The organism is Enterobacter sp. Crenshaw (assembly GCF_024734705.1).
Classification (GTDB): Bacteria; Pseudomonadota; Gammaproteobacteria; order Enterobacterales; family Enterobacteriaceae; genus Enterobacter; species Enterobacter asburiae_B.
This window is the reverse complement of record NZ_CP102932.1, coordinates 3,780,315-3,895,657: the sequence shown is the minus strand read 5'-3', so window position 1 is coordinate 3,895,657 and position 115,343 is coordinate 3,780,315. Positions and strand designations below refer to the sequence as shown.

107 protein-coding genes, 1 tRNA gene, 1 other RNA gene and 2 pseudogenes (2 of these 111 cut by a window edge) are annotated in these 115,343 nt (G+C 55.7%); 66 read left to right on the top strand and 45 right to left on the bottom strand.

Features of this window, described 5'->3' with window-relative positions; all coding sequences use genetic code 11:
- The 8 genes in view from NWV12_RS18480 to citG are tightly spaced (at most 17 nt apart) and all read left to right on the top strand, a layout consistent with a single transcriptional unit that may run on beyond the window.
- On the top strand, positions 1–163 hold the 3' end of the coding sequence (locus NWV12_RS18480) for a 2-hydroxycarboxylate transporter family protein (RefSeq protein WP_029740738.1). Its footprint begins 1,199 nt before the window's first position; 163 of the gene's 1,362 nt are visible here — the last part of the coding sequence; the start codon falls outside the window, past its left edge; its stop codon occupies positions 161–163.
- Between the two features lie 17 nt (positions 164–180).
- Positions 181–1,044, top strand: coding sequence for a fumarylacetoacetate hydrolase family protein (locus NWV12_RS18475; protein ID WP_047173579.1), 864 nt, complete (start codon positions 181–183; stop codon positions 1,042–1,044).
- Positions 1,045–1,054: 10 nt separating this feature from the next.
- Positions 1,055–2,077, top strand: a complete 1,023-nt coding sequence (gene citC / locus NWV12_RS18470) for a [citrate (pro-3S)-lyase] ligase (protein ID WP_048979384.1) — start codon at positions 1,055–1,057, stop codon at positions 2,075–2,077.
- A gap of 16 nt (positions 2,078–2,093) precedes the next feature.
- Entirely contained in the window at positions 2,094–2,387 is a 294-nt protein-coding gene (gene citD / locus NWV12_RS18465; RefSeq protein ID WP_008499773.1) for a citrate lyase acyl carrier protein, read from the top strand.
- Complete coding sequence (citE, locus tag NWV12_RS18460) at positions 2,384–3,259, top strand: citrate (pro-3S)-lyase subunit beta (protein ID WP_048979382.1); 876 nt, start codon at positions 2,384–2,386, stop codon at positions 3,257–3,259. Before citD ends, citE begins: the two co-directional genes overlap by 4 nt.
- A gap of 10 nt (positions 3,260–3,269) precedes the next feature.
- The gene (gene citF, locus NWV12_RS18455) at positions 3,270–4,787 is read left to right on the top strand and encodes a citrate lyase subunit alpha (RefSeq protein WP_048979380.1); all 1,518 of its coding nucleotides are present in this window, start codon (positions 3,270–3,272) and stop codon (positions 4,785–4,787) included.
- 2 nt (positions 4,788–4,789) lie between these two features.
- Complete coding sequence (gene citX / locus NWV12_RS18450; protein WP_048979379.1) at positions 4,790–5,329, top strand: citrate lyase holo-[acyl-carrier protein] synthase; 540 nt, start codon at positions 4,790–4,792, stop codon at positions 5,327–5,329.
- Positions 5,307–6,110: a triphosphoribosyl-dephospho-CoA synthase CitG gene (gene citG / locus NWV12_RS18445; protein WP_048979378.1), complete on the top strand. Its 804-nt coding sequence runs from the start codon at positions 5,307–5,309 to the stop codon at positions 6,108–6,110. The genes citX and citG overlap by 23 nt, the downstream gene beginning before the upstream one ends.
- Before the next feature lie 79 nt (positions 6,111–6,189).
- On the opposite strand, the gene NWV12_RS18440 is transcribed toward citG, so the two are convergent.
- From NWV12_RS18440 to mutY, 4 genes are all read right to left on the bottom strand, one after another.
- Positions 6,190–7,446 carry a nucleoside permease gene (locus tag NWV12_RS18440; RefSeq protein WP_029740744.1) on the bottom strand — a complete coding sequence of 419 codons (1,257 nt, stop codon included), beginning with the start codon at positions 7,444–7,446 and terminating at the stop codon, positions 6,190–6,192.
- A gap of 225 nt (positions 7,447–7,671) precedes the next feature.
- A complete protein-coding gene (gene mltC / locus NWV12_RS18435; RefSeq protein WP_033146615.1) occupies positions 7,672–8,748 on the bottom strand; it encodes a membrane-bound lytic murein transglycosylase MltC in 1,077 nt (358 codons plus the stop codon).
- Positions 8,749–8,804: 56 nt separating this feature from the next.
- Positions 8,805–9,077, bottom strand: coding sequence for an oxidative damage protection protein (locus NWV12_RS18430; RefSeq protein WP_023309138.1), 273 nt, complete (start codon positions 9,075–9,077; stop codon positions 8,805–8,807).
- Positions 9,078–9,103: 26 nt separating this feature from the next.
- On the bottom strand, positions 9,104–10,156 hold the full coding sequence (gene mutY / locus NWV12_RS18425) for an A/G-specific adenine glycosylase (protein ID WP_172620296.1): 1,053 nt from the start codon (positions 10,154–10,156) through the stop codon (positions 9,104–9,106).
- Positions 10,157–10,300: 144 nt separating this feature from the next.
- Here mutY and trmB point away from each other — a divergent pair, with 144 nt between their 5' ends.
- Genes trmB through NWV12_RS18410 form a run of 3 tightly spaced genes read left to right on the top strand, consistent with a single transcriptional unit; the run spans position 10,301 to position 12,119 of the window.
- Positions 10,301–11,020 carry a tRNA (guanosine(46)-N7)-methyltransferase TrmB gene (trmB, locus tag NWV12_RS18420; protein WP_033146613.1) on the top strand — a complete coding sequence of 240 codons (720 nt, stop codon included), beginning with the start codon at positions 10,301–10,303 and terminating at the stop codon, positions 11,018–11,020.
- Positions 11,020–11,346 (top strand): YggL family protein, encoded by a 327-nt coding sequence (locus NWV12_RS18415; protein ID WP_014885198.1) that lies wholly within the window; start codon positions 11,020–11,022, stop codon positions 11,344–11,346. Before trmB ends, NWV12_RS18415 begins: the two co-directional genes overlap by 1 nt.
- A gap of 56 nt (positions 11,347–11,402) precedes the next feature.
- A complete protein-coding gene (locus tag NWV12_RS18410; RefSeq protein WP_024906551.1) occupies positions 11,403–12,119 on the top strand; it encodes a DUF2884 domain-containing protein in 717 nt (238 codons plus the stop codon).
- Between the two features lie 61 nt (positions 12,120–12,180).
- Here NWV12_RS18410 and NWV12_RS18405 read toward each other — a convergent pair whose 3' ends face one another.
- The 6 genes from NWV12_RS18405 to NWV12_RS18380 form a co-directional block, all read right to left on the bottom strand.
- A complete protein-coding gene (locus NWV12_RS18405) occupies positions 12,181–12,543 on the bottom strand; it encodes an endonuclease domain-containing protein (protein WP_075204767.1) in 363 nt (120 codons plus the stop codon).
- A gap of 69 nt (positions 12,544–12,612) precedes the next feature.
- Positions 12,613–13,749: a radical SAM family heme chaperone HemW gene (hemW, locus tag NWV12_RS18400; RefSeq protein ID WP_048979375.1), complete on the bottom strand. Its 1,137-nt coding sequence runs from the start codon at positions 13,747–13,749 to the stop codon at positions 12,613–12,615.
- Positions 13,742–14,335, bottom strand: a complete 594-nt coding sequence (locus NWV12_RS18395) for an XTP/dITP diphosphatase (protein WP_048979374.1) — start codon at positions 14,333–14,335, stop codon at positions 13,742–13,744. Before NWV12_RS18395 ends, hemW begins: the two co-directional genes overlap by 8 nt.
- A gap of 3 nt (positions 14,336–14,338) precedes the next feature.
- Positions 14,339–14,635, bottom strand: coding sequence for a DUF167 family protein YggU (gene yggU / locus NWV12_RS18390; protein ID WP_023309131.1), 297 nt, complete (start codon positions 14,633–14,635; stop codon positions 14,339–14,341).
- Positions 14,632–15,198 (bottom strand): YggT family protein, encoded by a 567-nt coding sequence (locus NWV12_RS18385; RefSeq protein WP_023309130.1) that lies wholly within the window; start codon positions 15,196–15,198, stop codon positions 14,632–14,634. The genes yggU and NWV12_RS18385 overlap by 4 nt, the downstream gene beginning before the upstream one ends.
- Before the next feature lie 21 nt (positions 15,199–15,219).
- On the bottom strand, positions 15,220–15,921 hold the full coding sequence (locus NWV12_RS18380; RefSeq protein ID WP_048979373.1) for a YggS family pyridoxal phosphate-dependent enzyme: 702 nt from the start codon (positions 15,919–15,921) through the stop codon (positions 15,220–15,222).
- A 17-nt stretch (positions 15,922–15,938) separates the two neighbouring features.
- On the opposite strand from NWV12_RS18380, the gene NWV12_RS18375 reads away from it, so the two are divergent.
- A complete protein-coding gene (locus NWV12_RS18375) occupies positions 15,939–16,919 on the top strand; it encodes a type IV pilus twitching motility protein PilT (RefSeq protein WP_101744680.1) in 981 nt (326 codons plus the stop codon).
- A gap of 10 nt (positions 16,920–16,929) precedes the next feature.
- On the opposite strand, the gene ruvX is transcribed toward NWV12_RS18375, so the two are convergent.
- The 8 genes from ruvX to metK all read right to left on the bottom strand — a co-directional run bounded on the left by ruvX (position 16,930) and on the right by metK (position 24,013).
- Positions 16,930–17,346, bottom strand: coding sequence for a Holliday junction resolvase RuvX (ruvX, locus tag NWV12_RS18370; RefSeq protein ID WP_021242076.1), 417 nt, complete (start codon positions 17,344–17,346; stop codon positions 16,930–16,932).
- Positions 17,346–17,906 (bottom strand): YqgE/AlgH family protein, encoded by a 561-nt coding sequence (locus NWV12_RS18365; RefSeq protein ID WP_008499752.1) that lies wholly within the window; start codon positions 17,904–17,906, stop codon positions 17,346–17,348. Before NWV12_RS18365 ends, ruvX begins: the two co-directional genes overlap by 1 nt.
- A gap of 87 nt (positions 17,907–17,993) precedes the next feature.
- Positions 17,994–18,941: a glutathione synthase gene (gene gshB / locus NWV12_RS18360; protein ID WP_029739222.1), complete on the bottom strand. Its 948-nt coding sequence runs from the start codon at positions 18,939–18,941 to the stop codon at positions 17,994–17,996.
- A 19-nt stretch (positions 18,942–18,960) separates the two neighbouring features.
- Positions 18,961–19,692 (bottom strand): 16S rRNA (uracil(1498)-N(3))-methyltransferase, encoded by a 732-nt coding sequence (rsmE, locus tag NWV12_RS18355; RefSeq protein ID WP_023309126.1) that lies wholly within the window; start codon positions 19,690–19,692, stop codon positions 18,961–18,963.
- A 51-nt stretch (positions 19,693–19,743) separates the two neighbouring features.
- Complete coding sequence (gene endA / locus NWV12_RS18350; protein WP_048979370.1) at positions 19,744–20,451, bottom strand: deoxyribonuclease I; 708 nt, start codon at positions 20,449–20,451, stop codon at positions 19,744–19,746.
- Positions 20,452–20,545: 94 nt separating this feature from the next.
- Positions 20,546–21,043 (bottom strand): SprT family zinc-dependent metalloprotease, encoded by a 498-nt coding sequence (locus tag NWV12_RS18345; RefSeq protein WP_048979369.1) that lies wholly within the window; start codon positions 21,041–21,043, stop codon positions 20,546–20,548.
- A 58-nt stretch (positions 21,044–21,101) separates the two neighbouring features.
- A complete protein-coding gene (gene galP, locus NWV12_RS18340) occupies positions 21,102–22,499 on the bottom strand; it encodes a galactose/proton symporter (protein ID WP_023309123.1) in 1,398 nt (465 codons plus the stop codon).
- 359 nt (positions 22,500–22,858) lie between these two features.
- A complete protein-coding gene (gene metK, locus NWV12_RS18335) occupies positions 22,859–24,013 on the bottom strand; it encodes a methionine adenosyltransferase (protein ID WP_010435443.1) in 1,155 nt (384 codons plus the stop codon).
- Between the two features lie 663 nt (positions 24,014–24,676).
- Between metK and yqgB the strand changes: the two genes are divergently transcribed.
- The 3 genes from yqgB to speB all read left to right on the top strand — a co-directional run bounded on the left by yqgB (position 24,677) and on the right by speB (position 27,922).
- A complete protein-coding gene (gene yqgB / locus NWV12_RS18330; protein ID WP_127341063.1) occupies positions 24,677–24,808 on the top strand; it encodes an acid stress response protein YqgB in 132 nt (43 codons plus the stop codon).
- An 8-nt stretch (positions 24,809–24,816) separates the two neighbouring features.
- Complete coding sequence (gene speA / locus NWV12_RS18325) at positions 24,817–26,793, top strand: biosynthetic arginine decarboxylase (protein WP_023309121.1); 1,977 nt, start codon at positions 24,817–24,819, stop codon at positions 26,791–26,793.
- 208 nt (positions 26,794–27,001) lie between these two features.
- A complete protein-coding gene (gene speB, locus NWV12_RS18320; RefSeq protein ID WP_014071686.1) occupies positions 27,002–27,922 on the top strand; it encodes an agmatinase in 921 nt (306 codons plus the stop codon).
- A gap of 52 nt (positions 27,923–27,974) precedes the next feature.
- Here the strand turns inward: speB and NWV12_RS18315 are convergent, their stop codons facing one another.
- Positions 27,975–29,243: an OprD family outer membrane porin gene (locus NWV12_RS18315; RefSeq protein WP_048979366.1), complete on the bottom strand. Its 1,269-nt coding sequence runs from the start codon at positions 29,241–29,243 to the stop codon at positions 27,975–27,977.
- A gap of 210 nt (positions 29,244–29,453) precedes the next feature.
- Positions 29,454–30,212 carry a M48 family metallopeptidase gene (locus NWV12_RS18310; protein WP_047060435.1) on the bottom strand — a complete coding sequence of 253 codons (759 nt, stop codon included), beginning with the start codon at positions 30,210–30,212 and terminating at the stop codon, positions 29,454–29,456.
- Positions 30,213–30,484: 272 nt separating this feature from the next.
- Between NWV12_RS18310 and tkt the strand changes: the two genes are divergently transcribed.
- The 7 genes from tkt to NWV12_RS18275 all read left to right on the top strand — a co-directional run bounded on the left by tkt (position 30,485) and on the right by NWV12_RS18275 (position 38,876).
- Positions 30,485–32,476: a transketolase gene (tkt, locus tag NWV12_RS18305; protein WP_045355615.1), complete on the top strand. Its 1,992-nt coding sequence runs from the start codon at positions 30,485–30,487 to the stop codon at positions 32,474–32,476.
- Between the two features lie 341 nt (positions 32,477–32,817).
- Positions 32,818–33,837: an erythrose-4-phosphate dehydrogenase gene (gene epd / locus NWV12_RS18300; protein WP_048979365.1), complete on the top strand. Its 1,020-nt coding sequence runs from the start codon at positions 32,818–32,820 to the stop codon at positions 33,835–33,837.
- Between the two features lie 49 nt (positions 33,838–33,886).
- Positions 33,887–35,050, top strand: a complete 1,164-nt coding sequence (gene pgk, locus NWV12_RS18295) for a phosphoglycerate kinase (RefSeq protein ID WP_023333323.1) — start codon at positions 33,887–33,889, stop codon at positions 35,048–35,050.
- Between the two features lie 92 nt (positions 35,051–35,142).
- Positions 35,143–36,222 (top strand): class II fructose-bisphosphate aldolase, encoded by a 1,080-nt coding sequence (gene fbaA / locus NWV12_RS18290; protein ID WP_032660076.1) that lies wholly within the window; start codon positions 35,143–35,145, stop codon positions 36,220–36,222.
- Positions 36,223–36,408: 186 nt separating this feature from the next.
- Positions 36,409–37,263 (top strand): small-conductance mechanosensitive channel MscS, encoded by an 855-nt coding sequence (gene mscS, locus NWV12_RS18285; protein ID WP_033146600.1) that lies wholly within the window; start codon positions 36,409–36,411, stop codon positions 37,261–37,263.
- Positions 37,264–37,408: 145 nt separating this feature from the next.
- Entirely contained in the window at positions 37,409–38,044 is a 636-nt protein-coding gene (argO, locus tag NWV12_RS18280) for an arginine exporter ArgO (RefSeq protein ID WP_021242063.1), read from the top strand.
- 91 nt (positions 38,045–38,135) lie between these two features.
- Entirely contained in the window at positions 38,136–38,876 is a 741-nt protein-coding gene (locus NWV12_RS18275; protein ID WP_048979364.1) for an oxidative stress defense protein, read from the top strand.
- 48 nt (positions 38,877–38,924) lie between these two features.
- Here the strand turns inward: NWV12_RS18275 and argP are convergent, their stop codons facing one another.
- Entirely contained in the window at positions 38,925–39,818 is an 894-nt protein-coding gene (argP, locus tag NWV12_RS18270) for a DNA-binding transcriptional regulator ArgP (RefSeq protein WP_008499727.1), read from the bottom strand.
- A 127-nt stretch (positions 39,819–39,945) separates the two neighbouring features.
- On the opposite strand from argP, the gene rpiA reads away from it, so the two are divergent.
- A complete protein-coding gene (gene rpiA / locus NWV12_RS18265) occupies positions 39,946–40,605 on the top strand; it encodes a ribose-5-phosphate isomerase RpiA (protein WP_003860091.1) in 660 nt (219 codons plus the stop codon).
- A gap of 267 nt (positions 40,606–40,872) precedes the next feature.
- Entirely contained in the window at positions 40,873–42,105 is a 1,233-nt protein-coding gene (serA, locus tag NWV12_RS18260; RefSeq protein ID WP_023333318.1) for a phosphoglycerate dehydrogenase, read from the top strand.
- Positions 42,106–42,212: 107 nt separating this feature from the next.
- Here the strand turns inward: serA and NWV12_RS18255 are convergent, their stop codons facing one another.
- The 3 genes from NWV12_RS18255 to zapA form a co-directional block, all read right to left on the bottom strand.
- A complete protein-coding gene (locus NWV12_RS18255) occupies positions 42,213–42,809 on the bottom strand; it encodes a 5-formyltetrahydrofolate cyclo-ligase (protein ID WP_032660084.1) in 597 nt (198 codons plus the stop codon).
- 24 nt (positions 42,810–42,833) lie between these two features.
- Positions 42,834–43,017: non-coding RNA, 6S RNA (ssrS, locus tag NWV12_RS18250), on the bottom strand.
- 41 nt (positions 43,018–43,058) lie between these two features.
- Entirely contained in the window at positions 43,059–43,388 is a 330-nt protein-coding gene (gene zapA / locus NWV12_RS18245) for a cell division protein ZapA (protein ID WP_006811891.1), read from the bottom strand.
- A gap of 168 nt (positions 43,389–43,556) precedes the next feature.
- On the opposite strand from zapA, the gene NWV12_RS18240 reads away from it, so the two are divergent.
- The 8 genes from NWV12_RS18240 to NWV12_RS18205 all read left to right on the top strand — a co-directional run bounded on the left by NWV12_RS18240 (position 43,557) and on the right by NWV12_RS18205 (position 53,589).
- On the top strand, positions 43,557–44,135 hold the full coding sequence (locus NWV12_RS18240) for a YecA family protein (protein ID WP_029739212.1): 579 nt from the start codon (positions 43,557–43,559) through the stop codon (positions 44,133–44,135).
- 31 nt (positions 44,136–44,166) lie between these two features.
- Positions 44,167–45,480: a Xaa-Pro aminopeptidase gene (gene pepP / locus NWV12_RS18235; RefSeq protein ID WP_094935401.1), complete on the top strand. Its 1,314-nt coding sequence runs from the start codon at positions 44,167–44,169 to the stop codon at positions 45,478–45,480.
- A complete protein-coding gene (gene ubiH, locus NWV12_RS18230; RefSeq protein WP_048979360.1) occupies positions 45,477–46,655 on the top strand; it encodes a 2-octaprenyl-6-methoxyphenyl hydroxylase in 1,179 nt (392 codons plus the stop codon). The genes pepP and ubiH overlap by 4 nt, the downstream gene beginning before the upstream one ends.
- A 12-nt stretch (positions 46,656–46,667) precedes the next feature.
- Positions 46,668–47,870, top strand: a complete 1,203-nt coding sequence (ubiI, locus tag NWV12_RS18225) for an FAD-dependent 2-octaprenylphenol hydroxylase (RefSeq protein ID WP_048979358.1) — start codon at positions 46,668–46,670, stop codon at positions 47,868–47,870.
- Between the two features lie 397 nt (positions 47,871–48,267).
- On the top strand, positions 48,268–49,362 hold the full coding sequence (gene gcvT, locus NWV12_RS18220; RefSeq protein ID WP_029739208.1) for a glycine cleavage system aminomethyltransferase GcvT: 1,095 nt from the start codon (positions 48,268–48,270) through the stop codon (positions 49,360–49,362).
- 23 nt (positions 49,363–49,385) lie between these two features.
- Positions 49,386–49,775 carry a glycine cleavage system protein GcvH gene (gene gcvH, locus NWV12_RS18215; protein WP_008499718.1) on the top strand — a complete coding sequence of 130 codons (390 nt, stop codon included), beginning with the start codon at positions 49,386–49,388 and terminating at the stop codon, positions 49,773–49,775.
- Positions 49,776–49,901: 126 nt separating this feature from the next.
- Positions 49,902–52,775, top strand: coding sequence for an aminomethyl-transferring glycine dehydrogenase (gene gcvP, locus NWV12_RS18210; protein WP_048980545.1), 2,874 nt, complete (start codon positions 49,902–49,904; stop codon positions 52,773–52,775).
- Between the two features lie 70 nt (positions 52,776–52,845).
- Entirely contained in the window at positions 52,846–53,589 is a 744-nt protein-coding gene (locus tag NWV12_RS18205; protein WP_029739206.1) for an SDR family oxidoreductase, read from the top strand.
- Between the two features lie 84 nt (positions 53,590–53,673).
- Here NWV12_RS18205 and bglA read toward each other — a convergent pair whose 3' ends face one another.
- Together bglA and NWV12_RS18195 are read right to left on the bottom strand one after the other, a co-directional pair.
- Positions 53,674–55,107, bottom strand: a complete 1,434-nt coding sequence (bglA, locus tag NWV12_RS18200; RefSeq protein WP_048980547.1) for a 6-phospho-beta-glucosidase BglA — start codon at positions 55,105–55,107, stop codon at positions 53,674–53,676.
- Positions 55,108–55,223: 116 nt separating this feature from the next.
- Positions 55,224–55,955, bottom strand: a complete 732-nt coding sequence (locus NWV12_RS18195) for a MurR/RpiR family transcriptional regulator (RefSeq protein WP_032660101.1) — start codon at positions 55,953–55,955, stop codon at positions 55,224–55,226.
- A gap of 51 nt (positions 55,956–56,006) precedes the next feature.
- Between NWV12_RS18195 and yqfB the strand changes: the two genes are divergently transcribed.
- Positions 56,007–56,318, top strand: a complete 312-nt coding sequence (gene yqfB / locus NWV12_RS18190; RefSeq protein WP_048980550.1) for a N(4)-acetylcytidine aminohydrolase — start codon at positions 56,007–56,009, stop codon at positions 56,316–56,318.
- A gap of 165 nt (positions 56,319–56,483) precedes the next feature.
- The gene (locus NWV12_RS18185) at positions 56,484–57,143 is read left to right on the top strand and encodes a hemolysin III family protein (RefSeq protein ID WP_033146591.1); all 660 of its coding nucleotides are present in this window, start codon (positions 56,484–56,486) and stop codon (positions 57,141–57,143) included.
- 74 nt (positions 57,144–57,217) lie between these two features.
- Here NWV12_RS18185 and ygfZ read toward each other — a convergent pair whose 3' ends face one another.
- On the bottom strand, positions 57,218–58,198 hold the full coding sequence (gene ygfZ, locus NWV12_RS18180) for a tRNA-modifying protein YgfZ (protein ID WP_029739202.1): 981 nt from the start codon (positions 58,196–58,198) through the stop codon (positions 57,218–57,220).
- 294 nt (positions 58,199–58,492) lie between these two features.
- On the opposite strand from ygfZ, the gene sdhE reads away from it, so the two are divergent.
- A complete protein-coding gene (gene sdhE / locus NWV12_RS18175; RefSeq protein ID WP_010435322.1) occupies positions 58,493–58,759 on the top strand; it encodes an FAD assembly factor SdhE in 267 nt (88 codons plus the stop codon).
- Positions 58,740–59,150 carry a protein YgfX gene (locus NWV12_RS18170; RefSeq protein ID WP_101744679.1) on the top strand — a complete coding sequence of 137 codons (411 nt, stop codon included), beginning with the start codon at positions 58,740–58,742 and terminating at the stop codon, positions 59,148–59,150. Before sdhE ends, NWV12_RS18170 begins: the two co-directional genes overlap by 20 nt.
- Positions 59,151–59,156: 6 nt before the next feature.
- On the opposite strand, the gene fldB is transcribed toward NWV12_RS18170, so the two are convergent.
- Positions 59,157–59,678, bottom strand: a complete 522-nt coding sequence (gene fldB, locus NWV12_RS18165) for a flavodoxin FldB (protein WP_039262979.1) — start codon at positions 59,676–59,678, stop codon at positions 59,157–59,159.
- Between the two features lie 101 nt (positions 59,679–59,779).
- Here fldB and xerD point away from each other — a divergent pair, with 101 nt between their 5' ends.
- The 5 genes from xerD (at position 59,780) to lysS (ending at position 65,873) form a co-directional block, all read left to right on the top strand.
- Positions 59,780–60,676 (top strand): site-specific tyrosine recombinase XerD, encoded by an 897-nt coding sequence (xerD, locus tag NWV12_RS18160; protein WP_023309098.1) that lies wholly within the window; start codon positions 59,780–59,782, stop codon positions 60,674–60,676.
- 28 nt (positions 60,677–60,704) lie between these two features.
- A complete protein-coding gene (dsbC, locus tag NWV12_RS18155; protein ID WP_047060452.1) occupies positions 60,705–61,418 on the top strand; it encodes a bifunctional protein-disulfide isomerase/oxidoreductase DsbC in 714 nt (237 codons plus the stop codon).
- 5 nt (positions 61,419–61,423) lie between these two features.
- Positions 61,424–63,157: a single-stranded-DNA-specific exonuclease RecJ gene (gene recJ / locus NWV12_RS18150; RefSeq protein WP_039262981.1), complete on the top strand. Its 1,734-nt coding sequence runs from the start codon at positions 61,424–61,426 to the stop codon at positions 63,155–63,157.
- Positions 63,158–63,247: 90 nt separating this feature from the next.
- Positions 63,248–64,346 (top strand): peptide chain release factor 2 gene (prfB, locus tag NWV12_RS18145; RefSeq protein WP_096151315.1). Its coding sequence is split into 2 segments (ribosomal slippage): positions 63,248–63,322 and positions 63,324–64,346, totalling 1,098 coding nucleotides; the frame shifts between segments, so codons are not numbered across the junction.
- 9 nt (positions 64,347–64,355) lie between these two features.
- On the top strand, positions 64,356–65,873 hold the full coding sequence (lysS, locus tag NWV12_RS18140) for a lysine--tRNA ligase (protein WP_048977204.1): 1,518 nt from the start codon (positions 64,356–64,358) through the stop codon (positions 65,871–65,873).
- Between the two features lie 38 nt (positions 65,874–65,911).
- Here the strand turns inward: lysS and idi are convergent, their stop codons facing one another.
- Positions 65,912–66,454 carry an isopentenyl-diphosphate Delta-isomerase gene (idi, locus tag NWV12_RS18135; protein ID WP_048980553.1) on the bottom strand — a complete coding sequence of 181 codons (543 nt, stop codon included), beginning with the start codon at positions 66,452–66,454 and terminating at the stop codon, positions 65,912–65,914.
- A 181-nt stretch (positions 66,455–66,635) separates the two neighbouring features.
- Between idi and actS the strand changes: the two genes are divergently transcribed.
- From actS to NWV12_RS18120, 3 genes are all read left to right on the top strand, one after another.
- Positions 66,636–67,361 carry an amidase activator ActS gene (gene actS / locus NWV12_RS18130; protein WP_101744677.1) on the top strand — a complete coding sequence of 242 codons (726 nt, stop codon included), beginning with the start codon at positions 66,636–66,638 and terminating at the stop codon, positions 67,359–67,361.
- An 80-nt stretch (positions 67,362–67,441) separates the two neighbouring features.
- Positions 67,442–67,515 (top strand) — tRNA-Gly (locus tag NWV12_RS18125).
- 163 nt (positions 67,516–67,678) lie between these two features.
- Entirely contained in the window at positions 67,679–68,875 is a 1,197-nt protein-coding gene (locus tag NWV12_RS18120; protein WP_101744676.1) for an integrase arm-type DNA-binding domain-containing protein, read from the top strand.
- 148 nt (positions 68,876–69,023) lie between these two features.
- Here the strand turns inward: NWV12_RS18120 and NWV12_RS18115 are convergent, their stop codons facing one another.
- Complete coding sequence (locus NWV12_RS18115; RefSeq protein ID WP_101744675.1) at positions 69,024–69,344, bottom strand: hypothetical protein; 321 nt, start codon at positions 69,342–69,344, stop codon at positions 69,024–69,026.
- Between the two features lie 537 nt (positions 69,345–69,881).
- Between NWV12_RS18115 and NWV12_RS18110 the strand changes: the two genes are divergently transcribed.
- Positions 69,882–70,427 carry a hypothetical protein gene (locus tag NWV12_RS18110; protein ID WP_233788479.1) on the top strand — a complete coding sequence of 182 codons (546 nt, stop codon included), beginning with the start codon at positions 69,882–69,884 and terminating at the stop codon, positions 70,425–70,427.
- A gap of 578 nt (positions 70,428–71,005) precedes the next feature.
- On the opposite strand, the gene NWV12_RS18105 is transcribed toward NWV12_RS18110, so the two are convergent.
- The 5 genes from NWV12_RS18105 to NWV12_RS18085 all read right to left on the bottom strand — a co-directional run bounded on the left by NWV12_RS18105 (position 71,006) and on the right by NWV12_RS18085 (position 77,529).
- Positions 71,006–73,810: a TrlF family AAA-like ATPase gene (locus tag NWV12_RS18105; RefSeq protein ID WP_101744674.1), complete on the bottom strand. Its 2,805-nt coding sequence runs from the start codon at positions 73,808–73,810 to the stop codon at positions 71,006–71,008.
- Positions 73,811–74,534: 724 nt separating this feature from the next.
- Positions 74,535–74,819 (bottom strand): korC, encoded by a 285-nt coding sequence (locus tag NWV12_RS18100; RefSeq protein ID WP_101744672.1) that lies wholly within the window; start codon positions 74,817–74,819, stop codon positions 74,535–74,537.
- Between the two features lie 19 nt (positions 74,820–74,838).
- On the bottom strand, positions 74,839–75,972 hold the full coding sequence (locus NWV12_RS18095; protein ID WP_101744671.1) for a DUF3800 domain-containing protein: 1,134 nt from the start codon (positions 75,970–75,972) through the stop codon (positions 74,839–74,841).
- Positions 75,973–76,022: 50 nt separating this feature from the next.
- Complete coding sequence (locus tag NWV12_RS18090; protein ID WP_233788478.1) at positions 76,023–76,781, bottom strand: DUF4145 domain-containing protein; 759 nt, start codon at positions 76,779–76,781, stop codon at positions 76,023–76,025.
- Positions 76,782–76,923: 142 nt separating this feature from the next.
- Positions 76,924–77,529, bottom strand: coding sequence for a GNAT family N-acetyltransferase (locus NWV12_RS18085; RefSeq protein ID WP_101744669.1), 606 nt, complete (start codon positions 77,527–77,529; stop codon positions 76,924–76,926).
- Between the two features lie 760 nt (positions 77,530–78,289).
- On the opposite strand from NWV12_RS18085, the gene NWV12_RS18080 reads away from it, so the two are divergent.
- Positions 78,290–79,933, top strand: coding sequence for an acetolactate synthase large subunit (locus NWV12_RS18080; RefSeq protein WP_101744668.1), 1,644 nt, complete (start codon positions 78,290–78,292; stop codon positions 79,931–79,933).
- Between the two features lie 235 nt (positions 79,934–80,168).
- On the opposite strand, the gene NWV12_RS18075 is transcribed toward NWV12_RS18080, so the two are convergent.
- Both NWV12_RS18075 and NWV12_RS18070 read right to left on the bottom strand, forming a co-directional pair.
- Entirely contained in the window at positions 80,169–82,181 is a 2,013-nt protein-coding gene (locus NWV12_RS18075) for a pyridoxamine 5'-phosphate oxidase family protein (RefSeq protein WP_101744667.1), read from the bottom strand.
- Between the two features lie 309 nt (positions 82,182–82,490).
- Positions 82,491–82,883 (bottom strand): VOC family protein, encoded by a 393-nt coding sequence (locus NWV12_RS18070; RefSeq protein ID WP_032650478.1) that lies wholly within the window; start codon positions 82,881–82,883, stop codon positions 82,491–82,493.
- Positions 82,884–83,319: 436 nt separating this feature from the next.
- Between NWV12_RS18070 and NWV12_RS18065 the strand changes: the two genes are divergently transcribed.
- The 4 genes from NWV12_RS18065 (at position 83,320) to NWV12_RS18050 (ending at position 86,751) form a co-directional block, all read left to right on the top strand.
- Entirely contained in the window at positions 83,320–83,895 is a 576-nt protein-coding gene (locus NWV12_RS18065; RefSeq protein WP_101744666.1) for an ABATE domain-containing protein, read from the top strand.
- Positions 83,896–84,434: 539 nt separating this feature from the next.
- Positions 84,435–85,010: a TetR/AcrR family transcriptional regulator gene (locus tag NWV12_RS18060; RefSeq protein WP_032650475.1), complete on the top strand. Its 576-nt coding sequence runs from the start codon at positions 84,435–84,437 to the stop codon at positions 85,008–85,010.
- Between the two features lie 50 nt (positions 85,011–85,060).
- On the top strand, positions 85,061–85,537 hold the full coding sequence (locus tag NWV12_RS18055; RefSeq protein ID WP_068795336.1) for a DUF1348 family protein: 477 nt from the start codon (positions 85,061–85,063) through the stop codon (positions 85,535–85,537).
- A 206-nt stretch (positions 85,538–85,743) separates the two neighbouring features.
- Positions 85,744–86,751: an alpha/beta hydrolase gene (locus NWV12_RS18050; protein WP_101744665.1), complete on the top strand. Its 1,008-nt coding sequence runs from the start codon at positions 85,744–85,746 to the stop codon at positions 86,749–86,751.
- Positions 86,752–86,964: 213 nt separating this feature from the next.
- On the opposite strand, the gene NWV12_RS18045 is transcribed toward NWV12_RS18050, so the two are convergent.
- Entirely contained in the window at positions 86,965–87,690 is a 726-nt protein-coding gene (locus NWV12_RS18045; protein ID WP_101744664.1) for a type 1 glutamine amidotransferase, read from the bottom strand.
- Between the two features lie 113 nt (positions 87,691–87,803).
- On the opposite strand from NWV12_RS18045, the gene NWV12_RS18040 reads away from it, so the two are divergent.
- On the top strand, positions 87,804–88,571 hold the full coding sequence (locus NWV12_RS18040; protein WP_101744722.1) for a helix-turn-helix transcriptional regulator: 768 nt from the start codon (positions 87,804–87,806) through the stop codon (positions 88,569–88,571).
- Between the two features lie 168 nt (positions 88,572–88,739).
- Here NWV12_RS18040 and cynS read toward each other — a convergent pair whose 3' ends face one another.
- Both cynS and NWV12_RS18030 read right to left on the bottom strand, forming a co-directional pair.
- Positions 88,740–89,210 carry a cyanase gene (gene cynS / locus NWV12_RS18035; protein ID WP_032650464.1) on the bottom strand — a complete coding sequence of 157 codons (471 nt, stop codon included), beginning with the start codon at positions 89,208–89,210 and terminating at the stop codon, positions 88,740–88,742.
- Between the two features lie 27 nt (positions 89,211–89,237).
- A complete protein-coding gene (locus tag NWV12_RS18030; protein WP_101744663.1) occupies positions 89,238–89,897 on the bottom strand; it encodes a carbonic anhydrase in 660 nt (219 codons plus the stop codon).
- 110 nt (positions 89,898–90,007) lie between these two features.
- Between NWV12_RS18030 and cynR the strand changes: the two genes are divergently transcribed.
- Positions 90,008–90,895, top strand: coding sequence for a transcriptional regulator CynR (cynR, locus tag NWV12_RS18025; RefSeq protein ID WP_101744662.1), 888 nt, complete (start codon positions 90,008–90,010; stop codon positions 90,893–90,895).
- A gap of 146 nt (positions 90,896–91,041) precedes the next feature.
- On the opposite strand, the gene NWV12_RS18020 is transcribed toward cynR, so the two are convergent.
- From NWV12_RS18020 to NWV12_RS18000, 5 genes and pseudogenes are all read right to left on the bottom strand, one after another.
- Positions 91,042–91,257: a YdgH/BhsA/McbA-like domain containing protein gene (locus NWV12_RS18020; protein ID WP_101744661.1), complete on the bottom strand. Its 216-nt coding sequence runs from the start codon at positions 91,255–91,257 to the stop codon at positions 91,042–91,044.
- Between the two features lie 346 nt (positions 91,258–91,603).
- Positions 91,604–91,705: pseudogene (locus NWV12_RS18015) on the bottom strand (hypothetical protein); the annotation flags it as partial.
- 375 nt (positions 91,706–92,080) lie between these two features.
- Positions 92,081–92,572, bottom strand: coding sequence for a putative zinc ribbon protein (locus NWV12_RS18010; RefSeq protein WP_101744660.1), 492 nt, complete (start codon positions 92,570–92,572; stop codon positions 92,081–92,083).
- Between the two features lie 129 nt (positions 92,573–92,701).
- The gene (locus tag NWV12_RS18005) at positions 92,702–93,343 is read right to left on the bottom strand and encodes an inovirus Gp2 family protein (protein WP_101744659.1); all 642 of its coding nucleotides are present in this window, start codon (positions 93,341–93,343) and stop codon (positions 92,702–92,704) included.
- 245 nt (positions 93,344–93,588) lie between these two features.
- On the bottom strand, positions 93,589–93,822 hold the full coding sequence (locus tag NWV12_RS18000) for an AlpA family transcriptional regulator (protein ID WP_101744658.1): 234 nt from the start codon (positions 93,820–93,822) through the stop codon (positions 93,589–93,591).
- 380 nt (positions 93,823–94,202) lie between these two features.
- Between NWV12_RS18000 and NWV12_RS17995 the strand changes: the two genes are divergently transcribed.
- The 14 genes and pseudogenes from NWV12_RS17995 to NWV12_RS17930 all read left to right on the top strand — a co-directional run.
- On the top strand, positions 94,203–95,432 hold the full coding sequence (locus NWV12_RS17995; RefSeq protein ID WP_101744657.1) for a hypothetical protein: 1,230 nt from the start codon (positions 94,203–94,205) through the stop codon (positions 95,430–95,432).
- 178 nt (positions 95,433–95,610) lie between these two features.
- Positions 95,611–96,180: a hypothetical protein gene (locus NWV12_RS17990; RefSeq protein WP_158641728.1), complete on the top strand. Its 570-nt coding sequence runs from the start codon at positions 95,611–95,613 to the stop codon at positions 96,178–96,180.
- 139 nt (positions 96,181–96,319) lie between these two features.
- Positions 96,320–97,057 (top strand): DUF3944 domain-containing protein, encoded by a 738-nt coding sequence (locus tag NWV12_RS17985; RefSeq protein ID WP_101744656.1) that lies wholly within the window; start codon positions 96,320–96,322, stop codon positions 97,055–97,057.
- Positions 97,058–97,076: 19 nt separating this feature from the next.
- Positions 97,077–97,763: a WYL domain-containing protein gene (locus tag NWV12_RS17980; protein ID WP_101744655.1), complete on the top strand. Its 687-nt coding sequence runs from the start codon at positions 97,077–97,079 to the stop codon at positions 97,761–97,763.
- Between the two features lie 11 nt (positions 97,764–97,774).
- Positions 97,775–98,215 carry a hypothetical protein gene (locus tag NWV12_RS17975; protein ID WP_101744654.1) on the top strand — a complete coding sequence of 147 codons (441 nt, stop codon included), beginning with the start codon at positions 97,775–97,777 and terminating at the stop codon, positions 98,213–98,215.
- Positions 98,216–98,250: 35 nt separating this feature from the next.
- Positions 98,251–98,613, top strand: coding sequence for a hypothetical protein (locus NWV12_RS17970; RefSeq protein WP_101744653.1), 363 nt, complete (start codon positions 98,251–98,253; stop codon positions 98,611–98,613).
- A 346-nt stretch (positions 98,614–98,959) separates the two neighbouring features.
- Positions 98,960–100,252 carry a hypothetical protein gene (locus NWV12_RS17965; protein ID WP_101744652.1) on the top strand — a complete coding sequence of 431 codons (1,293 nt, stop codon included), beginning with the start codon at positions 98,960–98,962 and terminating at the stop codon, positions 100,250–100,252.
- Between the two features lie 303 nt (positions 100,253–100,555).
- Complete coding sequence (locus tag NWV12_RS17960; RefSeq protein ID WP_101744651.1) at positions 100,556–101,374, top strand: DUF932 domain-containing protein; 819 nt, start codon at positions 100,556–100,558, stop codon at positions 101,372–101,374.
- Between the two features lie 32 nt (positions 101,375–101,406).
- Positions 101,407–101,880 carry a DNA repair protein RadC gene (radC, locus tag NWV12_RS17955; RefSeq protein WP_101744650.1) on the top strand — a complete coding sequence of 158 codons (474 nt, stop codon included), beginning with the start codon at positions 101,407–101,409 and terminating at the stop codon, positions 101,878–101,880.
- An 8-nt stretch (positions 101,881–101,888) separates the two neighbouring features.
- Positions 101,889–102,110 carry a DUF987 family protein gene (locus NWV12_RS17950; protein WP_101744649.1) on the top strand — a complete coding sequence of 74 codons (222 nt, stop codon included), beginning with the start codon at positions 101,889–101,891 and terminating at the stop codon, positions 102,108–102,110.
- 21 nt (positions 102,111–102,131) lie between these two features.
- Positions 102,132–102,365 (top strand): annotated as a pseudogene (locus NWV12_RS17945) (type IV toxin-antitoxin system YeeU family antitoxin).
- Between the two features lie 31 nt (positions 102,366–102,396).
- The gene (locus NWV12_RS17940) at positions 102,397–102,720 is read left to right on the top strand and encodes a TA system toxin CbtA family protein (RefSeq protein WP_101744648.1); all 324 of its coding nucleotides are present in this window, start codon (positions 102,397–102,399) and stop codon (positions 102,718–102,720) included.
- 631 nt (positions 102,721–103,351) lie between these two features.
- Entirely contained in the window at positions 103,352–105,016 is a 1,665-nt protein-coding gene (locus NWV12_RS17935; RefSeq protein ID WP_101744647.1) for a ShlB/FhaC/HecB family hemolysin secretion/activation protein, read from the top strand.
- A 14-nt stretch (positions 105,017–105,030) separates the two neighbouring features.
- Positions 105,031–115,343, top strand: partial view of a hemagglutinin repeat-containing protein gene (locus NWV12_RS17930; protein WP_101744646.1) — the 5' portion only. 3,085 nt of this gene lie beyond the right edge of the window; 10,313 of the gene's 13,398 nt are visible here — the first part of the coding sequence; it begins with the start codon at positions 105,031–105,033; the stop codon falls past the right edge of the window.

The following is a 115,343-nucleotide window of genomic DNA, read 5'->3' as shown; positions in this document are numbered from 1 at the left end:
CGTCTCCTGCTGCCAGAGCGGCCAGGGCGGTACCGGCGACGTGGCGATCCTGACCGCAGGCAACCGTATGAGCCTGATGCCGTTCGCCCAGATTGCTACCCGTATCGGCGGGGCGATTAACGTCTCAGTCTCACTGCTGATTCTGGGCAACTTCCTCGTTTAAGTTTTCAGGAAAGAACAATGAAACTCGCAAGCTTTTTATACCAGGGAAAACGCAGCTACGGCATCGTCCAGGCCGACGGCGTGATTGATTTAGGCCGCCGTCTCGGCGACCGCTACAGCGACCTAAAGGCGCTGCTGCAGGGCAACGGGCTGGCGCAGGCCACCCGCTACCTGAACGATGCCGTGGACGTGCCGATGAGCGCCATCACCTTCTTACCGGTGATCGAGCAGCCGGAAAAGATCCTCTGCGTGGGCATGAACTATGCCGACAAGCGCAAGGAGTTTGACCAGCATAACCCGGCCCCGACGTTGTTTGTCCGCTTCCCGGATTCACAGACCGGCCACAACGAGCCGGTGCTGAAGCCGCGCCATTCAAGTGAATTCGACTATGAAGGCGAGCTGGCGGTGATCATCGGCAAAGGTGGGGAGAACATCAGCCGCGACGACGCCCTGCGCCACGTAGCGGGCTACAGCTGCTACATGGACGGCTCCGCCCGCGACTGGCAGCACACCTGGTTCACCGCCGGTAAAAACTGGCGCAAAACCGGCGCGTTTGGGCCGTGGATGGCGACGGCAGATGAGATCCCAGATCCGCACAGGCTTGCGATCCGCACCTGGCTGAACGGCCGCATGGTGCAGGAAGACAACACCAGCAGCATGATCCACAAGGTTGCGGAGCTGATCGAGTACATCAGCACCTTCACCCGCCTCAGCCCGGGCGATGTGATCATCACCGGATCCCCGGGCGGAGTGGGTAAAAAGCGCAATCCGCCGCTGTTTATGAAGGAAGGGGATCGCATTGAGGTGGAGATCGAGCATATCGGTCATCTGAGCAACGTGATCGTGGAAGCGCCAGCCGTCGGGCTTGCGGCAGCACATTAAGAAAGACGGCATGAACAGTCAACCCATCGATTTTCGCCACACCGTCGTGGCGAAACACCCGGAACGCTTAAGCCAGATCCGCTACCTGCTGGCAGACAGCGGCCTTGGCCTGGACAACGACATCACGCTGTTTGTCGAAGCCTGGTCCGGCTCGCAGCTGGTGGGTTGCGCAGGGCTTGCTGCCAACGTCATCAAATGCGTGGCGGTCAACGAGCAGCTTCGCGGCGAGAACCTCAGCGCGCGGCTGCTGGCAGAGGTGGAAAATGCGGCGCTGGAGTGCGGCCATTTTCACCTCTTCCTCTGCACCCGTCCGTGCAACCGGGAGCGCTTTGCCCGCAGCGGCTTCTGGCCGATTGCCCAGAGCGGAAACAACGCGGTGCTGATGGAGAACACCCCGCAGGGGATCGAACGCTACTGCCGTTCCCTGCGCGCGAAGCGCAAGTGCGGGGAGAACGTTGGCGCGATAGTGATGAACGCCAATCCGTTCACCCTCGGCCACCGCCATCTGGTGGAGCAGGCGGCGCAGCGGTGCGATGCCCTGCACCTGTTCGTGGTGCGTGAAGACGCCTCGTTCTTCCCGTTCAGCGCGCGCCTCGAGATGGTGCGCGCGGGCGTGGCGCATCTGCCGAACGTGTTGGTGCATGAAGGCTCGCAGTACATCATCTCCCGCGCCACCTTCCCGGCCTACTTCCTGAAGGAGACCGGCAAAGTGCAGCAGGCGTGGAGCGAGATCGATGTGCTGATCTTCCGGGACTTTATCGCCCCGGCGCTCGGCATCACGCACCGCTTCATCGGCTCGGAGCCGTTCTGCGATATCACCCGGCAGTACAACCAGACGCTGCACGACCTGCTGGCCTCGCATATCGAGGTGGTGGAAATGCCGCGCATCAAGTCCACCGGCAACGCCATATCAGCGTCAGAAGTGCGCCGCTTACTGAAGACACAGCAGTTTTCCCGGATCCGGGAGATTGTCCCGGACTCCACCTTCGCGCATCTCGAAACGCATTACCGTGCGAGTGCGGAAGTCGCTTAACTACCAGGAATTTATCATGAAAATTGTAAGGGAGGCGCTGGCCGGAACGCAGGAGTCCAGCGACCTGATGGTGAAAATCGCTCCCGCTCACGGCGAGCTGGAGATAGTCATCCACAGTGAAGTGATTAAGCAGTTTGGCGAGCAAATTCGCCAGGTGGTCAACGACACATTGCGCGCCATGAACGTGCACCAGGGATTAATTATTATTGAAGACAAAGGGGCGCTGGACTGTGTGATCCGCGCCCGCCTGCAAAGCGCGCTGATGCGTGCCGCCGATGAACAGGCCATCAACTGGGGGGCGCTGAAATGAGCAAACTCCGCCGCAGCATGCTGTTCCTGCCGGGCGCCAACGCCGCCATGCTCTCAACCGCCTTTATCTACCGTCCCGACTCCATCATGTTTGATCTTGAGGACGCCGTCGCCCTGCGCGAGAAGGATACCGCGCGCATGCTGGTGTTCCACGCCCTGCAGCACCCGATGTATCAGGATATCGAAACCGTGGTGCGTATTAACCCGCTCAGCACGCCGTTTGGCCTGCTGGATCTGGAAGCCGCCGTGCGGGCCGGCGTGGACGTGATCCGCCTGCCGAAAACCGACACGCCGGACGATATCTACGAGCTGGAAAGCCATCTCGAGCGTATCGAGCAGGAGTGCGCCCGCGAGGTTGGCTCCACCCGCGTGATGGCGGCGATTGAATCGGCCATTGGCGTCATCAACGCCGTGGCGATTGCCCGCAGCTCTCCGCGCCTCATCGGGATTGCGCTGGCCGCCTTTGACTACGTGATGGACATGCAGACCGAGCGCGGCGACGGCACCGAGCTGTTCTACGCCCGCTGTGCCGTGCTGCACGCCGCCCGCGCGGCGGGCATCGACGCCTTCGACGTGGTGTGGTCAGACGTTAACGACGAGGCCGGGTTCCTGCGCGAGGTCGATCTGATCCGCAAGATGGGCTTTAACGGCAAATCGCTGATTAACCCGCGCCAGATTGACCTGCTGCACAACGCCTACGCCCCGACGCAGGATGAGGTGGATCACGCCAAAAGGGTGATTGAGGCGGCAGAAGAGGGCGAGCGTAACGGCCTGGGCGTGGTGTCGCTCAACGGCAAAATGGTGGATGCACCGATTATTAACCACGCGCAGGTGGTGCTGGAGCGCGCGGCGGCCTCCGGCGTGCGTCGGTAAGGATAAAATAATGAATCAGACAGAACTTCTTCACGTGAACTTTCCCCATCTGCGGGACTTAAAACCGTTTGATAACGCCCACAGCGCCACGCCGTGGCTGTCGGACAGCGAGGCGAAGCACAGCCGCAAGCTCTGCGCCTCTGTTGAAGAGGCGGTTAAGCGTTGCGGCCTGCAGGACGGGATGACCATCTCCTTCCACCACGCGTTTCGCGAAGGCGACCGGGTGATCAACACCGTCGTGGCGCTGCTGGCGCGAATGGGCTTCAAAAACCTGACGCTGGCCTCCAGCTCGCTGATGACCTGTAACGACGCGCTGATCGAGCATATTGAAAGCGGCGTCATCACCCGGATTTACACCTCGGGCATGCGCGGCAGGCTGGCGGATGCCATCTCCCACGGGCTGATGGACGAGCCGGTGCAAATTCATTCCCACGGCGGGCGCGTGAAGCTGCTTCAGGACGGCGAGCTGAATATCGACGTAGCGTTTCTCGGCGTGCCGTGCAGCGATGAGTTTGGCAACGCCAACGGCACGCACGGTAAATCGTGCTGCGGGTCCCTGGGCTACGCGATGGTGGACGCGCACTTCGCCCGCAAGGTGGTGCTGCTGACCGAAGAGCTGGTGCCGTTCCCCAATATGCCCGCCAGCCTGGTGCAGGACCAGGTGGACTACATTGTGCAGGTCGAGAGCGTCGGCGACCCGGCGAAAATCAGCGTCGGCGCGGCGCGCGTCACCAGCAACCCGCGCGAGCTGATGATCGCCCGCTATGCGGCGGACGTGATTGAACACTCCGGCTACTTCAAACCGGGCTTCTCGATGCAGACGGGCTCCGGCGCGGCGGCGACCGCCTGCACGCGCTTTATGGAAGAGAAGATGGAGCGCAGCGGCGTGAAGGCGCGCTTTGCGCTCGGCGGCATCACCGGCAGCCTGGTGGATTTACACGAGAAGGGACTCATCGAAAAGCTGCTCGATACCCAGTGCTTTGACGGCCAGGCGGCGGCCTCGCTGGCGCGCAACCCGAACCACGTGGAGATCTCCACCAACGTTTACGCCAACCCTGGCAGCAAGGCTGCAAGCTGCGACCAGCTCGACGTGGTGATCCTCAGCGCGCTGGAAATCGACGTTGATTTCAACGTCAACGTTATCACCGGCTCCGACGGGGTGATGCGCGGCGCGTCCGGCGGACACTGCGACGTGGCCGCCGCGGCAAACCTGACCATCGTCGTTGCGCCGCTGCTGCGCAGCCGCATTCCAACGGTCGTGAAGCGCGTCACCACGCGCCTCACGCCGGGCGAAAGCATCGACGTGCTGGTCACCGACCACGGCATTGCGGTCAACCCGGCGCGCCCGGAGATCCGCGAGCGCCTGCTGGAAGCTGGGCTCAAAGTTGTAGATATCAGCGCGCTTTACGAGCGGGCGATTTCCCTGACGGGCGTACCGAAACCGATTGAATTTACCGACAAAATCGTCGGAGTGATCCGCTACCGCGACGGCAGCGTGATCGACACCGTGCGACAGGTAAAGGAGTAGTTATGACTATAGCGACACCCGTGCGGGCGGGTGTCAGCCTGGACGAACTGCTGGCGGCGAAAGAGCGCCGCGCAGCGCGCCAGGCTGACATGCTTGAGCACTATCAACAACCGGTCATTTCCCTCACGCTGGTCACGCCAGGGGAAATCAAAGACAGCCTGCGCTATCGCAATACCATGGGCGTGGCGCTGCAAATGTGCGACCAGCTGCTGTGGGAAAACCGCTGGCAGGTGCTGGACCGTCAGGTGCTGTGGCTCCCGACCGGGCCAGAAGCCCTGTGGTGCGTGGCCCATCCCGCGGTGGAAATCAAAGCGCACTGCGCGGATCTGGAGCAGACGCACCCGCTCGGCAGGCTGTGGGATCTGGACGTGATCTGCCCTCAGCACGGCCACGTCGGGCGCCAGTCGCTGGGGGCGAATCTCAGACGCTGCCTGATCTGCGACGAACCCGCTCATGCTTGTTCCCGTTCGCGCAATCACCCCGTTGAGCAGGTGGTTTCCCGCGTGGAGAAGACGATCGATGACTGGTTTGCTCGCGACTAAACCGCGCCCGGTTGACGTGCCCGCGCTTGCCGAGGCGGCGCTATGGCAGGAGCTGGAGCTGACGCCCAAGCCGGGGCTGGTGGACAAGCTCAATAACGGTTCCCATCGCGATATGGACCACGCGCTGTTCGTCCGCAGCATTGCGGCGATAACGCCGTGGTTTTCGCGCTTTGCCGAACTCGGTAACGCACATGCGGATAAATCCGCTGACGCACAGCTTCGCATTATCCGCCCGATGGGGATGGCCTGCGAGCAGGCGATGTACGCCGCGACGAACGGAGTGAACACCCACAAGGGCGGGATTTTTGCCCTGGGTTTACTGTGCTTCGCTGCCGGACGTGTGAAAAATATCTCCGCAGATAGCCTCTGTTGTGAGGTGAGTAACATCTGCAGCGGGCTGGTGTCGCGGGAACTGGCCGCGCGCAGCGGACAGGCGACGGCGGGCGAGCGGCAGTTTCAGCTGTACGGCTTAACCGGCGCGCGCGGAGAGGCGGAAAGCGGCTTTGCGACGGCGCGTAAGGCGCTGGCGCAGTGGAGCGGACTGTCGCTTCACGGTCTGCTGTTGCGCCTGATGGCGGTTAATCAGGACAGTAATCTCGTCTCACGCGGCGGCATTGAAGGGCTACGCTACGTTCAGGGATACGCGCGGGAATTACTGGCGAGTGGCTGGGATCGCGAGGCGCTGCTTAAGATGGATAAGGCATTGATTGAACGCAATCTGAGCCCGGGCGGCAGCGCGGATTTACTGTCAGTGGGGTGGGTGCTCTCTGCAATAAAATAGCCGGGTGGCGGCTTCGCCTTACCCGGCCTACGGTCTGGTTTTGTAGGCCCGGTAAGCGCAGCGCCACCGGGCACAACAATCAATGCGCTATCGGCTGCGCACCGTGCGGCTCGCGCACGTGCTTGTACTTGAACAGCGCGATGAACGCGAAGAACAGCACCAGCGAGTACGCCGCGAAGATCAGCCACACAGGCTGCCAGTTGGTGATGCCGTTGGTGGTGTACATCTCAACGACTTTACCGCTTACCACGCCGCCCAGAATACAGCCGAAGCCGTTGGTCATCATCAGGAACATACCCTGCGCGCTGGCGCGGATTTCAGGCTTCACCTCTTTTTCCACAAACACCGAACCAGAGATGTTGAAGAAGTCGAAGGCGCAGCCGTAAACAATCATCGACAGCACCAGCAGCACGGTACCAAACGCGCTCGGGTCACCGTAGGCGAACAGGCCAAAGCGCAACATCCATGCTGCGATACTGATCAGCATGACGTTTTTGATGCCGTAGCGGCTCAGGAAGAACGGGATGGTCAGGATGAACAGCGTCTCAGAGATCTGAGAGATGGACATCATCACCGACGCATGTTCAACGATAAAGCTGCCGGAGAACAGCGGGTTGTTATCGAAGCTGTGCAGGAAGGTGTTGCCGAACATGTTGGTGATCTGCAGCTCTGCGCCCAGCAGCATGGAGAAGATAAAGAAGATCGCCATGCGTTTGTTTTTAAACAGCGCGAACGCGTCCAGGCCGAGCATGGTGCTCCAGCTCTGGTTTTTCTGCTGGTTAGAGACCGGAATGGTTGGCAGCGTCAGGGTGAAGATCGCCAGCACTACGGAGAGCGCCGCACCGATATAGAGCTGCATATGGCTCAGTTCGAAGCCTGCGAAGCTCACCCCCCACATCGCCATGATAAAGCCGATGGTACCCCAGATACGGATTGGCGGGAAATCGGTCACGATATCCAAATCCGCGGATTTCAGGCGGTAGTAGGAGATGGTGTTGATCAGGCCAAGCGTTGGCATATAGGCCAGCGAGTTAAGCAGGATCACCATGAACATCGCCCCCGGCGTGGTCACCTGGGCTGCCATAAACAGCGTCCCCGCGCCCACCAGATGGCAAAGCATGTACAGCCATTTCGCACTCAACCATTTATCCGCCACGATGCCCAGCAGCGTTGGCATGAAGACAGCCGCAATACCGAGCGAGCTGTATACGGCACCGATTGACGCACCGTCGAACTTGAGCGTCACAAACATATAGGAGCCGAGTGTGGTCAGCCAGCTACCCCACAGGCAGAACTGCAGAAACGACAATATTTTAAGCTGCAGCTTAAGGTTCATGTTACTTTCCTCACAAGTGAGCGGGAGATATGTTGTTTTGGGAACATTCAGGGTTGTTATTTGATGCAATTCTATCAGTTGGCAACAATATGTTTTGTTACCTCCCGCAAAAAAATGCAATCCACATTAATTTGCAGTTTGGATTGTGATGCAAATAACATTTTCGTATGGGTGTTCAAGTTCCCTCTCCCTTTTGGGGAGAGGGTTAGGGTGAGGGGTAGTTTTCTAGCGACGACGATAGTTCTTCTGCGCCGTATTCACCTTATACAGATAGCGACGGGATTCCGCAGACGGGTGACGAGTGGTGAGGGTAGAGTAGACATCCCCCGGCGCCATGCTGTTGATGATGTTCGCGGCCTGCACTTTGTCATTCGAGAAGACGCGCAGCACGCTGCCCGCGCCGCCGTTATAGGCGGTGATCACCGCATAGCGGCGCGACGTTGGGTTATCAATTCCGCCCAGGTACACATTGTTCAGCATCGCCAGGTAGGCGGTGCCGGTATCAATGTTGCTCTGCGGATCGAACAGATAGCTGCGGCTCGGCGTGCCGGATTTCCCCTGCGCGCGGAAGACGTCTTTACCGGCGCTGTGCTGCACTACCTGCATCAGCCCCAGGGCGTCGGAACGGCTCACCGCGTATGGGTTAAACGAGGATTCGGTCTGCATAATCGCCAGAATCAGCGACTCATCCACGCCGTACTTGCGCGAGGCCTGACGCACCATCCCAATGTACTTATGCGCACGCTTGTCGAGGTGGTTCGGGACGAGGTTGATGGTGACGCTGTAGATAATCTTCAGACCGTTAGAGCGGCTTTTCAGGCGCGTCTGCAGCAGGTAGTCGGCAAATTTCGTGGCGCGACCTTCCCAGCGGATCGGCTGACCGGTCTGATCGACGACCTGGCCGTACAGGAACGGCTCTTTCGAGATAGTGATATCGTCGGCATCGGAGTAGAGATCGATAGAACCCGGATCGTCACCCATCAGCAGGGTTTTGACGATCGCCTGACGCAGTCGTGCCGCAGGGTCGGTGCCTGCAATGGTCTCAATCGTGATCGTACCCTCATCAAAGTTGATGTGGCTACGGGTCTGATAGGCGTCGGTGTACTTAACGTAGTCCTTAGGTCCGGCAATAAGAACTTCGTTAAATCCCCATATATTCTCGATGTTGTGGGCAAACTGCCCCATCAAAATGTCAAAACCGTTGGTGTCCTTGATCCAGGCTTCGTTGTAATCTTCGCCTTTTTTTGACGAACACGAGACAAGCAACGGCGCAACAAGGGCTAGCGCTAATAGTTTTTTCATCATTCCGGGAGTGCGTGTTGTGTTTGCTTTAACGGCGGGGTTTCCCCCGCACGCTGTTATTTTTCCGGTGGCGTATAGCCTTCGATGTGCACGTCTTTACCTTCGAACAGGAAGCTCACCATCTCCTGCTCCAGCAGCTTGCGGTGTTCCGGGTTCATCATGCTGAGTTTTTTCTCGTTGATCAGCATGGTCTGCTTTTTCTGCCACTGTCCCCAGGCTTCTTTGGAGATTTCATTGTAGATGCGTTTACCCAGGTCGCCCGGATAAAGCTGGAAATCCTGGCCTTCAGCGTCACGCTGCAGGAAAGTACAAAAAATCGTTCTGGCCATACTCATTCCTCTTTTTCTTGTCGATGCTAAACCATTGCACCGGCACGTAATTGCTGTAACAGGCGCTCCACGGGAGCCGCCAGTCCGACTGATGGCGGTTGCGCTAAGTTATACCAGAGAGCGGTGCCTTCATCCATGCGCGAGGCAAATGACGACACGGGAAGCCACATGGGTACAATATCCAGGTGGAAATGGCTGAACGTATGGCGAAACGCGGTCAGCTGCGTCAGGTTATCGGCAGCAATCCCGCGCTGTTTAAGCCATTCACGCAGCAAATCTTCATCTTCAAACTGTGGGAAGCAGTATAGACCACCCCACAGACCGCTCGGTGGACGCTGGGCGAGGAAGACCTCGTTGCCGTGCTGCATCAGCAGCATATAGCCGGTGCGCTCCGGCAGCGTCTGTTTGGGTTTCTTACCCGGATATTGCGCCCATGAATGGTTGGCATACGCCACGCAAAGATTATTCACCGGGCAGAGCTCGCATTTTGGTTTTGAGCGCGTGCAGACCATCGCGCCGAGATCCATCATCGCCTGGTTGAAACGCTCGACGCCGTTGGCCGGGGTGACCGCTTCACTTATTTCCCAAAGGCGTTTTTCGACGTCCTTCTTCCCCGGCCAGCCGTCGACGGCATAGCAGCGTGCCAGCACGCGCTTCACGTTGCCGTCGAGGATCGGGAAATGCTTGCCTAAAGACAGGGAGAGAATGGCGCCTGCGGTTGAACGTCCGACGCCGGGGAGATCGGCCACCTCATCGAAGGTTTCCGGGAATGTCCCGTTATGGCGCGTGGCAACCTGCTGTGCGGCCTTGTGAAGGTTACGCGCCCGGGCGTAATAGCCAAGACCGGTCCACAGATGAAGAACCTCGTCCAGCGGGGCGTTGGCCAGATCGGTCACCGTCGGGAAGCGCGCCATAAAACGCTCGAAGTAAGGAATAACCGTGGCGACCTGCGTTTGTTGCAACATCACCTCGGAGAGCCATACTTTGTAAGGCGTTTTTTCAATTTGCCAGGGCAGGGTTTTACGCCCGTATTTGTCGTACCAGTCCAGCACCTGGGCTGAAAATTGAGAGGCTTGCATGGTCATCGATTCGCATAATCAGGGACGCAGATTGCAGCACAGCGTCAATCTGCTGTAAACCGGATCTTTCCCATGCTTGCATAGAAGCCTTAACTTTGGATAATGCCCGTTTCCCGAACATTCTCACAAGCAGACAACTCCTTTATGAAAAACGACGTCATTTCACCGGAATTTGATGAAAACGGTCGCCCGCTGCGCCGTATTCGCAGCTTTGTCCGCCGTCAGGGCCGCCTGACAAAAGGGCAGCAACATGCGCTGGACAACTACTGGCCGGTGATGGGCGTTGAGTTCAGCGAGCAGCCTCTGGACTTTACCGAACTGTTCGGCCGCGAAGCACCCGTCACGCTGGAGATCGGGTTTGGTATGGGCACCTCGCTGGTGGCCATGGCGAAAGCGCGACCGGAGCAGAACTTCCTCGGTATCGAAGTCCACTCCCCGGGCGTGGGTGCATGCCTGGCAACGGCCCATGAAGAGGGCGTTGAGAACCTGCGCGTGATGTGTCACGACGCGGTGGAAGTGCTGCATAAAATGATTCCTGACAATTCTTTAACCATGGTTCAGCTCTTTTTCCCTGACCCGTGGCACAAAGCACGTCATAATAAACGCCGTATCGTTCAGGCGCCGTTTGCCGAGCTGGTGAAAAGTAAGCTGAAGCTGGGCGGTGTCTTCCATATGGCGACCGACTGGGAACCGTATGCGGAACATATGCTGGAAGTGATGTCGTCGCTGGACGGGTATAAAAACCAGTCTGAGAGCAACGACTATGTACCGCGTCCGGAATCGCGTCCGGTAACGAAATTTGAACAGCGTGGCCATCGTCTTGGTCACGGTGTATGGGACTTAATGTTCGAGAGGGTGAAATAATGGCAAAGAATCGTAGCCGTCGTCTGCGTAAAAAGATGCACATCGAAGAATTCCAGGAAGTGGGCTTCTCCGTTGCGTGGCGTTTCCCGGAAGGCACCAGTGTAGAACAGATCGATCAGGACGTGGATGCGTTCATCAATGACGTGATTGAGCCAAACAAGCTGGCCTTCGACGGTAGCGGCTATCTGGCCTGGGAAGGTCTGATCTGCACCCAGGAAGTGGGTAAATGCACTGAAGAACATCAGGCCCTGGTACGTAAATGGCTTGAAGACCACAAGCTCGAAGATGTCCGCGTCAGCGAACTTTTCGACGTTTGGTGGGACTAATAAAGCAGTAAGGGGCCAGCATTAGCTGGCCCATTTTGTCTGAGGGAGTGTTTAAGATGCGCAAAACGTTGCTGGCTGTTGCTTTGATGGCAACCGGATTCACCGCCCATGCGGATTATCAATGTAGCGTCACCCCGCGTGATGACGTGGTGTTAAGCCCGCAAACCGTGCAGGTCAAAGGCGAGAACGGCAATCTGGTGATTACGCCGCAGGGGAACGTCACCTTTAACGGCAAGCAGTACAACCTGACTGCCGCACAGCGTGAGCAGGCGAAAGACTATCAGGCCGATTTGCGTACCGCGCTGCCATGGATTAATGAAGGCGCGCTGACCCGCGTTGAGAAAAGCCGCGTCGCGCTGGATAAGATCATCACCAAAGAGGTGGGTGAGAGCAGCAATATGCGCACCCGCCTGACGAAGCTCGATAAGCAGCTTAAAGAGCAGATGAACCGCATTATCGAGACGCGCTCCGACGGCCTGACGTTCCACTACAAGGCGATCGATCAGGTCCGCGCTGACGGGCAGCAGCTGGTGAACCAGGCTATGGGCGGCATCCTGCAGGACAGCATCAACGAGATGGGCGCCAAAGCCGTGCTGAAGGGCGGCGGTAATCCGCTGCAGGGCGTGCTCGGCAGCCTGGGCGGCTTGCAGACCTCCATTCAGAACGAGTGGAAGAACCAGGAAGATGATTTCCAGCAGTTCGGCAAAGACGTGTGTAAACGCGTGGTGTCGCTGGAAGATAGCCGGAAGGCGCTGGTGGGGACGCTTAAGTAATTTCCCCTCACCCTAACCCTCTCCCCAAAGGGGCGAGGGGATGGTTTGCTCCCTCTCCCTTTCAGGGAGAGGGCCGGGGTGAGGGTTGCAGCATTTGCAGTATTTCAAGGATCTTTTCTAACACCGCCTCTTCGTTATTCCAGAGTTCGTTGTTCCAGAATCGAATGACATGCCAGCCTTTCTCGTTAAGCCAGCACGTTCTTTGACGATCGTATTCCTGCTTTTCATCATGTTGCCCACCATCCAGCTCAACAGCCAGATGAGCCGCGCAGCAGGCGAAATCCAGAATGTAGTGATCTACAGGATGTTGTCGACGAAATTTATAATTTTCGAAACGGCGGCTGCGCAGTAGATACCAAAGCCGTCTTTCTTCTTTTGTCAGCTCACGTCTGAGCTGTTTTGCATAAGAACGAGTAATTTTCATCCCCACACTCTGCCAGCCTTTCCCTCAGCCAGCAGAACGGGATGCAAAATCCTGAATCAGCCTTCAGGATTATTCGGCGAGGAACAGCTCAAGAAGGGAATTTAAGAACAGCTTGCCGTGCTCGGTGATCTGCCAGTATTCCTCGCTCTCGGTGAGATACCCCTGCGCCAGCGCCTCGTCGATCTGCGGGCGAATCACCGATTCCGGCAGCCCGGTGTAACGCGCAAATTCCGCGCGCGGCGCGGCTTCAAGCAGACGGAAGCGGTTCATAAAGAACTCAAACGGTTTATCCGCCGCCTCGACGTCGTGCTGACGCTCCAGGTAACGCCCTTCCATATACCCGCGCGGGTGGCGGGTTTTAGCGGTGCGCAGAATGCGCCCGTCCGGGAAGGTCACCTTGCCGTGCGCGCCGCAGCCAATTCCCAGGTAGTCGCCAAAGCGCCAGTAGTTCAGGTTGTGCTGGCACTGATAGCCCGGCTTCGCATACGCGGACGTTTCATACTGCTGATAGCCCGCAGCGGTTAGCAGCCTGTGACCCTGCTCGAAGATATCCCACAGCGCGTCGTCGTCCGGCAGCACCGGCGGGCGGGAACCAAACAGCGTGTTTGGCTCGATGGTGAGCTGATACCACGACAGGTGCGGCGGGTTCAGTTCGATCGCCTGGCGCAGGTCGTCCAGCGCCTCTTCCAGCGACTGATCCGGCAGACCGTGCATCAAATCCAGGTTAAAGCTGCGAAGGCCCAGCCCGGTCGCCAGGTTTGCCGCGCGCTTCGCCTCTTCCGGGCCGTGAATGCGCCCCAGACGTTTTAGCTTCGGTTCGCTAAAGCTCTGCACGCCGATGGAGATGCGGTTCACGCCCGCGCGCTGATAGTCGACAAAACGGTCGGCCTCAACGGTGCCGGGGTTGGCTTCCATGGTAATTTCAGCATCTGCCGCCAGGTTCAGGCGCGTACGCACGCCGTCCAGCAGCGTCTGCATCGCCGGGCCGGACAGCAGGCTCGGCGTACCGCCACCAATGAAAATGGTCTTAACTTCACGTCCCTGTGCGTAAGCGACATCGGCGTCCAGGTCGGCCAGCAGATGCGCAACGTAGTCATCGTGCGGCACTTCGCCCTTCAGCGCGTGCGAGTTGAAATCGCAGTACGGGCACTTCTGCACGCACCATGGGATGTGAATATAAAGACTCAGAGGCGGCAAATTAGCCATTACGCAGTGCTTCCAGTAACAGTTTCAGCGCGCGTCCACGGTGGGAAATCGCGCTTTTCTCTTCGCGGGTCAGTTCCGCAGCGGTTTTGCCCTCGGTCGGGACAAAGAAAATCGGGTCGTAGCCAAAGCCGCCGTTGCCAGCTGCTTCACGGGTAATCACGCCCGGCCAGCTGCCGTGGCAGACAATCGGCGTCGGGTCTTCCGCGTGGCGCATATAGACCAGCACGCAGTGGAACTGCGCGGTGCGCTGTTCGTCCGGTACGTCTTTCAGGGCGACAAGTAGCTTTTCCAGATTCTGCTGGTCGGTGGCGTCAACGCCGGAATAGCGCGCAGAGTAAATCCCCGGTGCACCGCCGAGAAAATCCACGGCCAGGCCGGAGTCGTCGGCAATCGCGGGCAGGCCGGTAATCTGCGCGGCGTGACGTGCTTTCAGGATCGCGTTTTCGATAAACGTCAGCCCCGTCTCTTCGGCGGACTCCACGCCAAGATCGGTCTGGGCGACCACGTCCAGCCCAAAATCATTTAATAGCGAGGCCAGCTCGCGCACTTTACCGGCGTTGCCGGTCGCGAGAACAACTTTCTGCATGGTTTAGTCCTGTTCTTTCAGAGCCGCGACTTCCGTCGGGATAGATTGCGGATTAAGGATTTTTACCTGTTTATGTCGCCCAAGTTCACCTTTTTCAATGATGACCTGGCTTTTGGCGACGCGAAACTGTTTTGCCAGATATTTGGTCAGATGCGCGTTCGCCTGGCCGTCAACCGGCGGGGCGGTGATGGCGACTTTTAACTCGTCGCCATGCAGCCCGACAATACCGTCACGGCTGGCTTTCGGCTGAATATATAGCCGCAAAACCAGCCCGTCAGCGCAGGTGCTTACGGCACTCATAGCGCCATCCACAGCCCCGGCAGCAGCATATCGCCCGTGGACTGTAACAGCTCAGCGATCCCCATGTTGACCACATAGAGCAGCAGAACCAGGATCATCGGGGAAAAATCGATGCCGCCCATAGACGGAAGCAGGTTACGGATCGGGCGCAGCAGCGGCTCGGCCAGTTGGATCAGCGCATATTCTACCGGGCTACGCCCCTGGCTTACCCAGCTCATGATGGCCATGACCAGCAGCACCCAGAAAATCAGCAGGCCGATGGTTTTGATTAAAATCAGGACCGCAGCAATCCAGATAATCGGCTGGAAGGTGATGACCATAAACAGCACGATCGCTTTGATAACGCTCAGAATAAACGCCACCAGCAGAGACGAACTGTCGATGGGACCCATCGCCGGGATAATGCGGCGCAGCGGTCCGACAACAGGTTGCGTGATTTTCACGACAAACTGCGAGAACGGATTGTAAAAATCACAGCGGGCCCACTGCATCCAGACGCGCAGCAAAAGCGCCATCGTATACAGCTCAAGCACTGTTGAGAGCAGGAAAGTCAACGTCTTCATGGCGTTCCTCAGGTTTCCTTATTATTTTGAGTAGTCGCGCGCACCGAAAATTGCCGTGCCGATGCGCACCATAGTGCTGCCTGCCGCGATGGCGGCTTCCATATCATCCGACATGCCCAGTGAAAGCGTGTCTACCGTGTTATAGCGCGCTTTAAGCGCCTCAAATGCTACAGCCATTTGCTGTGCCACGGCAAACTGCCTTTCATAACTTGACTCAGGCGCAGGAATGGCCATCAGCCCGCGCAGGGTCAAGCGCGGCAGTTCGGCCACCTCGGCGGCCAGCGCCTCCAGCTCGCTCAGCGCAATGCCGGACTTGCTGTTTTCGTCGCTGATGTTGACCTGAATCAGCACGTTGAGTGCCGGCATTTCTGCCGGACGCTGGTCATTCAGACGGGTAGCGATACGCAGGCGGTCGATGGTGTGGCACCAGTCGAAGTGCTCTGCCACCAGACGGCTTTTGTTCGACTGCAGGGGGCCAATAAAGTGCCACTGCAGATCCGTATTTCCCTGTTCCTGGAAGTAGCGAATTTTATCCACGCCTTCCTGCACGTAGTTTTCACCAAACGCCCGCTGGCCTGCATCAATAGCTTCTGCGATGGCGCTCGCAGGCTTGGTTTTGCTGACTGCAAGCAGCGTAATTTCTTCTGAAGCACGGCCGCAACGCGCTGCGGCGGCTGAGATTTTGTCCCGGACCTGTGCCAGGTTATGCGCAATGTCGTTCATTTTCCGAGGAGTAGTCTATGGATGTGGAAGAAATTGTGGCCCTTAGTGTAAAGCATAACGTCTCCGATCTACACCTGTGCAGTGATTCGCCACCGCGCTGGCGCAGATTAGGCCGGCTTGAACCCGCTCCCTTTCCGCCTCCCGATGTCGGAGCGTTATTAAAAGCGTGGCTCAACGATGAGCAGCAGGGAACATGGTGGGCAAAGGGCCAGGTGGATTTTGCCGCGACGGTAACGGGAGGCCAGCGTCTGCGCGGCAGTGCCTTTAAGCAGATGAGCGGTATCTCTGTGACGCTGCGGCTGTTGCCGCGTAGCTGCCCGCAGCTCGCTTCGCTGGGCGCGCCGAGGGTAATCCCGGAACTGTTATCCAATGACGCCGGGCTGATTCTGGTCACGGGGGCGACCGGCAGCGGCAAATCCACTACGCTGGCGGCGATGGTCGATTTTCTAAACCACCATGCTGACGGCCATATCCTCACGCTTGAAGATCCGGTGGAGTTTATCTACCAGAGCGAGCGTTGCCTGATCCAGCAGCGGGAGATAGGCCAGCACAGCCCGTCATTTGCTGAAGCGCTGCGCAGCGCCTTACGCCAGGATCCGGACGTTATTCTGCTGGGGGAACTGCGCGACAGCGAAACGATCCGCCTGGCGCTGACGGCGGCGGAAACCGGACATCTGGTGCTGGCGACGCTGCATACGCGCGGGGCATCGCAGGCGATTGAAAGGCTGGTCGATACGTTCCCGGCGCAGGAGAAAGATCCGGTGCGTAACCAGCTGGCCGGCAGCCTGCGGGCGGTGCTGGCGCAAAAGCTGATTCCCGATCTACAGGGCGGGCGCGTCGCGTTGTATGAACTGCTGGTGAACACTGCGGCGGCGGCGAATTTGATTCGTGAAGGGAAAACGTGGCAACTGCCCGGGATCATTCAAACCGGTCAGCAGGCAGGAATGCAGAACTTTGACCAGAGCCTGGCGGAGAGACGGGCGCAGGGGCGGCTGTAGGCCCCTGTGGTTAAAAGCCCTGTTCGAAATAGCTTTCGAGGATAATCACGGCAGAAGCGGAGTCCACGCTGCCTTTGTTGAGCGCCCGGAAGCCGCCGTGCTCAAACAGGCCCGCACGCGCTTCGACGGTGCTGAGACGCTCGTCGTGAAGCTTCACGGAGACGCCAAAGCGACCATGGATTTTATTGGCGAACTTACGCGCCCGGGCGGTAAGCGGCTGTTCTGTGCCGTCCATGTTCAGCGGGAGCCCAACAATCACGTCATCCGGCTGCCACTCTTTGAGCAGACGCTCGATAAGATTCCAGTCTGGCGTGCCGTCGTTGGCCTTCAGGGCCGTAAGCGGACGCGCGGTACCGGTGATGCGCTGACCCACGGCGACGCCAATGCTTTTAGTACCAAAATCGAAGGCCAGAAGCGTTCCGCTCATCAGGCGTGCCCCGCTACGCCAGGCATGGTCAGGATATCAATGCCAATCAGCTTTGCCGCGTCACGCCAGCGATCGGCGATCGGGGTTTTAAACAGGATATTCATGTCCGCAGGCGCGGTAAGCCAGGCGTTATCGAGGATCTCTTGCTCAAGCTGGCCTTTCTCCCACGACGAATAGCCCAGCGCCACCAGCACTTCAGAAGGCTGCTCAGCGGTGCCCAGCGTTTCAAGCACGTCGCGCGAGGTCGTGATAACGGTGTTATCCGAAATTCGAATACTGGAAGAGAATACCGGCGGCGTATGCAGGATAAAGCCGCGATCTTCTGCAAGAGGTCCACCCAGCATCACCGGTTTATCAAGCCGGATTTCCGGCAGTCGCGCTTCAGCCGGTATTTTCAGCTTGTCCAGAATTCCTTCAACCTGAAGATTTTCCAGTGGTTTATTGATGATAATACCCATCGCGCCGTCTTCATTGTATTCACAAATATAAACCACGGCACGGCGAAAAATCGGGTCCTGGAGAGCAGGCATGGCAATAAGAAAGTGATGCTGTAAATTCATTGTCAGAGGTACTGTTTCCTGGTTTAAAAAGCGACAACGCCCAGTATGGGGACAAACACAGGCGCTGTCACTAATAGTATTGTTAGGTTATTTCTGTAAACGTTTTTCGATAGCGTCCATCAGCATTCCGGTGATCGAAATCGGGAATTCCGCTTCAATTTCACGAATGCAGGTCGGGCTGGTGACGTTCACTTCGGTCAGACGATCGCCGATGATATCCAGGCCAACAAAGATCAGGCCTTTGGCTTTCAGCGTCGGGCCAACGCGGCGGGCAATTTCCCAGTCGCTTTCGGTCAGCGGGCGCGGCTCGCCGCGGCCACCGGCTGCCAGGTTCCCACGAGTTTCGCCACCCTGCGGGATACGCGCCAGGCAGTAAGGAACCGGTTCGCCATCTACCACCAGAACGCGCTTATCGCCGTCTTTGATCGCCGGAATATAGTTCTGTGCCATGCAGTAGCGCGTGCCCAGTTCGGTCAGCGTTTCGGCAATCACGCCAATATTCGGGTCGCTCTCTTTCACGCGGAAAATCGACGCGCCGCCCATGCCGTCCAGCGGCTTCATGATGATATCGCCGTGCTTCTGCCAGAATTCTTTCAGCTGCGCTTTGCTGCGGGTCACGAGGGTTTCCGGCGTCAGGTCAGAGAACCAGGCGGTGTAGAGCTTCTCGTTGCAGTCGCGCAGGCTCTGCGGCTTGTTGACGATCAGCGTGCCTTTCTCTTCTGCACGCTCAAGGATGTAGGTGCTGTAGATATATTCGGTGTCGAACGGCGGATCTTTACGCATCAGGATGACGTTGAGATCGGCCAGGGCAATATCCTGCTCGGTGCCGAACTCGTACCATTTGTCGTAGTTCTGCTCGACGTTAACGATGCGGGTGCGCGCGCGGGCTTCACCGTTGATCAGGTAAAGATCGTTCATCTCCATATAGTGGAGTTCATAGCCGCGACGCTGCGCTTCCAGCAGCATGGCGAAGCTGGAATCTTTCTTGATGTTAATGTTTGCGATGGGGTCCATCACGATGCCGAGCTTGATCATGTTCTTCTCCGTTAATGCTTCAACCCAGATCGCCAAACCGTACCTGTAGCGCGGTAATGGCCGTGAGTGCCGTTGTCTCAGTGCGCAGAACGCGAGGTCCCAACAGAATATCAGTAAACTGGTAACGTGCCGTCATCGCAATTTCGTCCGCCGACAGGCCGCCTTCGGGGCCAATCAGCAGGCGTACGCGCTCAACGGGCAAGGGCAGCGTATTGATGCTGGCGCTGGCGCGCGGATGAAGGTTGAGCTTCAGCCCACTTTCTTCTTCTGCACACCAGTCCTCCAGATCCATCGCCGGGCGGATCTCCGGGATACGGTTGCGGCCACTCTGTTCGCAAGCCGCAATGGCAATTTTCTGCCACTGCTGGATCTTTTTGTTCAGACGTTCCGCATCCAGTTTAACGCCGCAGCGTTCAGAAAAAAGTGGCGTAATGAGGCTTACACCCAGTTCAATGGATTTCTGAATGGTGAACTCCATTTTCTCACCGCGCGACATCACCTGGCCCAGATGGATGTGCAGCGGTGATTCCCGGTCATCCACTTCGCCACGCAGCACGTTAACGTGTACGCTTTTTTTATCCGACCGCGTGATTTCGGCGTCGAAAACCTGGTTCGAGCCGTCGAACAGCTGTATTGCCTGACCTGCGCCCATGCGCAGCACGCGGCCAACGTGGTTGGCGGCGTCATCAGACAGGGCGATTTCGCGGCCTGCGGTAATCAGTTCAGGATGGTAAATGCGGGGAATGCGCATAGTCAGAAATTCCATGTGTCATGCGATATAAGCGAATGGCCGTAGTGTAGGTTAGCTCTTTTGCGCCTGGCAAGCCCGCTGGACGTAAGGGTTGTGATTCCCCTGGACTCTGGCGATGCGTTCGTCGCGCTGGCATTCCCACTCCGTCACCGGGTACTGCTTGTCCCAGGCGTTGAACAGCTGCGTCTGCTGGCGGGAGAGGTTGAGGTCGTAACGGTCACGCATATAGAAGTAGGTGCGGGCAATGCTGCCGCGCGCGCGGGCAGGGGGCTCGGCGACTTTCTCTTTAAAATCAACCTTCATACCGCACTGGCCGTACTGGCCTTCGCCACCGTTCCACTGGCTGTACATGAAATTACCCCGGTCTCCGTTCACTTCACCTATGGCAGGCTGCAGGTTATGCATATCGCTTTCCATCTGGCGATAAACCGGATCTTTGGCGCAGTTTTTACGTCCGCCATCCTGCCAGCACTGGCGCTGATGGCCAAACTGCCAGGCCGGAACGACATGTTCCCATTCAATGCGGCTGGCGCGGTTTTCGTTTTTACGCACCTTATAGCCGCAGGACTCAAGGTCAACGACCCCTTTTTTACCCTGCCAGTTAATTTTACAGCCGCAGTAGAAATCGCCCGGCACATCGGCGTTCACCTTCACGCCTGCTGCCTTGGCCTGGGAAAAACTGTTGATACCGTCGGCCAGAGCATGGCCTGAGAGCGCCGTCGTCAGAAAAGCGACCGCGAGAGAAAAATTACGGGACATCTTACACTCCGTGTCAAAACGAGCCCGCAACGTAACGAATGTTGTTCCCGTATGCAATCAGTCAGATCAGGAAAGTTCCTGAAAGTTCAGATGATTATTCCGCAACCAGCGGCTCGCCGCATTTGACGCAGCGGTAGGTCGCCTCGCCGCGCACCACGCGATTATGGCGGCGGACGGTAAGCTGGTGCTGCTGACACTGGCAGCGGTAGGGGAAGGTATTGCGGCGCACCGATTCCAGCTCGAACTGATGGGTACGGCGTGCCGGAACGCCGAGCACCGCTTCCATCATCCACTTCCACTCCTTGCCGTGGGGCGCGACGCGTCCGAAGTGTTTCCACGCCAGCAGATGCGCCAGCTCGTGCGGTACCACTTCCTCGATAAACGCCTGCTGGTTTTCCATCATCAGCACCGGGTTAAGGCGGATCTCATAGGGCTCGAGCCAGGCGGTACCCGCCGCGGTGCCGCGCTGCTGATAAACGATCTTAGGTTCAGGGTAATTGCGGCCGAGCTTCAGGTTCGCCTGGGCGAGTTTTTCCCGCAGGCTGCGCATAACGGCTTGCTGAAGGGCGATGGGAAGACGGGGTGCTTTCATAGGGGCAGAGCATAAAGCGCGAAGCGGGGAGGCGCAAGAGGCGCCTCCCGCATGAGGATCAGTCGTGGGCGCCGATTTCGCGCAGCGGACGACCTTTCATCAGGTTACGTTCAATATGTTCCAGAGAAACGTGTTTGGTTTCTGGAACCAGCCAGATTGTCAGCACAATAAAGAAGATGTTCAGACCAGCGTAGACCCAGAAGGTGTTCGCGTTGCCCAGGGTATTGAGCATGGTCAGGAACGTTGCGCCGACGATCATGTTGGCAATCCAGTTGGTTGCGGTAGAGCAGGTGATACCAAAATCACGCCCTTTCAGCGGCTGGATCTCAGAGCACAGCACCCAAATCAGCGGGCCGGCGCTCATCGCAAACCCGACGATAAACATCAGCAGCATGCCGACCGCAAAGTACTGGGCGGTTGGTGAGTGAATGCCCACATGCATCATGGTACCGAGGACACCCATACCGGCCGCCATCACCAGGAAGCCCAGCGTCAGGGTTGGCTTACGTCCCCAGCGGTCCACCAGGCCGATGGCGATAAAGGTCGCCAGCACGTTGGTCAGACCCACGATGACGGTCCCCCACATCTGCTCGGTGGTGTTGGTATAGCCCGCCAGCTCAAAGATTTTTGGCGCGTAATACATGATGACGTTCATCCCGGTGAACTGCTGCATGACCTGAAGCAGCACGCCGAGGAACACCGCGCGGCGGAAGTTGCTGTTCTCTTTAAACAGCGCCCAGCCGGACTGTTTGACCTTCAGGCTTTCGCGGATCTCTTCCAGCTCGTTTTTCGCTTCGGCGCTGGTGTCGCGCAGGCGCATCAGTACGCGTTCGGCATCGTGGAATCGACGTTTGGCGGCAAACCAGCGCGGGCTGTCCGGCAGGAAGAAGACGCCAATCAGCAGCAGAATTGCCGGGATGATGATCACGCCGAGCATCCAGCGCCATGCGCCGCTGTAGCTAAACGCGGTATCGGAAAGGTACGCGCCCAAAATACCGATGGTGATCATGAGCTGATACATCGAAATCATACTGCCGCGGATTTTCTCCGGCGCGATTTCAGACAGGTAAAGCGGGGCGGTATAGGACGCCACGCCCACGGCCAGGCCGAGCAGCACGCGGGAAACCAGCAGAACCTCAACGTTAGGCGCAGCGGCAGAGAAGAGTGAACCGGCAACGAACAGGATCGCGCCGATCATCAGGCTCTTTTTACGCCCGAGCTTGAAGGAGAGCCAGCCGCTGCCGACGGCACCCACTGCGGCACCGAACATCATGGAGCTGACCACCCACTCCTGGGTGTGAGCGCTGATCTGGAACTCGTCAGTGATGAAAGGTAATGCACCGGCAATAACGCCGATATCCAGGCCAAAAAGTAATCCTGCCAGGGCGGCGAGGAAACAGACGAAGAATGTCATCGCCTTGTTGGACGTACGCCCCTGTTTTTTATTGTCAGGCATTATGCCCTCCAGTTGGGTTATCAGTTTTATTGATGTAAAGGGTAGGTGAGTGACCCGTAAAAATATGTGAGATTAATCACATAGGTGTAATCGGTTACACTAGCGTGCAACCGTAAAAATAATTAAAGCTTTGAAAATATAGAGGTAAACGAGGTGATATGCATCGCGAAAGAACACATTTCAGACTTAACTGAAAGAAGATGTAACAGCAGAAGAAAGGCGATCATGCAAAGAGAATATTCTGAAAGCGAGACGCATCCGGTGCGGTGTAATCGGTACCATATGTGCACCTTTGCGGCGCCACCAACAAAAAAAGGCCAGCCCGAAGGCTGGCCTTTTATCACGCAGATGTCAGTCGATTACTTCAGACCGGCAGCTTCACGCAGCAGGGCGGCTTTGTCGGTTTTTTCCCATGGGAAATGTTCACGACCAAAGTGACCGTATGCCGCGGTTTCTTTGTAGATTGGGTGCAGCAGATCCAGCATCTGAATCAGGCCGTATGGACGCAGGTCGAAGAACTCGCGCACCAGCAGCGTCAGCTGTTCTGAAGGCACTTTCTCGGTACCGAAGGTTTCAACCATGATGGAGGTTGGCTCAGCTACGCCGATCGCGTAGGAAACCTGGATCTCACAGCGGTCAGCCAGGCCGGCTGCAACGATGTTTTTCGCCACATAACGTGCCGCGTACGCCGCAGAACGGTCAACTTTAGACGGATCTTTACCAGAGAACGCACCGCCACCGTGACGCGCCATGCCGCCGTAGGTATCAACGATGATTTTACGACCGGTCAGGCCGCAGTCGCCCATTGGGCCGCCGATAACGAAGCGTCCGGTTGGGTTGATGAAGAATTTGGTCGCAGAGCTCAGCCATTCGGTCGGCAGAACCGGCTTGATGATCTCTTCCATCACTGCTTCCTGCAGGGATTTCTGATCGATATCTTCGGAATGCTGGGTAGAAAGCACTACCGCGTCAATCCCAACGATTTTGCCGTCGTCATACTGGAAGGTGACCTGGCTTTTCGCATCCGGGCGCAGCCACGGCAGGGTGCCGTTTTTACGCACTTCAGCCTGACGCTGCACCAGACGGTGTGCGTAGGTGACCGGTGCTGGCATCAGCACGTCGGTTTCGTTGGTTGCATAGCCGAACATCAGGCCCTGGTCGCCCGCGCCCTGTTCCAGCGGATCGGCACGGTCAACGCCCTGGTTGATGTCTGGAGACTGTTTGCCAATCGCGCTCAGAACCGCGCAGGAGTTGGCATCAAAGCCCATATCAGAATGCACATAGCCGATCTCACGCACCGTGTTACGGGTGATCTCTTCGATATCAACCCATGCGCTGGTGGTGATCTCACCGCCAACCAGAACCATGCCGGTTTTGACATAGGTTTCGCACGCGACGCGCGCTTTAGGATCCTGCGCCAGGATCGCATCCAGCACTGCATCGGAGATTTGGTCAGCAATTTTATCAGGATGTCCTTCTGATACGGACTCGGACGTAAACAGGTGTTTTGCCATGTTTTATTTCACCTAAGAGGAATTTGGTTAGCTCAAGCTGCTGTGCGGAATAGCCAAAGGAGATAATTCTACCAAGGCCTGCAGGTTTTTGACACTGGCAGTATGAGTGTTAATCAGTATAGATGGATTAACATCTGGACGGCTATTTTAGGTCACTTCTTCGCCCGATTTCCAGTTTTTTTTGACTAACCTCTCACTCAGTTGAAATTACGGCTGGCAATAATTCCTGACGGCCCCGGCAACACGCACATTTATCTTTTGCTTTTTACCCCTGTTCTCGGTATAAAACGCGGCGCGCGGCTCATATAAAATAAGCGCTCGATGAACTCATCGTGTCGCCACTTCCAGCCGGGTTAAGCAGTGAACTTTTAGCTTTGGCTTGTGGTCCGTTTCAGCAGAGGCGGCCGTGGAGGTGATACCAGATAATGAACCATCGTTTTCCGCACATTCAGCGCAGCCGTTCTGGCGCGTATTTGATTCCCGCAACCCGCATTTCTAGTCTGCAAACCTGCCGATGTTATACCCATCTCGGCGCTTCTCAGGATTCCAGGGCCGGTCACGCTTTGTGAAAACTGAACAAGGGCGCTCTTGTTAATACAAGAGTTTTCTCGTGGTTTCGCCGAACCTTGTCATACAGAGTTCGGATACGTGTTTTACAATGATATGAATAAGAAACCGGTCGCACGGTCTGGTTTTCAGCATACTCTGCTGGGAAACGGAGCCGTTTATGGGTTGTTATCGCCGTATAACGCTGCGATAGTAGTCAACTGTTTTACACTTATTACAAAGAGTTGAGGTTCGCTATGTCTGACGACATGTCTTCTTTTTCGCCTTCGTCAGCGGGCGAACAGGGTGTACTACGTTCTATGCAGGAGGTTGCGATGAGCTCCGAGGAAGCCAGCAAGATGCTGCGCACTTACAATATTGCCTGGTGGGGCAATAACTACTACGACGTCAACGAACTGGGCCACATCAGCGTCTGCCCGGATCCGGACGTCCCTGAAGCGCGCGTGGATCTCGCGAAACTGGTGAAAGCCCGTGAGGCTCAGGGCCAGCGTTTGCCTGCACTGTTCTGCTTCCCGCAGATCCTGCAACATCGCCTGCGTTCTATTAACGCCGCGTTCAAGCGCGCGCGTGAGTCCTACGGCTATAAAGGCGACTATTTCCTGGTTTACCCGATCAAGGTGAACCAGCACCGCCGCGTGATTGAATCCCTGATCCACTCCGGCGAGCCGCTGGGCCTGGAAGCTGGCTCCAAAGCGGAGCTGATGGCGGTTCTGGCGCATGCGGGCATGACCCGTTCAGTGATCGTCTGTAACGGCTATAAAGACCGTGAATACATTCGTCTGGCGCTGATCGGCGAAAAGATGGGCCACAAGGTCTATCTGGTTATCGAAAAGATGACCGAAATCGCCATCGTGCTGGAAGAGGCCGAACGTCTGAACGTGGTGCCGCGCCTTGGCGTGCGTGCGCGTCTGGCGTCACAAGGTTCCGGTAAATGGCAGTCCTCCGGCGGCGAGAAATCCAAGTTCGGCCTGGCGGCAAACCAGGTGCTGCAGCTGGTGGAAATCCTGCGCGAGCGCGGTCGTCTGGACAGCATTCAGCTGCTGCACTTCCACCTCGGCTCGCAGATGGCCAATATTCGCGACATCGCCACCGGCGTGCGTGAGTCAGCGCGTTTCTACGTTGAGCTGCACAAGCTCGGCGTAAATATTCAGTGCTTCGACGTGGGCGGCGGCCTGGGCGTGGACTACGAAGGGACCCGCTCGCAGTCTGACTGTTCCGTGAACTACGGCCTGAACGAATACGCGAACAACATCATCTGGGCGATCGGTGATGCCTGTGAAGAGAACGGCCTGCCGCACCCGACGGTGATCACCGAATCCGGTCGCGCGGTGACCGCGCACCATACGGTGCTGGTCTCTAACATCATCGGCGTTGAGCGTAGCGAAATCTCAGAAGCGACGCCTCCGGCAGACGATGCTCCGCGTTCCCTGCAAAGCATGTGGGAAACCTGGCAGGAAATGCACGAGCCGGGCACGCGTCGTTCCCTGCGCGAATGGCTGCACGACAGCCAGATGGATCTGCATGACATTCACGTGGGTTATTCTTCAGGCACCTTCAGCCTGCAGGAGCGCGCGTGGGCGGAACAGCTCTACCTGAACATGTGCCATGAAGTGCAGAAACAGCTCGACCCGAGCAACCGCGCGCACCGTCCGATTATCGACGAGCTGCAGGAACGTATGGCGGACAAGATTTACGTCAACTTCTCGCTGTTCCAGTCGATGCCGGATGCCTGGGGGATCGACCAGCTGTTCCCGGTTCTGCCGCTGGAAGGGCTGAACCACGCGCCGGAACGTCGTGCGGTGCTGCTGGATATCACCTGTGATTCCGACGGTGCCATCGACCACTACGTCGACGGCGACGGTATCGCAACGACGATGCCAATGCCGGAATACGACCCGGAGAACCCGCCGATGCTGGGCTTCTTTATGGTCGGCGCGTATCAGGAGATCCTCGGCAACATGCACAACCTGTTCGGTGATACCGAAGCGGTGGACGTGTTCGTGTTCCCTGACGGCAACGTGGAAATTGAGCTGTCCGATGAAGGGGACACCGTGGCGGACATGCTGGAATACGTTCAGCTGGATCCGAAAAAACTGCTCACTCAGTTCCGCGACCAGGTGAAAAACACCGGTCTGGACGATGCGCTCCAGCAGCAGTTCCTGGAAGAGTTTGAAGCGGGCCTGTACGGGTACACCTACCTGGAAGACGAGTAGGAAAACGCCCTCTCCCTCAGGGAGAGGGCGGGGTGAGGGCATCAGACCGCACAATGCCCTATACTCACTTGAACCCGTATGCATTACCGGCGATAATTCGCCCCAATAAGCGATTTACGAATCAATCCCTTCCTCGTCGGGTTTAACGACGCGGAGGGGATTTTTTTTCATCTGTTTTTAATGTATCGACTTTAAAAGAGGTCAGGACATGAGCACTTTAGGTCATCAGTACGATAACTCTCTGGTATCTAACGCGTTTGGTTTTTTACGCCTTCCGATGAACTTCCAGCCGTACGACAGCGACGCTGACTGGGTGATCACCGGCGTGCCGTTCGATATGGCAACATCTGGCCGCGCGGGGGGGCGTCACGGCCCGGCAGCGATCCGTCAGGTTTCCACTAACCTGGCCTGGGAGCATAACCGCTTCCCGTGGAACTTCGACATGCGCGAGCGCCTGAACGTCGTGGACTGCGGTGACCTGGTGTACGCCTTCGGCGACGCGCGTGAGATGAGCGAGAAGCTGCAGGCGCACGCCGAGAAGCTGCTGGCTGCCGGTAAGCGCATGCTCTCGTTCGGCGGTGACCATTTCGTAACCCTGCCGCTGCTGCGCGCCCATGCGAAGCACTTCGGTAAAATGGCGCTGGTGCACTTCGATGCACATACCGACACCTACGCGAACGGCTGCGAGTTTGACCACGGCACCATGTTCTTCACCGCGCCGAACGAAGGTCTGATCGACCCGAACCACTCCGTGCAGATCGGCATTCGCACCGAGTTCGACAAAGACAACGGTTTCACCGTGCTGGATGCGGGCCAGGTTAACGATCGCGGCGTGGACGACATCATCGCTCAGGTGAAGCAGATCGTGGGTGATATGCCCGTGTATCTGACCTTCGACATCGACTGTCTGGATCCGGCATTTGCACCGGGCACCGGTACGCCGGTCATCGGCGGTTTGACCTCAGATCGTGCCATCAAGCTGGTGCGCGGCCTGAAGGATCTGAACATTGTCGGGATGGACGTGGTGGAAGTGGCGCCTGCGTATGACCAGTCCGAGATCACCGCGCTGGCCGCAGCGACTCTGGCGCTGGAAATGCTCTACATTCAGGCAGCCAAAAAAGGCGAATAAGCCTCACCTTGCGTGAAAAAAAACCTCTCTATTGAGAGGTTTTTTATTGCCTTCAGAACACGTTAAACGGGTATTCCACGTAAGCGCGGATCTCATCCCCGCCCACGTTGTACTCGCTGGCGTTGCTCGAGACGCGTAGGACGGAGTAGCGCAGTTTAAGCTTCAGATCCTTCGCCGGACCATCCTGCACCTGGTACTGGATCTGGTTAAACCACTCGTGCTCTTTGCCGTTGCTGGTTTCAGAGGTTTTAATATTATCCCCACGCACGTAGGCAGTGGTCCAGCTCAGGCCCGGTAAGCCAAGGCCGCCAAAGTCCAGACCGTAGGATGCCTGCCAGGAACGTTCGTCTTCGCCGTTAAAATCAGACCAGTAGGAGTTCGCCAGCCAGATGGTGTTTCCGCCGTCACCCACGCCGCCCTTGTCGCGATAGCCGCCGTAGTTGTAGCCGGTGCTGCCGCTGCTCTGCTGGTACGCCACTTTGAACGTGTGAATATCCCAGATGTAGCTCGCCGCCAGGCTCCAGATGGTGTTGCTGCGGCCCGTGTCGAGGCTGTCCGCGTAACCCTGATCCAGACGGGAGTTATAGCCGTTGAAGTCGAGCACCAGCTGCTGCCCGGTGCTGAACGGCTGTTTGAAGTTCATGCCCAGGTACTGCTTGTTCATCACCTCTTCATTACGAGAGGCGTACAGCGCGCCGCTGAACTGGTCGTTAAACTGATAGCTCGCACCGCCGAAGGAGAGGCTCTTCAGTCCACTGTCGTGGCGGTCATCGCTTTTACGCTGCTCGTCGGTGAAGTAACCGGCGTTGATTTCCAGACCGTCGATCTCTTTCGAGGTCAGCATGGTGCCGGTGTAGCTTTCAAACAGCAGGCGGGAGCTGTCGGCATTCACGATGGGCAGCTCAGGGCGCTGATTTCCGTAGCTCAGTACGGTATTCGAGATGCGCATTTTGGCGGTTGCGCCAAACTTTGCCAGATCGGATTTTGCCCGGCCGTCGTCTTCCTGCTTAAAGAAGTCGATGCCGCCCGCGCCGCTCTTGCCGCGGCCGCCGTCCAGGCGCACGCCATACTGCGCGATTCCGTCCACGCCAAAGCCCACCAGCCCTTCGGTATAGCCGGATGCAAACGTGGCGATGATCCCCTGACCCCATTCGGCTTTGTCCTGCTGGCCCTGATGGTAGTCGCGGCTGATATACGCATTGCGTAAAAACAGATCCAGATGGCTGTCGTCAATAAAACCCTGGCTGTCGGATTGCTGGCTTGCAGCGGCAGGTAATGCAGCAAATAAACTTAAAGCAATTAATGATAATTCTTTTTTCACGGAGGGAACGTCTCTGTCTGGATATAGTAATTTGAATAACTGCGGGGGTGATAATTACCGGAAAAAGTAACCTTTGCAATAATTATGTGACCAGACATTTCAAGGCGATAAGGCAGATTTGGCGGGGCTTTCAGGGGTGTTATCGATACGTGCTGTTAAGTTAACAATTCATGCGAAATAAAAAGGAGGCAAAATTGCCTCCTTCTGAAATTATTTAATCCCGTCTGCGGCCATACGGTCGCGAATATGCTGTGCGCGTTCTTCTGAGGCCGGGTGATCGTCAAACATGGAGCTTTGGCGTCCGGCTTCCAGCTTGGCCAGTTTTTCGAAGCTGGTGGCTAAGCCTGATGGATTAATGCCGCGTTTGCGCAACAGGTCGTAGGAGTAGTCATCCGCCTCGGACTCCTGACGCTGTGAGAACTGAGAGTTAACCAGTTTTTCACCCACGTCGCCAAGCTGTGACTGCGACAGGCTGCCAACGATACCGCCCGCAGAGGCCGCCGCTGCGCGGATGGCATTGGTGCCCAGGGCAACCTGCATCCCTTTCTTCACGTGTCCCAGGGCAACGTGGCCCATTTCATGGCCGATGACCGCTTCCACTTCGTTGTCGGTCATCATGTCCATCAGCCCGCTGTAGACACGGATACAGCCGTTCGCCATCGCGAAGGCGTTGACATCTTTCGCCATGTACACCTTGTAGTTCACCGGCTGGCCGTTGATGTTGTCGCCCAGCGCGGAAGCAATCTTATTCAGACGCTGCGTGTAGGTACTGTTAGCCGGCGCAAGCGTGGCTTTTCCGTCCATATCTTTACAGGCCTGGTCGCTCAGCGCTTTCACCTGCGCATCGCTCAGGGAATAGGCCTGAAAGGCCTCTGCGCCTGACGTCATCAGACCGTTAGAATCCATATTCTGACAGCCGCTCAGCAGGAGCGTTGTACCCAGGGTCAGCACTATTGCACGCATTTTCATGAGGTTGCTTCCGTACTCGTTAAACTGAATAAAATCCGAAAAGGGCACCGTCAGCGAAGCCGGTGTCGGGCTAAGTATAAGGAATATCTACAGGGCCGGGCGAGCAGATTGCGCAACATGCGAGCATGATCCAGAGATTTCTTAACAAGCAAAAGAATGCTCCATGTACATGACTTGCGGCTTGGGTTACATTGTTGGCACTTTTTTCCGGCGTAGCCCAAAACGCGCTGTCGTCAAGGGCATGGCCTTTAACAGTCCGATCTGGAGTTAAAATGTCCTCACGTAAAGAGCTTGCTAATGCTATTCGTGCGCTGAGCATGGACGCAGTACAGAAAGCCAAATCCGGCCACCCAGGGGCTCCTATGGGTATGGCTGATATCGCCGAAGTCCTGTGGCGTGATTTCCTGAACCACAACCCGCAGAACCCGTCATGGGCTGACCGCGACCGCTTCGTGCTGTCAAACGGCCACGGCTCTATGCTGATCTATAGCCTGCTGCACCTCACCGGCTACGATCTGCCTATCGAAGAGCTGAAAAACTTCCGTCAGCTGCACTCTAAAACTCCAGGTCACCCGGAAGTGGGTTACACCGCTGGCGTAGAAACCACCACCGGCCCGCTGGGTCAGGGTATTGCTAACGCTGTGGGTATGGCGATTGCCGAGAAGACGCTGGCGGCGCAGTTCAACCGTCCTGGTCACGACATCGTAGACCACTTCACCTACGCGTTCATGGGCGACGGCTGCATGATGGAAGGCATTTCTCACGAAGTGTGCTCCCTGGCAGGTACCCTGAAGCTGGGCAAACTGGTTGCGTTCTATGACGACAACGGTATCTCCATCGACGGTCACGTTGAAGGCTGGTTCACCGACGACACCGCAGCACGTTTCGAAGCCTACGGCTGGCACGTAGTGCGTGGCGTTGATGGTCACGATGCTGACTCGATTAAACGTGCAGTGGAAGAAGCGCGCGCTGTGACGGACAAACCGTCCCTGCTGATGTGCAAAACCATCATTGGCTTCGGTTCGCCGAACAAAGCGGGTACTCACGACTCCCACGGCGCACCGCTGGGCGACGCGGAAATCGCACTGACCCGCGAAGCGCTGGGCTGGAAACACCCTGCATTCGAAATCCCGTCTGAGATCTACGCTCAGTGGGATGCAAAAGAAGTAGGCCAGGCGAAAGAAGCGGCCTGGAACGAGAAATTCGCTGCCTATGCGAAAGCGTTCCCGCAGGAAGCGGCTGAATTCACCCGCCGTATGAAAGGTGATATGCCGTCTGACTTCGACGCGAAAGCGAACGAATTCATCGCTAAGCTGCAGGCGAACCCGTCTAAAATCGCGAGCCGTAAAGCGTCTCAGAATGCGATTGAAGCATTCGGCCCATGGCTTCCAGAATTCCTGGGCGGCTCCGCTGACCTGGCGCCATCTAACCTGACCCTGTGGTCTGGTTCTAAGCCAATCAACGAAGATACTGCCGGTAACTACATCCATTACGGTGTACGTGAATTCGGTATGACCGCGATTGCCAACGGTATCTCCCTGCACGGTGGTTTCCTGCCGTACACCTCTACCTTCCTGATGTTTGTCGAATATGCACGTAACGCCGTGCGTATGGCCGCGCTGATGAAACAGCGTCAGGTGATGGTCTACACCCACGACTCCATCGGTCTGGGCGAAGATGGTCCAACTCACCAGCCGGTAGAGCAGGTGGCTTCCCTGCGCGTGACCCCGAACATGAGCACATGGCGTCCATGTGACCAGGTGGAATCCGCGGTGGCGTGGAAATACGGCGTTGAGCGTCAGGACGGTCCAACCGCGCTGATTCTCTCCCGTCAGAACCTGGCACAGCAGGAGCGTACGCCTGAGCAGCTGGCAAACATCGCTCGCGGTGGTTACGTGCTGAAAGATTGCGCGGGCCAGCCAGAGCTGATCTTCATCGCCACCGGTTCGGAAGTTGAACTGGCTGTTGCAGCGTGGGAAAAACTGACTGCCGAAGGCGTGAAAGCGCGCGTGGTCTCCATGCCGTCTACCGATGCGTTCGACAAGCAGGATGCTGCTTACCGTGAATCCGTCCTGCCTAAAGCGGTTTCCGCGCGTGTGGCAGTGGAAGCAGGCATCGCAGACTACTGGTTCAAATACGTGGGCCTGAACGGTGCTATCGTCGGTATGACCACCTTCGGTGAATCTGCTCCTGCAGAACAGCTGTTCGAAGAGTTCGGCTTCACCGTTGAGAACGTTGTCGCGAAAGCGAAAGAACTGCTGTAATCGTTTGTACGGTGCGGGCTGATGCCCTCACCCCAACCCTCTCCCACGGGGAGAGGGTGCATACACTAAAAAACGGTAACCTCTCGGTTACCGTTTTACTTTTACCTTGCCGGCATTATTCCACCTAAAATGTGACGCAAGTCATATAGCGCGCTTATTCATCTGGACAGACATTCCTTTTATTCCCCGATTCGCTTATTCTTGCTGAAGCGTTTCAGTCGATTAAATGTTCGACAATTGACCAATCAATCGCAGTTTGTGACAGCAAGGATTCCCCTTCGGGCGTAGCTGGATTACTCTTTCAGCCACCTCAAACTCAGGGATTGCTTTGCAGGAGATCTATGACCGTACGCGTAGCGATTAATGGCTTCGGTCGCATCGGACGTAACGTGGTTCGTGCTTTATATGAATCCGGACGTCGGGCGGAAATAACCGTGGTGGCAATCAATGAACTGGCGGATGCTACGGGCATGGCGCATTTGTTGAAATATGACACCAGCCACGGACGCTTTGCCTGGGATGTACGCCAGGAAAGAGATCGGCTTTTTGTGGGTGACGACGCTATTCGTGTGCTGCATGAGAACAGCATCTCCGGGCTACCCTGGCGTGAACTGGGTGTGGATGTGGTGCTTGACTGTACCGGCGTGTACGGCAACCGCGATCATGGCGAAGCGCATCTGGCAGCAGGCGCGAAAAAAGTCCTGTTTTCTCATCCCGGCAGTAACGACCTCGACGCGACCGTCGTGTTTGGCGTCAACCAGCATGAGCTGCAGGCCGAACACCGCATTGTTTCCAACGCCTCCTGTACCACTAACTGCATTATTCCGGTCATCAAACTGTTAGACGATGCGTATGGCATTGAATCCGGCACCGTGACCACGATTCACTCCGCCATGCACGATCAGCAGGTTATCGACGCCTACCATCCGGACTTACGACGCACTCGCGCAGCGAGCCAGTCAATCATTCCGGTGGACACGAAACTGGCTGCAGGGATCACCCGAATTTTTCCGCAGTTTAATGACCGATTTGAAGCGATTGCCGTGCGTGTTCCGACGATTAACGTCACCGCAATCGACCTTAGCGTGACGGTGAAAAAACCGGTAAAAGCCTGTGAAGTCAACCTGTTGCTGCAAAAAGCGGCACAGGGGGCATTTCATGGTATAGTTGACTATACGGAATTACCGTTGGTCTCAGTAGATTTTAACCACGACCCGCACAGCGCCATCGTCGATGGCACGCAAACGAGAGTCAGTGGCGCACACCTTATCAAGACGCTGGTCTGGTGTGATAACGAATGGGGCTTTGCTAACCGAATGCTCGACACTACGTTAGCAATGGCCGCTCAAGGTTTCAGGTAAGACGCATTGTGCGTCTGCAAAACTTTAAGAATCAACGAGAGGATTCACCATGTCTGTAATTAAGATGACCGATCTGGATCTGGCTGGTAAACGCGTTTTCATCCGTGCCGATCTGAACGTACCGGTTAAAGATGGCAAAGTGACCAGCGACGCGCGTATCCGTGCATCTCTGCCAACCATCGAACTGGCTCTGAAGCAGGGCGCGAAAGTGATGGTCACCTCCCACCTGGGTCGTCCAACTGAAGGCGAGTACAACGAAGAGTTCTCTCTGCTGCCAGTGGTTAATTACCTGAAAGACAAACTGTCCAACCCGGTTCGCCTGGTGAAAGATTACCTGGACGGCGTTGAAGTTGCAGCCGGTGAACTGGTTGTTCTGGAAAACGTTCGCTTTAACAAAGGCGAAAAGAAAGACGACGAAACTCTGTCCAAAAAATACGCTGCACTGTGCGACGTGTTCGTGATGGATGCATTCGGTACGGCTCACCGTGCTCAGGCGTCAACCCACGGTATCGGTAAATTTGCAGACGTAGCGTGCGCCGGTCCTCTGCTGGCTGACGAACTGGAAGCGCTGGGTAAAGCACTGAAAGAACCTGCTCGTCCAATGGTGGCTATCGTTGGTGGTTCTAAAGTTTCTACCAAACTGACCGTTCTGGATTCCCTGTCTAAAATCGCTGACCAGCTGATCGTTGGCGGTGGTATCGCGAACACCTTCGTTGCTGCTCAGGGCCACAACGTGGGCAAATCCCTGTACGAAGCAGACCTGGTTGACGAAGCCAAACGCCTGCTGAGCACCTGCGATATCCCGGTTCCAACTGACGTTCGCGTAGCGACCGAGTTCTCCGAAACCGCAACCGCGACCCTGAAATCTGTTAACGACATCAAAGATGAAGAGCAGATTCTGGACCTGGGCGACGTTTCTGCACAGAAACTGGCTGAAATCCTCAAAAACGCAAAAACTATCCTGTGGAACGGTCCTGTTGGCGTGTTCGAATTCCCGAACTTCCGCAAAGGTACTGAAATCGTTGCTAACGCTATCGCAGACAGCGAAGCGTTTTCTATCGCAGGCGGTGGTGACACCCTGGCGGCAATCGACCTGTTCGGTATCGCTGACAAGATCTCCTACATCTCCACTGGTGGCGGCGCATTCCTCGAATTCGTGGAAGGCAAAGTACTGCCAGCAGTAGCAATGCTCGAAGAGCGCGCTAAGAAGTAAGCCATTCAAGGGCAGGGAAACCTGCCCAATTTTCAGCGCGCTTTTAAGAGCTCGCACCTTTTCTAACGGCCGAAGATACAGGACTAAGCAACATGTCTAAAATTTTTGATTTCGTAAAACCTGGCGTTATCACTGGTGATGACGTACAGAAAGTGTTCCAGGTAGCTAAAGAAAACAACTTCGCTCTGCCAGCAGTTAACTGCGTGGGTACCGACTCCATCAACGCCGTACTGGAAACTGCTGCTAAAGTTAAAGCGCCAGTTATCGTTCAGTTCTCTAACGGCGGCGCTGCGTTCATCGCAGGTAAAGGCGTGAAAACTGACATTCCTCAGGGTGCTGCAATCCTGGGCGCTATCTCTGGTGCGCACCACGTACACCAGATGGCTGAGCACTACGGTGTTCCAGTTATCCTGCACACTGACCACTGCGCGAAGAAACTGCTGCCGTGGATCGACGGTCTGCTGGACGCGGGTGAAAAACACTTCGCGGCTACCGGTAAGCCACTGTTCTCTTCTCACATGATCGACCTGTCTGAAGAGTCACTGCACGAAAACATCGAAATCTGCTCCAAATACCTGGCGCGCATGGCCAAAATGGACATGACTCTGGAAATCGAACTGGGTTGCACCGGTGGTGAAGAAGACGGTGTGGACAACAGCCACATGGACGCTTCTGCACTGTACACCCAGCCAGAAGACGTTGATTACGCTTACACCGAGCTGAGCAAAATCAGCCCACGCTTCACCATCGCAGCGTCCTTCGGTAACGTACACGGCGTTTACAAACCAGGTAACGTGGTTCTGACCCCGACCATCCTGCGTGATTCTCAGGAATATGTTTCCAAGAAACACAACCTGCCGCACAACAGCCTGAACTTCGTCTTCCACGGCGGTTCCGGTTCTTCTGCTCAGGAAATCAAAGACTCCGTAAGCTACGGCGTAGTGAAAATGAACATCGATACCGACACCCAGTGGGCAACATGGGACGGTATCCTGCAGTACTACAAAACCAACGAAGCTTACCTGCAGGGTCAGCTGGGCAACCCGAAAGGCGAAGACCAGCCGAACAAGAAATACTACGATCCACGCGTATGGCTGCGCGCTGCCCAGACTTCAATGATTACTCGTCTGGAGCAGGCATTCAAAGAACTGAACGCGGTAGACGTTCTGTAATTTGAGCTGCTAACAGCATCAGAAGGCCCGCAAATGCGGGCCTTTTTTTATGCTTTTTCAATACCCTGCCAGGCCGGTTTTTGTGATCTGTTTGGCAATACTTGCGCTTTTTGTTTACCCTTTACGGACCTGCCTGTCTCCATGGGGGATGGATTTTGTGTTTTGGTTTAACAAAAGGAAGAATAAATGGAACAACTCGACGTTGTAGACAGCATCAATAACGCCGGTAACTGGCTGGTGCGCAACCAGGCGCTGCTGCTGAGCTATGCCGTGAACATCGTCGCGGCGATTGCCATCATCATCGTCGGGATGATCGTGGCGCGCATTGTATCGAACACGGTTAACCGCGTAATGCTGGCCCGTAATATTGACGCCACGGTGGCTGACTTCCTCTCCGCGCTGGTGCGCTACGGCATTATCGCCTTTACGCTGATTGCGGCGCTGGGCCGTGTGGGCGTGCAGACCGCCTCCGTCATTGCCGTTCTTGGTGCCGCCGGTCTGGCTATTGGTCTGGCGCTGCAGGGCTCGCTGTCAAACCTGGCGGCAGGCGTTCTGCTGGTCACCTTCCGTCCGTTCCGCTCCGGCGAATACGTTGACCTTGGCGGCATTGCCGGGACCGTGCTGCAGGTGCAGATTTTCTCAACTACCATGCGTACTGTCGATGGCCGCATCGTGGTCGTGCCGAACGGGAAAATCATCGCGGGCAACATCATTAACTTTTCCCGTGAACCGGTGCGTCGTAACGAACTGATTATCAGCGTGGCGTACGACTCCGACATCGATCAGGTGAAGTCGCTGATTAGCAACATCATTGCTTCAGACGATCGCATTCTGAAAGACAAAGAGCAGACGGTTCGCCTGAACGAGCTGGGCGCTTCCTCCATTAACTTCGTGGTGCGTATCTGGAGCAAAAGCAGCGATCTGCAAAACGTGTACTGGGACGTGCTGGAACGCATTAAGCGCGACTTTGATGCCAACGGCATCAGCTTCCCGTACCCTCAGATGGACGTAAACGTCAAAAAAGTCAAAGAAGCCGAATAACTTCTCCCGCAGGCCCGGTAGGCGCTAGCGCCACCGGGCTTTATTTTTATAAGTGCTGCTAATCCCCAATTAATATTATCAATTTCCTCTAATGTAATTCGCGCAGTATAGTCTCCTTCCAGAACAATACTGTGAGAATTTCGTCATGTTATCTTATTATTTTCAAGGGCTTGCCTTAGGTGCGGCCATGATCCTTCCCCTTGGCCCGCAAAATGCGTTTGTGATGAACCAGGGCATTCGCCGCCAGTATCATCTGATGATTGCCCTGCTGTGCGCGGTAAGCGATTTACTGCTGATCTGTGCCGGAATTTTTGGCGGCAGCGCATTGCTCATGCAGTCTCCCTGGCTACTGGCGCTGGTCACCTGGGGTGGCGTGGCGTTTTTGCTCTGGTACGGTTTTGGTGCCCTGAAAACGGCGATGAGCAGCAACCTCGAACTGGCGAGCGCGGAAGTCATGAAGCAGGGCCGCTGGAAGATTATCGTCACCATGCTGGCGGTCACCTGGCTTAATCCGCATGTTTATCTGGACACCTTCGTGGTGCTGGGCAGCCTGGGCGGGCAGCTGGACGTTGAGCCGAAACGCTGGTTTGCGCTGGGTACGGTTAGCGCCTCTTTCCTCTGGTTCTTTGGCCTCGCCATTCTGGCTGCATGGCTGGCTCCTCGTCTGCGTACGGCCAAAGCCCAGCGCATCATTAATACGCTGGTGGGGCTGGTGATGTGGTTTATTGCTTTTCAGCTGGCAAAAGAGGGGATTCATCACGTACAGGAATTGTTCAACTAATCCTTGTCTTATGGACAACTGAACAAGACCCGCTAAGCTTGCTGGCATGCGCCCTGTTAATGGGCACTCTTCGCAACATGGAGGAATAACAGTGAAGTTTAAGGTGATGGCCCTGGCGGCATTAGTAAGTTTTGGTGCGGTGTCGGTGCAGGCAAGTGAACTGCCGGATGCCCCGCACATCGTCACTTCAGGCACCGCAAGCGTGGACGCGGTACCCGATGTCGCAACGCTGGCAATTGAAGTCAATGTGTCTGCGAAAGATGCGGCATCTGCCAAGAAGCAGGCTGACGATCGTGTTGCGCAATACCTCTCTTTCCTCGAGCAGAACGGTGTCGGTAAAAAAGATATCAACTCCGCGAACCTGCGTACTCAACCCGATTACGACTACCAGAATGGTAAAAGCATCCTGAAAGGCTACCGTGCCGTGCGTACCGTCGAAGTGACCGTGCGTCAGCTGGATAAGCTTAACTCGCTGCTGGATGGCGCGCTGAAGGCGGGTCTGAACGAAATTCGTTCCGTGTCGCTGGGCGTTGCGCAACCGGAGAAATACAAAGACGAAGCGCGTAAAGCGGCGATTGATGACGCCATTCACCAGGCGGAACAGCTGGCTTCTGGCTTTAAGAGCAAGCTCGGCCCGGTTTACAGCGTGCGTTACCACGTCTCTAACTACCAGCCAAGCCCGATGGTGCGGATGATGAAGGCTGATGCAGCCCCGGTGTCTGCTCAGGAAACTTACGAGCAGCCAACCATCCAGTTTGACGATCAGGTGGATGTGGTGTTCCAGCTGGAGCCAACTCAAACTCAGCAAACTGAGGCGGCTAAGGCGCAGTAATTTGCCCTCACCCTAACCCTCTCCCGCAGGGAGAGGGAATTCAATCGATTAATCCTGTCTCAACACCTTGTGCCCGTACGCCAGCAGCGCGTCGGTGACGTTGCGCATCATGCGGCTTTCTGGCGCAAACCGGTGCCAGTAGAGCATCCGGCGCTGATACAGCCCCGGCGTGAGGTCAATCAGCTCACCGCTTTTCAACTCTTTCTCAATCTGCAGATGCGGGATCATGCAGCAGGTGGTGCCCTGACGCGCAAGCTGCACAAAGGCTTCAGACGAGTTGACGATATGGCACGGCACGCTGCCCGGCGGCAGATCGAAGTTTTGCTGCAGGAACGCCTGATGCATATCGTCCAGATGGTCGAACGCCACGGCAGGGGCTTTCAGCAGCGCGGCGCGGGTGACGCCGTTCGGGAAGTAGCGCTCGGCAAAGGCTTTTGAACCCACAAACAGGTAGTCCAGCGCGCCCAGCTGATCGACAAGACAGCTTGGCAGCGCCTGAGGCTGAATACTGACTGCCCCAACCACTTCACCGCGACGCAGGCGCTCCTGGGTACGGGTTTCATCTTCAACCTGTAAATTCAGACGGATAGGGGAATCCGCTAATACCGGCGCAAGGGCCGGCAGCAGCCAGGTTGCCAGGCTGTCGGCGTTGACCGCCAGAGAGAGCAGCAGCGGCGTAGAGCCCGTTTGTTCGTCACCCAGCCACTCGTCTTCCAGCAGTTCAACCTGGCGCAGCAGGGCGAGAAGTTTTTGCCCTTGCTCGGTTGGACGTGGCGGCACGGTACGCACCAGCAGCGGCTGGCCGAACATGTTTTCAAGCTGTTTGATACGCTGTGATACGGCGGACTGGGTGATGCAAAGCTTTTGCGCCGCGCGCTCAAAACCGCGTTCACGAATAACTGCATCAAGTGCCTGTAGTGTTCTGTAGTCCGGACGTTTCATTGCTCTGGCTGGCTCCCTAATTTTGCTTATTCTGCACTATGACACAATTTTCCCTTCGTGGCAGACGAATTCCATTCGACGTGTTCTATAATGCGCCCTGAGTTTTCACACCACAGGCAAAACGATCATGACGCAGGATGAACTGAAAAAAGCAGTAGGATGGGCCGCTCTCCAGTACGTGCAGCCGGGTACCATTGTTGGTGTCGGTACGGGATCAACCGCGGCACACTTTATCGATGCGCTGGGCACGATGAAGGGGCAAATCGAGGGCGCGGTTTCCAGCTCTGATGCTTCCACGGAAAAGCTGAAAAGCCTCGGCATTACCGTTTTCGATCTCAACGAAGTGGATCGTCTGGGGATTTACGTTGATGGTGCGGATGAAATCAACGGCCACATGCAGATGATCAAAGGCGGCGGCGCGGCGCTGACGCGCGAGAAGATCATCGCCTCCGTTGCGGACAAGTTCATCTGCATCGCGGACGCCTCCAAGCAGGTCGACATTCTGGGTAATTTCCCACTGCCGGTCGAAGTGATCCCAATGGCGCGTAGCGCGGTTGCCCGTCAGCTGGTGAAGCTGGGCGGTCGTCCGGAATACCGTCAGGGCGTCGTCACCGACAACGGTAACGTGATCCTCGACGTTCACGGTCTGGAAATTCTTGACGCGATTGCGCTTGAAAATGCCATCAACGGTATTCCAGGCGTAGTGACCGTAGGGCTATTCGCCAACCGTGGCGCGGATGTGGCGCTGATCGGCACCGCTGACGGCGTGAAAACCATCGTAAAATGATCTGACGGGGGGGAGTCCTCCCCCCGCTAAAAAATTTTTGAAAAGCTAAATTCGGTGACTTGTGTCACGTTTTTACGCCTCTTTTGCCGATCCTGCCGCGTTTGTAAATTTCCATAGCATTTTCCTCTGACATTTTGCTCTGTATGACTTTTCTTCAGAGTGCCGACGCAAACGTTCATATTGCTGCAATAGTTTTTTTTGATATGTTGGCTACAGCGGATTCATATCCAGCACAACATCAGTTCAGACAAAAACAGGGTCGGGTAAATGGCAAAGGTATCACTGGAGAAAGACAAGATTAAATTCCTGCTGGTCGAGGGCGTGCATCAAAAAGCAATCGATAGCCTTCGTGCGGCAGGTTACACCAACATCGAATTTCACAAAGGCGCGCTCGATACCGAAGAGCTGAAAGCGTCCATCCGTGATGCCCACTTCATTGGCCTGCGATCCCGTACTCACCTGACTGAAGAGGTTATTGCCGCGGCGGAAAAGCTGGTGGCTATCGGCTGCTTCTGCATCGGTACCAACCAGGTTGACCTGAATGCCGCCGCCAAACGCGGTATTCCCGTCTTCAACGCCCCGTTCTCCAACACCCGTTCCGTGGCGGAGCTGGTGATTGGCGAACTGCTGCTGCTGCTGCGCGGCATTCCTGAAGCGAACGCCAAGGCGCACCGCGGCGTGTGGAACAAGCTGGCGTCCGGTTCTTTCGAAGCGCGTGGTAAAAAACTTGGGATTATCGGTTACGGCCACATCGGTACGCAGCTCGGTATTCTGGCGGAATCCCTGGGTATGCACGTGTTTTTCTACGATATCGAAAGCAAGCTGCCGCTGGGTAACGCTACCCAGGTTCAACACCTTTCTGACCTGCTGAACATGAGCGACGTGGTGAGCCTGCACGTGCCGGAAAATGCGTCCACCAAAAACATGATGGGCGCGGAAGAGCTGGCGCTGATGAAGCCGGGCTCACTGCTGATCAACGCCGCGCGCGGCACGGTTGTCGATATCCCGGCCCTGGCGGATGCGCTGAAGCGTAAGCACCTGGCGGGCGCGGCCATAGACGTCTTCCCGACGGAGCCAGCGACCAACAGCGATCCGTTTACCTCTCCGCTGTGCGAGTTCGACAACGTGATCCTGACGCCGCACATCGGCGGCTCTACCCAGGAAGCGCAGGAGAATATCGGTCTGGAAGTGGCGGGTAAGCTGAGCAAATATTCCGACAACGGTTCTACGCTCTCTGCCGTGAACTTCCCGGAAGTGTCTCTGCCGCTGCACGGTGGTCGTCGCCTGCTGCACATCCACGAAAACCGTCCGGGCGTGCTGACCGCGATCAACCAGATCTTTGCCGAGCAGGGCGTCAACATTGCCGCGCAGTATCTGCAAACGAACTCGCAGATGGGCTACGTGGTCATTGATATCGAAGCGGATGACGATGTTGCTGAGAAAGCGCTGCAGAGCATGAAGGCGATTCAAGGGACGATTCGCGCGCGTCTGCTGTACTGATGGTGCGAGATAAATGCAAAACGGTAACGATAGTTACCGTTTTTTATGTTTTCACCCTCTCCCTGTGGGAGAGGGCTGGGGTGAGGGCATCAGGCCGCACGTTTGATTCACCACTCCCACAACTTTGATGGCGTCACTACCGCCGGCAACGGCACATCCCACTTCTCCACCGGCAACGCCTCCACACCCTGACAATCATGCGCATAACCCACCGGCTGCAACCCGTACTGCTGCCAGTTTTGCAGCGTCCGGTCGTAAAAACCGCCGCCCATCCCTAAACGCTGGCCCTGTTCATCAAACGCCACCAGCGGCGTGATCAGCACATCCAGCTGTGACAGCGGGAGCACGTCGCGCACGTCGAGTTTCGGCTCGGTGATTTTCAGGCGATTCACCACCAGCTCGCTGTGGGGGTGATAGTGCAGAAACAGCAAATTACCTTCGCTGAACGGGTGCAGCACCGGCAGATAGACCTTCTTCCCGGCGCGCCAGAGCTGCTCTATCAGCGGTTGGGTATCCAGTTCTCCATCAAATGACAGAAACAGCGCAACGGTGTGCGCCATCACGACAGGGGGATACGCCATCATACGGGCGGCGGCCTGCTGGGCAAAATGCGCTTGCTGATCGGCGGTTAACGCACGGCGGCGCTGACGAATTAACTGACGGATGTCCTGGCGTGAAGCAGAAACTTCAGGGAATTGGGTCATGGTAGTCGGTAGAAGAAAAGAGAGGGAATCTCCGAGATGCCGCCGCAGGCTGTAACCCTTGAACCCTTGGTTCAAGGTGAATGTGTCGTCATAGTTTTAAGGCTTCTCGGACGGACCGAGCATGCTCACCAACCATGGAGCGCCACATTCTTGTGGTATGAAATATCGGCTCAGGGGACTGGCCCGCTTGCGAACATCTCAGAGAAATTTTGTCTTCACAGTTACTCTACCATAGTCAACTGAGAAGTGTTATTCAAACTTTGGTCCCGGTCTTTCGGGATTGCGACCTTGATCAAGCAATGCCTGTTCTATGGTCTGCTGGAGCATTTTAATGCGCTGCTCCATGCTTGCCGCGTAGTCGCGGGTCTTTGCTTTTTCCTGAGTCAGTTCATAGCTGATGTTCAACGCGGCGATGAAAACCAGCTGCTCAGTATTTGTGACTCTAGTGCGTTCTTTTAGATCTTGCAACCGCTGATTCAAATCGTCCGCTGCCTGATTCAAAGCATCCCTTTGTTCAGGCGGACAATTCACTCGCAGTGAACGGCCAAAAATCTGGAGATCGACGGGTTGTGCAGACATGCCACCTTCCTGCTGATTGACTGCGCTGCCTTCGCTTACTGCCCCGGGGGCTGCGAAGGGGCGACACTATAGCTACCCTGATGTGAAGATACAAGCCCTTTTCTGGTATCACCAGGGTCCAAAGTGGTAGCATATCATGAAACTTCCCCCCTTTGATGACGAATGCTCATGTCTATACAGAACGAAATGCCTGGTTACAAGGATTTAAACCAGTTACTGAACCAGCAGGGAGTCGGTTTAACCCCTGCCGAAATGCACGGTCTGATCAGTGGCATGCTGTGCGGCGGAAACAGCGACAGCTCATGGCAGCCGCTGATCCACGACCTCACCAATGAAGGGCTGGCGTTTGGTCACGAGCTGGCGGAAGCGCTGCGTAAAATGCACGCCGCAACCAGCGATTCGCTGGAAGACGATGGCTTCCTTTTTCAGCTTTATCTGCCTGAAGGCGACGACGTCAGCGTGTTCGATCGCGCCGATGCGCTGGCCGGCTGGGTAAACCACTATCTGCTGGGGCTGGGCGTGACGCAGCCTAAACTGGATAAAGTGACCGGCGAAGCGGGTGAAGCGATTGACGACCTGCGTAACATTGCCCAGCTCGGCTACGATGAAGACGAAGACCAGGAAGAGCTGGAAATGTCTCTTGAAGAGATTATCGAGTACGTGCGCGTGGCGGCTCTGCTGTGCCACGACAACTTCACGCGCTCTCAGCCGACCGCGCCGGAAGTCCGCAAGCCAACCTTACATTAAGAAAAATAACGCACAGGAGGGTGTCATGGTTATCTCGAGTCAAGAGTATTCCCGCCGCCGTCAGGCGCTGCTGGCAACAATGCAGCCGGGCAGCGCCGCGCTGATTTTTGCTGCACCCGAAGTCACGCGCAGCGCCGACAGCGAATATCCCTATCGCCAGAGCAGCGACTTCTGGTACTTCACCGGCTTTAACGAGCCGGAAGCGGTGCTGGTGCTGATTAAGAGCAATGACACCCACAACCACAGCGTGATTTTCAACCGTGTGCGCGATCTAACGGCCGAAATCTGGTTTGGCCGCCGCCTGGGCCAGGAGGCCGCACCGGCGAAGCTGGGCGTTGACCGCGCGCTGGCGTTTAGCGAAATCAACCAGCAGCTCTATCAGCTGCTTAACGGCCTAGACGTGCTCTATCACGCGCAGGGTGAATATGCCTACGCCGATGAGATTGTTTTCACCGCGCTGGATAAGCTGCGCAAAGGCTCGCGGCAGAACCTGTCCGCGCCGGCCACGCTGACGGACTGGCGTCCGGTGGTGCATGAAATGCGCCTGTTCAAGTCTGAAGAAGAGCTGAATTTGATGCGTCGTGCGGGCGAAATCAGCGCCCTGGCGCACACCCGCGCCATGGAAAAGTGCCGTCCCGGGATGTTCGAATACCAACTGGAAGGCGAAATTCATCACGAATTTAACCGCCACGGCGCGCGTTATCCCTCCTACAACACCATTGTTGGCGGCGGAGAAAACGGCTGCATTCTGCACTACACCGAAAACGAAAGCGCGCTGCGCGACGGCGATCTGGTCCTGATTGACGCCGGTTGCGAATACCAGGGCTACGCAGGGGACATCACCCGTACCTTCCCGGTGAACGGTAAATTCTCACCGGCACAGCGCGCCATTTATGACATTGTCCTGGAATCGCTTGAGACGGCGCTCAGGCTGTATCGTCCCGGTACCTCCATGCAGGAAGTGACCGGCGAAGTGGTGCGCATCATGATTACCGGTCTGGTCAGGCTCGGGATCCTGAAAGGGGAGGTCGATATCCTGATCGCTGAAAATGCGCATCGACCGTATTTCATGCACGGCCTGAGCCACTGGCTGGGGCTGGATGTGCATGACGTTGGCGCGTACGGCACCGACCGTTCGCGCGTGCTGGAGCCGGGCATGGTGTTAACCGTGGAGCCAGGCCTGTATATCGCACCGGATGCCGACGTGCCTGAAGAGTATCGCGGGATTGGCATTCGCATCGAAGACGACATCGTGATCACCGAAACCGGTAACGAAAACCTGACCGCGAGCGTCGTGAAAAACGCTGACGATATCGAGGCGCTGATGGCAGCGGCACGCGCATGAGCGTGATTATCGTTGGCGGCGGCATGACCGGGGCCACGCTGGCGCTGGCCATTTCGCATTTGTCGAAGGGACAGCTTCCGGTGCACCTGGTGGAAGCCGTCGCGCCGCAGGCAAAAAATCATCCCGGTTTTGATTCCCGCGCTATTGCCCTGGCGCAGGGTACCTGCCAGCAGCTGTCCCGTATTGGCATCTGGCAGGCCATCGCCGATTGCGCGACGGCAATTAAAACCGTTCACGTAAGCGATCGCGGCCATGCTGGCTTTGTCACGCTGGACGCGCAGGATTACCGCATTGACGCGCTGGGTCAGGTTGTCGAGCTGCACGACGTCGGATTGCGTCTGTTTCGTCTGCTCCAGGATGCGCCGGGCGTCACGCTGCATTGTCCGGCGCGCGTGGCCAGCGTGAGCCGCAGTGAGGCGTCGGTCAGCGTGACGCTGGAAAACGGTACCGTGCTTGAAGGCCAGCTTCTGGTCGCCGCGGACGGCTCGCGCTCATCGCTCGGCGCCCAGTGCGGCGTTGAGTGGCGTCAGCAGCCTTACGGGCAGGTTGCGGTCATTGCGAACGTCGCGACCGCAGCTGAACACCACGGCAGGGCGTTTGAACGCTTTACGCAGCATGGCCCGCTGGCGATGCTGCCGATGTCGGACGGGCGCTGTTCCCTGGTCTGGTGTCACCCGCAGGATAAGGCCGAAGAGGTTAAAGCCTGGTCAGACGAACGTTTTTGTACCGAGCTGCAGAAAGCCTTTGGCTGGCGGCTGGGGCGTATTACCCATGCTGGACAGCGGGCGATTTACCCGCTTTCGCTGACTACTGCCTCTCAGTCCATCTCGCATCGTCTGGCGCTTGTCGGTAATGCCGCGCAGACGCTGCACCCCATCGCGGGGCAGGGGTTCAACCTTGGCCTGCGGGATGTCATGAGCCTGGCGGAAACCCTGTCTCAGGCATGGGGCGAACAAAAAGACTGTGGCGCTTATTCGGTGCTCAGCCATTACCAGAAGCGCCGCCAGGCGGATAAAGAGGCGACGATTGGCGTCACCGACGGCTTAGTCCATCTTTTTGCCAATCGCTGGGCACCGCTGGTTGCGGGTCGCAACCTCGGGCTAATGGCGATGGAATTATTCATTCCGGCACGTGACGTGCTGGCGCAGCGGACTCTTGGTTGGGTCGCGCGTTAAGGAGTTATCACCGTGCAAAATGTTGATGTCGCCATCGTTGGCGGCGGTATGGTCGGACTGGCTCTGGCCTGTGGTTTACAGGGCAGCGGCCTGCGCGTGGCGGTGCTGGAGCAAAAGCAGCCTCAGCCCGTTGCACCAGATGCCCCGCCGGAACTCCGCGTCTCGGCGATCAATGCCGCCAGCGAGAAATTGCTGACGCACCTTGGCGTCTGGGCAGATATTGTGGCGCAGCGCGCCAGCTGCTATCACGGCATGGAAGTGTGGGATAAAGACAGCTTTGGTCATATTGCTTTTGATGATGAAAGCATGGGTTACAGCCATCTGGGTCATATCGTCGAAAACGCGGTGATCCACCACGCGCTGTGGCAGAAAGCACAGCACTGCAGCGACGTGACGCTGATTGCGCCTGCGCAGATCCAGCAGGTGGCGTGGGGTGAAAACGAGGCGTTTATCACCTTACAGAGCGGCGACATGCTGACCGCGCGTCTGGTGGTCGGTGCTGACGGTGCGAACTCCTGGCTGCGGAATAAAGCCGATATCCCGCTGACCTTCTGGGACTATCGTCATCACGCTCTGGTTGCGACGATCCGTACCGAGGAGCCGCACGGCGGCGTGGCGCGGCAGATTTTCCACAACGACGGCATTCTGGCGTTCCTGCCGCTTGCCGATCCGCACCTGTGCTCGATTGTCTGGTCCCTGGTGCCTGAAAAAGCCCAGCTGATGGAGGAGGCGACGCCGGATGCCTTTAACCAGGCGCTGTGCATGGCGTTTGATAACCGCCTTGGCTTGTGCACCCTTGAAAGCGAGCGGCAGGTGTTCCCGTTAACCGGCCGCTACGCGCGTCAGTTTGCGGCGCACCGTCTGGCGCTGGTGGGGGATGCGGCGCATACCATTCATCCGCTGGCCGGGCAGGGCGTCAACCTTGGCTTTATGGACGCGGCGGAGCTGGTTGAGGAACTGCGTCGCCTGCATCGCGAAGGCAAAGATATCGGTCAGCATCTTTACCTGCGTCGCTACGAGCGCAGCCGCAAGCACAGTGCGGCGATGATGCTGGCGGGCATGCAGGGCTTCCGCGAGCTGTTTGCCGGCGCAAATCCGGCGAAAAAACTGCTGCGCGATATTGGTCTTAAACTGGCCGATACGCTTCCTGGCGTCAAACCTCAACTTCTTCGCCAGGCGATGGGTCTTAACGATCTTCCCGACTGGTTACGCTAATCTCGATCCCCGTCACACTTTATTTTCCCGGCCTCTGCGCCGGGGAAATTCCCTCGTTTGAAATATTCTAATTTCACGTCATTTTTCGCATTAGAAAATCTAATCTACGGGATTTTATGTTACGGAAATTCGGCCCGTTTTTCCGCATGAAATATCACCATGTGCTAAATCCTGTTAGATCATTGTTAATTTTGTGCGGGGTTAATCGCATTTTTCCAGTGAATAACTCTGTAGGCTTTTTAGCGTTTTTTGGTCATAAGCTAATGTGATGACCCGTTTTACCTTATGGTTAACCGCCGGTTTCGGTGGTAAGTTCGGGTAAAAGAGAACGTTTGCGTCGGCGCCAGGTAACGGGGCCGACACCGGGTTTCACGGTGAATTTTTCAACGAGGACAAGATGGCTCAACAGACTCCTTTGTACGAACAACACGTGTTATGCGGCGCCCGCATGGTGGACTTCCATGGCTGGATGATGCCGCTGCACTACGGCTCGCAGATTGATGAGCACCACGCGGTGCGCACCGATGCCGGTATGTTCGACGTGTCCCACATGACGATTGTCGATCTGCGCGGTAGCCGCACCCGGGAGTTTTTGCGTTATCTGCTGGCAAACGACGTCGCCAAACTGAAAACGCCGGGTAAAGCGCTCTATACCGGCATGCTGAACGCCTCGGGCGGCGTGATTGATGACCTTATCGTCTATTACTTCACTGAAGATTTCTTCCGCCTCGTTGTCAACTCCGCCACCCGCGAAAAAGACCTCTCCTGGATCACCCAACACGCCGAACCTTATGCCATCGACATCACCGTCCGTGACGATCTGTCGCTGATCGCCGTACAGGGGCCGAACGCGCAGGCGAAAGCCGCATCTCTGTTTAACGACGAGCAGCGCAAAGCAACCGAAGGCATGAAGCCGTTCTTCGGCGTGCAGGCGGGCGATCTGTTTATCGCCACCACCGGCTACACCGGTGAAGCGGGCTACGAAATTGCGATGCCGAACGAGAAGGCCGCTGATTTCTGGCGCGCGCTGGTGGAAGCGGGCGTGAAGCCTGCGGGTCTGGGCGCGCGCGATACGCTGCGTCTGGAAGCGGGGATGAACCTCTACGGTCAGGAGATGGATGAAGGCGTCTCTCCGCTGGCCGCCAACATGGGCTGGACCATCGCATGGGAACCGGCTGACCGTGACTTTATTGGCCGCGAAGCGCTGGAGATGCAGCGCGAGAAGGGCACTGAACAGCTGGTGGGTCTGGTGATGACCGAGAAGGGCGTGCTGCGCGGTGAACTGCCGGTGCGCTTTACCGATGCCGACGGCAATCCTCGCGAAGGCGTGATCACCAGCGGTACCTTCTCCCCGACGCTGGGCTACAGTATTGCACTGGCACGCGTGCCGGCGGGCATTGGCGAAACGGCGGTGGTACAAATCCGCAACCGCGAAATGCCGGTCAACGTGACCAAACCGATTTTTGTTCGCGCCGGTAAGCCGGTCGCCTAATCATTTTTATCAGGAGAACTTCAATGAGCAATGTGCCAGCAGAACTGAAATACAGCAAAGAACACGAGTGGCTGCGCAAAGAGGCGGACGGCACTTACACCGTAGGGATCACCGAGCACGCGCAAGAGCTGCTGGGCGACATGGTGTTTGTTGACCTGCCTGACGTGGGCACGACCGTTAGCGCGGGCGACGACTGCGCCGTGGCGGAGTCCGTAAAAGCGGCATCTGATATCTACGCTCCTGTAAGCGGTGAAATCGTTGCCGTCAACGACGCGCTGAGCGATTCGCCAGAGCTGGTGAACAGCGAGCCTTATGAAGGCGGCTGGATCTTCAAGATCAAAGCCAGCGACGAATCTCAGGTTGCCGCGCTGCTGGATGCGACCGCGTACGAAGCACTGTTAGAAGACGAGTAAGCCATTATCCCTCTCCCCTTTGGGGAGAGGGTAGGGTGAGGGGAACAGACGATACCCTCACCCCAGCCCTCTCCCTAAGGGAGAGGGAGACAACACATTCACTGCACGTTTCAGGAACCATCGCTCATGACACAGACTTTAAGCCAGCTTGAAAACCGTGGCGCCTTCATTGAACGTCACATTGGGCCGGATGCTCAGCAACAGCAGGAGATGCTGAAGACAGTTGGCGCGGATTCATTAAACGCACTGATCGGCCAGATTGTGCCAAAAGACATCCAGCTTGCCACGCCGCCTCAGGTGGGGGAAGCCACCACGGAATTCGCCGCGCTGGCGGAGCTGAAGGCTATCGCAGGCCTGAACAAGCGCTATAAGTCTTACATTGGCATGGGCTACACCAACGTGCAGTTACCGCCGGTTATCCTGCGCAACATGCTGGAAAACCCGGGCTGGTACACCGCTTACACCCCGTACCAGCCGGAAGTCTCCCAGGGCCGTCTGGAAGCGCTGCTGAACTTCCAGCAGGTGACGCTGGATCTGACCGGGATGGACATCGCCTCCGCTTCGCTGCTGGATGAAGCGACCGCTGCCGCCGAAGCAATGGCGATGGCCAAACGCGTGAGCAAGCTGAAAAATGCCAACCGCTTCTTCGTGGCGGCGGACGTGCATCCGCAGACGCTGGACGTGGTGCGCACCCGTGCGGAAACCTTCGGCTTTGACGTGATCGTCGACGACGCTGACAAAGTGCTGGATCACCAGGACGTCTTCGGCGTGCTGCTGCAGCAGGTGGGCACCACCGGCGAAGTTCACGACTACGGCGCGCTGATTGCCGAGCTGAAAACCCGCAAAGTGGTTGTCAGCGTTGCCGCCGATTTTATGGCGCTGGTGCTGCTGACGGCGCCGGGTAAACAGGGCGCGGATATCGTATTCGGTTCAGCGCAACGCTTCGGCGTGCCGATGGGCTACGGCGGCCCGCACGCGGCGTTCTTCGGCGCGAAAGATGAATTCAAACGCTCTATGCCAGGCCGCATTATCGGCGTCTCAAAAGACGCTGCCGGTAACACCGCGCTGCGCATGGCGATGCAAACCCGCGAGCAGCACATCCGCCGCGAGAAAGCGAACTCCAACATCTGTACCTCCCAGGTGCTGCTGGCAAACATCGCCAGCCTCTACGCCGTGTTCCACGGCCCGGCAGGCCTGAAGCGCATTGCCAGCCGCATTCACCGCCTGGCCGATATTCTGGCCTGCGGTCTGCAGCAGAAAGGCCTTAAGCTGCGCCACGCTCACTACTTCGACACCCTGTGTGTGGAAGTGGCGGACAAAGCGGCCGTGCTGGCGCGCGCGAATGCGGCAGAGATCAACCTGCGCAGCGACATCCACAACGCCGTCGGCATTACGCTGGATGAAAGCACCACCCGCGACGATATCCTGAACCTGTTCAGCGTGTTGCTGGGTGACGCGCACGGTCTGGACATTGATGCGCTCGACAAAGAGGTCGCGCTCGACAGCCGCTCCATTCAGGAAAGCATGCTGCGTAACGATGCGATCCTGACGCATCCGGTCTTTAATCGCTATCACAGCGAAACTGAGATGATGCGCTACATGCACTCTCTGGAGCGCAAGGATCTGGCGCTGAACCAGGCGATGATCCCGCTGGGCTCCTGCACCATGAAGCTGAACGCCGCAGCGGAGATGATCCCGATCACCTGGCCTGAATTCTCCGAGCTGCACCCGTTCTGCCCGCCAGAGCAGGCGGAAGGTTATCATATGATGATCAACCAGCTTTCCGACTGGCTGGTGAAGCTGACCGGTTATGACGCGCTCTGCATGCAGCCGAACTCCGGCGCGCAGGGCGAATACGCGGGTCTGCTGGCGATCCGTCACTATCACGAAAGCCGCAACGAAGGTCACCGCGATATCTGCCTGATCCCAAGCTCCGCCCACGGTACCAACCCGGCCTCTGCCCAAATGGCGGGCATGGAAGTGGTGGTGGTAGCGTGCGATAAGAACGGCAACATCGATCTGGTCGACCTGCGTGCGAAAGCCGAGCAGGCGGGCGACAAGCTCTCCTGCATCATGGTGACCTACCCGTCTACCCACGGCGTGTACGAAGAGACCATCCGTGAAGTGTGCGAAGTGGTGCACCAGTACGGCGGTCAGGTTTACCTCGACGGCGCGAACATGAACGCTCAGGTGGGCATTACCTCTCCGGGCTTTATCGGCGCGGACGTGTCGCACCTGAACCTGCACAAAACCTTCTGCATCCCGCACGGCGGTGGCGGCCCGGGCATGGGCCCAATCGGCGTGAAAGCGCACCTGGCACCGTTTGTACCGGGCCACAGCGTAGTGCAGATTGAAGGCATGCTGACCCGTCAGGGCGCGGTTTCTGCGGCACCGTTCGGTAGCGCCTCTATCCTGCCAATCAGCTGGATGTACATCCGCATGATGGGCGCGGAAGGGCTGAAGCAGGCGAGCCAGGTGGCGATCCTGAACGCCAACTATATTGCGACTCGCCTGAAGTCTGCCTTCCCGGTGCTCTATACCGGCCGCGACGGTCGCGTGGCGCACGAGTGCATCCTGGATATTCGTCCTCTGAAAGAAGCGACGGGCATCAGCGAGCTGGATATCGCCAAGCGCCTGATCGACTACGGCTTCCACGCGCCAACCATGTCGTTCCCGGTTGCGGGTACGCTGATGGTTGAGCCGACCGAGTCTGAAAGCAAGGCCGAGCTGGACCGCTTTATCGACGCAATGCTGGCGATCCGCATGGAGATCGACCGCGTGCAGGACGGCGAATGGACGCTGGAAGATAACCCGCTGGTTAACGCTCCGCACACCCAGCACGAAATAGTGGCAGAGTGGAACCACGGCTATTCCCGCGAGCTGGCGGTCTTCCCGGCAGGCGTGGCAAACAAATACTGGCCGACCGTGAAGCGTCTTGATGACGTGTACGGCGACCGTAACCTGTTCTGCTCCTGCGTGCCGATGAGCGAATACCAGTAATATTATTGGTGTAGTCATAAAGGCCGGGTAAGGCGAAGCCGCCACCCGGCTTTTTTATTGGGAGAAGAAAATGGCAATAGCACTGGTCACCGGCGCCAGCCGGGGCATTGGGAAAGCCACCGCGCTGCAGCTGGCGCGCGAAGGCTACACCGTGGCGGTGAACTATCACCACAACATTAAAGCCGCGACGGACGTCATCAAGCAGATTGTGGATGCGGGAGGTAAAGCGTTTGCCGTCCGCGCGGATATCAGTGATGAAGCCCAGGTGCTGGCGATGTTTGACAGCCTCGATCGTGAAGGCGAGCCGCTTCGTGCGCTGGTCAATAATGCGGGGATTCTGTTTGAGCAATCCACTATCGAGAACCTCTCCGCTGAGCGCATTAACCGCGTCCTGGCGACCAACGTCACGGGCTACTTTCTCTGCTGCCGGGAAGCGGTAAAACGCATGTCCTTCAGGCATGGCGGCAAGGGTGGGGCGATAGTGAACGTCTCTTCCGCCGCGTCGCGCCTGGGCGCGCCGGGTGAATATGTGGATTATGCCGCGTCCAAGGGGGCGGTGGATTCGCTGACAACCGGGCTATCGCTGGAGGTGGCGGCGCAGGGCATTCGCGTCAACTGCGTACGTCCGGGTCTGATTTATACCGATATTCATGCGTCCGGCGGAGAGCCGGGGCGGGTGGATCGCGTGAAATCCTTGCTGCCGATGCAGCGCGGCGGCCAGCCGGAAGAGGTGGCGCAGGCGATTGTCTGGCTGCTGAGCGAGAAGGCGTCGTACGTAACGGGCAGTTTTATAGAGTTGGCTGGCGGGAAATAAACCCCTCACCCTAACCCTCTCCCAAAGGGAGAGGGGGATCAATCGTAGGCCGGTGCAAGCGTAGCGCCGCCCGGCGTTACGGCGTTAAAGTTTCTCGCCGTTGCTGGCAATCACTTCCTTATACCAGTTAAAGCTCTTCTTGCGGGAACGCGACATGTCGCCCGTGCCGTCGTCGTGCTTGCTCACGTAGATAAAGCCGTAGCGCTTGCTGTACTGGCCGGTGGTGAACGACACGCAGTCGATGCAGCCCCATGGCGTATAGCCCATCAGATCCACGCCGTCGTGCGTCACGGCTTTGATCATTTCTTCCACGTGGGCACGCAGGTAGTCGATGCGGTAGTCGTCGTTGATGCTGCCGTCTTCTTCCACCTTATCGTAGGCGCCGAACCCGTTTTCCACGATAAACAGCGGTTTCTGATAACGCTCGTACAGTTCGCACAGAGAATAGCGCAGGCCTACCGGGTCAATCTGCCAGCCCCAGTCGGACGCCTTCACGTGCGGGTTCGGCACGCTGCCTTCGAAACCGGAAATCGCATCGCCGGTACCGCCTTCCGCTTTCACCGCGTTGGTCATGTAGTAGCTGAAACCTAAGTAGTCGCAGGTACCTTCACGCAGGATCTGCTCGTCGCCTGTCTCCATTTTGATGGAGAAGCCACGGCGCTCCCACTCGTTCAGCACGTAGGACGGGTAGTAACCCCGCAGCTGGACGTCGGTAAAGACATAGCGCTCGCGCATGGATTCCTGGGCGAACATCACGTCTTCCGGTTTGCAGGAGAACGGATAGAGCGCCACCATCGCCAGCATGCAGCCGACCTTCATCTCCGGGTTGATGCGGCGCGCGGCTTGCACCGCCAGGGCGCTGGCCACAAACTGGTGGTGCAAGACCTGGTACATGGTCTCTTCCGGATTTTCATGTTCGGTATAGACCACGCCCGAGCAGCAGTAACCGAACAGCGGCGCGCGCCAGTTACGCTGGTTATTGATTTCGTTGAAGGTCATCCAGTATTTGACCTTGTTTTTGTAGCGCTCAAACACCACTTCCGCGAAGCGCACGAAGAAATCGACCACTTTACGATTGGTCCAGCTACCGTACTCCTGCACCAGGTGCAGCGGCATTTCGAAGTGGGAGAGGGTGATCACCGGTTCGATGTTGTATTTCAGCAGCTCGTCGAACATGTCGTCGTAGAACTTCAGCCCCTCTTCGTTTGGCTGCGTTTCGTCACCTTTCGGGAAGATACGCGTCCAGGCGATAGAGGTGCGGAAACACTTGAAACCCATCTCGGCAAACAGCTTGATGTCTTCTTTATAGTGGCCGTGGAAGTCGATGGCCTCGTGGTTTGGGTAGTATTTTCCCGGCACTACTTCCTGGGTGATTTCGCGCGGCACGCCGTGCGCGCCGCCGGTCAATACGTCACAAATGCTTGGCCCTTTGCCGCCTTTGTTCCAGCCGCCTTCAACCTGGTGAGCGGCAACCGCGCCGCCCCATAAAAAATCTTTTGGTAAGGTTAATTTTTTCATCGCTGCTCTTCTCAATAAATGGCTTATTGGCATCGAGTCTAGCAAAGCGAAATTGAATGTCACGATATAACAATTCACAGTAAATGTGATTTGTCACATCAAAAAAACAGGGTGTTTTATTCTGTGAGTTTCTTCGCCAGTTTACGCCCGAGAGATTCCAGAATATAAATGACGGGAATTTGCGTGGTGATGTCGTAGACGCCTGCAATACGCGTCTGAGGAACATGCCAGGAGAGATTAAAGTCCGCCAGTTTTGCGAGACGCGAGTGCTCATGGCTGGTTATCGAGAGCACCTTGCAGTGATGCAGGCTGAACTGGCTGGCAAAGCGCAGGATCTCCTCGGTCTCGCCAGAGACGGAAAGCACAATCGCCAGCGCATTTTTCGCCATATCATTGGTGACCGGGAAATAAGGATCATCAATATGGTTACTGAATTTCCCGATATTAGAAAAGAAGCGTGCGCCATATTTTGCCAGCGAACCCGATGTTCCGGCACCGACAAATATAATTCGCTCTGACGATAAAATAATATCAACCGCCTTATCTAATAGCGCGTCGAACTCTTCATTATTCACGCTTTTAAAAAAGCTGATAATTTCGCTGGCACCGAAATTCGCCTGCTGGGGCTCGTTCTGTTCAAGATAAAGCTTAAAGCGCACCCGAAATTCAGAATACCCTTCGCAGTTAAGCTTGCGGCAAAAGCGCAGGATAGTGGTGGTTGAGACGTCTGCCGCATCCGCCAGCTCGCGGATGGTCATGTACATCACTTTGTCACGATTTTTTATGACATAGTTGTAGACCATCATCTCCAGGTTATTGAGACTGGCAATGGCGGAATGGGAGAACATGCTCACAATGGCTACACTCACTCATCAGACTTTTCTTCAGGGAATAATAACATGCAGCCAAACGACATCACTTTTTTTCAGCGCTTTCAGAACGACATTCTGGCCGGGCGTAAAACCATCACTATCCGGGATAAAAGTGAATCCCATTTCAAAACCGGCGATATCCTGCGGGTGGGGCGTTATGAGGATGATGGTTATTTTTGCACCATCGAAGTAACGGGAACGTCAACCGTTACGTTCGACACATTGACGCAAAAACATGCTGAACAGGAGAACATGACCCTGGATGCATTGAAAAGCGTGATCGCAGAGATCTACCCGAAGCAGGACCAGTTTTATGTGATTGATTTTAAACGTCTATAATTAAAATCGAAACGCGCGTTCGCTGAAATGAAAGTGTAACTGTCTGATTGTAATTTAGAAACGTTATGTTTAACTTTATTTTAGCTAACAGGTGTTCACTGGAATCATTCTCAGTTAGCATAGTTATGCGATGAATAATCATCTTTTGTTTTCCCGGAGTTTTGTATGGTGAGTAGACCATTAATCGCACAGGGATATTCGCTGGCTGAGGAAGTAGCCAACAGCATCAGCCACGGCATTGGCCTGGTGTTTGGGATTGTCGGTTTAGTGTTATTACTGGTGCAGGCGGTGGACGCCAATGCCAGCGCGATGGCCATTACCAGCTATAGCCTGTATGGCGGGAGTATGATCCTGCTGTTCCTGGCGTCGACGCTGTATCACGCGATCCCGCATCAGCGGGCCAAGATGTGGCTCAAGAAATTTGACCACTGTGCTATCTATCTTCTGATTGCAGGCACCTACACACCGTTTTTGCTGGTGGGGCTCAACTCACCGCTGTCGCGTGGCCTGATGATTGTTATCTGGAGCCTGGCGCTGCTGGGGATCCTGTTTAAGCTGACCATCGCGCACCGGTTTAAGGTGCTGTCACTGGTCACCTATCTGACAATGGGCTGGCTGTCGCTGATTGTGGTGTATCAACTGGCAATCAAACTGTCGGTAGGGGGCGTGACGCTTCTGGCCTTAGGCGGCGTGGTGTACTCGCTCGGCGTGATTTTCTACGTCTGCAAGCGCATCCCATACAACCATGCCATCTGGCACGGCTTTGTGCTCGGCGGCAGCGTATGCCACTTTTTGGCGATCTATTTGTACGTGGGGCAGGTGTAGTTTTTTCCACCGTGCTGGCGGTTGCCCTCACCCCGGCCCTCTCCCACAGGGAGAGGGAGGACACCTGGATTCGATTACTCTTCTAACGAATATGGCAGCGGCTCAATGCTCAGCGTGTTCGCATCGTCACGCACGCGGAACACGCTATCGGCTTCCATGTCGTTGTTCATGACGGCCTGTACCAAAAGACGTCCATCATCCAGCTGTACGGCGGCTAACACGGTGCCGGTGCGGCGCCAGTTATCACCCATCTTCAGCTCTAAGTCTTCACCCGCTTCAGGTACACGGCTGGCATGGCCCGCCAGAGTCCAGAGCGCTCGTTTGTTTGCCCCGCGGAATTTTGCACGCGCCACCATCTCCTGGCCGGTATAACAGCCCTTTTTAAAGCTGATACCCCCCAGCGCCTGCAGGTTCGTTGCCTGAGGAATAAACTGCGCGCTGTTTGCGGCGTCAATCACCGGCAGACCCGCTTCGATGTTCAGCGCCAGCCACTGCTGACTGTTGTTGAGCTGCGCTTCGCCGCGCAACGCTTCGGTCACGCGTTCGGCCGTTGCCGCATCCGTGACTAACAGGAAACGCTCCGCCGGGTGTTCAAACCACAGGATGGAGGTCGCGCCTTCGCTGACCACCTGCTTTTCTGCATCCGGCAGTTCGCTGAAGAGATTTTTCAGCGCCGCACGCGCCTGGAAACCGGCCACTCCCAGCAGGACATGTTCGTCGTCCGGGGCGATAGTGACTTTGGAGAAGACTGCGTACTTCTTCAGCTCTTTGAGCTGGGCCTCTTGCAGGCTGCGGCGCTCAATAAAAGCAAAACCGTCCTGACGGCGGAAGAGTCGCAGGTTGCTCCACATTTTGCCTTTTGGGTCGCAATGCGCGGCCAGCAGGTGCTGGTGTTCGGTCATCTGGCTGACGTCGGCGGTCACCTGGCCCTGCAGATATTTTTCGGCGTCGGCACCGGTGAGCGTTGCCAGCGCCCAGTCATCAAGAGAAATAAGCGTCAGCGGCAGACGCGCAGAGGCGGCGGGCTGGCGAGGAGAAAATGGTGTAAATGCCATAACGATATCCTGAATTGCTTAACGCTTTGATAATACCTAATGGTAAAAGAGCCTGCAGGCAATGCAAGCGCTTTCAACAGACCATTTGTGCCCTAAACCAGTTATGCGTAGCGCTACGCAAAATAATGTAATCCGCTGTCTTTGTAGGGATTATTCTGGAAGCCTGCTCGGCGATCGCAATATTCCAGTAATGAAACGGTCAAAAACACGTTACACTAGCTGGTGTCCCCGTAGAGAAATAAAGAACACTGAACGGGGTACCGACTGTGCCAAACGTAATGCAGGAAACTGAACATGGATATTAACAACAAGGCCCGTATTCACTGGGCGTGCCGTCGCGGCATGCGTGAACTTGATATTTCCATCATGCCTTTCTTCGAATATGAGTATGACAGCTTAAGCGATGATGATAAGCGTCTGTTTGTTCGCCTGCTTGAGTCTGACGATCCGGATTTATTCAACTGGCTGATGAACCACGGCAAACCCGCCGACACCGAGTTGCAACGGATGGTGCAATTAATTCAAACACGGAATCGGGAACGTGGTCCTGTGGCAATCTGATCTTCGCGTCTCGTGGCGCTCGCAGTGGATGTCTTTATTGCTCCACGGCCTGGTTGCGGCCTTTGTTTTGCTGATGCCGTGGCCGCTGAGCTATACGCCGCTGTGGCTGCTGTTACTGTCGTTTGTCGTTTTTGACAGCGTACGCAGCCAGCGTCGCATTAATGCCCGTCAGGGAGAGATTAAATTACTGATGGATTCCCGCCTGCGCTGGCAGGGTAAAGAGTGGGATATTCTCGGTATGCCCTGGATGCTCAACTGCGGCATGATGTTACGGTTACGCAAGGTGGACGGCGGGCGTTGCCAGCATCTGTGGCTGGCGGCTGACAGTATGGATGCTGCCGAGTGGCGAGACCTGCGCCGGATGCTGTCGCAACAGACGACGCAGGGGTAATGCGCGTTAGCTAAACTTTTCAGCCATTTCGCCCAGAATCTGCTCGCACCAGCTTTGCAGGCGCTCATCGCTGAGATCGTACTGGTTGGTTTCATCCAGCGCGAGTCCAACAAACAGCTCGCCGTCGGCAATAATCGGTTTTTTACTGGTGAACTCGTAACCTTCGGTTGGCCAGTAGCCGATAAACGACACCCCTCTCGGCGCCAGCTTGTCATGCAGCATGCCGAGCGCGTCCAGGAACCATTCCCCGTAGCCCAGTTGATCCCCCATGCCGTACATGGCAATGATTTTGCCGTCGAGATTGACCGAATCGAGTTGATCCCAGATGGCTTCCCAGTCTTCCTGTATCTCACCAAAATCCCAGGTTGGGATGCCAAGGATAAGGACATCGTACTGTTCCATCAGCGCGACCGCGTCATCTTTCAGGTTATGCAACGTCACCAGTTCCGGGCCAATGATGTCGCGAATTTTCTCTGCCGCCATTTCGGTGTAGCAGGTGCTGGAACCATAGAACAGACCAATATTCATCGCGTAACTATCTCAATTCTTGCTTTGACTATGCGCGTAGTGTACCAGAAACCGGTCGCAATCAGGCATAATGGCCTGACTGCAGAATCAAAGGGGCTGATGTGGAAAAGGATCTCGCACTGATCGAACAGTTTCTCGACGCGCTGTGGCTGGAGAAAAATCTGGCGGAGAATACCCTTAGCGCCTACCGTCGCGATCTCACCATGCTGGTGGAGTGGCTTGCGCACCGGGGGTTATCCCTTGCGAGCGCGCAGCGTGACGACCTGCAGGCGCTGCTGGGGGAACGTATCGCTGGGGGCTACAAAGCCACCAGTTCCGCGCGTTTGCTTAGCGCCATGCGTCGGCTGTTCCAGCATCTCTACCGTGAGAAGATTCGCGAAGACGATCCCAGCGCGCTGCTGGCTTCCCCTAAGCTTCCGCAGCGGCTGCCAAAAGATCTCAGCGAAGCACAAGTTGAGAGATTATTACAGTCACCGGCTGTTGACCTGCCGCTGGAGTTACGCGATAAAGCCATGCTTGAGCTATTGTATGCTACCGGCTTGCGCGTTTCGGAACTGGTTGGCCTGACGATGAGCGACATCAGCCTGCGTCAGGGCGTGGTGCGCGTCATTGGTAAAGGCAACAAGGAAAGGCTGGTTCCGCTGGGTGAAGAGGCGGTTTACTGGCTGGAAACGTACCTGGAGCACGGTCGTCCGTGGCTGCTCAATGGTACGTCTATCGACGTCCTGTTTCCGAGCCAGCGCGCCCAGCAGATGACGCGTCAAACGTTCTGGCATCGCATCAAGCATTACGCCACACTGGCGGGTATCGACAGTGAAAAGCTTTCGCCGCACGTATTGCGTCACGCCTTCGCGACGCATCTGTTAAACCACGGCGCTGATTTACGCGTGGTGCAGATGCTGCTGGGCCACAGCGATCTTTCCACGACGCAAATTTATACCCATGTCGCGACGGAACGCCTGCGGCAGCTACACCAACAGCACCACCCTCGTGCGTGAGTGCCGACGAATTGTAACAGGATCACATATGAAAAAGTCTTTCGCGCTGTTCACCCTGCTGGCAGCATCATTTACCGGTTTCGCCCATGCGGACGATGCCGCCATCAAACAGTCGCTGGCTAAGCTTGGCGTCACCGGTAGCGATATTCAGCCTGCACCGGTTGCCGGCATGAAAACGGTACTGACCAACAGCGGCGTGCTGTACGTCACCGAAGATGGCAAACACATTATTCAGGGGCCAATGTACGACGTGAGCGGCGCGCAGCCTGTGAATGTCACCAACCAGCTGCTGATGAAAAACCTGAACGCGCTCGAAAAAGAGATGATCGTCTATAAAGCGGCGCAGGAAAAACACGTTATTACCGTTTTCACCGACATCACCTGCGGCTACTGCCACAAGCTGCATGAAGAGATGAAAGACTATAACGCGCTGGGCATTACCGTGCGTTACCTGGCCTTCCCGCGCGCGGGCGTGCAGAGCCAGCCAGAGCAGGACATGAAGGCTATCTGGTGTGCGAAAGACCGCAACAAAGCGTTTGACGACGCGATGAACGGCAAAGACGTTAAGCCGGCCTCCTGCGACATTGATATCGCTAACCACTATGCGCTCGGCGTGCAGTTTGGCGTGAGCGGTACGCCAGCGATTGTCCTGAGCAACGGCTATGTTGTTCCAGGCTATCAGGGACCAAAAGAGATGAAAGAGTTCCTCGACGCGCACCAGAAACAGTTTGGTGGTAAATAATCCGCGTGAAAGCCCCGATAAAATTGCGCCGCCGCGAGGCGGTTGAACCCGTTGATTTACCGGACGATCTCCCGGCGCTGCTTAAGCGTCTCTACGCCAGCCGCGGCGTGCGTCGCGCTGAGGATCTTGAACGCAGCGTGAAAGGGATGCTGCCCTGGCAGCAGCTGAGCGGTATCGAAAAAGCCACCGAAATGCTCTACAACGCGCTTCGAGAGGGAACGCGGATTGTGGTGGTGGGCGATTTCGACGCCGACGGCGCAACCAGCACCGCGCTGAGCGTGCTCAGCCTGCGCGCGCTGGGCTGCGATAACGTCACGTATCTGGTACCGAACCGTTTTGAAGACGGCTATGGCCTCAGCCCGGAAGTGGTCGATCAGGCCCACGCCCGTGGTGCACAGATGATCATGACCGTCGATAACGGGATCTCCTCCCATGCGGGCGTCGATCATGCTCACGCGTTGGGGATCCCGGTGCTGGTCACCGATCACCACCTGCCGGGCGAAACGCTGCCGGATGCGGAAGCGATTATTAACCCCAACCTGCGCGACTGCGATTTCCCGTCGAAATCCCTCGCAGGCGTGGGCGTAGCGTTTTATCTGATGCTGGCGTTACGGACCCTGCTGCGCGATAAGGGCTGGTTCGACTCTCGCGGTATTGCCGTACCGAACCTGGCCGAATATCTCGATCTGGTGGCGCTGGGCACCGTCGCGGACGTGGTACCGCTCGATACCAATAACCGCATTTTGACCTGGCAGGGCCTAAGCCGCATTCGGGCGGGCAAGTGCCGTCCGGGGATCAAGGCGCTGCTGGAGATTGCCAACCGCGATCCGCTCAAGCTGGCGGCCAGCGACCTGGGCTTTGCTCTCGGGCCGCGTCTTAACGCAGCCGGAAGGCTGGACGATATGTCCGTCGGCGTGGCGCTGCTGCTGTGCGACAACATCGGTGAAGCGCGCGTGCTGGCCAACGAGCTGGACGCGCTGAACCAGACACGCAAAGAGATTGAGCAGGGGATGCAGGCCGAAGCGCTGACCCTGTGCGAAAAGCTTGAGCGCAGCGGCGATACGCTGCCGGGCGGCCTGGCGATGTACCATCCTGAGTGGCACCAGGGCGTGGTCGGCATTCTGGCGTCGCGCATTAAAGAGCGTTTCCACCGCCCGGTGATCGCGTTCGCCCCCGCAGGCGACGGCACGCTGAAAGGCTCAGGCCGTTCGATTCAGGGTTTGCACATGCGCGATGCGCTGGAGCGTCTCGATACGCTGTATCCGGGTCTGATGATCAAGTTTGGCGGCCATGCGATGGCGGCGGGCCTGTCGCTGGAAGAGGCGAAGTTCGACGAGTTTCAGCGGCTGTTTGGTGAACTGGTCACCGACTGGATTGATCCGGCCCTGCTGCAGGGGGAAGTGGTGTCCGATGGCGAGCTTTCACCGCTTGAGATGACGATGGACGTGGCGCAAATGCTCCGCGATGCCGGTCCGTGGGGGCAGATGTTCCCGGAACCGCTGTTCGACGGGCGTTTCCGCCTGCTGCAGCAGCGTATTGTCGGCGAACGTCATCTGAAAGTGATGGTCGAGCCCGTGGGCGGTGGTCCGCTGCTGGACGGCATCGCCTTCAACGTTGACACGGCGGTATGGCCGGACAACGGCGTGCGCGAGGTTGAGCTGGCGTACAAACTGGACATCAACGAGTTTCGCGGTAACCGCACCCTTCAGATCATCATCGACAATATCTGGCCAATTTAGCGGCAGTAATCTCTATAAAAAAGGGCGTGGATTCGGTACAATCCCGCTCTTATCACCGCATTTTGACAAGTCCATAAAAGAAAACAGACCATGTTTGAAATTAATCCGGTAAAAAACCGTATTCAGGACCTCACGGAGCGCTCTGACGTTCTTAGGGGGTATCTTTGACTACGATGCCAAGAAAGAGCGTCTTGAAGAAGTAAACGCCGAGCTGGAACAGCCGGACGTCTGGAACGAACCTGAACGCGCACAGGCGCTGGGTAAAGAGCGTTCCTCTCTCGAAGCTATCGTAGATACGCTGGATCAAATGGCTCAGGGGCTGGAAGATGTTTCCGGTTTGCTGGAGCTGGCCGTCGAAGCCGACGACGAAGAAACCTTTAACGAAGCCGTGGCAGAACTCGACGTGCTGGAAGAGAAGCTGGCGCAGCTGGAATTCCGCCGTATGTTCTCCGGCGAATACGACAGCGCTGACTGCTATCTTGATATTCAGGCGGGTTCTGGCGGCACCGAAGCACAGGACTGGGCCAGCATGCTGACGCGTATGTACCTGCGTTGGGCAGAAGCGCGCGGCTTCAAAACCGAAATTATCGAAGAGTCTGAAGGTGAAGTCGCGGGTCTGAAATCCGTCACCATCAAGATCATTGGCGATTACGCCTACGGCTGGCTGCGTACCGAAACCGGCGTTCACCGCCTGGTGCGTAAGAGCCCGTTCGACTCCGGTGGCCGTCGTCATACCTCCTTCAGCTCCGCGTTTGTTTATCCAGAAGTTGATGAAGATATTGATATCGAAATTAACCCGGCGGACCTGCGTATCGACGTTTATCGCGCATCCGGCGCGGGTGGTCAGCACGTTAACCGTACGGAATCAGCGGTGCGTATTACCCACATTCCAACCGGGCTGGTAACACAGTGCCAGAACGACCGTTCCCAGCATAAGAACAAAGACCAGGCCATGAAGCAGATGAAAGCGAAGCTTTATGAGCTGGAGATGCAGAAGAAAAATGCTGAGAAACAGGCGATGGAAGACAACAAGTCCGACATCGGTTGGGGCAGCCAGATCCGTTCTTACGTCCTTGATGACTCCCGCATCAAAGACCTGCGTACCGGGGTTGAAACCCGCAACACGCAGGCGGTGCTGGACGGCAGCCTGGACCAATTTATCGAAGCAAGTTTGAAAGCAGGGTTATGAGGAACCAACATGTCTGAACAACAAGCACAGGGCGCTGACGCGGTAGTCGATCTTAACAACGAACTGAAAACCCGCCGCGAGAAGCTGGCAGCGCTGCGCGAGCAGGGCGTGCCGTTCCCGAACGATTTTCGTCGTGACCATACCTCAGACCAACTGCACGCTGACTTCGACGCTAAAGAGAACGAAGAGCTGGAAGCGCTGAACGTTGAAGTGGCCGTAGCAGGCCGCATGATGACCCGTCGTATCATGGGTAAAGCCTCCTTCGTGACCTTGCAGGACGTTGGCGGCCGTATTCAGCTGTACGTTTCCCGTGACGACCTGCCGGAAGGCATCTACAACGAGCAGTTCAAAAAGTGGGACCTGGGCGATATCCTGGGCGCGAAAGGTAAACTGTTCAAAACCAAAACCGGTGAACTGTCTATCCACTGCACCGAGCTGCGTCTGCTGACCAAAGCCCTGCGCCCGCTGCCGGACAAATTCCACGGCCTGCAGGATCAGGAAGCGCGCTATCGTCAGCGCTACCTGGATCTCATCTCTAACGATGACTCCCGCAAGACCTTCAAAATTCGCTCCCAGATCATGGCCGGTATCCGCCAGTTCATGGTCAACCGCGACTTTATGGAAGTGGAAACCCCAATGATGCAGGTGATCCCGGGCGGCGCGTCTGCGCGTCCGTTCATCACCCATCACAACGCCCTGGACCTGGACATGTACCTGCGTATCGCGCCGGAACTGTACCTGAAGCGTCTGGTGGTCGGTGGTTTCGACCGCGTGTTCGAAATCAACCGTAACTTCCGTAACGAAGGTATTTCCGTTCGTCATAACCCAGAGTTCACCATGATGGAACTCTATATGGCGTATGCGGATTACAAAGATCTGATCGAGCTGACCGAATCCCTGTTCCGCACCCTGGCGCAGGACATTCTGGGCACCACCGAAGTGCCTTACGGTGAAGAGGTCTTCGACTTCGGCAAGCCGTTCGAAAAACTGACCATGCGCGAAGCGATCAAGAAATACCGTCCGGAAACTAACATGGCGGATCTGGATAACTTCGACTCTGCGAAAGCGATCGCCGAAAGCATCGGTATCAAGGTTGAGAAGAGCTGGGGTCTGGGCCGTATCGTGACTGAGATCTTCGAAGAAGTGGCCGAAGCGCACCTGATTCAGCCGACCTTCATCACCGAATACCCGGCTGAAGTCTCTCCGCTGGCGCGTCGTAATGACGAGAACCCGGAAATCACCGATCGCTTCGAATTCTTCATCGGCGGCCGTGAAATCGGCAACGGCTTTAGCGAGCTGAACGATGCGGAAGACCAGGCTCAGCGCTTCCAGGATCAGGTTGACGCGAAAGCGGCAGGCGACGACGAAGCGATGTTCTTCGACGAAGACTACGTGACCGCGCTGGAGCACGGTCTGCCGCCAACGGCGGGCCTGGGGATTGGTATCGACCGTATGGTCATGCTGTTCACCAACAGCCACACCATCCGCGACGTGATCCTGTTCCCGGCGATGCGCCCGGTGAAATAAGGCGTTAAGATGTAAAAAAAGCCCCGAAAGGGGCTTTTTTATTGCGCCGCGAAGGCTTTGAGTTTTTCGCGGGCGGTTATCGCTTCCATGACCATCCACGGGCTAAAGGCCCAGGGCGTCGCGTCCAGCGCGCGGAATAACGCGTCCAGCTCAACCCACTGATAGTCCATCACTTCATCTTCGTTTATCGTCACGTCATTGGTGATGCGGGCCGCGAATACCGGGCAAATTTCGTTTTCCACAATCCCCGACGGGTCGGTTTCCCGATAGCGAAATTCAGGGGCGACGGCGGTGATATCGGTCAGCTCAGCGCCCACTTCAAAGCGGCAGCGGCGGATTATCGCCTGTATCGTCTCTTCGCCGGACTGCGGGTGGCCGCAGACGGAGTTGGTCCAGACGCCGGGCCAGGCTTTTTTGGTTAAGGCGCGCCGGGTGATCAGACATTCGCCGTTTGCGTTAAAAAGCCAGGAAGAGAAAGCCAGATGCAGCGGGGTATGTAAGGTGTGCGCGGCATATTTTTCCTGAGTGCCAATCACCATTCCCTGGTCGTTTACCAAAATAACGTGTTCTTGAATACTCATTGATGCTCCAGTGCCAAAATGCCGAGTGGTTCAGCACCATCAGCCGGATCATTATACTGCATTCTTATACGAACGGTTTGGCGTGTAGAGCGGAAAAGGGCATGACCCATATTCGTTTTGGCTGTTATCATAGTGCGCCATTCACGCTGACCGAGGATCTGTTTTGTTTGCAGGAAGCCTGATGAGAAACCCCATCACCGCCATTTTTTGCCTGACGCTGACGCTATTGCTGGCGGGCTGCTCAGGGAGCAAATCTTCGGATATGGGCAGCTATTCCGGTTCGGTCTATACCGTTAAGCGCGGGGATACGTTGTACCGGATTTCGCGCGCAACGGGAACCAGCGTGAAGGATCTGGCGCGGCTGAATAATCTCTCTCCGCCCTACACCATCGAGGTGGGGCAGCAGCTGAAGGTTAGCGGCGGATCGTCCTCGGGCAAAAAATCCTCTTCGAAAGGCAAAACCGCCAAAGTGACGCCGTCCTATCAGGTGCCGCAATCGTCATGGCCGCCGGTTGGACAGCGCTGCTGGATTTGGCCTGCCAGCGGTAAAGTGGTCGCCCCTTACTCACTTTCTGAAGGTGGCAACAAGGGTATTGATATCGCCGCTGCGCGCGGTACGCCGGTTTATGCCTCCGGGGCAGGGAAGGTGGTGTACGTGGGTAACCAGCTGCGCGGCTACGGTAACCTGATCATGATTAAGCATGGCGAAGACTACATCACGGCCTATGCGCACAACGACACGATGCTGGTCAACAACGGGCAGAACGTCAAAGCCGGGCAGAAGATTGCCACCATGGGCAGCACCGGCACGGACGCGGTGAAGCTGCACTTCCAGATTCGCTATAAGGCGACGGCCATCGACCCGCAGCGTTATCTGCCTGCGCCCGGCAGCAAACCGAAGTGCTAAGTGATTATTTTATCGCCGGTTAGTTGTTAAGAGGCTTGTATGAAGGTGCGTAAGGTCTATAATGCCATACGCACCTCAAAGCGGGCGTAGTTCAATGGTAGAACGAGAGCTTCCCAAGCTCTATACGAGGGTTCGATTCCCTTCGCCCGCTCCAAACTCAAGTCTCCAGAAGTCTACCAAACTCAATTTTCCCTTGATAATTCAGCAGTTATAGCATTCTATTAGTCTATTGAACTCAATTGTACTCCCCCAGGGTCAAGCTCAATGTGGGGGTATGGATGGGGGTATAATTGTACCCCTGCTGAGAGGTACCCCCAATGAAGCTGACTGCTCGTCAGGTTGAAACTGCAAAACCCAAAGAGAAGCCCTACAAACTCGCTGATGGTGGTGGTCTTTACCTTCTGGTTAATCCCAACGGTAAAAGATACTGGCGTCTCAAATACCGTTCACTAGGTAAAGAGAAGCTGCTAGCTATTGGCGTTTACCCCGATGTTTCTTTAGCTGAAGCCAGAAGTAAGCGTGAGGATGCAAAAAGGACATTAGCGGCTGGCAACGATCCTTCTCTTGAACGGAAAATTGAGAAACTTAGTCGTCTACAAGACGCAGAAAACTCGTTTGAGGCTATCACGCGTGAGTGGTACCAGCGTCGCTATGACCGCTGGTCTGTCTCTTACCGTGAAGAGATGCTGAGAACCTTTGAAAAGGATGTATTTCCTTATATCGGCCACCGACCAATCAAAGATATCAAACCGATGGAGTTGCTTGCTGTTCTTTCAAAAATTGAAGCGCGAGGGGCAACTGAAAAGGTCCGCAAGGTTCGCCAACGTTGTGGTGAGGTCTGGAAGTATGCCGTTGTGACTGGCAGGGCTGAGTACAATCCTGCACCAGATCTAGCCAGCGCTGTGATTCCTCATGAGAAAGAGCACTATGCTTTTTTAACTCAAGATGAATTGCCAGAGTTTCTTCGGACTCTGAATACTTATGCCGGTAGTGTGCTCGTTAAGGTTGCGATGCAATTGCTCATTTTAACAGGAGTTAGGCCTGGGGAGTTGAGGCAAGCGGAGTGGCAGGAGTTTGATTTTGAGCGGAAGGTTTGGAATATACCAGCGGAACGCATGAAAATGCGACGGCCTCATCTGGTTCCATTATCAAGCCAGGCAATTGACCTGCTCAATCAGCTTAAACCCATGACGGGTGTAGGAGCGTTATTGTTTCCAGGGCGTAATGATCCTAAGAAACCAATGAGTGATATGGCGTTGACTGTGTTGGTCAGGCGTATCGGTTATGCAGGACGTGTTACAGGGCATGGATTTCGTCACACGATGAGTACTATCTTGCATGAGAAGGGATTTAACTCGGCATGGATTGAGCTACAACTGGCCCACGTCGATAAGAACTCAATTCGCGGGACGTATAACCATGCTCAATATCTGGAAGGTAGAAGAGATATGATGCAGTGGTATGCGGATTATCTAAGTCAACTTGGAAAGTCGAAACTAATACTTACCTATTAATAATAATCATTAATGACGGAATTGTTCTTTTAAGGAAAAGGGAAAATTACCAGTAGAGCGCTTCCTCATGGAAGTGCTCCACATCGAAATTTCTCTTTAATTTTTTGTTTCCGATGTTAAATCCCGCCAGTCATATACTTGTCTGGGGTTAGCGACACCAGTCTGGTCGTGGGGGCATTTTTGAATAATTCGCACGATCCTCCATCCCGAGCGTTATGATTGCATGACTAAAACCCTGTGAAAGATCGTAGTCGCTTGCATCAGTTGGCAGAAACGAATGATTACCGATCGTTGAAAGAGGGTCCTGCCATCCGGCATATCCATCGGTGAACCAGCGCCATGCCAGCTCATTTCCCTGCGCGTCCAGTAACTGAACCATTTCTTTGCCGTAGCTATTCGCGGCCTCGTTGACCCAGACACGGTCAATGTCCCTACTAATTAAATTTCGAATTACCTGGTCAATACCCATTTGCATCTCGATTCAAATAGTCAACAAGAGTAATTATGACACGCAGCATGCTCAGCTGAGCACAACCCTGTGTCTGTCACGCGGATGATTTTCCGACGCAGTCATCATTTTCAGGATGATAATAAGCAGCCATATAACCATGCCGTTAAATTACCGGATGGCCGTTTCGATGTGAGTCGACTTTTTGCGATATCGCGACTTTCCGGAAGTGTACCACGGTAAGGAAATAATCATATCGCTGTTTTGCGGTGTATGGGGGCTGGTCAAGGGGCACGGAATAAACACAATATATGGATGATAAAGTAGCTGCCGGAGTAACACATGTTGTGTTTCTGCGCCGCTGAGCGCCGGTGCGGTTCCGGAAGATCCAGAACCACCAGAAATCGGATCTGAACGAGAGAAAGAAAATTAAGGTAATAAAAAACTTGCAATGGTAATACAACAGGTTCAAAGCATCCTTATCCTGACGTGGTGGGATAATCGCTGCGTTAAGATCTTTTTTGTTATTTTACTTAAAACGTCAAAGAGGTATTCATTATGGATGTTCAAGACTCATCTGAACAAACGGCATCCCTGAGCACGGTGTCGGTCTCGCTCAAGGGCATTCCGACCGACCAAGGCCTCGCACTGAAAGAAGTGGCAAAGGCGCGTGATATTAACCAGTCCGCACTGCTGCGTGAGATGGTCAGAGCCAGCATGGGTAGTATCATCCACGTCTTCTGTCTCAAGAGCCCGCTTGTAGCGTCCCTGGATCAGGATATTGCCCAGTATAACGCTAGCCATCTTCTGCCGGCCCGGAACTGTGCTCCCCCGGCACCGCAGTTTGAGGCGGCCTACCGAGATCTGCTTGGTATCAGGACGGAAGATGACCTGACCCGTATTCTGCTGCGCAATGCACAGTACCTCGGCATGCGGTGCAGCCAGGTGTTGCCGTGGGGCCAGCAGTTCTACGGTGGCGCTGCGCTTTACTTTGCCCTGTTCAGTGAAGCCGCAAGCCGTGATGAACAGACGATCGAGGCCTTCTGGGCCAGTATCGGACGCTTCTGGGGAGCCTCGTATAGTCGACAGGATTTCTATCAGTAAATTAACCAGCTGCGTGCTGTGATGGGGTATTAGCCAGCCGACGGACTCAGTGAAGCTCATGCGGTTGGGCTTTACAGCCGTGTCGCGGTGTTTCAGGATGAAAGCGGGCAGCAGGGACTTAGCCAGGTGCTGCTCACACGCGCATCAAGAACACGCGAGCCCTGCCTACAGGTGCGTTCGATCAGTTTGAACTGCCGAACTGTAATAGTCACATTCTGACACCTGACCCTGGGTTCGGCGTACCATTTGTTGGCCAGTTTTAATTCCTGTCAACGGGCTTCCGTTTCCGAGAAGAATCCTGTTCTCTGCACTGCTATACCGTAGAGGACGTACGAATCGGAGCCACCCAGACACTTACGGAAGTGGCCGAAGCGCTCGTCAATAATGTTGATGCCCCATTCCGAGCCTATGCATCAACCATTCCGGTCCATTCACGCTAGTTGTCATGACCCGGATCTCGCGGGCTTGCGAGATCCGGGCTTACAGATAATGAGGTCGTCATTATCTGTCCGGCTTGCCGGAACCAACTACTCTGGTTATCTCTCCGGTAACTGATTACTTAAATGCGCCGTTTCAGTCTACAAGCCATACTTGCGCTCCCTTTCCTTAAAGGCTTGGATCCCTCCTTCCAGAATTTCGCAAACGTGCTCCCTGATGCCCCGGGTGTGCAGACGACCAGAATCGTCCTGCGAGGTGAACGAGCATTCTAGTGAGCCAGTATAATATTCAAACCGGAACTCACTGTTCTCAATGCCCGAACGTTGGCCACTCTGATTAGAAACAATCACGCATTCGGCATCTGTTCCAACAACGAGGTTAGCATTGTGCGTCACCATGATGATCTGCCGGTCTGCCTTTCGCTGCCTCACGAAATCATTGAGCTGGGAATAAATTGTCCGGTTATCGAGATTGTCTTCAGGTTGATCAATAAGGATAGGGTGCCGTGAATTGCTCAGGTGCAGGATCAGGTTGAGCAGTACAAGACCCCGCTTGCCCGGCGACATCTGCACAATATCATCTCCCCGGTAACGCACAGAAAAATCAATCAAGTAGCAATCATCATAGAGGTAATTCAAAATATCAGAATCCTCAATACCCTTACGAAGAGCAGGTGCTATGCCCCCGTTTCGGTACCGTTCATAGATGCTAGCTATCGTGTCCGCATGTCGGTCGGCGGAAAATGCGTAGCCGCCTTTTGGGCTAGTTAGGTCGCCGAGCAGAAGGTTTATGTTTCCTCTTCGATCAAAGCAGCCAGTGAAGCGATCAAACTTCTCAGCATTGAAGGATATGCGAGCGGTCACGCTAATTTCGCCTTCTGGGTGATATTCAGGCTTGCTGAGCTCGTTCACGTAAGCCTGGTAAAGGCTAGTCAGGCGCGCATACTCTGTATGGAGCTGACTTTTAGTTTCATTGCCTTCCTGTAAAATGGACTTTCGTCGTTCAGACAACTGCTGTAGCTGTCTAAGCTTTTCGTTTTCCTTCTCCAGCGCAGCCGTGGCCGCTTTGAGCGTTTCCTGATCGGTAATTTTTACCGACAAAGGAAGCAGCGTTTCCTGTCTGGCTGCATTTTCGGTGTCTATCCGCCTTAGCTTGGCAGGGATGCTGTCAAAACGGGCCTCGTGAAGACAAATGAAGTCATTGACGGCTGCTGCAAGGCTGGCCTCCAACTGACGGAGGCTTTTCTCCAGAAATGAGGAATTATCAGGCAGCGGAGAGTCCAGCCTGAGTTGATCGGTAAGGCTTTGTATTGAGCTACCGGCATATCGCTCAAGGCTTTCTTTCAGGCTGCTACTGGCACCGGTGAGATCATCTATCGCGCGCCGACGGGAGTGAAGGCTGTCCGTGCGCTGTCTTAGCGCTAAATACTGTTTTTCTTCGTCCGGCGTAAACGATGCCTGCTTCCTTAGTTGGGCTATCCTCTCTTCCTGCCGACGGATTTCATCGCTTACCGCCTTTTCCGTGCCATATTTCTCCATTTCCTTACCGCATTCGCTATATTTTTTGCGCAACTCGGTAAGATAATCAATTCTGGTTTTTATGGCCCGTATAGACGCTTCCCTTTGTGCCGCATTTTCCACGGCGAAAACTTTGAAACTATTATTCTGATAAAGGATCTCCTCGACCAGTTGATTAAGCTGGAGCTGCCCGCTGCGTTCAGCAAGATGATTAATATACAACTGCGGAATATAGGTTACAGGCCGGGTCTCGTCATCATGCAGTGAACTTACTTCCCCGTTTCCCCACGTGACATCAACATCGAGACTGTTAAGGTCGTCATAGACTGCCTGTCCTGAAATTTTCATTTTCTCGCTTACCTCACTGGCGTTGATAGCACACGCCATGTGGTAAAGCAGCAGAGATTTTCCTGAAGACTTCCCGCCGATGATCGCATTCAGGTCGGGACTGAAATGGACAGGCTGGTCTGAAAAGAGTGCTTGACCACTGCGGTCAGTGAAGCGGACGTGTTTAATATACTGATATGGTGTTTTTGTATGGGGGGAAGTTTTCTGGATCCTGACGCGTGTGTGATCGTAAAGCACCTGTTTTAATCCCGCAAAAGTAGGATCGGCTTTAATCCAGCAAAAACGGTCTTGATCGGGACGGAAAATTTTTGTCAGCCCATGTGCATCCGAGCCGTGAAAACAGGGGAGTAGCTTGCCGTATTTACGGATGACCTCAGCCCTGCTGTCGCTGCCACGGCCCTGAAAATACTCACAATCCTGCGGGTTACCTGAAAAAATCGCATCCACCAGGCGGTAAATGTTCTGCCGGACAGCAAGAAGACCGTTGTCACGTAGCCCTGAGATTCCGTCCCCTGAGCTGTTAGATGCGATGATGATTGCATTGTCCCGCAGCCAGGTTTCCCCCCTAAGCCAGTCCTCAAAGGTGTCAAAAGAGGGCTTGAACTGATTAATGCCGTCACGCAGATTTCTTTCGGGAGAGGACAGCCCTGCCACCGCAATCCCCAGCTCAGTTAGTTGCTGATCGCTGCAGGAGTAATTCTGCTCGTCGTAACGAAAATGAAGCCGGCCCAGGGCATGTTTAATTTTGTCAATGTGACCAACATCTTCCGGATTAATAATTAGATGAATATTCACACCTTTATCTTTCTGCGTCTCTGGCGTGATGCGAAATTCTATATTAGGAAAAACGGCCTCAATATTGGCTATCCGTCCCTGAGCACGATATGCGAGCAACCTCTCATACCCTGTAATGGTGCAGTAATCGGTCGCGCCAATGACAGCGATCTCGTCGCCAAATGCTTCAATTGCAGAAAGATAAGCATCCCAGTCATTCCCGTACTGATTTTCAAGTGATGACTGAGGGGTATGCACGTGCAGATCCCATTTACGCCAGTCTGAGCCATTCGGGAATCGCTTCACTGTGATCTCCTTTTAAAGTATCTATCAGAAATGGAACTCTGCGGTTACGCAACCCGTCAGTACAGACCATAACCTAATAGTTAGCACGAGCCTTTACAAGCACCTATGCGTGATCACATAGGTCATGATTCTCAAAATACGAATGCGGCCTATCAGATGTTTTCACCATTTCGGTGTAGATGACAGATGATGCCAAAACTGATGTCACAGAGACGGTTCCCCCTATTGAATAAATTTCTTACCAGCTAAAGCCTCGTTAATTTCTCCAAATCGGTTACCACAAGAGATCCGGAATAATCAGAAATCGGATCTCAGGAATGGAAGAGAAGGATTGTTGCAGTTTAAGCAAAAAATAGTGAGTTGTTGTGATTAGGGGATTATTGACTAAGGGGCAAAATTTACGGATTACTGAGCTTGATAGAGCAACAAAGAGGGAAGGGAAACTTTTTTCAGTTCTTTTTCATCAGCCGGCCTTAAAGGCCGCTTCGGATTTCCTAAATACAGTTTTACATAAGGAACATCGTATGACTGTATTTCTCATTTTCACCGCCATCGCATATGGCATCTTCAAAACCGGCTGCTTCATCCTTTTAGTGGTCAAGGGGTATCAGGGCTGGACATTATTCTGGAAAAACTATGACCGTCTCCCTCATATCATCCGTTCCCGCTGCCGATACCAGAGACGATTCACTCTCCGACGTATCTGGAAACGTGTCAGAACTGGCTAAGCCGGTTCATCCAGCAGCATTCCCAGCCCGGCCAGCCAGCACAGGCAGCACCAGGTGGTGAACACCATACTGGTCTCGCCGGATTTCCATTTGCGGATGGTGCGTTCGTCCACATCCAGTCGGTTCGCCAGCTGCACGTCGGTCAGGGGGATCTGCGCCCTGACCACGCTGACTTCACTGGCTGAAGGTGCCATCCAGCTCTCGCCCGAGCACAGTGTTTCAGGGTTAAATTTCTCGAGTGCTATCAGCACCTGAACCTGACGGGCATTTTCTGCCTTCATATGCGTTTAACCTTTCTGATCAGGATTGCGACAGACTTTGTACACGATGGGCAAGACGGCGCGTTTCTTCCACGGCCCTGAGTTCATTCGCTTTTTCCATCATTTCTGCAGTTGGTTCAGGGAGTTTTTCAAAAAATTCCTTAAACCGTTTCGCGACAGACTGCAGAGAAACACTGTCAGTTCTCGCCGTTTTAAGATTGGTGTAGATAAGGCGGGAAAGGGGCCTAGTCAGCTCCTTCTGCTCCATGTACCGTTTGAAGATCCAGAGATAAATATCAACTAGCTCCAGCCCGGCACTCATCGTTCCCGACTGGAAGACAAGCGGTTTTGCTGGCATGTTCTTCATATCCATGACGGGTAAACCCGGCCCCAGAGCCCACGGCTGTTCGCGGATCTGGTAGTAAAACTCGTTCAACTCCCGCTGAGTGGTGTTGAACTGCGACTGCTGATCAACAATGATATCTGCTTTCCGGTTTGGTGCCCCCAGACGGGAGCAGATCCCGTGCAAAACGGACTGAAAACCGATCATGTTGGGCATGATCTGCAGCTTTTCCTTGTTGGTTTTGCAGTTGTACCCAAGCTCATCGAAGTTGACCATCGCCCAGGACAGAGCATCGGTAATGAGTTCAACTGAACGGGCATCACTCAGAATGTGAACGCGCTGAAGCAGCTCACCACAAACCTCACTGAATAAGGAGGAAGAACGTTCATCATGTGCCTCAAGACGGGCACGCCACGCTTTTTCAGCCAGCTCATCATCAAACAGATTCGACAGATTCAGCAGTAGGGGGTAGCGCAGGGGGGTCCAGTATGCAGACCAGGGAACGGCTGGATTCATTCCCTGATCGAATACCTGGTCGAAGAACGAAATAATGGCATGATCGCGCTTTACTACCTGCCAGATGTCAAACCGTATCCGGTGCTTTTTCTGCAGAACCAGCAGCGTATCCACAAGGTCAGAAAGGCGGTGCAAGCCCAGTTCCGCAGCGTGCAGGCGCTCCACGCCAAGCGTTTTGCGTAATACGGCAAGATCCGCTTCAGCAACCTTATCCAGATTAGCATCAGACGACAGCACTCCGTAGGATAGAACTGGCTGGGTTTTGTCAAAAAGGTTTCGGCCAGTCTGGCCTGTTTCATCTACATAAAAGTGCATTCAGATATCCTTTTTAAGGCTGAGTACGCTACCGCGGTACGATGGCCTGGCTATTGTTGGGGACCAAACATACGGGTCATGCGCGCGATCAACACTGCCAGTGACTCTTTAGATCCTACATAAATTTTATCAAGCACGGACTCAATAATCTGGTATGCATCTTCAATGTCCTTGCTGCTCACCCGGTCCAATTCGTGACTGCCGGCATTACCCAGCCATTTGAGCGCCATCAGGGCATCCATGTGTTCTGCATATTCAGCTTCATTCCGCAACTTTTCGAGCCGTTTGTGTAATGTTGTACCCGAGATCTTAAGTGCATCCATCAGTGCTTCCAGGGTAATTCGTAATGCTGTTGCTGCTGAGCCTGGTGCGCTGATAAACAGCGAAAAAGACTGTCTTAGTGGCAGAGCGACCTCTTCAGGACACTCCGCAGGAATAGCAAATGCCGGCAACGCAGGTATAAAACTGGCCGCCCGGTAAATAATATTCCCGGTAATATCCTTTTCAGCAGTGCGAACCCGGTCGCTATCAGGAAGAAAGCCAGTTCCGGTCACTGCCACAAGTGCCGGACAGCGGGTCCGCTCACAGAACAACAGACAGACGAACACAAATTCCATATCAGGCAGACCCGATTCGGGTGTAACCCAGACTTTACTGGATTCTGCAGTCTGACCGACACAAAAGCTTCCTTCTTTGATGGCCAGCGTATTCCCGCCACAGACTGGGCATATCCAGTCCGGACAGCGGGATTCTCGGAAAGGGGTCAGAAGTGACGGATTCATTATGGTTTTTTCAGTTCCATTTAACATGTACGACTTAAGTCTGTTTACTGAACAGACTTCACTATCACAATTCGATAACTTAAAAGTGAGGTTATTTTATAATAAATCAATGAATTACTTTCAGCAAAAAGGCCACGCTCAAATCCCCGGCCATTTACGGGGATAAGGCTCATTTTTTGGCTGATGCTATGGCCTGTATGATATTATCAATGTCGCTATCATTAAGCATGAAGATGGGCAGGCCATTAGCCTCACCACTGTTATAAGTGCTCATTATGCAAAGACCTTCATACATTCCGCGAGTTTTCGTGAAACCAGCGTCTGTTGGCGTAGTGAAATTTCCTTTAAAGTGCATACCGGCAGATTCGTAAAAAGGAACTAGATCAGACGAGCAAATCAAACCTACTTCATTTGGAAGCGCAAGAATTCCGGCGAGCATCTGGCTGCCAATTCCATTTCCACGATATTGCTCAAAAACATGAATTTTATGGCAATACAACGAATAATTTGCCGATGGATGCCCAAATATCAAGGAGTAACCAAATAAGCTTCCTTCATCAGTGGCTCCCATGATGCGTAAATGTCCGACACGATAACACTCTTCAAATACACCAATGATATAACTTCGAGCGGCTAGTATTTCTTCCTCGTTAGCAAACATCATAATCCCCATCAGGGCTGGAGTACCGACCAGATCCTGAAGAATCCCATTAGCTTCATTTTCAAAGATTAAGGGTAAGTGCGGTGCAATCTCATTTGCTGCGGTATCAGTCATAAAAAGGTTCCTTTGCATTTTTTTAAAGCCTAATGGTAGCAGTGAAACAAATAAAAATATGGGTACAGAACAAACATTTTACCTGTTAGGAAATGATTTTTGTTATGGCTCAGTTGTTCGATTAAACAAAATAAAAGGAAAACTGCATATAACGTGGGAGTACACCCTATTCCCATAGGTAAGCCGTCTCTAGTCATGCCGTTCAATCTTTTCAGTTCACCTAACTGCACCTTTTATCACGTTCAGCGCCCGTCAACCACGCTGACAAACCCTTTGAAGCTGTTGGACTTCCGTTTCAGCTAGAAATCGGATCGCCGGAGCGAAAGATATAAAGAAGTGCACTAAACGTAATTAATAACGTTTTTTATTGCAACATGCGCATTTGTGCTGAAAAACCAAAATTCAAGACTAAATGAGACTGTTACAGCAACAAAGAGGAAAGGGATGCTTTTCAAGTGTTTTGTCGATCACTTTCTGAGGCCCCGAATCGCCAACGATTTTACATGCACTGCAGGGTGATTTATAGAGTCAGCCTCGGGCGGACGAAGCAGCCCCGTAGTGGCTTTTTCCATTCTCATGGTTCAGTAAAAATATTGACTAGGTAGAACGATCGTTCTACTCTTGATCTAAGGTGTAGACAGACTGTTCTACATAAAACCCATGTTACAGGTTATGCCCGATACACGAGAAAAGATATCGGCAGACTGGCGCGATGCAGCCTGAATGTCGTTCCTGACAACTGACTCCGAGGTTAAACAAGATGGCTAAGGCCTCCGATATTGTTGTGCGGTGCCTGGAAAGCGAAGGCGTTGAGTATGTGTTCGGCATTCCCGGTGAGGAAAACCTCAGCTTGCTGGAATCTCTTCGTAAGTCGCAGATCAGGCTGGTGCTGACCCGTCATGAGCAGTCCGCCGGTTTCATGGCGGCCACCTACGGCCGCCTGACCGGCAGGGCAGGAGTGAGCTTGTCCACTCTTGGCCCTGGCGCCACCAACTTGGCTACTGCGGGCGCTTACGCGTATCTGGGTGGCATGCCGATGCTTATGATCACCGGTCAGAAACCGATCAAAAAATCCAGGCAGAGTCGCTTTCAGATTATCGACGTATGCGGCATGATGGCCCCCATCACCAAATACACTCACCAGTTTGCTTCGGCAGACAATATCCCTTCACGCATGCGTGAAGCATTCCGCCTGGCTGAAGAAGAAAAACCGGGTGCCGTTCACCTGGAGCTGCCGGAGGACATTGCCTCCGAGCAGACCGACAGCATACCAATCCCGCGCAGCCTCAACCGCTGGCCACTGGCTGAACATTCCGCTATTGACGCGGCCGTAGCGAAGCTGCGGAAGGCCCGCAGCCCAATCTTGGTGATCGGTGCGGGGGCCAGCCGCAAAATGCCTGCAAGGGCCCTGAAGAAGCTGATCGATAAAACCGGCATCCCGTTCGTTACCACGCAACTCGGCAAGGGGGTCGTGGACGAGCGTCACCCGCGCTTCGTGGGGAACGCTGCACTGTCCACCGGTGACTTTGTCCACCGGGCCTTCGAATCTGCTGACCTGATCGTCAATGTCGGTCATGACCTGAGCGAGAAACCACCGTTTCTGATGGTTCGCGGCAGTACCGAAGTCATTCATATCGACTACCGGTCCGCCGAAGCCGATGCCCTGTATTTTCCGCAGCTCGAAGTGACCGGTGATATCGCTGATGCTGTGTGGAGGATCGGCGATGGATTGAACAACACTGTACAGTGGGATTTCACCCGCCTTCTGGCGATTCGGGAGGCTAATGAGGCGCAGATTGCCGAAGGCGCAGATGATGACCGCTATCCGGTGTACCCACAACGTCTGGTGGCGGACATTCGTCGTGCAATGCCGTCTGAAGGCATCGTGGCACTGGACAACGGTATTTATAAGATCTGGTTTGCCCGCAACTACAAGGCGCACAAACCGAATACAGTTCTGCTCGACAATGCCCTGGCGACCATGGGAGCTGGCCTGCCGTCAGCAATGGCCGCGCATCTGGTTTATCCGGATCGGCCGGTGATTGCCGTGTGTGGCGATGGCGGCTTCATGATGAACAGCCAGGAGCTTGAAACCGCCCTGCGGTTAGGCATGCACATAACCGTCGTCATACTGCGTGACGACGGTTATGGCATGATCCGCTGCAAGCAAACCAGAATGGGGTACACCGAATTTGGTGTGGGCTACGGCAACCCGGACTTTGTGAAATATGCAGAAGCGTACGGCGCCAGTGGTTACCGTGTTGAAAGCGCCGGAGCCTTGCTCCCCCTGCTGGAACGCTGCATTAAGACCCCAGGCGTTCACGTAATCGACTGCCCGGTCGACTACGGCGAGAACGATCGGATCCTTAATGATGAATTGCGCGCGAGGTCGCTGGCCGTCTGAGGGGATGCAAAGCCGCCGGATTACAGAGCCTGTTGGGTCAAATCCGGCCGCCGGCGTGCTGTCGCTTTTGGTTCAGGGTGTGAAAAAACGTGGCCGACTACTGGCAACGAGCAGGCCGGCCCGCGTCCTGTGCAGATACCACACAAAACGGACAGAGGAAGACTGCCACCGCCTGAGCGAGTCAGGCGGGGCTGCCCGACTCGCTCAAAACCCGTCCCCGAAAAACCGGAACCGTTCACAGTTCTATTTCTACGTGCCCTTCCGCAGGAACAGCACAGCAAACCAGCACCTCGCCGTCGGCGGGAGCGATCGCCGGCTGGCGTGGATAGTGCACGCTTCCGGAAACCAGCCGGGCGGCGCACGAGCCACATTTGCCTGAGCGGCAGTTGTAGCTGGGCCTGAGACCCGCAGCCTCAGCAACGTCCAGAAGAGTCCCGCTCTGACTCGTCCATTCGGCGTTGACTTCCGATGAGGTAAAAGTGATTTGTGCACTCTCAGGGAGTACTGCAGCCGGGAATACCTCCCCGGGGTCACCGAGTTCGCCGGCACCGAAGAACTCATGGTGGATATGTGAAGGGGCCACGCCAATTTCCCGTAATCCCGCATAAAGCGATCGCATGAAACTTTCCGGCCCGCACAAGTAAAACTGATAGCCGCCAAAGGGTAGCAGCCTGCTGAGAGCATCCACACTGAGCCGCACCTCAGTGTCGTGTGTATCCCCCAGTTTGTCCTCCGGGCTGGGAGCACTGTATGCCGTGAAGAGGCGAAGCCAGTCGTATCTTTGGGCCATGGCCCTGAGCTCGCGACGAAACGCCTGACTGGCGCTGTTCTGTGTCGCATGAACGAAGTAAACCATGCGACGGGATGCCCCTTTTTCAAGGGCCAGTATCTGCGCATCAAGCATGGCCATCATGGGTGTTATACCCACGCCCCCGGAAAGCATGACGATCGGCTGGGTACTGTCATCCAGCACGAAGCTGCCCGCAGGTGACCCTACCTCGATGACGTCCCCGGCTTCACAATGGTCGTGCAGCAGCCGGGACGCCACCCCGTATTCTTCCCGCTTGACCGAGAGGCGATAGTTCTGCCCGTTTGGTCCCTGCGAAATTGTGTAACTACGCTGAATTACCTCACCATTGCTTCGAAGCCGTACCGGCAGGAACTGTCCCGCCTGATGCATTTCAACCGAACCACCATCTGCAGGTGTAAGGTAGAAAGAGGTGATGTTATCGCTCTCTTTAATCTTCGACGCTACCCGGAAGCGCCTGTAGCCACCCGTTTTGAGTGCAGTCAGACGCGCATCGTTCCAGGTGCCCGTGGCAACAAGTCCGGGCCACGGCTCGGATTCGGGCCCGATAACCGGCACCACGGCACTGGCATGCCAGATTTCTTCCGGTACCACGTCTACGATGCGCTCGGCACCCTCAAACGACCCGATACGGTCGGGGTCCCAGTCGACGGAACCGCGCCCCGTGAGCACCACTGCCTCACCAGTTTCAAAATCCGGAACGAACAGGCCGACCCGGCCGTCGCTCTCGATGTTGCCCAGCGTGTTGAAAAAGCGATTGCCGGAGAAATCGGGAAAGGAGAGCGTGCCGTCCCCGTTGATACCGAGAAATCCCGGACGCCCGCCCCGGTGCGAGGCATCGACACCGGCGCTTCCACCATCCAGTGAACCAGCCGCACGGGAGGCGATAAAGAAAGTGTCAGCGGCCTCAATAATCCGACGAACTTCCGGATCGGTCAGGCTGCCGCGCCGGCGACTCACAGCTCCCGGCTCGTCCTTGCCAAGAGGCAGCTGCCGAGCCTGAATATACTGCGGACAGTTTCCGAAGCTCTGATCGACCCCGATGGTCATTACACCTGCTGAGGCATGCTGTATCCGGCCATTCACTCGATTGCGGCGTCTGCTTAACAGGTCAATCCCGAGCGCACCAACGCTGGCGCCGGGGGACAGATCCAGGTCGAGTTCACGTGAAAGAACGGGGTTCCGGTGGATCTCTAGTGTGTCCGGTGTGGGGGAAACCAGAAAACCTGGTGACCCGAGGGCCGGAACGCACCACGGCCGGCCGTCTGAATCGAGCAGTCCCAGAATCAGCATCTGGAGATTTTCAAAGAAGTTGCGATGTTGCAGAGGCATCTCGGTGCGTACAAAACCTTCCACCTGCTTAAGCCATTCCTCTGGCACTTCGGCACGTGCCTGTACTGCACGTTCACCGTCATGAAAGACACTGCGTGTCTGCTGCATGGGGCACCTCCTGGGATCGTTTACCGTTGCTGTAAGGCCAGAACCCGCTTCGACGAAGCGAAATAATCACTGGCACCTGAAGCGAGAAAATTGCCTTCACTGTAGGCGTAAAAAGCCTGTCAAATGCCCCACGGATCCCATGCCACATCATTCTAAATGTATGGCTCATGCAGAGGAGCAGCCCGGCCCCCCGTCCTGCGGTGAGCAATCCGGCTAACAGGACGGCAATCGCACAGGCAACAGCCGCCAGGGACATTACCCTGATATAGCATCACGGTAATGTCCCTGGCACAGGGCATCAGAAGCTAGTTAACCCGGGTAATAGAATTCAACCCGTATGCCGCTCGGTTCGTAGCACATCATGTGCATAGACGGCCCCTCGCGGAGCAGGGTGGGCTCAAATTCAATTTCAACCTGATTTGCCTTCAACACTTCAAGGATCTGGTAAAGGCCCTCTTTAGTCTCCACCTGCAAAGCCAGGTGATGGAGTCCGACATTGTTTTTACGATTGAACTGAATGGGTTCTTCTGTTTGCGTTTTCCAGAGTGTGAGCATCACAGCACCGTCTTTCACGAAGATGGCCGGGTAATCGTCGCGTCGTTTGACTTCCTGCCAGCCCAGTAAATCAGTGAAGAACGCTGCGCTCTCTTCAAGATTTGATACGGCTAAACCAACATGTTGTACACCATGAGTCAATGGCATTGTTCCTGTCCTCTTGTTAATGGATCTGTTTAGGCCCGATCGTCAACCGGCAAGCGCGCCTGTGGTATGTGAAATTTCTGTTTAGCTTCGAACAGCCGTGCCTTTCATCGGGAAAACAGTGGCTACCCATTTCTTTAAGCGAGCCTATTCGCCATTACTGCCCGCCCGGCTCCGGGCTGCTGAATGCCTGAAGTGGATCAACCCGACTGACGGACGTGGCGGTCAAGAAATTCCCGGACGGCCTCGCGGTAAAAAATATTAACGTTACCTGCCCGCCTGTCGCGGTAGTGCATCTACGCCGTTGCGTTATCTGCTATCGATAATCCCGAATGTGAAGGCGACATAGCAATTATCGAGTAACCATTAAAGTGCTTAATTGAAGGTTACACACAATTCTGGTAACCTGTCAAAATTATTTAATGGGTTACAGGTGCGTATGGAAATCAAAAATCTTTCTTCCCCGCCTCTCTTCCTGGCCGATAATCTCGCGCTGGACTTCATCAACAGTGAATACGGGACGGGCGAAAACCGGCATGATTGCTTCGATGACGCCCGGAGCGTTATCGATTGGCTGCAAAGGGTGGACCTTGTGCCGAAAGGAACTATGGCTCCGCGTGGGCTACTCGAGGAGGCTCGCCAGCTGCGGGGTGCAGCCCGCGCGGTCGTGCATGCTGCCATGAAGACCAGTGAATCAGACCTGACGGTGATTAACCGAATTCTCGAGACAGGGCGCCCTGAAACGCGGCTGAAATGGGATCAGGATACACAACGCTATCGTGTGGATGTTTATTCAGATGCTGGCAGCCCGGCAGACCTCCTCTGGCCCATAGCCGATGCGCTTGTGAAGCTGGTCACGGATGAAAAGTTCAAATATGTGCGGCAGTGTGAAGCCCATAACTGCATTTTACTCTTTCACGATCTGAGTAAATCCCATCGCCGGCGCTGGTGCAGCATGGCCACCTGCGGCAATCGCATGAAAGTGGCCGCATTCCGAAACAGGAAAGCTTCATAGCAACTCAGGCCGCACCTCTGAAAGTGCGGCTTCAGGACATGCAGGTAACAACATCAGTGTCCTGGTCTACGGACACATTATTCTCCAAGAAATGAATGTAACGTGAACTGGATTATCCTGAATAACAAACGCTATGTAATAAACCTGATGCCCTTAAATGGCGGGTACAGGTTGGCGGTAGCCGGTGAGCGCACGAGTATTTCTCTCGACAGCGCTCAGATGGAACGAACTATCAGGAAGCATCTGGGTTTATCAGGTAAGAACCATAGTACAGAGTTAACCAGCAGCGCAGCTTGAAGCTGCCTTGTTGTATATACCCCGCCCAATCCGGGCCCTCATTCCGGATACTCTTTCCCCGTCAACAATTTCTTTTCAAAAAAACAGCTGATCGCAAAAATAAATTTATTGGCAATTTAATGATTTATAAGACTTATTTAACCACTATTTCACCCGTAAAAAAATAATCAAAAATTAGTGCTTGACCAGGTAGAACGATCGTTCTACCTTTAGGGCATGAACGAGAGGTTAGCGAGAAGATCATGAACAAGAAGCCAACGGATACCCGGGAAAAAATCCTCACTACCGCTGAACAACTGATCTATCAGAACGGCATCCACGCCATGGGCATGGACCTTCTGGTGAAGACCTCAGGCGTCGCAAGAAAGAGTATTTATCGCCATTTCTCGAACAAGGAGGATGTGGCATCGGCCGCGCTGAATGGGCGCGACGAACGCTGGATGCAGTGGTTCAGAACCGAGTCTGATAAAGGTGAAACGCCTCAGGATCGCATTCTCAACATGTTCACTGTTCTGAAAAGCTGGTTCGAGTCCGAAGGCTTCCGTGGCTGCGCCTTTATCAACACAGCCGGGGAAGTGGGGGATCCGGATGACCCCGTGCGCCTGATAGCGAAAGTGCATAAGCAGAAGCTGCTGGATTATGCGCTCGAGCTCAGTGGGCAACTGAACACCGGACACGCTGAGGAACTGGCCAGGCAGCTGCTGATTCTGATGGAGGGGGCTATCACCGTAACATACGTGATGGGCGACCGGGATGCCGCTGACAACGCACGGGACGTTGCGAAAGTTTTGCTGGAACGGGTCTCAGCCGGGACCTGAGTGAAGAGTATTGCTATTAACTACAAACCGGAATTAACAGGAGTTTTACCATGACTAATACACAAGTTCGTCCGCCGCTTCCGCCATTTACACTGGAAACGGCTATCGAGAAAGTTCGCCTGGCTGAAGATGGCTGGAACAGTCGCGACGCTGCAAAAGTCGCACTGGCTTACTCACTGGACACCAAATGGCGTAACCGTGCGGAGTTCGCGAATAATCGTGATGAAGCCGAAGCGTTCCTCGCCCGTAAGTGGAAAAAAGAGCACGAGTACCGCCTCATTAAGGAACTGTGGGCGTTTACCGGGAACCGCATCGCCGTCCGTTACGCATACGAGTGGCATGATGACTCGGGTAACTGGTTCCGCTCTTACGGCAATGAAAACTGGGAATTTGAGGCCGATGGCCTGATGAAGCGCCGCTTCGCGTGCATCAATGACATGCCTATCCAGGAAAGCGAGCGCAAGTTCTTCTGGCCGCTGGGACGCCGTCCTGACGATCATCCGGGCCTGTCTGACCTGGGTCTGTAAGTTATTCAGCTATCCCGCGTAAGGCCCGCGACCACTGTCCTGGTCGGGCTTTTCTCAACCGGTCGATGTAAAAATGCGAGCTGGTTGAGGCGGGGGCTCTTAAATTTTTCTCAGTGCGTGGTATTCAGAAACAGGTAAAGCCTATGTGTTTTGCTCATTTAAATAGCGCGCTATTTTATAGTAAACAATATTATCAAGGTCGTACTATGAATATGAAATCTGTGTTGCTGACTGCCGCAATGGCAGCCATTTCCGCCAACAGCTTTGCCGACGCGTCTCAGCCGGAGCGTCACGTGCAGGAATTTCTCAATGCCCTGAACGGTGCCGGCGGCAAGCCTATTGAACTGTTGTCTCCGCAGGACGCGCGTCAGGTGCTGATCAGCGCCCAGAAAGGTGCGAAACTGCCTGCTGCTGACGTCACTGATAAAACGATCAACGTCGATGGTGGCTCCATCAAACTTCACATTGTGAAGCCTCATAACGCGCAGGGTACCCTGCCAGTCTTTATGTTCTTCCACGGCGGCGGCTGGATACTGGGCGATTTTGCGACGCACGAACGTCTTGTTCGTGACCTGGTGACTGAGTCTGGTGCAGCGGCCGTTTTTGTCGACTATACGCCATCACCGGAAGCGCATTTCCCGGTTGCGATTAATCAGGCTTATGCAGCAACCCGCTGGGTTGCTGAGCACGGTAGCGAAATTGGCGTTGACGGCAGTCGTCTGGCGCTGGTAGGTAACAGCGTCGGCGGTAACATGGTTGCAGCCGTAGCGCTCCAGGCCAAACAGCATAAAGCGCCGGCGATCCGCTACGAAGTCATGCTCTGGCCTGTAACTGACGCGAATTTCAATACCGGGTCTTATAACCAGTATGAGAACGGGTATTTCCTGTCGCGTAATATGATGAAATGGTTCTGGGATGCTTACACCACTAAAGAAAGCGATCGTAACAACATCCTGGCATCGCCGCTGCGCGCCACGCCTGAACAACTGAAGGGGCTGCCTCCTACTCTGATTCAGACAGCCGAACTTGACGTGCTGCGCGATGAAGGTGAGGCGTTTGGCCGCAAACTTGATGCCGCAGGTGTCGACGTGACGGTGACACGCTACAACGGGTTAATTCATGACTACGGCCTGCTGAACGCGCTGAGCGACGTGCCTGCTGTGCGGACCGCACTTGCTCAGGCCGGCGATGAGCTCAAAGAACACCTGAAATAGCTGCCTGGACCGGCCGGTTTCATCGGCCGGTCGGTTTTTGCCCTCTGCCACTGTCCGGACTGCCGCACGAACTTTATGAAACCGGACTATTTAGCATTTTTTGTACTTCCCCCGTTAAGCTTGCGACCTGTTGCCTGCCGGGGGCTTTTTTTTTCGACTCAGTAATGTTGTCAGTCATCAACCCGGCTCGTGATCCTGCTGCAGGTCATGAAATCATAACCCGGTCCGGCGGTAGCGTGACTCAAGCTTGTCGAGAAAAGTGAACAACACATTATTCATTTTTGTGTAGTCGTGGGTCCTTAACTCTTCCGCTGACTGGACAAACCGATAGTCTGCCGCCCGGCTCAGGTCATCGCCGGAATGCGCAATCAGTAATTCAACAACGGACCGCGTGAGTTCCATGTGGCACTGAAACCCGTAGACCAGATCAGAATAAGCCACTATCTGTCGCGGGCAGCCTTCGCTCCAGGCGATAATTTCGGCCCCCGGCGTAAGCCCCGGCATATCGTTATGCCAGTGCCCGACGTCAAGCTGATGGCCGAAGTGAGAAAACAACGGGTTGTGCTCGCTCGCAGCGGTCATAAATACCGGAAACTTACCGATTTCTTTTTCCGGACTGTGGGCAAACGGAGCCCCCAGGGCTTCCCCAATCAACTGGGCGCCCAGGCAGACGCCGATGACGGCTTTACCCAGAAGAACTGCAGAGGCAATAAGCGCCTGTTCGGCAAGGGAATCAAAATGTGCACATTCATCAGGGGTGACGGACGGATCCTGTGGCCCTCCCATCACTACCAGCAGATCGATATCCCGTACACCACCAGGAAGCTTTTGACCCGCATACACGCGCGAAAAGGTTACCTTGTGGCCACGAGCCATAGCCCAGGTTTCAAACGCCCCTGGTGCTTCAAAATCTTCATGCACAATAAAATGTACTTGCATAGGCTTATATCCTTCTGAGTCCTGTTGAGTAATAGGTCAGGTGCACTCCCCCCGCGAAATACCGGTCGGGTGACGCCAGTCGGATCATGATAGACGTGAGGTTGGAATCTGAAATGCCAGTAAGCATCGATAAAGCGCCAAGACACGATGAATCAGCGGGCTGTTCAGCCACGGCCATTTCCTACCGGCGCGGGGAAGAAGATCCCCCTCATTATCACCTGGAAGGACAACTTTTATACGCCAGCAGTGGCGTTCTGCTGGTTGAGGCTGCAGGCAGGCGATGGGTTATTCCCCCTCAGCGGGCGCTCTGGCTCCCACCGTTGATTGAACACTCTTACAGACTTCTGTCGCATACGGAGCTGCGCGCGGTTTACCTCAGTGGCAGCCTGATTTCTGAGTGCACACATTTCTCAGAGAATAACCGGGTACACGTGATCGACGTGGTCCCGCTGGTCAAGGAGTTAATAGCTGGCCTGTTTAACAATGATTACCACACACTGACGAAGCGAAAAATGGCGCTTTTACTTCTGGAAATCATCGGCGAAGCGCCCTCCGTACCCGCAGAGCTACCGATGCCGCAGGATGACCGATTATTACGTGCAGCAGGGGAGCTGATGCTCAGCCATCGCTGGGAAACCACGTTATCTGATATGGCTGACATAGCAAACATGTCGGAAAGGTCTTTCTCCCGCCTGTTTTTACGCGATACGGGGTTCAGCTTCCGGACATGGAAACAGCGGGCAAGAATATACGCATCACTGGAGCTTCTTTCCGAAAACGTATCAGTTAAACAGGTTGCCTGGCAGCTTGGCTTTTCTTCGCCTGCCGCATTTTCAGCCGCATTCCGTGCAGTTATGGGGGTAACACCCGGTGAGTTTTGACAGGGTTAGCCGGGGTACGACGGCACACCGGGCATTGCCGCTATCCGGCACCGTGACGATGCTGACACAGCAGCTTTCAGGCGCTCAACGCGGGAGCGGCAGCACAGCATCGCGACTGAAAACGCAGGCAGCCCGGCACTTCAGTTACCGGGCTGGGTGATGAGGGGATCAGAAAGGCTTGGTTGGCAGGTACTTGCCGTCCAGGGTGATCACGGCACGGTGTCCACCGTCCGGATCTTCAACTTTTTTGATGTCCAGTTTGAAGTTAATGGCGCTGATTATGCCGTCGCCGAACTTCTCGTGAACCAGTGCCTTGAGGGTGGGACCGTAAACTGACATCATCTCGTAGAAACGGTAGATTGTCGGATCGGTCGGGATGCCATCGGCAAAGCTGCCGCGCACGGGCACCGACTGCAGCAGTTTAACTTCATCGGCATTCAGGTCGAGCTTCCTGCCGACAACGACCGCTGCGTCGGCAGGTAACGGATGCTGGCCAAGCAAAGCTGCGGTAACGAAGGCTTCCGACAAGCCGGTCCCGTCAACAATTTCGGCGAAAGATAGGTCCTTGCGGGCCTTAGCCAGAATGATGGTTTCGGTGAGTGCCTGACGTGCTGCCTGGGTAACTTGGGTCTGGATCATGGTCTTTTCTCCTGGTCGGTAAGGGGTTCAGGCAACATGCCTGGATTGTGAGGAAACGGCTTTAACTTCTGGATTTTCAGCAAGGGACACGAAAGCACCGGTTCTGCCATCAAAAGCATCAATACGACCGCTCTCAATGTCATAGATCCAGCCGTGCAGGGCCACCCGGCCTTCTTCAAGCGCCAGACGAACGGACGGATGGGTCTGGATATTAGCCAGCTGAGCGACGACGTTTTCGCGCACCATAGCCGCGACTTTGGATGACTGATCGGGATGCTGTCGGGCTTCATTCACCACACGGGCAGAGTCGGCATAGCGCAGCCAGCTCGATACGGCGGGCATATGGTCGAGACATTTACAGGTGGCAACGGCGGTCATGGCGCCGCAGTCAGAGTGGCCGCAAATCACGATGTCATTCACCTGGAGCGCGGCGACTGCATACTCCACTGAGGCTGAAACCCCGCCCGGTTCCGGACCGTAAGACGGCACAATGTTACCGGCGTTACGGATCACGAATAAATCGCCAGGTTCGCGCTGGGTAACCAGTTCGGGCACCAGACGGCTGTCAGAGCAGGAAATGAACAATGCTCTCGGGCTTTGCTGATTAGCCAGGCTTTTGAACAGCTTGACCCGCTCGGGGAAAGCGTTTTTCTGGAACTTCAGAAAACCTTCAATAATCTCTTTCATGGTTGCAATCTCAGTGTCGGTTGTGTGTGACTGAGATTAAACAACCCGTAGCATAAGGTAAAAGTCTATATTATTATGGATTAATTCAGATAATCTTATGATGGTAAGTTATGCTCGCACGTCACATACGGTATTTTCAGGCTGTTGCTGAACATCTCAGCTTCACCAAAGCTGCGGCTGCACTGCACGTCTCTCAGCCAGCCCTCTCGCAGCTGGTCAAACAACTGGAAGAAGAGCTCGGCACCCAGTTGTTTGACCGATCTGGTCGTACAACATGTCTGACGGATACCGGACACGCTTATCTTCAGTATGTACGCCGTGCATCTCAGGAGTTGCGGGAAGCCACGCGCGCGATCCACGACGTGAACGATCTCAGTCGTGGTTCGCTTCGCTTAGCCGTGACGCCAACCTTCACAACGTATCTTGTCGGGCCGCTGGTCGAGGCATTCCACCTTCGCTACCCGGAGATCACCCTCAATGTACGGGAGATTTCACAGGAAAGTATGGAAGAGCTTCTCCAGGAAGGAGAGCTGGACGTGGGGATAGCATTCGGGGATGTTCACTGCCCGGACATCGACGCGATACCGTTGCTGGACGAAACGCTTGCCCTCGTGGCAAACAGCGGGCACAGGCTTGCGAAGGAAAAATCTGTCGGGCTACAGGCTTTGAACAACGAGTCACTGGTATTACTCAGCAAGGAATTCGCGACCCGCGAACAGATTGACAGCTACTGCCGTAGACACAGTATTCATCCAAAGGTGCTGATGGAAGCTAACGCTCTCGGGGCGGTAATAGAAATTGTCCGCAGGACATCTTTGTCCACGCTCCTGCCCGCCAGAACGGCCCTGGCCCAGGATAATCTGGTGGCGATCGCCCTGGAACCCGAGCGCCTGACGCGCACAGCGGTCCTGATGCGTCGAAAGGACGCTTATCAGAGCTTTGCTGCTCGAGCATTTACTGAACTGGCAGCAGAAATATCCGCCCAGCTGAACGGGTAACTGCCTTTTTACAGTGACAGACGCAGGCAGGACCGATGCTTGCCTGGCAGCCGCCGTCAGTAAGAAACAGTTATACCGCAGTCTCAAAAGCAGAAAGGGCCGCCCGTCGGGCGGCCCTTTCCGGCACCTCCTTGTACGACCATTCCTTATTTGTGCAGCTTAGCGGTCATGTGTACGACGTCATTGCTGCTGGCTTCAGTGATGGTGTATTGAGCACCCTGTTGCTGAGCCTGCGCAGCAATCTTAGCCTCAGCCTCGTCGAGCGTCAGCGCAGTCGCGGTAATGCTCTGCGCTGATACTGAGGCTGACATCAGTGAAAGAGTGGTTACGGCGACGATTGACAAAGTTTTGATAATTTTCATGGTCTTAATCCTTAGGTTACATGGTCAAAGGAGTGTTCTCCTTCGCTGTAACGCAAGGTTAAGTAATTCATGTTATAAGGTAAAAGTCTCATTCATTATAGATCAATTCAGATTATCTTATGTGTGCATAAGGGCTGAAGAACGAAACTGTATTCAATACCGGAGCATGAAGATGTTGCCGGCAACGGAAGACTCTCTGCTATTAGAAAAATTGACATGATGAATGCCTGCGCTTCAGTTGTTTCGGGAGCAGTTTAACCTGAATGAAAACGCCTGCTCTTCGCTCAAAACTGATAGTGTGGCCTGCGCCAGAAGTATGTTATTCAAACGAAAATTCATATCATCACTTAAACGCTTTGTATGCGATCATGTTCGACCCCTTCACACTCAGCTTCTCGCTGATGTCCACATTTCTGACCATTACTCCCTCATCATATTCCGCTGGAGTGATAATCCATGTTCGTTGTGTTCAAAGCGCGGACGTTCCGTGTTGTACTCAGGATGGTAGCTGAGGGCTGCCGCAGAGGTGGCAGCAGTAGTGGTCTAAGGGGCAGTCTGAGCTGTTCTGGCTCCGTATGGCGACCATAATCATCCAGGTTTGGCGTATATAATCAGACTCTGTCTCGGGCGCAGCGTCAGTCCACACCGTTCAGGCCGCGTGATGCAGCCGTTATATGGTTGTGGTAATGCTGCGGGTCTGGGAGATGGTAGGTTGGTAAGGCTGGGGTAGTGCAGTATCTCTCTACATTATGGGAATATAATGTAGAAAACTACTGATGGGTTAGTTGCCGCGCATGATAGCTCCCGCCTTCATGTATTACAGTTACGACAGAATGCTAGGGCTGTCAGGCACTTCAGGTTCATCCTGGGGAATGTCTTTCCAGGTGAGTGCAAAACGCGAGCCGGTAAGGCATTCAGGCAGCGCTGTGTCTGTATCTTCGATGCTGTAAATCCCTGAGCCACAGTATTCACAGAACTTCAGCCCGTAATAATTATTCCCACATAGCACACAGTGCCAGTCATGACCTACAGTGCTGTAGACTGGTAGCGTTGCCACAATGTGGCGGAGAAACACCAGACGACCATATCGTTTCCTGTCCTCATCGATATATGAACAGCGCTCAGCCTTTGACGGTGTCAGACTCATCAGGTCATGTGTGAAATAAGCGTCCATGTCATTTTTTGCCGGGTGCAACTGCAGCACGCAATAACAATGAGGGCAAAGCCAGGTGGTTTTCGGGTGCTGAATTGCATTCCATGGCGTGTAATATTTTCCTGACGGACCGATGGCAAGGTATTGCGGGGTGATTTGCATTGTAAAACTCCGGCCTGTTTAACAGGTGTGATAGAGCGCCGCCAGAGAACGGGCTCAGGTGCAATTGAGTGAGAAAAGTGAAGCGACCGTTAACACATTTCGCTAACAGTCGGATGGGGATTCAGATTCTTAGCGAGGCTTGCGACGACTGCCGATAAGCGAGGGATTATCTTGGCTGCAACCAAAGGAGCGTCCGTCACCATATCGCTTGCTGGCCTCCTTACTCAGATACCATGCCCACTCAAGCGCTCTGAAGTATTCCGGGGGCTTCTCCCTATTTTTCAGCTGATTAATCCAGATGGGCTGACCATCTGGAAACCGGATCCGTGAAGCGTACTGTGGCCAGGGGAGTGACAGAGCACTGCACCAGGCCTTCTGAATCAGGTTCGCCAGGGAAGGCAATTTCCCGCTCTCAGGAGGATCAAAGCTCCCCAATTGGTGGAAGGCATCTTTGTTGAGCAGCAATACAACATGATAATGGCGGTTACCACTTTGCGGTCCGTATTCACGACACCAGATATAACGCAGTGAAGTGGGGTGGTCACAGGTGATGCCTGCCTGTCGTTTGGCGCTAAACAGTGATGCCATATGGGTTTTCAGTGAATCGATGAAGCGTGAGATAACACGCTCATCCCTGCGTCCTGTACCTTCAACAGGGAAACGTAAGTCAGCACGGAATACAGCCAGCCGGGGATACTGCTCAGTTGCCGCATCAAAGACCTGACGGGTGCGCTCTGCGTAACTGGCATTAAGTAGGTATGTTGAATTCATGGGGTTGTTCTCGAATATGGGTTTGTGTCATCTGAATGACAGGGCTATTCCCTCCAGAGGGAAATAGCCTGCTCAGATCACAAGGGGTATGTGTTTATCTGATGAGGAAGGAATATCTGTTTACTTATCTGTTTATCTTTTATTTATAATAATAAACCCGCGTTTTCCTCCTGCTCAAAAGCATCGGCACGCATGCATTTTATTCATCCGATGCCATTGTCCTCGTGGGATTTATCGCTCTGGAGTTATTTTTCTTCGGGCTGCTCCTCTTCACGCGATTCCTCGATGCGTTCTTTCAGCCATTTTTCCACCTCGCTTTTAAACCAGCGCGATGCCCGACCTAACTTTATCGGCTTCGGAAACTTCTTCTCTTTGATGAGTTTGTAGAACCATTTATCTGTGAGACCTGTGAAGGCTGTGATGAATTTCATGTCGACCATCTGATCGCTGAGCAGGTTGACGGGTGCTGATGCTGGCATGTGATGTACTCCCTTGAGATGACAATGTGGCGGGAGGTGTCGGTGGCCTGTGGCGAGGGCGACGACACTTCCTCAAGGGATTGGCAAAGCTGGTCAGGAAATACCTGCCGCTTCAGAGCGCCACCTTCTTCAGGGGACGCCTATAGCGGCACGCTTCGAATTCACTGCTTTTAAAAAATGAATATTACAGGTTTTCTTATGCGATGAATTGTGCGTAACTTATTGATTAATTGAATGATAAAGTTAATTTCAAGAGCATAAAAAATTCATTAATGTCATCATAAAAACTTCATCATCACTATCATTATTATTGCACTTAATTAGTCATGTTTATTACTATGTAATTAATGAGTAGTTAAGCTGATGAAGGCAGGCTGAGCATGTCGAAAAATAAAAAATGGAATAAAAAAGCACAAAACAGCAGCCACAATGATGGTCTGGCGCAGGCGGTAAACAGTGCTCAAAAGGCGCGGGATATCACGTCCTCGAACGTCCATATTCCATCCCCGGCAGCGCCCGGGGTCGAACGACCCGAACCGAAAAAGAGACCTGACAACAACGATATTGATACTCAATCTGCGACGGATGAAGCGCCACAGATTGATGACAGCGCGATTAATAAGTTTGATCTCAGAAAGCTGAGAATGGCACTGGTGACTCTGGCAGAGGCGGGAGTAGATATGTCTGATCTCGTCTTCATTAACCCCGGCAACAGTTCTCCTGCGCGGGAAAGAAATCGCTACCTTTTTATTCAGCGGCCGTACCACAATCGCCTGGAGTTAATCACGCTGGTGAAGCGCTATGTCAGACGCAGCCGTTTCAGGGATGAAGGAATGCAGGCGTTTAATCAGGCAGTGAAAGATAAGTCGGCTTTCTATCTTATCGAGGAGTCAGCCCTGTCATGGCTGGAAGATAAAAAGGCAGCCTGTTGGGCGTGGTGCTATATCAAGAATCAAAGCAAACCGATCCCCTTGCCTCCCGATACACGCTGGCAGGCGAATGCCAGCGTGAATCACCCCGCCTTTGTCAGTCCTGAGCATATGCCTGCGGATATTCCGCCATTTTACAGCGACACCGGTATTCCTGAGCCTGAAATAAGCCCTAAAGGGTTGCTGGAAGTGGTCACGGCTTTTTTTGACCACTGGCTTGTTGAACGCCATATCAAGCACGGCGAAGCGGATAAACTCCGGCGTATGTGGGGAGCCCTGAACCAGCGGGCGGAAATGAAAAAGTCGCCTTTTGATTTCCTTGATGGCAGCAACAGTGACGCCATTGATTGGTGCTGGTCGTATGTAACAAACAAAATGTTCGGTATAAACTGGTACAGATTCAGTGCAACATCCGACAGCGATCGCCGGGCACTCCTGGATAGCCTTTACCAGGTATGGGAATGCCCACCGGACACCCGAAAACTCTTTGTGCATGAACTCCGGCGAGCCTGGAGTCAGCGGAAGTTCCGGGCTGAACAAAAGCAGCGGAAATTGTTCCAGGCGTATATCGCCCCCCGGACAAAAGAGAAACTCAGCCAGCTTGCTAAAGAGCGGGGGATGAAAATGAATGAAATACTGGAACGGCTCATCGAAGATGCCTACAGTCTGATGAAAAAGTAGACATTGGCTGCTGGCTTTACGCGACGGAGAGCAATGGCTGCATCTTCTCAACCTTAAAAACTGCAAATAAAAAAATCACAGACCCATATCACCTTAGCGACAACCAACAGAGGCTGTCGTTAAGGAGGTTTTTCTGGATATCAATTTATTACGTCAGCTGTTTGGCGAGATTTATGCCTTGGCCGTTGAAGGCACAACCATCACCGATTCAGCAACTATGCTGGCTGACAGCTACCGGCAGCCAGGCAAAAGCCCCCGTGATGTGGCGGAATCTCTCGTTATGTATGAATCCCTCAAAGCATGTGGCTCTGGTTTTGCCTGTGGCCTGGCGGGAAGCGCGTTATTGCCACTGAGCGTAACCGCCGATGTCTGCTCTTCACTGTTTTTTCAGATGCGACTATGCGCAGCGGTTGCCATCACTGGAGGACATTGCACAAATGACCCACGGGTACGACTGCTCTGCTGGGGTGCGGTTGCCGGAGATATCTGCGCGGATGCCATCAGTGGTATTGCCACTAGACTGTTGAATCAAGCAATGACATTACCAGAGGCTGAAGCTGCACTGCTTACCAGCATGCGCGATGGACTACGCGTCAGTTATGGCGGTCTTTCACTGAAAGAAAGTCTGTTGGTCTCTTTGTTGGGTGGGGCTGTAAGTGGCACGGCCGCCTGGCTGGTCACCCGCCTGACAGGGCAACTGGCAATCCGTCTGTTTCTTCCTCCACCAGCACCGCCCTGCGCAGCATAATCTTTCGTATTTCTTTTTCGGACACTACCTGTCCGCTTCGCTCAATTTAACCCACTGATTTTTATGCCTCTGCGGCCATGCCCGTGCAGTCGTGTTTGTTATCGTTTTTTCCTGACGACACAGACACGAGAAAGAAGAGATGGCCGTATATCGCGATGACGTTGACCTGCAGTTCCTGGGGCGTTGCGAGAATGAGGACCTGGATTTACTGGTCAGCCTCATTGCCCATGACCCACGGGATAAAACCCTGCGCTGGACGGAAACGCTGTCCGGCAGCGACAACTACAAACGTTTTTACCCGGCGCACCGTAATTACTGGCAGGAGATTGCCGCTGAAATCCAGACCTTCGGTGCCAGCAGTATCGCCAGTGTGTTCAGAGGCGGAAAAGGCGTGCTGTATCGGGAAGTGTTATGCGATGTCTGTGACCATACAGGCGTGAAATACAGGAAGGAGGAGGCAACCGAAACCATTGAACTCTCGCTGCTGATGAAGATGCTCGAAAAAAGCCTCAGCGAAATGTCTCGGGCTGAGCTGCGAGAGTTTGCTGACAGCATGGGCACGGAACTGACCGCGCCAACGGTACCGCTGGTACTGATGGCGATACAGACTGCTGTCCGGTCTTCTGGTTTTGCAGCCTATCGTCTGTCGGTCGTGATGCTCAGTACGCTTGCGAAGGTTGTACTGGGGCGCACGCTCCCCATCGTGACTTATCTGACTCTGACCCGCTCTATCAGTGTACTGGCCGGGCCGGTTGGTATCGCTCTGAGCACCGGTTGGCTGATTGCCGATATGGCAGGCCCGGCACGGCGCGTTACGGTTCCAGCCTGTCTGCTGGTCGCATGTCTGCGTCAGCAGTACCTATACAAATCTCTGTAATCAACGGAAACCCTTCACTATGTCTGCGGAAGAAAAACAGCACGATCGCATGGCATCACGGCTGGCGATCATCATCAGTCGCCTGCTGATGGGGGAACGGCTGTCAGTTACGGGGTTGTCTCAGGAGTTTCGTATCTCGGAGCGCACCCTGCGCCGGGATTTTCGTGAACGCCTGAGCTGTCTGGAGTTGACATATCAGCAGGGTTGCTGGTCATTGGCCCACCAGCACGAAGGCCTGCGCACCAACCGGGATATTCTGCACTTTGCAAGAGTAACCCGCACAGAGCAGCTATTCCCGGCAATGGATAACCGGCTGATATCGGTACTGACTGACAGCTCCGTAGAGCCACCTTTTATCGTCTGGCAGTCTCCACCGGAGCGCAAGCCCGGTCCCTTCGGCAGTTTCTGGCGTATCACACAGGCCATTATGGAGCGAACTCTGCTGGATCTGACCGCAGAGGGGCAGCAGTACCGCTGGTTCGCACCTTATCGCCTGATTTATTTCGAGAACGGCTGGTACCTGGTCGGTGAGCACGCCCGGCAACTGCAGGTCTTTCTGCTGGAAAGCATTACCGATGTTTGCCTGACGCCAAGGCAGTTTTTGCGCAGAAGGCAGGTGAGCGAACTGACCGGTGACCCACATTTCATTCACGCTTTGCCGCACTTCCGGTTTGTCCGGAGAGTGCTGGCTGAAACCGATAATTAAGGGCATTATTGATGAAAAAAACCGTACTTATGCTGATGCTACTGGCATCAGCTCAGGCCAGTGCAGCCACTAATATGTGGACCCGCGCCAGTGTGCAGGGTGTGACGGAATACCGGATACAAAACAAAAATGGTGCTGAGCTGTTGCTGGCCTGTTCGCCGGAGGACAATGTGTTCGTTCAGTACACATCACCCGATGGCAAAACTCTCGCCAGCGTTGGAGATGATGGACGCAGCGTTCAGGCGCAGACCGACAACAGCGACACGTTTCTGATAAACGATACAGTTTCTGATGCCGGGGGCAGTAACTTCGAAGCATTCTGGGATGCAGCCAGAAAATCCCATCATATCCATATAACGGCGACCGGACTGACCTCCACTAGCTTCACCTTCAGCAATGCCGCAAAGATTTTGCCTGAGTTTGATAAATCAGACTGTCTGACCCGCATGTGAACCTTTACGACTCCAGCAAACATAAGGAAAAAATAATGAAAACAGCAATGAGTGCCCTCGTCGTGGCACTGATGGTCTCACCTTTGCTGCACGCCGCAGAGGCTCCGGTCAGGATTGGCCTTGAGCAGGTTAAGAATCCGTATTACCCGAATCTGCATCAGCAGCGTGTTCATGTTCAGTCACTGACTGACAGCGTCACCATTAACGATGTTGTCGTTAACCGGGGTAACTGCCCGATTCAGAAGTTGCCCACGGTTTACGCAGGTAGTAAGCCTGTAGCTCTGGTACCTTCAACGTTGACTTACGGGAAAGAGATTACTGTCTACATTAAAGGCCCATGCAGTGTGGCAGAGATTAATGTCATCACCAGTCAGGGGGACTGGCTGATGAAGTACTAATTTCGTTTGAATAATTTCTGGTCTGACAATCAGTTGTCAGACCCAGTTGTGGTATCAATCTTTATATCAAAGAAATCAGGTATTAATACTGCGTATTAATAGCCATTATAAACCCCTCCCCCGTAAGGTCCCTCCCCTTAAGTGAGTTCACCATAATATACATCTCATTTTTCATTGGGTTAAGTGCAGCCACTCCTTGTTGGATTGCTTTGTGTCAGAAACCGACTCTGACGGTTAGCGCTCTAGGACTGTAGAGATGCCACTCGTGAGGAATAAAGAATAGAGTGGACCGATTTTTTTACGTATTCTGTATACACGCAATTTTATAAATGGATTTATCCTGCCGATGCTACTACTCCTGAAATTTCTTCATCCTTACTTATTATTTTGCAATTTGGCCGCCTGGGGGCTTGCACAAAATCTTGAAGGTCTTGGGCTATTCCACTACATAAATGATTTTCCAATGCGTGTAGGGAACGAGGTTATTTATCCTTTGAACTTCAGCCCAATACGTGGCGTTAATGCATTATCTGGTGTGCTGACCCTTATTCTGTTCCCCATTGCGTTGCTGAACATCCGGGCTGGATTTTACCTGAATAAATCGGCTGGCTGGTTTAGCCTGTGCCTGTGGGTCATACCTGGCGTAATGAGCCTGCTGGGCTATGTTCCCGACCTTCGTAATTTAGGACCTGATAAGTTTCAGTTTGGGGCAAACTTTACCGGCAGTACAACCTCGGCGGCAGCCAATCTGATCATCTGCCTGATTGCTGGCTGGTCAGTCATTATGCTCTTAGGGGCCTTATGGAAGAAAAATACCTTCAAAAACGCTTACGATCATATCTGGTACGTTTTAGGCTTAATCGCCGCTCTATATTTTGTTGTAGACAGTGGTTTGCCTTCGTATAAGGAAGACCTCTCTGAATCCGGAGATCGCATAACCTCGATCATGCAATTCTATCGCAACGGTGAGCAGAACCTCGTAGCGCTGTGTAAAGATCCGATAGTGGCAAACCAAGCTCCTGATTTGTGCAGTCTCGCACCAGCGATGAAATGGGCATTTCAGGATAACCTTATTTTAAAGGATATTCTGCGTGCCAGAATAGATCTGCCAGACTGGGTCAGCAGCGTCGCCAGCGATTCTTCGCTTAAAAAACAGATCGATGCACTCAACACCATGGCTTGCTCACCAAGTCAGATTAGAGGCAACTGCCTGACAGTCCCCATTGAGATGTCGCTCGACGAGGATGACTTTAAGAATCCTGTTGCCTTCCTTCCCCCACCTTATGCACAGGCACTCCAGCGACTGCATAAATCAATGCAGAAGGCCGATAATCATATTCAGGAAATCGAGCGGGGGCATAATGCACGCTATTTCGTTTTTCTCTTACTAGCATTTGTAGCTGGAGGTAAGCTTGCCAACGCCTCAAGGTCGATGGTCAAACATGACAAGGTTCGCCCCCGTTCATGGCTTTTCATGATCATCAGATTCACATCTATCAAAGCATTGCAGATATGCCGGATGTTTGCGACAGGAGTTATCAGGCCACTTATCCAGCTCATTTCAGCGGCAGCTTTATGGCGAAAAATGAGAGCGGTGAGAAGGGAAAAAGCAAATGACTCACCCTCTGAACAGGGTTAACCAGCAACCATTCCTCAGTCTAACAATAATGAAGTTACAGGAGCTGTAATCAACGATCTCAATACTGCCGCGTATAACGTTGACCTGCTCCCCGTTGGTTAACTCACGCGATTTAAGTAATTCTACAGCAGTGGTGAGAACCACTGCTGACGTCCCAGACGTCAGCTAGCCGTTGCCTCCATCAACGACGCAGAGTTTTCCCTAATCACCCCAGCAACTTCCAATCCATGCAGAAAGGCCGCACTTCTTACCGGAAGTGCGGCCTTTCTGCATGTATGCCGTTAACTACAAAGGAGTTTTAACATGAAATTAGCTAGCCGCTTTGGCCGAATTAACCAGATTCGCCGCGACCGTCCACTGACAAACGACGAGTTGATGGCCCATGTACCCAGTGTATTTGGTACCGACAAGCACGAATCCCGCTCGGACCGCTACACCTACATCCCGACCATCACACTGCTTGATAGCCTGAAGCAGGAAGGTTTTGAACCGTTCTTTGCCTGCCAGACCCGAGTGCGTGACCAGAGCAAGCGAGAGCACACGAAACACATGCTGCGCCTGCGCCGGGAAGGGCAAATAACCGGTAAGCAGGTACCGGAAATCATTCTGCTCAACAGCCATGACGGCTCCAGCTCATATCAGATGTTGCCGGGGCTATTTCGTGCAGTCTGCCAGAACGGGCTGATTTGCGGTGAGAGTTTTGGTGAGGTACGTGTGCCACATAAAGGCAATGTGGTGGAGAAAGTCATTGAAGGGGCTTACGAAGTGCTGGGGATATTTGACCGGGTGGAGGAGAAGCGGGATGCCATGCAGTCGCTTTTGTTACCTCCACCAGCACAGCAGGCGATGGCAAAAGCGGCATTAACCTATCGCTTTGGTGAAAAGCATCAGCCGGTGACGGAATCGCAAATCCTTTCCCCGCGCCGCTGGGAGGATGAGAGCAACGACCTGTGGACCACTTACCAGCGCATTCAGGAGAACTTGATAAAAGGCGGGCTGTCAGGACGAACGACGAAAGGTCAGCGTGCTCAAACCCGCGCTGTCAAAGGTATCAATGGAGACGTAAAGCTCAATCGAGCTCTGTGGGTGATGGCTGAGAATATGCTTCAACTCGCCTCATAAACGACTTTAACTATTACATCCAAGGCCCTGCCATGTCAGAGATAAATCTACCTCCTGATCTTCCGGTAACGGAAGCACGGACCATTCGTCGCGCGCTCCAATTACTGGAAAAATATCAGCGCCAGCCTGGCGAACAATTTAATTCCACTACCTTCACGAAAACCTGGCTACAACTGCGTCTTGCCCTGCAGGAGCGCGAAGTGTTTCTTGTTTTATATCTCAATAATCAGCACCGTCTTCTGGAATGCGAGACGCTCTTTACGGGCACGATTAACCATACCGAAGTCCATCCACGCGAAGTGGTGAAGCTGGCACTACGCCATAACGCTGCCGCTGTGATTCTGGCCCATAACCATCCATGCGGAGAGACAGAACCGAGTAAACAGGATCGAAACATCACTCAACATCTGGTGAAAGCACTGGCAATGGTAGAGGTGCGGGTGCTGGACCATCTTGTCGTAGGTGGCTGCGATGTGCTTTCTTTTGCTGAATGCGGCTGGCTATGAGGCTAACCATGAAAATCATCGATAAAAAGACCGCGATGGCGATTCAGCGGCAGCATCCGGATTCCCGGATCTTTCGCTACTGCACGGGCAAATACCAATGGTACGGCAGCGCCAGTCATTACACCGGTCAGGATGTCGCGGAAATTTCCGGCGTGCTGGCAGTTTATGCAGAACGTCGCCGTGACAACCACGGTCCGTATACATGCCTGATGTGCATCACCACCAACTGACACCGAATAAGGAGTAGAAAAATGCAAAATTCATGGGGGCTGAAGCGCGACATCTCGCCGTGCTTCGGTGCAAGGCTTGTGCAGTAAGGCTGTCGCCTGCATTTTCTGGCGGACCGTGCAGGTATTAGCGGTACGTTTAACGAGGAGGAGGCGCTGCGTCTGGATCAGGCGTTTCCGCTAGTCTGCGAGGCGGATACTCTAGGCTCTCATGGCTACGTTTACATCGTTATTTATCCTCAAACATCTAGCCAGTAAGACCTTCTCTTCTTTTATAAGGACTCAACTTATGTACATTTCATCTGTACCGGCCACGGTGCCGGATTCGTCACGACTGTCGCCCGTACAGGTTTGGCATCAACTGTTAACGTATCTACTGGAACATCATTACGGTCTGGCCCTTAACGACACGCCATTCCACGACGACGCGGCCATTCAGGAACATATCGAGGCGGGGATAACTCTAGCCGATGCGGTAAATTTCCTGGTCGATAAGTACGAACTGGTCCGTATCGATCGGAAGGGATTTTCATGGCAAGAACAAACGCCATATCTCACGATTACTGATATCATGAGAGCTCGCCGCGAGCTAGGATTGTTAAGTCGTCATTAATCTGATACTAACGGTATCGCTGCTTTGCTTATGTCTGCCATTAGCAGTCATTTCGCTAACTGCTGATTTATCGACAAGAGGGAACTGGTTGAGTTGTAAGCATTCTTGCTTTGGGGGTATCTTTGGGGGTATAAATTAACTTATAACTTAAAAATTTATTTAATTTTCAATTTGTTAATCTTCACGTTCTACTCCCTTCGCCCGCTCCAGCTTTTCCTGATGTTATCTTCCTTTGCCTGTTTTTATCCTGTCCACGCTTTCCCATACAGATATCGTCATGCTGTTGATTGATAACTTCAAAGACGTTATCGCGCGAGCCCCATATTCAGCACTGAATTATCAGACTCCATCAGAGTTTGCAGCACGATGAGTGTAACGGGTAATTTAATCAGCACTACTCGCTGACGTTTACATCTCATTATTGGGAAGGTTAGTTAATATTTTGTGAAAGAAGGAACCATGATCGAATAATAAAGCTTTCAGAAACTACACTCTTCTTTATCACGGATTTTTATTTTTTTAGACTTAACGCAAATATTACTACCAATTATAGTAGCCCTCTTTTTGAGACTATTCTCTATTGCGTCGGAGCTGGCATAATTAAGAAAACCAAAAAATATTATCCTTTTATATGCGCTATTACAGCAAAGCCGTCTTTTTTTGCTCGTTATTTTTTTGCTCTCTGAGCCATGCAGCCCCCCTTACTCCTGCTGACCGGGACACCGTGCGTCAGCAGCAGGAGGAACTGTTATTAAAGAACCAGCAACAGCGTGAAGAGCTGGAGCGGAGTATTCCTCGTCCCGCGCCTGACAGACCGCTGCCTGCAGCCGGCGCCGGGCCCTGCTTCACCATTGATACCATTACCCTTTCCGGCACGACCCTCATTTCCCCGAAAACGCAGCAGGCCCTTGTCGCGCCGTGGCAGGGCCGGTGTCTGGATATGGCGAAAATAACGGAGCTTCTCGCCCGTATTTCTGACTGGTATATCAGCCGGGGATATATCACCAGCCGCGCCTTTCTCACCGAGCAGGATCTCTCCGGCGGTCAGCTGAATATTGTGGTGCTGGAAGGGCGGCTGGAAGCGATCCGTCTGGAAGGCGAAACGCCGCGCATGCTGAAAATGGCGTTTCCGGGACGGACAGGCGGCATCCTTAATTTACGCGATATCGAACAGGGGATGGAGCAAATTAACCGTTTGCGCGCCGAACCGGTGCAGATTGAAATTCTGCCGGGAACGCAGGCCGGATATTCCATCGTTAATCTCATGGGCAAGCCGGAATTTCCGTTAAGTGCATCCGTGAGCCTGGATAATAGCGGGCAGAAGAGCACCGGTGAAAACCAGCTGAGCGGCGTGCTCACCGCCAATAATATGCTGGGGCTGGCGGATAAATGGTTTGTCAGCGGCGGGCGCAGCAGCGATTTTGCCAGCGCGTACGATGCGCAGAATTTCCAGGCGGGCGTCAGCGTGCCGTCTGGCTACGGCCTGCTGGACTACAGCTACGCCTGGAGTAACTACCGGACCACCATCAGTAACCAGGGGTTCAACTGGCTCTCCACGGGCGATACGAAAACCCACCGCCTTAACGCGTCCTGGGTGGTTTTCCGCAACGGGGATGTTAAAACCGGCATTGCGGCGGGCGTGGTTCAGCGCTCCAGCCGCAACTGGCTGAACGACGCGCCGCTTAAGAGCAGCACGCGCAACCTCTCGAGCCTGGTCCTGGGGATTACCCACACGCAAAAAATGCTGGGCGGCGTGGCGACCTTCAACCCGACCTGGAGCCACGGCATGCCGTGGTTCAATGCCGAAACCGATGAAAATAAATCCGGGGATATGCCGCGGGCGGAATTCCGTAAATGGAGCCTGAACGCCAGCTTCCAGCGTCCTGTTGCCCGTAACGCGTGGTGGCTGACCAGCGCCTACGGCCAGTGGTCGCCCGACCGGCTGTACGGCGCCGAGCGCCTGACGCTCGGCGGGGAAAGCTCCGTACGCGGTTTTAAAGAACAGTACCTGTCCGGGGATAACGGCGGCTACTGGCGTAACGAGCTGGGGTATTCCCTCTTCACCCTCCCGGTGATTGGCGCGGTAAGCGCAACGGTCGCCGTTGACGGCGGCTGGCTGGAAAAAGACCGTCAGGACCGCTTTGCCTCCGGCACGCTGTGGGGCGGTTCGGTGGGGCTGAGCAGCGCAGGACGCGGGTACAGCAGCCAGATTTCGGTCGGCACGCCCCTGCGCTACCCCGACTGGCTCGGCCCGGATCATGTGAGCGTTAACTGGCGCATTGCCTTCATGCTTTAAGAGACTCTACGACTATGGATACCCGTCACCCACCCGTTCGTTTCTCGCAGCGTCTGATCAGCTGGATTGTCTGCGGCCTGATGGTCTGGCAGCCGGTGGCACCCGCCGTCGCGGCGGCGCTCACGCCGGCCGGGCAGACCACGGTCGACCGGGCCGGGAACGGGGTGCCGGTCGTCAACATTGCCACCCCGAACGGGGCGGGCATCTCGCATAACCAGTTCGGTGAATATAACGTCGGCAACGAGGGGCTTATCCTCAATAACGGCACGGACCGTTTAACCCAAACCCAGCTGGGCGGGCTTATCCAGAACAACCCCAACCTGCAGGCCGGGCGGGAAGCGAAAGGCATCATCAACGAAGTCACGGGCGCCAGCCGCTCGCAGCTGCAGGGCTACACGGAAGTCGCCGGTAAGGCGGCAAACGTCATGGTGGCCAACCCCTACGGCATTACCTGTAACGGGTGCGGATTTATCAACACCCCGAACGTCACCCTGACCACCGGCAAGCCGCAGTTTGACGCCAGCGGTAACCTGCTGGCGCTGGAGGTGACGAAAGGCGCCATCACGGTTGAAGGCCAGGGGCTGGATGCCAGCAAGAGCGACGCGCTGTCGATTATTGCGCGCGCAACGGAGGTGAACGCCGCGATACATGCGAACGACCTGACGGTAACGGCAGGGGCGAACCGCGTGGGTGCCGACGGCAGCGTCAGGCCAATTGCCGGCGAGGGCGCCGCGCCCGTGGTGGCGGTGGATACCGGCGCGCTCGGCGGGATGTATGCGAACCGTATCCGCCTGGTCTCCAGCGAGGCGGGCGTCGGGGTGAACCTCGGCAACCTCACCGCGCGCCAGGGCGACATTCAGCTGGATGCGGGCGGGAAACTGACGGTCAGGAACAGCCTCGCCAGCGGCTCGATTAGCGCGAAGGGCGCGGGAGTGGCCCTCAGCGGCAGCCATCAGGCCGGGGGCGCGCTGAACGTGGCCAGCTCGCGGGATGTGGAACTCAGTAACAGCACGCTCGCCAGCCAGGGCGATATGCGCCTTTCCGCGGCGGGGAAAGTGCAGATGACGGGCGGCGGGACAAACAGCGCGGGCGCGCTGGCGGTCAGCAGCGGGCAGGCGATGACGCTCAGCAATACCTCCCTTATCTCCCGCGGCGCGGCGACGCTGGACAGTCAGGACACCCTGACCGTCAACGGTGGCGGCGTGTCGGCACAGGGCGGGGCGCTGACCGTCGCGGGCGGGCAGGGAGTGGCACTTTCGGATGCCACGCTGACGGGCCAGGGCGACACCACGCTGTCCACCGGCGGCAGCCTGACGCAGCGCGGCGGCAGCGTCACCGGCAGGGGCGAGCTCAGCGTGGCGGCCGGGAAGGATATCACCCTGACGAATACCCGCAGCGGAAGCGATACCCGCGCGACGCTCAGCAGCGGCGGCACGCTGTCATCCACGGGCAGTGCGGTCTCGGCAGGGGAGAGCCTGGCGCTGAGCGGCGGGCAGCTGGTGCTGGACGGCCAGAGCCGGGCCGATGCCGCGGCCGATATCCGCCTGACGGGCAGCACCGTCAGTAACCAGGGGCAGGTGAATGCGGGGCGCGACATTGCGCTCTCCGGCGACAGGGTGTCCAGCAGCGGCCTGCTGGCGGCGAAAGGCCGTCTGGACGTGAACGCCGGAGAGCTGACGAACGGCGGCACGGCGCAGGGCAGCGACGTCACCCTGAAGGGGCAGACGGTGACCAATAACGGCACCCTGCAGAGCGCCGGCAACCTGACGTTAAGCGCCGGAACCCTGGCGCAGCGGGGCACGCTGAGCGCGAAAGGCAATGCGAACGTCACGGCGCAGCAGACCCTGCGTAACGACGGCAGCCTGCTGGCTGACGGCGCGATGAACGTGACCGCAGGCGCGCTTGAGCAGAACGGCACCCTGTCCGGCGCGACGGCGCTGACGGCGCAGGCCGGCACCCTGACCAGCGGTCAGGCGTCCCGCACGACCAGCCAGGGCAATATACAGATTACCGCGACCCGCAGCGCCAGCCTGAACGGGCAGACGGACGCGGCGGGGGCGGTCACCGTCAGCGCCGGCGACCTGACCACCGGCCGGGACGCGCACCTGCAGAGCGGGCAGGGGCTCACCCTGCAGGCGCAGAACGCCGCGCTGAACGGCACCCAGGCGGCGAAAGGCGCCCTGTCGGTGACGGCGGGCACGATTGCGCACGCCGGGAAATCCACCGGTGACGCGCTGAGTTTTAACGCGACCGGCGACCTGACCAGCGGCGGGGAGCTCACCGCCGGCGCCATTACTCTCAGCGGACAGAACATCCTCCAGTCCGGCGCCGCAAAAGCGGACCGCATGACCCTGACGGCCCCCGGGCGCATCACCAGCAGCGGCTCGCTGATTGCCGGTATCCTCTCGCTGGACGCTGCCTCGGTGGAGAACGGCGGGCTGCTGCAGGGGACCACCCTGCTCGGCCTGAAGACCGGGTCACTCGCGAACCTCGCGGGCGGGTCGGTCTACAGCGCGCAGGATTTAACGCTGAACGTTCCGGTGCTGGCCAACGGCGGGCTTATCACCACCGACGGCACGCTGCGCATTAAAGGCGACACGCTAACCAACCAGGGTGAAATCAACGGCGTCAGCCTGAGCAGCGACTACCTCAGCCTGACCAGCAGCGGACGCCTGCTGGCGGACGACCGGCTCACCCTGAACGGCACTACTCTGGTTAACGCGGGCAGTATTGCCGCCGGCGACCTGCACATCACGGCGGACAGCCTGGAGAACCAGGGCACCGTCGAGGGGGACGCGGCCCTGACGCTCGGCGTGGCAGACATTACTAACCGCGGCGCGCTGCGCAGCGGCGGAACGCTGACGCTTAACGGCGACACCCTTACCAGCAGCGGCGAGCTCAGCGCCACCGCGCTGCTGCTGAACCTGACCCGTCAGGTCAGCAACGAGGCGGGCGGCCGGGTGATTGCCCGGGACGGCCTGACGCTGACCGCCGCCAGCCTGACCAACAGCGGGCTGATGGCCGGTACCGACGCGCAGTTCAACAGCGCGTCGGTGACCAACGGCGGCACGCTGCAGGGAACCCGCTCGCTGACGGCGACGGGGGCACAGCTCAGCAACCTGCAGGCGGGCATGCTGCTCTCCGGTGGCGCGCTCGGCCTGCACCACACCACCCTTAACAACGCCGGGCTCATGCAGGGCAACACCCTGAACCTGGCCACCGGCGAGTGGATGAACACCGGTAACGCGCTGGGGGAAGCGGGCGTGACGGCGACGGTGACCGGCGCGCTGAGCAACAGCGGTAAGGTACTCAGCCAGCAGGCGCTGGACGTTCAGGCCGGCAATACCGGTAACCGGGGCCAGCTGCTGGCGAAAGTGCTGACCCTGCGGGGCGACCTGCAGAACAGCGGCCTGCTTCAGGGCAGCAGCACGCTGGCCTGGTCCGGCAACACCTTCGCGAACCAGGCTCAGGGGCAGGTGACGGGCGGTGAGACCCTCACCCTGAGCGGACACACGCTGAGCAATGCGGGCAGCCTGCAGGGGCGCAGCGCCACGCTGGACGCCGCAGGCCTGAATAACCAGGGCAGCGTTCAGGCGCTGGACGCCCTGACGCTTGCCGCAACCGGCAGGCTGGACAACACGGGCGCCCTGCTCAGCCAGAACCTGTTCACGCTGACGGCGGCGCAGCTGTTTAACGACGGCCGGCTGGCGGGGAAAGCGCTGACGGTGAACGCCGCGCAGCTGACCAACACCGGCATGCTGCAGGGCAACGACACGCTGGCGCTGACCACCCGCGCGCTGAGCAACGGCGCCACCGGGCAGCTGGTGAGCGGAAGCGGCCTGAATCTGTCCCTGGACACGCTCGATAACGCCGGTCTGCTGCTGGTGAACGGCGGGCTCACCCTCCGGGGCAGCGACCTGACCAACCGGGGCGATATTCAGGCGCAGGACCTGGATTTGGGTCTGGGCAACGCCCTGAGCAATACCGGGAACATCGTGGCCACCGGCGATGCCGCGCTTCACGCGACGACGCTGACCAGCAGCGGCACGGTGGCGGGCAGAACGCTGACCGCAGGCGCGACGGAGCTGCGCAACAGCGGCCTGATGCAGGGCAGCAGCGCGGTTAACGCCGCCGCTGACCGCTTTATCAACGCGCTGAACGGCAAATGGCTCTCCGGCGGCGGCTTCACGCTGAAGGGCGGACAGCTGACCAACGCCGGTACGCTGCAGGGCACCACGCTGGGCATGACCGGCACCACCCTCACCAACAGCGGCACGGTGAACGGGCTGACGGGGCTCAGCGGCACGCTCGGCGGGGCGTTAACCAATACCGGGCTGCTGCAGAGCGGCGGCGCAACCACCTTCACCGCGGACACCCTGGCGAACCCGGGGCGCATCACCGGCGGCACGCTCTCCCTGACCGCCCGCGAGATGAGCAACGACGGGCTGATGCAGGGAACGAACGGCCTGGCGCTCACCGGCACCGCGCTGACCACGGGCGCGGCCTCGCGCACCCTCTCCGGCGGCATGCTGACGCTGGACGCAGGCCAGCTGGTTACGCAGGGCACGCTGCAGGGGAACGGCGCGGACATCCGCGCCACCGGCGACTGGACGCACGGCGGGTCCCTGCTCAGCCAGGGGGCGCTGACGGCCGCGACCGGCGGCACGCTGACCTCGTCCGGCTCGCTGATGAGCCAGGGGCGGGCGGATATCACCGCACAGACGCTGGATAACCGCGGGCAGCTCCTCAGCGAAGGGGACGTGACGCTCGGCGGCAGCACCCTTAAAAACAGCGGCACCGTGCAGGGGAACACCCTCGCGCTGCGCCAGGACAGCATTAACAACCAGGGTACCCTGACCGGCCTGCAGAGCCTGACCGTTCAGGGGCAGCAGCGGCTGATGGCGCGCATGGCGATGGCCGCGCCGCAGCAGGCGCTGATTAACGGCGCTGGCGGCAGGCTTCTCACTCAGGGCGCGCTGACCATTGCCTCCGGGGCGGTGACCAACGCCGGCAGCTGGCAGGCGCAGAACATCCTGCTTAACGCGCAGTCGCTCACCAACAGCGGCACGGTGCAGAGCGCCGACGGGCTGCAGATGACGCTGGCCGACACGCTCACCGGAACCACGGGCAGTAAGATCACCGCGCTGGGCAGCGCCACGCTGCAGGCCGCGACGCTGGTGAACCAGGGGCAGTGGGCGGCGAAAAACCTGACGCTGACCGGCGGCACGCTCAGCAACAGCGGCGCCATCAGCGGGGTGAATGGCCTGACCCTCAGCCAGACCGGCGCGGTCAGCCAGCAGTCGACCGGGACCCTGCTCTCCGGCGGGGCGCTGAACGTCACGGCGGCCTCCGTCACCAGCGACGGCAGAATGCAGGGGAGCACGCTCGGCATCACCACCGGGGCGCTCACCAACGGCGGACGTCTGCAGGGCGATAACGGCGCGACGCTGGCCCTCAGCGGCACGCTGACCAACAGCAGCGGGGGCGAAATCGTCAGCCGCGATGGCCTGACGCTGACCACGCCCGCGCTGTTTAACTACGGCCTGATTCAGGGCGGCGGCGAGACGCGCGTGACCGCCTCCTCCCAGGCGCGTAACGACGGAAGGCTGCTCTCCGGCGCGCGCCTGACGCTCGGCACGCCGCAGTTCACCGGCACCGGCTGGCTGCAGGCCACCGACCTGATCCTGAATGCGGCAAACGCCACTAACGGCGGCACGTGGGTGGCCGACCGGGCCACGCTGACCGGCTCCACCTTTGCCAGCCAGGGCACCACCCAGGCGGGACAGCTGACGGTTAACTACGGCCAGCTGAACAACAGCGGCACGCTGCTCGGCAACGCGCAGCTGAATATTAATGCCGACCAGGTGACCCAGAGCGCGGGCGGCAGGCTGCTGAGCGGCGGCAACCTGTGGCTGCAGAGCCGGGGACTGGACCTCACCGGCCAGCTGGTCTCCCTGGGGGACTTAACGCTGCAGCTGACGAACGCGTTTACCAGCCGGACCGCCGTGGCGGCAGGCCGAACCCTGACCATCAGCAGCGGCGGCGACATCGATAACCGCAGCGTGCTGCAGGGGCAGGCGGTCAACCTCAGCGCGGGCGGGCAGCTCAGCAACAACGGACAAATCACCACCGGCGGCGGCACCAGCACGCTCTCCGGCAGCAGCGTGGCGCTGAACGCCGCGGGCACGGTGCAGGGCGGGGGCGACATCACCGTCGCCAGCCGGAGCAATATTACCGTCGACGGCTTCACCGGCACGCGCGGCTCGCTGACCCTGAGCGCGCCGGGGTCCATCGTCAACACCGCGCTGCTGTACGCGGCGAATAACCTGGCGCTGTTTGCCGACAGCATCACCAACCGGCGCGGCGACATCATGGCGGGAAATAACCTGTGGATGCAGCGGGATGCGGCGGGGAATGCGAACAGCCAGGTGGTGAACACGTCGGGGAATGTTGAGACGCAGAATGGCGATATCACCATCAGGACAGGAAGCCTGTTGAATGAGCGCGAGGGGATCAGTGAAACACGCAGCTATCAGGCCGCGACGGGCAGCCCTGCTGCAAGCGGCGCGACCTCCATTCGTGTAAAAGTCACAGACCTACCCCCTGATGAGTGGGGGTATATTTATACAATTTACAGTGGTGCGGGTGGCGGTAATATCTTCTCGATTGTCGCGCCGATGCCAAGTGGAGCAGTACAACGTTATCTGGTCGGATCGACCGTGGTCGATGTTACCGCAACAGGTGGCGTTGCGCGCATCGCCGCTAACCACGATCTGACTATCAATGCCGCTACGCTGAATAACCGTGCCGGTTATTTACTGGCCGGGAATGGGATGAACCTTTCCGGCAATAGCCTGAATAACCAGTCCTGGTTTGGTTATTCAGAGGATGAATATAAGGTCTATCGTTATAGTGGGAAAACAGGCAAGGTATCCAGCCTGAAAGGAAGCCCTGCCTCCGGCAACGATAACAACCGTCGTGTGACTTATACGCTGGATGGCGCGCCTCAGTACGAAACCCATACCACCGAACAAGCCCTCCGCGCGGTGATTCAGGCTGGCGGTCAGGTCACGGCTAATTTCACCAGTAATATAAGCAATACGGCGACGACTTCGAATGGCGGAGGAATAAGCAATGCGATTCCTGCGCCGTCGCTGAACACCCTCAGCAACCAGACCATCGGCAGCGGTGTGCAAAAGCAGGGGCTGAACGCTACCGGCACCGTGGCGGTGAACTCGCCGCAGTGGAACGATCGGCTCCAGGGGGCGCTGCAGCAGCTTAACGGCGGTGGCGCGCTGGAAAACGGCGGCGCGTCCGGCACGCCTCTCAGCAACGTTGCCACCACGCAGAAAGGCAACGCGAACCTTGGTCAGCTGGGCGCGCTGGCGAACGCCGGGGTCACCACCGCCGATCTCCGAACCGCGCAGGGCGGCGCCGTCGGGCACTATCAGGGCCAGCGCGTCGATACCAGCGCTTACCCGCTGCCGTCGGGCAACAACGGCTATTTTGTCTTCTCCGACAACCCGAAAAGCCCGTACCTGATCGGCATCAACCCGAAACTGAACGGTCTCGGACAGCTTGATCCCGCCCTGTTTGCCGATCTGAACGCGATGCTCGGGATCAAACCGTCGTCCACGGCGCCGCAGGAGACGCGGCTGGCGTTTACCGACGAGAAGCAGTTCCTCGGCTCGTCCTATATGCTCGGCCGCCTCAACCTGAACCCGGACTACGATTACCGCTTCCTCGGCGATGCGGCGTTCGATACCCGCTACGTTTCCAACGTGGTACTCAACCAGACCGGTAACCGCTACCTGAACGGCATCGGCTCCGATCTGGATCAGATGCGCTATCTGATGGACAACGCCGCGGCGGCGCAGCAGTCGCTGGGCCTGCAGTTTGGCGTCTCGCTGACCGCCGATCAGATTGCTGCGCTCGACCACAGCCTGCTGTGGTGGGAGAAAGCTACCGTCAACGGCGAAACGGTGATGGTGCCGAAACTCTACCTGTCGCCGAAGGACGTCACCGTCAACAACGGCAGCGTGATCGCGGGCAACAACGTCACCCTGAAGGGCGGCAGCATCACCAACGGCGGCAGCTCGCTGCTGGCGAAAAACAGCCTGACGCTCGACAGCCAGAACAGCATCAGCAACCTCAGCAACGGCCTGATGAAAGCGGGCGGCGACCTGAACCTGAGCGCCATCGGCGATATCAATAACATCAGCTCCACCATCAGCGGCAAAACGGTCGCGCTGGAGAGCCTGGACGGCAGCATCAACAACCTGACGCAGGTTGAGCAGATTGATATCAACGCCGGAGGGAAGTACGGCAACATCGGCCTGAAAGACACGCTGCTGGGCAACACGGCGTCGATTACCGCGCAGGATGGCCTGTCGCTTGAGGCGGGGAAAAACATCACCGTCACCGGGGCGAACCTGGCCTCCGGCGGGGATATGCTGCTGAATGCGTGGGGCGATATTGCCGTCAACGCGAATCAGATCAACGACGCATTCAGCTCCAGCCGGGAGAAAACCAGCCGTTCGTCCGTCACGTATCAGGGCAGTAACGTCACCGCGGGCGGCAACCTGCTGGTGAATGCCGGGCACAACCTTGACGTGACCGCCAGCGACCTGAAGGCGGGCGGCAGCGCGGGGCTGAGCGCGGGCAACGATCTGAACCTGAACGCGGAGCAAACCAGTGAAAGCAGCCGGAAAGGGAAAAGCGAGTCCCACAGCACCGGGCTCGACCGCACCACGATTTCCGCAGGCGATAACCTGGTCCTGAAGGCCGGGCAGGATATCAACGCCCGGGCCGCCGCGCTGGCGGCGGAGAAAAGCGTCGGGCTGCAGGCGGGTCGCGACGTGAATCTGGCTGCGGAAGAGACCACGCAGGGCGACAGTTATAAATCAGGCCGTAAAAAAGTGATTAACGAGTCGGTTCGCCAGTCGGGAACCGACATCACTGCGGGCGGGAATGTGACTGTTATCGCCGGACGGGATGTAACGGCACAGGCTGCAGATGTCTATGCCGCAGGCGATACAGCCGTGGCCGCCGGGCGGGATATCACCCTTTCCACTGCGACGGAAAGTGACTATGCGTACCGGGAGGAGAAAAAGACGTCCGGTGGGTTCCTCAGCAAGAAAACCACTCACACCATCCACGAAGAGACGCATACGCGTGAGAAAGGTACGCAGCTTTCCGGCGACAACGTTGCTCTCCGGGCTGGTAACAACCTGACGGTGCAGGGCTCATCAGTTGCCGCTGAGCGCGATGTGGCCCTGAAGGCTGGAAATGATCTGACCGTGGAGGCAGCAACCAACACCGACACGTACTACGACATGAAGAAGACGAAGAAATCCGGCGTTTTCTCCAGCGGGTCGGGATTGGGTATCACCATCGGGTCGCAGTCTTCAAAAAGCACCCGACAGGGGGCAAATACAACGCAGAGCGATGCCCGCAGCACGGTGGGCACTGCTGGCGGTAATGTCATCATCAGCGCCGGAAATGACGTCCAGTTGAGCGCGGCAGATGTGGTTGCCGGAAGAGCGAAGGATGATTCCTCCCGCAAAACCGGCCATATCGATATCACTGGCGACAGCATTGCCATCCTTCCTGGACGGGATACGACCACTGAGTCCATGAAGCAGGAGTCCAAATCGTCTGGCGTCACGGTCAGTGTGAAAGCGCCATTTGAAGACACTGTGCGTAACGTGCGCGATATCGTTCGTGGTAAGGGCAACAGTGGCAACAGCACCGTCGATAAAGTGAAGGGGCTGGGGGCGGAAGGCGGTGCGCTCGCGCTTGACGGACCAGGCCAGATGATGGCCATTTCCGCAGGAAGCACCCGCTCTTCCTCTGAGTCGCACTACGAGGGCGAGTTTAACAGCGGCAGCCATCTTGCCGCCGCAGGCAATATCCAGATGACTGCCACCGGTAAACAGGGAGGCAGCAACAGCGGCAATATCCTGATTGCCGGAAGCCAGGCTAAGGCCGGTGAAACGGTGATCCTCGATGCGAAACGCGACGTTGATATCACCACCTCCACAGACAGCGAGAAATACGGCAACAGCACTAAAAATAGCGGCTGGAATCTCTCGAGCGCCCTGAGCGCCGGAAGTGCTGTTCGCGCCATTTCGGGTGGGGGTTCCCACGGCAATCAGCTCCTGCCGGGTGGGATGAGCAAGGCGGAGAGCAACAGTAGCGGCACCCGGACCACACAAAACGCGTCGGTCATTCAGGGCTCAGATATTTACGTTAACAGTCGTGACGGCAGCGTGAATATCAGCGGCAGCCTGATGACCGCCACGGACGATCTTCTGCTGTCAGCCAC

Excerpts from the sequence above, each read along its gene's own strand:
- NWV12_RS18475 (WP_047173579.1), top strand. The coding sequence starts at position 181 with ATGAAACTCGCAAGCTTTTTATACCAGGGAAAACGCAGCTACGGCATC.
- citC (WP_048979384.1), top strand. The coding sequence starts at position 1,055 with ATGAACAGTCAACCCATCGATTTTCGCCACACCGTCGTGGCGAAACAC.
- citD (WP_008499773.1), top strand. The coding sequence starts at position 2,094 with ATGAAAATTGTAAGGGAGGCGCTGGCCGGAACGCAGGAGTCCAGCGAC.
- citE (WP_048979382.1), top strand. The coding sequence starts at position 2,384 with ATGAGCAAACTCCGCCGCAGCATGCTGTTCCTGCCGGGCGCCAACGCC.
- citF (WP_048979380.1), top strand. The coding sequence starts at position 3,270 with ATGAATCAGACAGAACTTCTTCACGTGAACTTTCCCCATCTGCGGGAC.
- citX (WP_048979379.1), top strand. The coding sequence starts at position 4,790 with ATGACTATAGCGACACCCGTGCGGGCGGGTGTCAGCCTGGACGAACTG.
- citG (WP_048979378.1), top strand. The coding sequence starts at position 5,307 with ATGACTGGTTTGCTCGCGACTAAACCGCGCCCGGTTGACGTGCCCGCG.
- NWV12_RS18440 (WP_029740744.1), bottom strand. The coding sequence starts at position 7,446 with ATGAACCTTAAGCTGCAGCTTAAAATATTGTCGTTTCTGCAGTTCTGC.
- mltC (WP_033146615.1), bottom strand. The coding sequence starts at position 8,748 with ATGAAAAAACTATTAGCGCTAGCCCTTGTTGCGCCGTTGCTTGTCTCG.
- NWV12_RS18430 (WP_023309138.1), bottom strand. The coding sequence starts at position 9,077 with ATGGCCAGAACGATTTTTTGTACTTTCCTGCAGCGTGACGCTGAAGGC.
- mutY (WP_172620296.1), bottom strand. The coding sequence starts at position 10,156 with ATGCAAGCCTCTCAATTTTCAGCCCAGGTGCTGGACTGGTACGACAAA.
- trmB (WP_033146613.1), top strand. The coding sequence starts at position 10,301 with ATGAAAAACGACGTCATTTCACCGGAATTTGATGAAAACGGTCGCCCG.
- NWV12_RS18415 (WP_014885198.1), top strand. The coding sequence starts at position 11,020 with ATGGCAAAGAATCGTAGCCGTCGTCTGCGTAAAAAGATGCACATCGAA.
- NWV12_RS18410 (WP_024906551.1), top strand. The coding sequence starts at position 11,403 with ATGCGCAAAACGTTGCTGGCTGTTGCTTTGATGGCAACCGGATTCACC.
- NWV12_RS18405 (WP_075204767.1), bottom strand. The coding sequence starts at position 12,543 with ATGAAAATTACTCGTTCTTATGCAAAACAGCTCAGACGTGAGCTGACA.
- hemW (WP_048979375.1), bottom strand. The coding sequence starts at position 13,749 with ATGGCTAATTTGCCGCCTCTGAGTCTTTATATTCACATCCCATGGTGC.
- NWV12_RS18395 (WP_048979374.1), bottom strand. The coding sequence starts at position 14,335 with ATGCAGAAAGTTGTTCTCGCGACCGGCAACGCCGGTAAAGTGCGCGAG.
- yggU (WP_023309131.1), bottom strand. The coding sequence starts at position 14,635 with ATGAGTGCCGTAAGCACCTGCGCTGACGGGCTGGTTTTGCGGCTATAT.
- NWV12_RS18385 (WP_023309130.1), bottom strand. The coding sequence starts at position 15,198 with ATGAAGACGTTGACTTTCCTGCTCTCAACAGTGCTTGAGCTGTATACG.
- NWV12_RS18380 (WP_048979373.1), bottom strand. The coding sequence starts at position 15,921 with ATGAACGACATTGCGCATAACCTGGCACAGGTCCGGGACAAAATCTCA.
- NWV12_RS18375 (WP_101744680.1), top strand. The coding sequence starts at position 15,939 with ATGGATGTGGAAGAAATTGTGGCCCTTAGTGTAAAGCATAACGTCTCC.
- ruvX (WP_021242076.1), bottom strand. The coding sequence starts at position 17,346 with ATGAGCGGAACGCTTCTGGCCTTCGATTTTGGTACTAAAAGCATTGGC.
- NWV12_RS18365 (WP_008499752.1), bottom strand. The coding sequence starts at position 17,906 with ATGAATTTACAGCATCACTTTCTTATTGCCATGCCTGCTCTCCAGGAC.
- gshB (WP_029739222.1), bottom strand. The coding sequence starts at position 18,941 with ATGATCAAGCTCGGCATCGTGATGGACCCCATCGCAAACATTAACATC.
- rsmE (WP_023309126.1), bottom strand. The coding sequence starts at position 19,692 with ATGCGCATTCCCCGCATTTACCATCCTGAACTGATTACCGCAGGCCGC.
- endA (WP_048979370.1), bottom strand. The coding sequence starts at position 20,451 with ATGTCCCGTAATTTTTCTCTCGCGGTCGCTTTTCTGACGACGGCGCTC.
- NWV12_RS18345 (WP_048979369.1), bottom strand. The coding sequence starts at position 21,043 with ATGAAAGCACCCCGTCTTCCCATCGCCCTTCAGCAAGCCGTTATGCGC.
- galP (WP_023309123.1), bottom strand. The coding sequence starts at position 22,499 with ATGCCTGACAATAAAAAACAGGGGCGTACGTCCAACAAGGCGATGACA.
- metK (WP_010435443.1), bottom strand. The coding sequence starts at position 24,013 with ATGGCAAAACACCTGTTTACGTCCGAGTCCGTATCAGAAGGACATCCT.
- yqgB (WP_127341063.1), top strand. The coding sequence starts at position 24,677 with ATGAATAAGAAACCGGTCGCACGGTCTGGTTTTCAGCATACTCTGCTG.
- speA (WP_023309121.1), top strand. The coding sequence starts at position 24,817 with ATGTCTGACGACATGTCTTCTTTTTCGCCTTCGTCAGCGGGCGAACAG.
- speB (WP_014071686.1), top strand. The coding sequence starts at position 27,002 with ATGAGCACTTTAGGTCATCAGTACGATAACTCTCTGGTATCTAACGCG.
- NWV12_RS18310 (WP_047060435.1), bottom strand. The coding sequence starts at position 30,212 with ATGAAAATGCGTGCAATAGTGCTGACCCTGGGTACAACGCTCCTGCTG.
- tkt (WP_045355615.1), top strand. The coding sequence starts at position 30,485 with ATGTCCTCACGTAAAGAGCTTGCTAATGCTATTCGTGCGCTGAGCATG.
- epd (WP_048979365.1), top strand. The coding sequence starts at position 32,818 with ATGACCGTACGCGTAGCGATTAATGGCTTCGGTCGCATCGGACGTAAC.
- pgk (WP_023333323.1), top strand. The coding sequence starts at position 33,887 with ATGTCTGTAATTAAGATGACCGATCTGGATCTGGCTGGTAAACGCGTT.
- fbaA (WP_032660076.1), top strand. The coding sequence starts at position 35,143 with ATGTCTAAAATTTTTGATTTCGTAAAACCTGGCGTTATCACTGGTGAT.
- mscS (WP_033146600.1), top strand. The coding sequence starts at position 36,409 with ATGGAACAACTCGACGTTGTAGACAGCATCAATAACGCCGGTAACTGG.
- argO (WP_021242063.1), top strand. The coding sequence starts at position 37,409 with ATGTTATCTTATTATTTTCAAGGGCTTGCCTTAGGTGCGGCCATGATC.
- argP (WP_008499727.1), bottom strand. The coding sequence starts at position 39,818 with ATGAAACGTCCGGACTACAGAACACTACAGGCACTTGATGCAGTTATT.
- rpiA (WP_003860091.1), top strand. The coding sequence starts at position 39,946 with ATGACGCAGGATGAACTGAAAAAAGCAGTAGGATGGGCCGCTCTCCAG.
- serA (WP_023333318.1), top strand. The coding sequence starts at position 40,873 with ATGGCAAAGGTATCACTGGAGAAAGACAAGATTAAATTCCTGCTGGTC.
- NWV12_RS18255 (WP_032660084.1), bottom strand. The coding sequence starts at position 42,809 with ATGACCCAATTCCCTGAAGTTTCTGCTTCACGCCAGGACATCCGTCAG.
- zapA (WP_006811891.1), bottom strand. The coding sequence starts at position 43,388 with ATGTCTGCACAACCCGTCGATCTCCAGATTTTTGGCCGTTCACTGCGA.
- NWV12_RS18240 (WP_029739212.1), top strand. The coding sequence starts at position 43,557 with ATGTCTATACAGAACGAAATGCCTGGTTACAAGGATTTAAACCAGTTA.
- ubiH (WP_048979360.1), top strand. The coding sequence starts at position 45,477 with ATGAGCGTGATTATCGTTGGCGGCGGCATGACCGGGGCCACGCTGGCG.
- gcvT (WP_029739208.1), top strand. The coding sequence starts at position 48,268 with ATGGCTCAACAGACTCCTTTGTACGAACAACACGTGTTATGCGGCGCC.
- gcvH (WP_008499718.1), top strand. The coding sequence starts at position 49,386 with ATGAGCAATGTGCCAGCAGAACTGAAATACAGCAAAGAACACGAGTGG.
- gcvP (WP_048980545.1), top strand. The coding sequence starts at position 49,902 with ATGACACAGACTTTAAGCCAGCTTGAAAACCGTGGCGCCTTCATTGAA.
- NWV12_RS18205 (WP_029739206.1), top strand. The coding sequence starts at position 52,846 with ATGGCAATAGCACTGGTCACCGGCGCCAGCCGGGGCATTGGGAAAGCC.
- bglA (WP_048980547.1), bottom strand. The coding sequence starts at position 55,107 with ATGAAAAAATTAACCTTACCAAAAGATTTTTTATGGGGCGGCGCGGTT.
- NWV12_RS18195 (WP_032660101.1), bottom strand. The coding sequence starts at position 55,955 with ATGTTCTCCCATTCCGCCATTGCCAGTCTCAATAACCTGGAGATGATG.
- yqfB (WP_048980550.1), top strand. The coding sequence starts at position 56,007 with ATGCAGCCAAACGACATCACTTTTTTTCAGCGCTTTCAGAACGACATT.
- NWV12_RS18185 (WP_033146591.1), top strand. The coding sequence starts at position 56,484 with ATGGTGAGTAGACCATTAATCGCACAGGGATATTCGCTGGCTGAGGAA.
- ygfZ (WP_029739202.1), bottom strand. The coding sequence starts at position 58,198 with ATGGCATTTACACCATTTTCTCCTCGCCAGCCCGCCGCCTCTGCGCGT.
- sdhE (WP_010435322.1), top strand. The coding sequence starts at position 58,493 with ATGGATATTAACAACAAGGCCCGTATTCACTGGGCGTGCCGTCGCGGC.
- fldB (WP_039262979.1), bottom strand. The coding sequence starts at position 59,678 with ATGAATATTGGTCTGTTCTATGGTTCCAGCACCTGCTACACCGAAATG.
- dsbC (WP_047060452.1), top strand. The coding sequence starts at position 60,705 with ATGAAAAAGTCTTTCGCGCTGTTCACCCTGCTGGCAGCATCATTTACC.
- lysS (WP_048977204.1), top strand. The coding sequence starts at position 64,356 with ATGTCTGAACAACAAGCACAGGGCGCTGACGCGGTAGTCGATCTTAAC.
- idi (WP_048980553.1), bottom strand. The coding sequence starts at position 66,454 with ATGAGTATTCAAGAACACGTTATTTTGGTAAACGACCAGGGAATGGTG.
- actS (WP_101744677.1), top strand. The coding sequence starts at position 66,636 with ATGAGAAACCCCATCACCGCCATTTTTTGCCTGACGCTGACGCTATTG.
- NWV12_RS18120 (WP_101744676.1), top strand. The coding sequence starts at position 67,679 with ATGAAGCTGACTGCTCGTCAGGTTGAAACTGCAAAACCCAAAGAGAAG.
- NWV12_RS18115 (WP_101744675.1), bottom strand. The coding sequence starts at position 69,344 with ATGGGTATTGACCAGGTAATTCGAAATTTAATTAGTAGGGACATTGAC.
- NWV12_RS18110 (WP_233788479.1), top strand. The coding sequence starts at position 69,882 with ATGGATGTTCAAGACTCATCTGAACAAACGGCATCCCTGAGCACGGTG.
- NWV12_RS18100 (WP_101744672.1), bottom strand. The coding sequence starts at position 74,819 with ATGAAGGCAGAAAATGCCCGTCAGGTTCAGGTGCTGATAGCACTCGAG.
- NWV12_RS18095 (WP_101744671.1), bottom strand. The coding sequence starts at position 75,972 with ATGCACTTTTATGTAGATGAAACAGGCCAGACTGGCCGAAACCTTTTT.
- NWV12_RS18090 (WP_233788478.1), bottom strand. The coding sequence starts at position 76,781 with ATGTTAAATGGAACTGAAAAAACCATAATGAATCCGTCACTTCTGACC.
- NWV12_RS18085 (WP_101744669.1), bottom strand. The coding sequence starts at position 77,529 with ATGACTGATACCGCAGCAAATGAGATTGCACCGCACTTACCCTTAATC.
- NWV12_RS18080 (WP_101744668.1), top strand. The coding sequence starts at position 78,290 with ATGGCTAAGGCCTCCGATATTGTTGTGCGGTGCCTGGAAAGCGAAGGC.
- NWV12_RS18075 (WP_101744667.1), bottom strand. The coding sequence starts at position 82,181 with ATGCAGCAGACACGCAGTGTCTTTCATGACGGTGAACGTGCAGTACAG.
- NWV12_RS18070 (WP_032650478.1), bottom strand. The coding sequence starts at position 82,883 with ATGCCATTGACTCATGGTGTACAACATGTTGGTTTAGCCGTATCAAAT.
- NWV12_RS18065 (WP_101744666.1), top strand. The coding sequence starts at position 83,320 with ATGGAAATCAAAAATCTTTCTTCCCCGCCTCTCTTCCTGGCCGATAAT.
- NWV12_RS18060 (WP_032650475.1), top strand. The coding sequence starts at position 84,435 with ATGAACAAGAAGCCAACGGATACCCGGGAAAAAATCCTCACTACCGCT.
- NWV12_RS18055 (WP_068795336.1), top strand. The coding sequence starts at position 85,061 with ATGACTAATACACAAGTTCGTCCGCCGCTTCCGCCATTTACACTGGAA.
- NWV12_RS18050 (WP_101744665.1), top strand. The coding sequence starts at position 85,744 with ATGAATATGAAATCTGTGTTGCTGACTGCCGCAATGGCAGCCATTTCC.
- NWV12_RS18045 (WP_101744664.1), bottom strand. The coding sequence starts at position 87,690 with ATGCAAGTACATTTTATTGTGCATGAAGATTTTGAAGCACCAGGGGCG.
- NWV12_RS18040 (WP_101744722.1), top strand. The coding sequence starts at position 87,804 with ATGCCAGTAAGCATCGATAAAGCGCCAAGACACGATGAATCAGCGGGC.
- cynS (WP_032650464.1), bottom strand. The coding sequence starts at position 89,210 with ATGATCCAGACCCAAGTTACCCAGGCAGCACGTCAGGCACTCACCGAA.
- NWV12_RS18030 (WP_101744663.1), bottom strand. The coding sequence starts at position 89,897 with ATGAAAGAGATTATTGAAGGTTTTCTGAAGTTCCAGAAAAACGCTTTC.
- cynR (WP_101744662.1), top strand. The coding sequence starts at position 90,008 with ATGCTCGCACGTCACATACGGTATTTTCAGGCTGTTGCTGAACATCTC.
- NWV12_RS18020 (WP_101744661.1), bottom strand. The coding sequence starts at position 91,257 with ATGAAAATTATCAAAACTTTGTCAATCGTCGCCGTAACCACTCTTTCA.
- NWV12_RS18010 (WP_101744660.1), bottom strand. The coding sequence starts at position 92,572 with ATGCAAATCACCCCGCAATACCTTGCCATCGGTCCGTCAGGAAAATAT.
- NWV12_RS18005 (WP_101744659.1), bottom strand. The coding sequence starts at position 93,343 with ATGAATTCAACATACCTACTTAATGCCAGTTACGCAGAGCGCACCCGT.
- NWV12_RS18000 (WP_101744658.1), bottom strand. The coding sequence starts at position 93,822 with ATGCCAGCATCAGCACCCGTCAACCTGCTCAGCGATCAGATGGTCGAC.
- NWV12_RS17995 (WP_101744657.1), top strand. The coding sequence starts at position 94,203 with ATGTCGAAAAATAAAAAATGGAATAAAAAAGCACAAAACAGCAGCCAC.
- NWV12_RS17985 (WP_101744656.1), top strand. The coding sequence starts at position 96,320 with ATGGCCGTATATCGCGATGACGTTGACCTGCAGTTCCTGGGGCGTTGC.
- NWV12_RS17980 (WP_101744655.1), top strand. The coding sequence starts at position 97,077 with ATGTCTGCGGAAGAAAAACAGCACGATCGCATGGCATCACGGCTGGCG.
- NWV12_RS17975 (WP_101744654.1), top strand. The coding sequence starts at position 97,775 with ATGAAAAAAACCGTACTTATGCTGATGCTACTGGCATCAGCTCAGGCC.
- NWV12_RS17970 (WP_101744653.1), top strand. The coding sequence starts at position 98,251 with ATGAAAACAGCAATGAGTGCCCTCGTCGTGGCACTGATGGTCTCACCT.
- NWV12_RS17965 (WP_101744652.1), top strand. The coding sequence starts at position 98,960 with ATGCTACTACTCCTGAAATTTCTTCATCCTTACTTATTATTTTGCAAT.
- NWV12_RS17960 (WP_101744651.1), top strand. The coding sequence starts at position 100,556 with ATGAAATTAGCTAGCCGCTTTGGCCGAATTAACCAGATTCGCCGCGAC.
- radC (WP_101744650.1), top strand. The coding sequence starts at position 101,407 with ATGTCAGAGATAAATCTACCTCCTGATCTTCCGGTAACGGAAGCACGG.
- NWV12_RS17950 (WP_101744649.1), top strand. The coding sequence starts at position 101,889 with ATGAAAATCATCGATAAAAAGACCGCGATGGCGATTCAGCGGCAGCAT.
- NWV12_RS17940 (WP_101744648.1), top strand. The coding sequence starts at position 102,397 with ATGTACATTTCATCTGTACCGGCCACGGTGCCGGATTCGTCACGACTG.
- NWV12_RS17935 (WP_101744647.1), top strand. The coding sequence starts at position 103,352 with ATGCGCTATTACAGCAAAGCCGTCTTTTTTTGCTCGTTATTTTTTTGC.